General features: G+C 70.2%; 123 protein-coding genes and 1 pseudogene (2 of these 124 only partly in view). 59 read left to right on the top strand and 65 right to left on the bottom strand.

The window, feature by feature from the left end; translation table 11 throughout:
• The 3 genes from CLV49_RS18545 to CLV49_RS07450 form a co-directional block, all read left to right on the top strand.
• Positions 1–342, top strand: partial view of a G5 domain-containing protein gene (locus tag CLV49_RS18545; RefSeq protein WP_243696648.1) — the final stretch only. Its footprint begins 657 nt before the window's first position; only the last 342 of its 999 coding nucleotides appear in the window; its start codon lies beyond the left edge, outside the window; the stop codon is at positions 340–342.
• 843 nt (positions 343–1,185) lie between these two features.
• On the top strand, positions 1,186–1,491 hold the full coding sequence (locus CLV49_RS07455) for a hypothetical protein (RefSeq protein ID WP_127054398.1): 306 nt from the start codon (positions 1,186–1,188) through the stop codon (positions 1,489–1,491).
• Positions 1,488–1,805: a hypothetical protein gene (locus CLV49_RS07450; protein ID WP_106562971.1), complete on the top strand. Its 318-nt coding sequence runs from the start codon at positions 1,488–1,490 to the stop codon at positions 1,803–1,805. The genes CLV49_RS07455 and CLV49_RS07450 overlap by 4 nt, the downstream gene beginning before the upstream one ends.
• 17 nt (positions 1,806–1,822) lie before the next feature.
• On the opposite strand, the gene CLV49_RS18540 is transcribed toward CLV49_RS07450, so the two are convergent.
• Positions 1,823–2,302: a helix-turn-helix domain-containing protein gene (locus CLV49_RS18540; RefSeq protein WP_243696649.1), complete on the bottom strand. Its 480-nt coding sequence runs from the start codon at positions 2,300–2,302 to the stop codon at positions 1,823–1,825.
• A gap of 100 nt (positions 2,303–2,402) precedes the next feature.
• Positions 2,403–2,549, bottom strand: a pseudogene (locus CLV49_RS18665) (Fic family protein); the annotation flags it as partial.
• A 125-nt stretch (positions 2,550–2,674) separates the two neighbouring features.
• Between CLV49_RS18665 and CLV49_RS07440 the strand changes: the two are divergent.
• Positions 2,675–2,950, top strand: coding sequence for a hypothetical protein (locus CLV49_RS07440; RefSeq protein WP_127054400.1), 276 nt, complete (start codon positions 2,675–2,677; stop codon positions 2,948–2,950).
• A gap of 100 nt (positions 2,951–3,050) precedes the next feature.
• Here CLV49_RS07440 and CLV49_RS07435 read toward each other — a convergent pair whose 3' ends face one another.
• Both CLV49_RS07435 and CLV49_RS07430 read right to left on the bottom strand, forming a co-directional pair.
• Positions 3,051–3,656 (bottom strand): DUF1700 domain-containing protein, encoded by a 606-nt coding sequence (locus tag CLV49_RS07435; RefSeq protein WP_106562969.1) that lies wholly within the window; start codon positions 3,654–3,656, stop codon positions 3,051–3,053.
• The gene (locus tag CLV49_RS07430; RefSeq protein ID WP_106562968.1) at positions 3,649–4,050 is read right to left on the bottom strand and encodes a PadR family transcriptional regulator; all 402 of its coding nucleotides are present in this window, start codon (positions 4,048–4,050) and stop codon (positions 3,649–3,651) included. Before CLV49_RS07430 ends, CLV49_RS07435 begins: the two co-directional genes overlap by 8 nt.
• A 91-nt stretch (positions 4,051–4,141) precedes the next feature.
• Here CLV49_RS07430 and CLV49_RS07425 point away from each other — a divergent pair, with 91 nt between their 5' ends.
• The 3 genes from CLV49_RS07425 to CLV49_RS07415 all read left to right on the top strand — a co-directional run bounded on the left by CLV49_RS07425 (position 4,142) and on the right by CLV49_RS07415 (position 5,943).
• Positions 4,142–5,266 carry a hypothetical protein gene (locus tag CLV49_RS07425; protein WP_106562967.1) on the top strand — a complete coding sequence of 375 codons (1,125 nt, stop codon included), beginning with the start codon at positions 4,142–4,144 and terminating at the stop codon, positions 5,264–5,266.
• Between the two features lie 163 nt (positions 5,267–5,429).
• A complete protein-coding gene (locus CLV49_RS07420; RefSeq protein WP_106562966.1) occupies positions 5,430–5,663 on the top strand; it encodes a hypothetical protein in 234 nt (77 codons plus the stop codon).
• A 7-nt stretch (positions 5,664–5,670) separates the two neighbouring features.
• Positions 5,671–5,943, top strand: coding sequence for a hypothetical protein (locus CLV49_RS07415; protein WP_106562965.1), 273 nt, complete (start codon positions 5,671–5,673; stop codon positions 5,941–5,943).
• Here CLV49_RS07415 and CLV49_RS07410 read toward each other — a convergent pair.
• From CLV49_RS07410 to CLV49_RS07390, 5 genes are all read right to left on the bottom strand, one after another.
• On the bottom strand, positions 5,940–6,452 hold the full coding sequence (locus CLV49_RS07410; RefSeq protein ID WP_106562964.1) for a hypothetical protein: 513 nt from the start codon (positions 6,450–6,452) through the stop codon (positions 5,940–5,942). The two genes, CLV49_RS07415 and CLV49_RS07410, sit on opposite strands and share 4 nt — an antisense overlap.
• A 121-nt stretch (positions 6,453–6,573) precedes the next feature.
• Entirely contained in the window at positions 6,574–7,329 is a 756-nt protein-coding gene (locus CLV49_RS07405) for an SDR family oxidoreductase (RefSeq protein WP_106562963.1), read from the bottom strand.
• Positions 7,326–8,078 carry an SDR family oxidoreductase gene (locus CLV49_RS07400; RefSeq protein ID WP_106562962.1) on the bottom strand — a complete coding sequence of 251 codons (753 nt, stop codon included), beginning with the start codon at positions 8,076–8,078 and terminating at the stop codon, positions 7,326–7,328. Before CLV49_RS07400 ends, CLV49_RS07405 begins: the two co-directional genes overlap by 4 nt.
• Positions 8,079–8,144: 66 nt before the next feature.
• Positions 8,145–9,098 (bottom strand): RNA polymerase sigma factor SigJ, encoded by a 954-nt coding sequence (gene sigJ, locus CLV49_RS07395; RefSeq protein ID WP_106562961.1) that lies wholly within the window; start codon positions 9,096–9,098, stop codon positions 8,145–8,147.
• Positions 9,095–10,498: an NAD(P)/FAD-dependent oxidoreductase gene (locus tag CLV49_RS07390; protein WP_106562960.1), complete on the bottom strand. Its 1,404-nt coding sequence runs from the start codon at positions 10,496–10,498 to the stop codon at positions 9,095–9,097. The genes sigJ and CLV49_RS07390 overlap by 4 nt, the downstream gene beginning before the upstream one ends.
• A 117-nt stretch (positions 10,499–10,615) precedes the next feature.
• Here CLV49_RS07390 and CLV49_RS07385 point away from each other — a divergent pair, with 117 nt between their 5' ends.
• Entirely contained in the window at positions 10,616–10,876 is a 261-nt protein-coding gene (locus CLV49_RS07385) for a DUF4287 domain-containing protein (protein ID WP_106564955.1), read from the top strand.
• 20 nt (positions 10,877–10,896) lie between these two features.
• On the opposite strand, the gene CLV49_RS07380 is transcribed toward CLV49_RS07385, so the two are convergent.
• The 10 genes from CLV49_RS07380 to CLV49_RS07335 form a co-directional block, all read right to left on the bottom strand.
• Positions 10,897–11,250: a DUF2200 domain-containing protein gene (locus CLV49_RS07380; RefSeq protein WP_106564954.1), complete on the bottom strand. Its 354-nt coding sequence runs from the start codon at positions 11,248–11,250 to the stop codon at positions 10,897–10,899.
• 44 nt (positions 11,251–11,294) lie between these two features.
• Entirely contained in the window at positions 11,295–12,059 is a 765-nt protein-coding gene (locus CLV49_RS07375) for a GntR family transcriptional regulator (protein ID WP_243696650.1), read from the bottom strand.
• A gap of 75 nt (positions 12,060–12,134) precedes the next feature.
• A complete protein-coding gene (gene deoC, locus CLV49_RS07370) occupies positions 12,135–12,842 on the bottom strand; it encodes a deoxyribose-phosphate aldolase (RefSeq protein ID WP_106562959.1) in 708 nt (235 codons plus the stop codon).
• Between the two features lie 65 nt (positions 12,843–12,907).
• Complete coding sequence (gene rbsD, locus CLV49_RS07365; RefSeq protein WP_106562958.1) at positions 12,908–13,363, bottom strand: D-ribose pyranase; 456 nt, start codon at positions 13,361–13,363, stop codon at positions 12,908–12,910.
• Between the two features lie 31 nt (positions 13,364–13,394).
• Entirely contained in the window at positions 13,395–14,975 is a 1,581-nt protein-coding gene (locus CLV49_RS07360) for a sugar ABC transporter ATP-binding protein (protein ID WP_106562957.1), read from the bottom strand.
• The gene (locus CLV49_RS07355; RefSeq protein WP_106562956.1) at positions 14,975–16,003 is read right to left on the bottom strand and encodes a sugar ABC transporter substrate-binding protein; all 1,029 of its coding nucleotides are present in this window, start codon (positions 16,001–16,003) and stop codon (positions 14,975–14,977) included. The genes CLV49_RS07360 and CLV49_RS07355 overlap by 1 nt, the downstream gene beginning before the upstream one ends.
• A 56-nt stretch (positions 16,004–16,059) precedes the next feature.
• Positions 16,060–17,061: an ABC transporter permease gene (locus CLV49_RS07350; RefSeq protein ID WP_106562955.1), complete on the bottom strand. Its 1,002-nt coding sequence runs from the start codon at positions 17,059–17,061 to the stop codon at positions 16,060–16,062.
• Complete coding sequence (locus CLV49_RS07345; protein WP_106562954.1) at positions 17,058–17,978, bottom strand: ribokinase; 921 nt, start codon at positions 17,976–17,978, stop codon at positions 17,058–17,060. The genes CLV49_RS07350 and CLV49_RS07345 overlap by 4 nt, the downstream gene beginning before the upstream one ends.
• A 152-nt stretch (positions 17,979–18,130) precedes the next feature.
• Positions 18,131–18,757, bottom strand: a complete 627-nt coding sequence (locus CLV49_RS07340; protein WP_106562953.1) for a response regulator — start codon at positions 18,755–18,757, stop codon at positions 18,131–18,133.
• The gene (locus tag CLV49_RS07335; protein ID WP_106564952.1) at positions 18,754–19,971 is read right to left on the bottom strand and encodes a sensor histidine kinase; all 1,218 of its coding nucleotides are present in this window, start codon (positions 19,969–19,971) and stop codon (positions 18,754–18,756) included. The genes CLV49_RS07340 and CLV49_RS07335 overlap by 4 nt, the downstream gene beginning before the upstream one ends.
• A gap of 164 nt (positions 19,972–20,135) precedes the next feature.
• Here CLV49_RS07335 and CLV49_RS07330 point away from each other — a divergent pair, with 164 nt between their 5' ends.
• Together CLV49_RS07330 and CLV49_RS07325 are read left to right on the top strand one after the other, a co-directional pair.
• A complete protein-coding gene (locus CLV49_RS07330) occupies positions 20,136–21,206 on the top strand; it encodes an ABC transporter permease (protein WP_106562952.1) in 1,071 nt (356 codons plus the stop codon).
• On the top strand, positions 21,203–21,898 hold the full coding sequence (locus tag CLV49_RS07325) for an ABC transporter ATP-binding protein (RefSeq protein ID WP_106562951.1): 696 nt from the start codon (positions 21,203–21,205) through the stop codon (positions 21,896–21,898). Before CLV49_RS07330 ends, CLV49_RS07325 begins: the two co-directional genes overlap by 4 nt.
• 6 nt (positions 21,899–21,904) lie before the next feature.
• Here CLV49_RS07325 and CLV49_RS07320 read toward each other — a convergent pair whose 3' ends face one another.
• Positions 21,905–22,900 (bottom strand): methyltransferase family protein, encoded by a 996-nt coding sequence (locus tag CLV49_RS07320; protein WP_106562950.1) that lies wholly within the window; start codon positions 22,898–22,900, stop codon positions 21,905–21,907.
• 158 nt (positions 22,901–23,058) lie between these two features.
• Here CLV49_RS07320 and CLV49_RS07315 point away from each other — a divergent pair, with 158 nt between their 5' ends.
• Together CLV49_RS07315 and CLV49_RS07310 are read left to right on the top strand one after the other, a co-directional pair.
• A complete protein-coding gene (locus tag CLV49_RS07315; RefSeq protein WP_127054402.1) occupies positions 23,059–23,538 on the top strand; it encodes a hypothetical protein in 480 nt (159 codons plus the stop codon).
• Positions 23,539–23,593: 55 nt separating this feature from the next.
• Positions 23,594–23,773 carry a hypothetical protein gene (locus tag CLV49_RS07310; RefSeq protein WP_127054404.1) on the top strand — a complete coding sequence of 60 codons (180 nt, stop codon included), beginning with the start codon at positions 23,594–23,596 and terminating at the stop codon, positions 23,771–23,773.
• 18 nt (positions 23,774–23,791) lie between these two features.
• On the opposite strand, the gene pip is transcribed toward CLV49_RS07310, so the two are convergent.
• Positions 23,792–24,748: a prolyl aminopeptidase gene (pip, locus tag CLV49_RS07305; RefSeq protein ID WP_106562947.1), complete on the bottom strand. Its 957-nt coding sequence runs from the start codon at positions 24,746–24,748 to the stop codon at positions 23,792–23,794.
• Between the two features lie 65 nt (positions 24,749–24,813).
• Here pip and CLV49_RS07300 point away from each other — a divergent pair, with 65 nt between their 5' ends.
• Positions 24,814–25,008, top strand: a complete 195-nt coding sequence (locus tag CLV49_RS07300) for a hypothetical protein (RefSeq protein WP_106562946.1) — start codon at positions 24,814–24,816, stop codon at positions 25,006–25,008.
• Between the two features lie 10 nt (positions 25,009–25,018).
• On the top strand, positions 25,019–25,462 hold the full coding sequence (locus CLV49_RS07295; RefSeq protein ID WP_106562945.1) for a hypothetical protein: 444 nt from the start codon (positions 25,019–25,021) through the stop codon (positions 25,460–25,462).
• Between the two features lie 32 nt (positions 25,463–25,494).
• Here CLV49_RS07295 and CLV49_RS07290 read toward each other — a convergent pair whose 3' ends face one another.
• The gene (locus CLV49_RS07290; protein ID WP_106562944.1) at positions 25,495–26,322 is read right to left on the bottom strand and encodes a helix-turn-helix domain-containing protein; all 828 of its coding nucleotides are present in this window, start codon (positions 26,320–26,322) and stop codon (positions 25,495–25,497) included.
• A gap of 118 nt (positions 26,323–26,440) precedes the next feature.
• On the opposite strand from CLV49_RS07290, the gene CLV49_RS07285 reads away from it, so the two are divergent.
• Positions 26,441–27,136: an SDR family NAD(P)-dependent oxidoreductase gene (locus CLV49_RS07285; RefSeq protein ID WP_106562943.1), complete on the top strand. Its 696-nt coding sequence runs from the start codon at positions 26,441–26,443 to the stop codon at positions 27,134–27,136.
• Between the two features lie 9 nt (positions 27,137–27,145).
• On the opposite strand, the gene CLV49_RS18145 is transcribed toward CLV49_RS07285, so the two are convergent.
• The 3 genes from CLV49_RS18145 to CLV49_RS07275 form a co-directional block, all read right to left on the bottom strand.
• Positions 27,146–27,496 carry a GntR family transcriptional regulator gene (locus CLV49_RS18145; RefSeq protein ID WP_127054406.1) on the bottom strand — a complete coding sequence of 117 codons (351 nt, stop codon included), beginning with the start codon at positions 27,494–27,496 and terminating at the stop codon, positions 27,146–27,148.
• Positions 27,493–28,455, bottom strand: a complete 963-nt coding sequence (locus CLV49_RS18140) for a hypothetical protein (protein ID WP_127054408.1) — start codon at positions 28,453–28,455, stop codon at positions 27,493–27,495. The genes CLV49_RS18145 and CLV49_RS18140 overlap by 4 nt, the downstream gene beginning before the upstream one ends.
• A gap of 202 nt (positions 28,456–28,657) precedes the next feature.
• Positions 28,658–29,017 carry a nuclear transport factor 2 family protein gene (locus CLV49_RS07275; protein ID WP_208019811.1) on the bottom strand — a complete coding sequence of 120 codons (360 nt, stop codon included), beginning with the start codon at positions 29,015–29,017 and terminating at the stop codon, positions 28,658–28,660.
• A 110-nt stretch (positions 29,018–29,127) separates the two neighbouring features.
• Between CLV49_RS07275 and CLV49_RS07270 the strand changes: the two genes are divergently transcribed.
• Positions 29,128–29,676, top strand: a complete 549-nt coding sequence (locus CLV49_RS07270) for an ATP-binding protein (RefSeq protein ID WP_127054410.1) — start codon at positions 29,128–29,130, stop codon at positions 29,674–29,676.
• Positions 29,677–29,694: 18 nt separating this feature from the next.
• On the opposite strand, the gene CLV49_RS07265 is transcribed toward CLV49_RS07270, so the two are convergent.
• Genes CLV49_RS07265 through CLV49_RS07250 form a run of 5 tightly spaced genes read right to left on the bottom strand, consistent with a single transcriptional unit; the run spans position 29,695 to position 34,645 of the window.
• Positions 29,695–30,294 carry a gamma carbonic anhydrase family protein gene (locus CLV49_RS07265; RefSeq protein ID WP_106562941.1) on the bottom strand — a complete coding sequence of 200 codons (600 nt, stop codon included), beginning with the start codon at positions 30,292–30,294 and terminating at the stop codon, positions 29,695–29,697.
• Positions 30,295–30,330: 36 nt separating this feature from the next.
• Positions 30,331–30,603: a hypothetical protein gene (locus CLV49_RS07260; RefSeq protein ID WP_127054412.1), complete on the bottom strand. Its 273-nt coding sequence runs from the start codon at positions 30,601–30,603 to the stop codon at positions 30,331–30,333.
• 41 nt (positions 30,604–30,644) lie between these two features.
• A complete protein-coding gene (locus CLV49_RS07255) occupies positions 30,645–31,604 on the bottom strand; it encodes a hypothetical protein (protein WP_127054414.1) in 960 nt (319 codons plus the stop codon).
• Between the two features lie 50 nt (positions 31,605–31,654).
• Positions 31,655–33,247, bottom strand: coding sequence for a tetratricopeptide repeat protein (locus CLV49_RS18135; protein WP_127054416.1), 1,593 nt, complete (start codon positions 33,245–33,247; stop codon positions 31,655–31,657).
• Between the two features lie 3 nt (positions 33,248–33,250).
• Complete coding sequence (locus CLV49_RS07250) at positions 33,251–34,645, bottom strand: AAA family ATPase (protein ID WP_106562938.1); 1,395 nt, start codon at positions 34,643–34,645, stop codon at positions 33,251–33,253.
• Between the two features lie 169 nt (positions 34,646–34,814).
• On the opposite strand from CLV49_RS07250, the gene CLV49_RS07245 reads away from it, so the two are divergent.
• Positions 34,815–35,159, top strand: a complete 345-nt coding sequence (locus CLV49_RS07245; RefSeq protein WP_106562937.1) for a PadR family transcriptional regulator — start codon at positions 34,815–34,817, stop codon at positions 35,157–35,159.
• The gene (locus CLV49_RS07240; RefSeq protein ID WP_127054418.1) at positions 35,156–36,100 is read left to right on the top strand and encodes a hypothetical protein; all 945 of its coding nucleotides are present in this window, start codon (positions 35,156–35,158) and stop codon (positions 36,098–36,100) included. The genes CLV49_RS07245 and CLV49_RS07240 overlap by 4 nt, the downstream gene beginning before the upstream one ends.
• A gap of 9 nt (positions 36,101–36,109) precedes the next feature.
• Here CLV49_RS07240 and CLV49_RS07235 read toward each other — a convergent pair whose 3' ends face one another.
• On the bottom strand, positions 36,110–36,805 hold the full coding sequence (locus tag CLV49_RS07235) for an NADPH-dependent F420 reductase (RefSeq protein ID WP_106562935.1): 696 nt from the start codon (positions 36,803–36,805) through the stop codon (positions 36,110–36,112).
• A gap of 132 nt (positions 36,806–36,937) precedes the next feature.
• Between CLV49_RS07235 and CLV49_RS07230 the strand changes: the two genes are divergently transcribed.
• The 4 genes from CLV49_RS07230 to CLV49_RS07215 all read left to right on the top strand — a co-directional run bounded on the left by CLV49_RS07230 (position 36,938) and on the right by CLV49_RS07215 (position 43,087).
• Positions 36,938–38,059, top strand: a complete 1,122-nt coding sequence (locus CLV49_RS07230; RefSeq protein ID WP_106564949.1) for an NAD(P)-binding domain-containing protein — start codon at positions 36,938–36,940, stop codon at positions 38,057–38,059.
• Position 38,060: 1 nt separating this feature from the next.
• Complete coding sequence (locus CLV49_RS07225) at positions 38,061–38,591, top strand: VanZ family protein (protein ID WP_106562934.1); 531 nt, start codon at positions 38,061–38,063, stop codon at positions 38,589–38,591.
• A 29-nt stretch (positions 38,592–38,620) separates the two neighbouring features.
• On the top strand, positions 38,621–39,400 hold the full coding sequence (locus tag CLV49_RS07220; protein ID WP_106562933.1) for an inositol monophosphatase family protein: 780 nt from the start codon (positions 38,621–38,623) through the stop codon (positions 39,398–39,400).
• A gap of 108 nt (positions 39,401–39,508) precedes the next feature.
• The gene (locus CLV49_RS07215) at positions 39,509–43,087 is read left to right on the top strand and encodes a TM0106 family RecB-like putative nuclease (RefSeq protein ID WP_106562932.1); all 3,579 of its coding nucleotides are present in this window, start codon (positions 39,509–39,511) and stop codon (positions 43,085–43,087) included.
• Positions 43,088–43,090: 3 nt separating this feature from the next.
• Here the strand turns inward: CLV49_RS07215 and CLV49_RS07210 are convergent, their stop codons facing one another.
• Complete coding sequence (locus CLV49_RS07210; protein ID WP_106562931.1) at positions 43,091–43,570, bottom strand: hypothetical protein; 480 nt, start codon at positions 43,568–43,570, stop codon at positions 43,091–43,093.
• Between the two features lie 139 nt (positions 43,571–43,709).
• Here CLV49_RS07210 and CLV49_RS07205 point away from each other — a divergent pair, with 139 nt between their 5' ends.
• Entirely contained in the window at positions 43,710–44,732 is a 1,023-nt protein-coding gene (locus CLV49_RS07205; RefSeq protein WP_106562930.1) for an aldo/keto reductase, read from the top strand.
• A 130-nt stretch (positions 44,733–44,862) separates the two neighbouring features.
• Complete coding sequence (locus tag CLV49_RS07200; RefSeq protein WP_106562929.1) at positions 44,863–46,134, top strand: MFS transporter; 1,272 nt, start codon at positions 44,863–44,865, stop codon at positions 46,132–46,134.
• Between the two features lie 18 nt (positions 46,135–46,152).
• Here CLV49_RS07200 and CLV49_RS07195 read toward each other — a convergent pair whose 3' ends face one another.
• The gene (locus CLV49_RS07195) at positions 46,153–46,716 is read right to left on the bottom strand and encodes a dihydrofolate reductase family protein (protein ID WP_106562928.1); all 564 of its coding nucleotides are present in this window, start codon (positions 46,714–46,716) and stop codon (positions 46,153–46,155) included.
• Between the two features lie 101 nt (positions 46,717–46,817).
• Between CLV49_RS07195 and CLV49_RS07190 the strand changes: the two genes are divergently transcribed.
• Complete coding sequence (locus CLV49_RS07190) at positions 46,818–47,246, top strand: hypothetical protein (protein WP_127054420.1); 429 nt, start codon at positions 46,818–46,820, stop codon at positions 47,244–47,246.
• Positions 47,247–47,257: 11 nt separating this feature from the next.
• Here CLV49_RS07190 and CLV49_RS07185 read toward each other — a convergent pair whose 3' ends face one another.
• Positions 47,258–48,820, bottom strand: a complete 1,563-nt coding sequence (locus tag CLV49_RS07185) for an MFS transporter (protein ID WP_243696651.1) — start codon at positions 48,818–48,820, stop codon at positions 47,258–47,260.
• Positions 48,821–48,945: 125 nt separating this feature from the next.
• On the opposite strand from CLV49_RS07185, the gene CLV49_RS07180 reads away from it, so the two are divergent.
• The 3 genes from CLV49_RS07180 (at position 48,946) to CLV49_RS07170 (ending at position 50,592) form a co-directional block, all read left to right on the top strand.
• Complete coding sequence (locus CLV49_RS07180) at positions 48,946–49,236, top strand: hypothetical protein (RefSeq protein ID WP_106562925.1); 291 nt, start codon at positions 48,946–48,948, stop codon at positions 49,234–49,236.
• A gap of 39 nt (positions 49,237–49,275) precedes the next feature.
• Positions 49,276–49,665 (top strand): YchJ family protein, encoded by a 390-nt coding sequence (locus CLV49_RS07175; protein ID WP_106564948.1) that lies wholly within the window; start codon positions 49,276–49,278, stop codon positions 49,663–49,665.
• Positions 49,666–49,941: 276 nt separating this feature from the next.
• The gene (locus CLV49_RS07170; protein WP_106562924.1) at positions 49,942–50,592 is read left to right on the top strand and encodes a nucleoside/nucleotide kinase family protein; all 651 of its coding nucleotides are present in this window, start codon (positions 49,942–49,944) and stop codon (positions 50,590–50,592) included.
• A gap of 22 nt (positions 50,593–50,614) precedes the next feature.
• On the opposite strand, the gene CLV49_RS07165 is transcribed toward CLV49_RS07170, so the two are convergent.
• The 6 genes from CLV49_RS07165 to CLV49_RS07140 form a co-directional block, all read right to left on the bottom strand.
• Entirely contained in the window at positions 50,615–50,836 is a 222-nt protein-coding gene (locus CLV49_RS07165; protein WP_127054422.1) for a DUF6264 family protein, read from the bottom strand.
• 399 nt (positions 50,837–51,235) lie between these two features.
• The gene (locus tag CLV49_RS07160; RefSeq protein WP_243696652.1) at positions 51,236–51,676 is read right to left on the bottom strand and encodes a GbsR/MarR family transcriptional regulator; all 441 of its coding nucleotides are present in this window, start codon (positions 51,674–51,676) and stop codon (positions 51,236–51,238) included.
• Complete coding sequence (locus CLV49_RS07155) at positions 51,673–52,503, bottom strand: alpha/beta fold hydrolase (RefSeq protein ID WP_106562922.1); 831 nt, start codon at positions 52,501–52,503, stop codon at positions 51,673–51,675. Before CLV49_RS07155 ends, CLV49_RS07160 begins: the two co-directional genes overlap by 4 nt.
• 86 nt (positions 52,504–52,589) lie before the next feature.
• Positions 52,590–53,801 carry a diacylglycerol/lipid kinase family protein gene (locus CLV49_RS07150; protein WP_106562921.1) on the bottom strand — a complete coding sequence of 404 codons (1,212 nt, stop codon included), beginning with the start codon at positions 53,799–53,801 and terminating at the stop codon, positions 52,590–52,592.
• Between the two features lie 168 nt (positions 53,802–53,969).
• The gene (locus CLV49_RS07145; protein ID WP_243696653.1) at positions 53,970–54,392 is read right to left on the bottom strand and encodes a DUF6264 family protein; all 423 of its coding nucleotides are present in this window, start codon (positions 54,390–54,392) and stop codon (positions 53,970–53,972) included.
• A gap of 33 nt (positions 54,393–54,425) precedes the next feature.
• Positions 54,426–55,481 carry a 2,3-butanediol dehydrogenase gene (locus CLV49_RS07140; protein ID WP_106562919.1) on the bottom strand — a complete coding sequence of 352 codons (1,056 nt, stop codon included), beginning with the start codon at positions 55,479–55,481 and terminating at the stop codon, positions 54,426–54,428.
• Positions 55,482–55,651: 170 nt separating this feature from the next.
• Here CLV49_RS07140 and CLV49_RS07135 point away from each other — a divergent pair, with 170 nt between their 5' ends.
• The gene (locus tag CLV49_RS07135; RefSeq protein WP_106562918.1) at positions 55,652–56,359 is read left to right on the top strand and encodes a helix-turn-helix transcriptional regulator; all 708 of its coding nucleotides are present in this window, start codon (positions 55,652–55,654) and stop codon (positions 56,357–56,359) included.
• Positions 56,360–56,434: 75 nt separating this feature from the next.
• On the top strand, positions 56,435–56,806 hold the full coding sequence (locus CLV49_RS07130) for a VOC family protein (protein ID WP_106562917.1): 372 nt from the start codon (positions 56,435–56,437) through the stop codon (positions 56,804–56,806).
• Between the two features lie 17 nt (positions 56,807–56,823).
• Here CLV49_RS07130 and CLV49_RS07125 read toward each other — a convergent pair whose 3' ends face one another.
• The 3 genes from CLV49_RS07125 to CLV49_RS07115 form a co-directional block, all read right to left on the bottom strand.
• Positions 56,824–57,846 (bottom strand): LLM class flavin-dependent oxidoreductase, encoded by a 1,023-nt coding sequence (locus CLV49_RS07125; RefSeq protein WP_106562916.1) that lies wholly within the window; start codon positions 57,844–57,846, stop codon positions 56,824–56,826.
• A 66-nt stretch (positions 57,847–57,912) separates the two neighbouring features.
• Positions 57,913–58,146, bottom strand: coding sequence for a hypothetical protein (locus CLV49_RS07120; RefSeq protein ID WP_106562915.1), 234 nt, complete (start codon positions 58,144–58,146; stop codon positions 57,913–57,915).
• A gap of 73 nt (positions 58,147–58,219) precedes the next feature.
• Positions 58,220–59,203, bottom strand: a complete 984-nt coding sequence (locus CLV49_RS07115) for an Ldh family oxidoreductase (RefSeq protein WP_158261929.1) — start codon at positions 59,201–59,203, stop codon at positions 58,220–58,222.
• A gap of 263 nt (positions 59,204–59,466) precedes the next feature.
• Here CLV49_RS07115 and CLV49_RS07110 point away from each other — a divergent pair, with 263 nt between their 5' ends.
• From CLV49_RS07110 to CLV49_RS07075, 8 genes are all read left to right on the top strand, one after another.
• Entirely contained in the window at positions 59,467–60,801 is a 1,335-nt protein-coding gene (locus CLV49_RS07110; RefSeq protein WP_158261928.1) for an MFS transporter, read from the top strand.
• 93 nt (positions 60,802–60,894) lie between these two features.
• On the top strand, positions 60,895–61,785 hold the full coding sequence (locus tag CLV49_RS07105) for an N-acyl homoserine lactonase family protein (RefSeq protein WP_106562913.1): 891 nt from the start codon (positions 60,895–60,897) through the stop codon (positions 61,783–61,785).
• Positions 61,782–62,669, top strand: coding sequence for an SDR family NAD(P)-dependent oxidoreductase (locus CLV49_RS07100; protein ID WP_208019812.1), 888 nt, complete (start codon positions 61,782–61,784; stop codon positions 62,667–62,669). Before CLV49_RS07105 ends, CLV49_RS07100 begins: the two co-directional genes overlap by 4 nt.
• Positions 62,666–63,622, top strand: coding sequence for an NAD(P)-dependent oxidoreductase (locus CLV49_RS07095; protein WP_208019813.1), 957 nt, complete (start codon positions 62,666–62,668; stop codon positions 63,620–63,622). Before CLV49_RS07100 ends, CLV49_RS07095 begins: the two co-directional genes overlap by 4 nt.
• On the top strand, positions 63,619–64,062 hold the full coding sequence (locus CLV49_RS07090; protein WP_208019814.1) for a cupin domain-containing protein: 444 nt from the start codon (positions 63,619–63,621) through the stop codon (positions 64,060–64,062). The genes CLV49_RS07095 and CLV49_RS07090 overlap by 4 nt, the downstream gene beginning before the upstream one ends.
• A complete protein-coding gene (locus CLV49_RS07085; RefSeq protein ID WP_106562911.1) occupies positions 64,059–64,478 on the top strand; it encodes a carboxymuconolactone decarboxylase family protein in 420 nt (139 codons plus the stop codon). Before CLV49_RS07090 ends, CLV49_RS07085 begins: the two co-directional genes overlap by 4 nt.
• Complete coding sequence (locus CLV49_RS07080; protein WP_208019815.1) at positions 64,475–65,377, top strand: NAD(P)-dependent oxidoreductase; 903 nt, start codon at positions 64,475–64,477, stop codon at positions 65,375–65,377. The genes CLV49_RS07085 and CLV49_RS07080 overlap by 4 nt, the downstream gene beginning before the upstream one ends.
• A gap of 49 nt (positions 65,378–65,426) precedes the next feature.
• A complete protein-coding gene (locus tag CLV49_RS07075) occupies positions 65,427–66,194 on the top strand; it encodes a carboxymuconolactone decarboxylase family protein (RefSeq protein WP_106562910.1) in 768 nt (255 codons plus the stop codon).
• Positions 66,195–66,293: 99 nt separating this feature from the next.
• On the opposite strand, the gene CLV49_RS07070 is transcribed toward CLV49_RS07075, so the two are convergent.
• Positions 66,294–66,809, bottom strand: a complete 516-nt coding sequence (locus CLV49_RS07070; RefSeq protein ID WP_243696654.1) for a DoxX family protein — start codon at positions 66,807–66,809, stop codon at positions 66,294–66,296.
• Positions 66,810–67,094: 285 nt separating this feature from the next.
• Here CLV49_RS07070 and CLV49_RS07065 point away from each other — a divergent pair, with 285 nt between their 5' ends.
• Positions 67,095–67,760, top strand: a complete 666-nt coding sequence (locus CLV49_RS07065) for an HAD-IA family hydrolase (RefSeq protein ID WP_106564941.1) — start codon at positions 67,095–67,097, stop codon at positions 67,758–67,760.
• A gap of 114 nt (positions 67,761–67,874) precedes the next feature.
• Here CLV49_RS07065 and CLV49_RS07060 read toward each other — a convergent pair whose 3' ends face one another.
• From CLV49_RS07060 to CLV49_RS07050, 3 genes are all read right to left on the bottom strand, one after another.
• Complete coding sequence (locus CLV49_RS07060) at positions 67,875–68,567, bottom strand: potassium channel family protein (protein WP_106562909.1); 693 nt, start codon at positions 68,565–68,567, stop codon at positions 67,875–67,877.
• Complete coding sequence (locus CLV49_RS07055) at positions 68,560–69,912, bottom strand: TrkH family potassium uptake protein (RefSeq protein WP_106562908.1); 1,353 nt, start codon at positions 69,910–69,912, stop codon at positions 68,560–68,562. The genes CLV49_RS07060 and CLV49_RS07055 overlap by 8 nt, the downstream gene beginning before the upstream one ends.
• Before the next feature lie 130 nt (positions 69,913–70,042).
• Positions 70,043–70,894, bottom strand: coding sequence for an NAD-dependent epimerase/dehydratase family protein (locus tag CLV49_RS07050; RefSeq protein ID WP_106562907.1), 852 nt, complete (start codon positions 70,892–70,894; stop codon positions 70,043–70,045).
• A gap of 68 nt (positions 70,895–70,962) precedes the next feature.
• Here CLV49_RS07050 and CLV49_RS18420 point away from each other — a divergent pair, with 68 nt between their 5' ends.
• From CLV49_RS18420 to CLV49_RS07020, 6 genes are all read left to right on the top strand, one after another.
• The gene (locus tag CLV49_RS18420; protein WP_166426850.1) at positions 70,963–71,127 is read left to right on the top strand and encodes a hypothetical protein; all 165 of its coding nucleotides are present in this window, start codon (positions 70,963–70,965) and stop codon (positions 71,125–71,127) included.
• A 63-nt stretch (positions 71,128–71,190) separates the two neighbouring features.
• Positions 71,191–71,607, top strand: a complete 417-nt coding sequence (locus tag CLV49_RS07040; RefSeq protein ID WP_106562905.1) for a hypothetical protein — start codon at positions 71,191–71,193, stop codon at positions 71,605–71,607.
• A gap of 32 nt (positions 71,608–71,639) precedes the next feature.
• The gene (locus CLV49_RS07035) at positions 71,640–73,316 is read left to right on the top strand and encodes an ABC-F family ATP-binding cassette domain-containing protein (protein ID WP_106562904.1); all 1,677 of its coding nucleotides are present in this window, start codon (positions 71,640–71,642) and stop codon (positions 73,314–73,316) included.
• On the top strand, positions 73,313–73,702 hold the full coding sequence (locus CLV49_RS07030) for a DUF3054 domain-containing protein (protein WP_106562903.1): 390 nt from the start codon (positions 73,313–73,315) through the stop codon (positions 73,700–73,702). The genes CLV49_RS07035 and CLV49_RS07030 overlap by 4 nt, the downstream gene beginning before the upstream one ends.
• A gap of 41 nt (positions 73,703–73,743) precedes the next feature.
• Positions 73,744–74,163 (top strand): hypothetical protein, encoded by a 420-nt coding sequence (locus CLV49_RS07025; protein WP_106562902.1) that lies wholly within the window; start codon positions 73,744–73,746, stop codon positions 74,161–74,163.
• 104 nt (positions 74,164–74,267) lie between these two features.
• Positions 74,268–75,272 (top strand): aldo/keto reductase family protein, encoded by a 1,005-nt coding sequence (locus CLV49_RS07020; RefSeq protein WP_106562901.1) that lies wholly within the window; start codon positions 74,268–74,270, stop codon positions 75,270–75,272.
• Positions 75,273–75,351: 79 nt separating this feature from the next.
• On the opposite strand, the gene CLV49_RS07015 is transcribed toward CLV49_RS07020, so the two are convergent.
• Both CLV49_RS07015 and CLV49_RS07010 read right to left on the bottom strand, forming a co-directional pair.
• Complete coding sequence (locus CLV49_RS07015; RefSeq protein ID WP_106562900.1) at positions 75,352–77,418, bottom strand: sialidase family protein; 2,067 nt, start codon at positions 77,416–77,418, stop codon at positions 75,352–75,354.
• 89 nt (positions 77,419–77,507) lie between these two features.
• Positions 77,508–78,518 carry a LacI family DNA-binding transcriptional regulator gene (locus CLV49_RS07010; RefSeq protein WP_106564940.1) on the bottom strand — a complete coding sequence of 337 codons (1,011 nt, stop codon included), beginning with the start codon at positions 78,516–78,518 and terminating at the stop codon, positions 77,508–77,510.
• Positions 78,519–78,697: 179 nt separating this feature from the next.
• Between CLV49_RS07010 and CLV49_RS07005 the strand changes: the two genes are divergently transcribed.
• The 4 genes from CLV49_RS07005 to CLV49_RS06990 all read left to right on the top strand — a co-directional run bounded on the left by CLV49_RS07005 (position 78,698) and on the right by CLV49_RS06990 (position 84,155).
• The gene (locus CLV49_RS07005; RefSeq protein WP_243696655.1) at positions 78,698–80,092 is read left to right on the top strand and encodes an ABC transporter substrate-binding protein; all 1,395 of its coding nucleotides are present in this window, start codon (positions 78,698–78,700) and stop codon (positions 80,090–80,092) included.
• Between the two features lie 88 nt (positions 80,093–80,180).
• A complete protein-coding gene (locus CLV49_RS07000; protein ID WP_106562898.1) occupies positions 80,181–81,059 on the top strand; it encodes a carbohydrate ABC transporter permease in 879 nt (292 codons plus the stop codon).
• 4 nt (positions 81,060–81,063) lie between these two features.
• Complete coding sequence (locus CLV49_RS06995) at positions 81,064–81,996, top strand: carbohydrate ABC transporter permease (RefSeq protein WP_106562897.1); 933 nt, start codon at positions 81,064–81,066, stop codon at positions 81,994–81,996.
• A 2-nt stretch (positions 81,997–81,998) separates the two neighbouring features.
• Positions 81,999–84,155, top strand: coding sequence for a glycoside hydrolase family 2 protein (locus CLV49_RS06990; protein WP_106562896.1), 2,157 nt, complete (start codon positions 81,999–82,001; stop codon positions 84,153–84,155).
• A 128-nt stretch (positions 84,156–84,283) separates the two neighbouring features.
• On the opposite strand, the gene CLV49_RS06985 is transcribed toward CLV49_RS06990, so the two are convergent.
• Both CLV49_RS06985 and CLV49_RS06980 read right to left on the bottom strand, forming a co-directional pair.
• On the bottom strand, positions 84,284–84,925 hold the full coding sequence (locus CLV49_RS06985; RefSeq protein ID WP_127054428.1) for a hypothetical protein: 642 nt from the start codon (positions 84,923–84,925) through the stop codon (positions 84,284–84,286).
• A 70-nt stretch (positions 84,926–84,995) separates the two neighbouring features.
• On the bottom strand, positions 84,996–85,448 hold the full coding sequence (locus CLV49_RS06980; protein ID WP_106562894.1) for a hypothetical protein: 453 nt from the start codon (positions 85,446–85,448) through the stop codon (positions 84,996–84,998).
• A 420-nt stretch (positions 85,449–85,868) separates the two neighbouring features.
• Here CLV49_RS06980 and CLV49_RS06975 point away from each other — a divergent pair, with 420 nt between their 5' ends.
• Positions 85,869–87,047, top strand: coding sequence for an RtcB family protein (locus CLV49_RS06975; RefSeq protein WP_106562893.1), 1,179 nt, complete (start codon positions 85,869–85,871; stop codon positions 87,045–87,047).
• Positions 87,048–87,155: 108 nt separating this feature from the next.
• Here the strand turns inward: CLV49_RS06975 and CLV49_RS06970 are convergent, their stop codons facing one another.
• The 5 genes from CLV49_RS06970 to CLV49_RS06950 form a co-directional block, all read right to left on the bottom strand.
• The gene (locus CLV49_RS06970; RefSeq protein ID WP_106562892.1) at positions 87,156–87,974 is read right to left on the bottom strand and encodes a hypothetical protein; all 819 of its coding nucleotides are present in this window, start codon (positions 87,972–87,974) and stop codon (positions 87,156–87,158) included.
• A gap of 89 nt (positions 87,975–88,063) precedes the next feature.
• Entirely contained in the window at positions 88,064–88,864 is an 801-nt protein-coding gene (locus CLV49_RS06965) for a glycosyltransferase family 2 protein (protein WP_106562891.1), read from the bottom strand.
• Complete coding sequence (locus CLV49_RS06960; RefSeq protein ID WP_106562890.1) at positions 88,861–89,913, bottom strand: glycosyltransferase; 1,053 nt, start codon at positions 89,911–89,913, stop codon at positions 88,861–88,863. The genes CLV49_RS06965 and CLV49_RS06960 overlap by 4 nt, the downstream gene beginning before the upstream one ends.
• On the bottom strand, positions 89,910–91,037 hold the full coding sequence (locus tag CLV49_RS06955; protein WP_106562889.1) for a glycosyltransferase: 1,128 nt from the start codon (positions 91,035–91,037) through the stop codon (positions 89,910–89,912). The genes CLV49_RS06960 and CLV49_RS06955 overlap by 4 nt, the downstream gene beginning before the upstream one ends.
• Positions 91,034–92,116, bottom strand: a complete 1,083-nt coding sequence (locus CLV49_RS06950) for a glycosyltransferase (protein WP_106562888.1) — start codon at positions 92,114–92,116, stop codon at positions 91,034–91,036. Before CLV49_RS06950 ends, CLV49_RS06955 begins: the two co-directional genes overlap by 4 nt.
• Before the next feature lie 123 nt (positions 92,117–92,239).
• Here CLV49_RS06950 and CLV49_RS06945 point away from each other — a divergent pair, with 123 nt between their 5' ends.
• The 3 genes from CLV49_RS06945 to CLV49_RS06935 are packed head-to-tail and all read left to right on the top strand — an operon-like array spanning position 92,240 to position 95,420.
• Entirely contained in the window at positions 92,240–93,145 is a 906-nt protein-coding gene (locus CLV49_RS06945; protein ID WP_243696656.1) for a WcbI family polysaccharide biosynthesis putative acetyltransferase, read from the top strand.
• Positions 93,142–94,137, top strand: coding sequence for a glycosyltransferase family protein (locus CLV49_RS06940; RefSeq protein ID WP_106562887.1), 996 nt, complete (start codon positions 93,142–93,144; stop codon positions 94,135–94,137). Before CLV49_RS06945 ends, CLV49_RS06940 begins: the two co-directional genes overlap by 4 nt.
• Entirely contained in the window at positions 94,134–95,420 is a 1,287-nt protein-coding gene (locus CLV49_RS06935) for a glycosyltransferase family 2 protein (RefSeq protein ID WP_106562886.1), read from the top strand. Before CLV49_RS06940 ends, CLV49_RS06935 begins: the two co-directional genes overlap by 4 nt.
• Positions 95,421–95,437: 17 nt before the next feature.
• Here the strand turns inward: CLV49_RS06935 and CLV49_RS06930 are convergent, their stop codons facing one another.
• Positions 95,438–95,779, bottom strand: a complete 342-nt coding sequence (locus CLV49_RS06930) for an ArsR/SmtB family transcription factor (RefSeq protein WP_106562885.1) — start codon at positions 95,777–95,779, stop codon at positions 95,438–95,440.
• A 16-nt stretch (positions 95,780–95,795) separates the two neighbouring features.
• On the opposite strand from CLV49_RS06930, the gene CLV49_RS06925 reads away from it, so the two are divergent.
• Positions 95,796–96,278: an SRPBCC domain-containing protein gene (locus CLV49_RS06925; protein ID WP_106562884.1), complete on the top strand. Its 483-nt coding sequence runs from the start codon at positions 95,796–95,798 to the stop codon at positions 96,276–96,278.
• 43 nt (positions 96,279–96,321) lie between these two features.
• On the opposite strand, the gene CLV49_RS06920 is transcribed toward CLV49_RS06925, so the two are convergent.
• Both CLV49_RS06920 and CLV49_RS06915 read right to left on the bottom strand, forming a co-directional pair.
• A complete protein-coding gene (locus CLV49_RS06920; RefSeq protein ID WP_106562883.1) occupies positions 96,322–96,969 on the bottom strand; it encodes a hypothetical protein in 648 nt (215 codons plus the stop codon).
• 43 nt (positions 96,970–97,012) lie between these two features.
• Positions 97,013–97,660 (bottom strand): J domain-containing protein, encoded by a 648-nt coding sequence (locus CLV49_RS06915; RefSeq protein WP_106562882.1) that lies wholly within the window; start codon positions 97,658–97,660, stop codon positions 97,013–97,015.
• Positions 97,661–97,783: 123 nt separating this feature from the next.
• On the opposite strand from CLV49_RS06915, the gene CLV49_RS06910 reads away from it, so the two are divergent.
• Positions 97,784–99,490, top strand: a complete 1,707-nt coding sequence (locus CLV49_RS06910) for an endo-1,4-beta-xylanase (RefSeq protein ID WP_243696657.1) — start codon at positions 97,784–97,786, stop codon at positions 99,488–99,490.
• Between the two features lie 115 nt (positions 99,491–99,605).
• Here CLV49_RS06910 and CLV49_RS06905 read toward each other — a convergent pair whose 3' ends face one another.
• Positions 99,606–100,445 (bottom strand): aggregation-promoting factor C-terminal-like domain-containing protein, encoded by an 840-nt coding sequence (locus CLV49_RS06905; RefSeq protein WP_243696658.1) that lies wholly within the window; start codon positions 100,443–100,445, stop codon positions 99,606–99,608.
• Between the two features lie 435 nt (positions 100,446–100,880).
• On the opposite strand from CLV49_RS06905, the gene CLV49_RS06900 reads away from it, so the two are divergent.
• Positions 100,881–101,693 (top strand): HNH endonuclease family protein, encoded by an 813-nt coding sequence (locus tag CLV49_RS06900; protein ID WP_243696659.1) that lies wholly within the window; start codon positions 100,881–100,883, stop codon positions 101,691–101,693.
• 88 nt (positions 101,694–101,781) lie between these two features.
• Here CLV49_RS06900 and argG read toward each other — a convergent pair whose 3' ends face one another.
• Positions 101,782–103,224 (bottom strand): argininosuccinate synthase, encoded by a 1,443-nt coding sequence (gene argG, locus CLV49_RS06895; RefSeq protein ID WP_106562881.1) that lies wholly within the window; start codon positions 103,222–103,224, stop codon positions 101,782–101,784.
• Between the two features lie 41 nt (positions 103,225–103,265).
• Entirely contained in the window at positions 103,266–103,685 is a 420-nt protein-coding gene (locus CLV49_RS06890) for an META domain-containing protein (protein WP_106562880.1), read from the bottom strand.
• Positions 103,686–103,847: 162 nt separating this feature from the next.
• On the opposite strand from CLV49_RS06890, the gene CLV49_RS06885 reads away from it, so the two are divergent.
• The gene (locus tag CLV49_RS06885) at positions 103,848–105,887 is read left to right on the top strand and encodes a S1 family peptidase (RefSeq protein WP_158261927.1); all 2,040 of its coding nucleotides are present in this window, start codon (positions 103,848–103,850) and stop codon (positions 105,885–105,887) included.
• Between the two features lie 146 nt (positions 105,888–106,033).
• Positions 106,034–106,738, top strand: a complete 705-nt coding sequence (locus CLV49_RS06880; RefSeq protein ID WP_106562878.1) for a hypothetical protein — start codon at positions 106,034–106,036, stop codon at positions 106,736–106,738.
• 28 nt (positions 106,739–106,766) lie between these two features.
• On the opposite strand, the gene CLV49_RS06875 is transcribed toward CLV49_RS06880, so the two are convergent.
• Entirely contained in the window at positions 106,767–107,438 is a 672-nt protein-coding gene (locus CLV49_RS06875; RefSeq protein ID WP_106562877.1) for an SDR family NAD(P)-dependent oxidoreductase, read from the bottom strand.
• A gap of 173 nt (positions 107,439–107,611) precedes the next feature.
• Between CLV49_RS06875 and CLV49_RS06870 the strand changes: the two genes are divergently transcribed.
• Positions 107,612–108,028, top strand: a complete 417-nt coding sequence (locus tag CLV49_RS06870; protein ID WP_243696660.1) for a BLUF domain-containing protein — start codon at positions 107,612–107,614, stop codon at positions 108,026–108,028.
• Positions 108,029–108,053: 25 nt separating this feature from the next.
• On the opposite strand, the gene CLV49_RS06865 is transcribed toward CLV49_RS06870, so the two are convergent.
• Both CLV49_RS06865 and CLV49_RS06860 read right to left on the bottom strand, forming a co-directional pair.
• Positions 108,054–109,709 (bottom strand): RecQ family ATP-dependent DNA helicase, encoded by a 1,656-nt coding sequence (locus CLV49_RS06865; protein ID WP_106562875.1) that lies wholly within the window; start codon positions 109,707–109,709, stop codon positions 108,054–108,056.
• Positions 109,710–109,802: 93 nt separating this feature from the next.
• A protein-coding gene (locus tag CLV49_RS06860; RefSeq protein WP_106562874.1) for a PadR family transcriptional regulator crosses the window boundary here: on the bottom strand, positions 109,803–110,231 show its 3' portion. 150 nt of this gene lie beyond the right edge of the window; the window shows 429 of its 579 coding nt (coding positions 151–579); its start codon lies off the right edge, out of view — the gene reads right to left on this strand; it ends in the stop codon at positions 109,803–109,805.

The raw sequence follows: 110,231 nt of genomic DNA, 5'->3' as shown, positions 1-110,231 counted from the left end.
GCGACCGCCGGCGTGAACGGAACGAAGACGATCGTCTTCGACGTCACCTACGAGGACGGCGTCGAGGTGTCGCGAACCGCAGTGGAGGAGCGCGTCTCCGTCGAGCCGGTCAACGAAGTGATCGCGGTCGGATCGAAAGAGCCCGTCGTCGTGCAGCCAGACCCCGCACCGGCGAGCAATTGCGACTCAAACTATGCCGATGCGTGCGTGCCGATCGCATCCGACGTCGACTGCGCCGGCGGATCGGGCAACGGACCCGCCTACGTGCAGGGCCCGGTCCGCATCGTCGGTTCCGATATCTACGACCTCGACCGTGACGGCGATGGCATCGTGTGCGACTGATGACGGCTAGCTCCTCCATCGCCGCGAGATTCGACGGACTGCTGCGACGCCCGCGAGCTGCGGTGACTCTTTCGCCATGATTCCCATTGGGGCTGGAGTACACCGTTGCGGGCGCGACCATTCTCTCGGGGATAGCTGTCTTGGCCGGCGTCGGCACGTGGTTTTGGCGCCTGAGGGGCATTCGACCAGTTGTCTTCGGCGGGACACCGACGAGAAACTGTCGCGGTGGCGCCGAGGGAAGCAGTCGGAACACACGTTCGAGTTGCGAAACTCCGGATCGGGCGCGGCCCATATCCTGGAGTTCCAAATCGTCGGTGCTGAGATCATCTCGTCGGACGATTATCGGCCCCGGAAAGTCCTGGGAAGTGGAGAGTCATTCACTCTCCTCATCAGATCACCGGAGATCTCCCACGCGTGGTTCCGTGTGCTGTGGCGCGAGGTCGCCAGTAGTAAGAGCGCGAAGATGGAGTGGCGCCGGGTTGAACCTTGGGCGGGCCGCGGGTGGCCTCAATGTGTTCCCTCGAAGCCACATTCCTGGGGCCAGTGGGGACCGTTCACGGAACTTGCCAGAAATGGGAAGGCTGAAGGTAAGCGGAAGACACTCCACCGCAACAAGGTCGTCGCGCAGGTGCGCGCGGAGTGGCAGGCGAGCGAGTTCGAGCTCAGCTCGCTGGCGTTTCGAAGACGACCCGAGAAGCGCAACATCGGGTCGCTCGGGGCCGTGTGATGGGACGGGAGGCGCTTTTCACATGCGCCTCCCGGCGCGAACCTCCCGCGCCATAGGATCGCCTCAACCCGTCGGTCCCCATCCCGGAATCACCGCAGAGAGAGTGGAGCCCCCATATGACCAGAGCAAGTGTGGCACTCTCCGCGCTCATCGTCCTCGTCGTTGCGCTCCTCTGGACGGGCATCGCCTTCGTCTCCCAACGCCAGATCATCGTGTGGACGGACTCCGCGAGTTCCGACGACGGCATGAGCTACGACGGAACGACAGTCGACGTGTTCGGCCTCGGGCTCACGCTCCTCGCCCTCGGAATACTCGTGACGGCTGCGATCCTCTTCTTCGAGGCGTACATCCGGCCAGCCCGATCGGTCGATGGCAAAGAGACGTCGCCCGCTGACTCTGTCGAGAAGGCTCAGCAGGCGTGACTCTCCAGACGGTGCGCTACACCGGCGCCCGGGAGGTTCCGGCCATTCGGACGGGACTCGCGGTCGTCCTCTTCGGACTCGGCATCGCGATCACGTGCGTGAGGTTCCCTCCGGCGGACGCGGCCGGTTGGATCGCGCAGAGTCTTCACGTTCCACTCGGTGTCCCATTCCTCATCGCCGCACTTCTGTTCGGGAGCGCCGCATGGCTTCTCGGAACGTCCGGCACCCGCTTCCGGGCTCTTCGGTTCATCGCTCTGGTCGCGGCCGCAGTCTCAGCACTGATCGGTGTCCTGGCGGTCGCCGCGTTCGTCTGAGGAACGGGTCAGGGACCTCAGCTCCCGCTCCGCTTGCGGCGCGCTCGCCCGGCGAACCCGTCGAGGGCTGCGAGTACCTCGTCGGCCTGCCAGTGGCGATTGCGTCGCCCGGCCGTCGCCTGCGTCAGGATCCCGGCGTCGACGAGCTTCGTCACGGAGCCGTCCGCCGCAGGCTCACTGATACCGAGTTCACGGGCGATGAGCTTGATGGTGACGACGGGTTGGCGCAGCAGGAGATCCATCAGGCGGTGGACGGAGGAGTCTCTGCGCGCTCGGACCGCGCGGTCCCAGCCGGCGGCGATGCGCGTGATGTCAGCTTCCAAGGACCGACCGTTGGCGATAGCCGCGAACGCGGCATCGGACATGGCCTCGATGATCGGACCGACGTCTCCCCTCCGATAGGCGGTGAGAGCACCGAAGTAACCCTCGGTGTCGCTGAGCAGGCCGGCCGATACCGGCACCGTCACGTTCTTCGTGACGCCACCTGCCCGAAGCATTCCCTGAACGAGGGCGCGACCCGCGCGGCCGTTTCCATCTGGAAAAGGGGTGGATGGTCTCGAACTGGGCGTGAGCGATCGCGATCTGGGCCATCACGGGGAGATCAGCTCGACGCGAGAACTGCATCATGTCCTCCATGAGCGCGGGCACTCGCTCCTGGTGGGGCGGGACGAACGTGGCGTTGTGAGGGGAGATCGAACCGCCACCGATCCAGACCTGCTCGTCTCGCCAGTGTCGACGACCCATCGATGTCGGAGGCTTACCGCATGACCGGGCCGTGTCGCCATGATCACCAGACGTGGCGGCGCATGGCCCGAGGGCGAGTAGCGTCGGATCGCACGACCATCAATGACGAGGAAGAGGACGAGACGATGACATCGGACCGACAGATGCAGCCCGGCGAGACCTACACGGCGATCTTCGAGGGCGGGCCGTTCGATGGCCAGACCGAGGACCGCCCGAGCATCGACGGAGGGTACGAGGAGGTCGTGGAGCAGATCGCCGCGGTCGACACGAAGGAGATGATCGACGTCTACCGCGCGGTCAAGAGCCACGAGGTGGGCGAGAAGATCCACGTCACCTACCGATGGGACCAGCAGGGCAGCCAAACGGCTCCCGCCGCGGAGGACCGCGACGGCGGCGCCTGACGCCGGCCCAACCTACTGACGCAGAGACGACGAGCGACCGGGTGCCTCCGCGCCCGGTCGCTCGTCGTCATTCGGCCGGAAGTCGGGTGGCGACGTTCTGCTACCGCCGCCGCAACCGCACCAGCAGCCAGCCCATCGCGACCACGCTCAGTAGCGCGGCCCCGATGACGCTCGTCCACAGGAAGTCGTAGACCGCGGGGACGAGCGGGTTGCCGCTGTCCTCCGCGGACGAGCTCATGGCTCCGATCACATGCGTGATGTAGGCCGCGAGCACCGTGATGACGAACGGCCCGATGGTCGCGATCGCCTTCTCGCCGCGCGTCCACAGCGTCGACGTCCACACCAGCACGACGCCCACGAGGTAGCCGATGAAGGGGAGTACGAACCCGCCGATGCCGAGGGTGATCGCGGCCGCGACGGCGAACTTCGGCGACTCGGCGAGCGGGATCCTCTCCGTCACGGTCACGTAACTGGGCTGGCCGGTTTCCGGATCGGGCCGTCCGTCGCCCGCCTCCACAGCCTCGCGGGCGATGAACGCGGGGTCGCCCAGCTCGGCGATGCGCCCGCGGGCCTCGGTCTCGGCGAGTCCGTCGAGTTCCTCGGCGATGCCCGACCAGATGTCGCCGCGGAGCGGCTCGCGCACGTCGCGGAGCTCGGTCGACAGCCGCGACAGGTAGGTGTCGGCTGCGGGGGAGAAGTCAGGCATCGGGGTGTGTCCCTTCGTGCGGGGGGTCGAGTGAGGGGTCCGTGGGGATGTCGATGGGTGCCTCGCCGCGGATCATCGATCCGACGGTGAGGGAGAAGGCGGGCCACTGCTCCCGGAAGTCGGCGAGCAGTTCGGTGCCCGAGGCGGTGAGTCGGTAGTACTTCCGCACGGGGCCGGTTCCGGTCGCGTCCTCGAACGTCGTGACGAGTCCGCGTTCCCGCAGTCGGGCCAGCACGGGATAGAGCGTGCCGATGCTCGCGATGAGCCCCGACCGCACGAGCGTCTCAGACAGCTGCCACCCGTACATCGGCTCGCGCGACAGCAGCCCGAGGATGCAGTACTCCACGACGCCCTTGCGCAGCTGCGCACTGACGTCGGGGATCGGAGGTGTCATGCATTGCAATATAGCACCGCCATGAACAATCCGGACGGCACGGTCCGCGGCTCGCTACTGTGAGCACAGGGCGTAAGGAAGAGGGGCCGCGATGCAGAAGGCGCTCTCCTCGCTGCGGTTCATCGCCGGCATGTCGATCGTCGTGGTGTTCGGCGTCGTCATGGCGGACGTCCTCCGGCTGACCATTCCGGGCGTCACCGGGCTGCAGTCCTTCCTCCCCGGCCTGGGTACCGAACTCCTCGAGGCGTCCCCCTGGTTCATGCCCGTGATGGGCGGATTCATCCTCACCGCCTACGTCGCGATCATCCCGCTCTCGGACCTGCAGGCGAGCGCCGTCGTGGACGAGCGCGTGGAGCTGGCCGCCGTCGCGCTGCCGTGGCTCGCGATGTGGACGGCGATCGTTTCGGTCGTGTGGTGTCTGCTCGGTGCGTTCGCGCTCGTCGAGGGCAGTTCGTTGCTCGTGGAGCTCCTCGGCTCCTCCCTCATCGCGCTCCTCGCGGCGGCCTTCGCCGCCCTGGCCGGATCGACCCTGTCGCGCGACCCTCGGCGTCGGCTTGCCGTTCTGCTCGCCGAGAGGCGGCGGCTCCGCGAGCAGCTCGACATTCTCAGGGCACGGAAGCCGATGCCCGTGTCGGGGGCCGTGGTGACGCTGATCCTCTGGGCGCTCGTCTCCTACCTCCTGCCCGCCGCGACCTACGTGATCGCCGTGGGGCCGGAGTGGTGGGGCGACCCGGATCTGACGAGGAACCTCATCCTCATCGCGGTGGCGACGGCGTTCCTCCAGCTCGTCGTCATCGCTGCCACGCTCATGAGGCCGCCGCATGTGATCGCCCGCGTGGAGCGCGTCATCGCCGGCTTCTTCTTCGCCGCGGGCCTGGCGATGCCGGTGGCTCTCGCGGTGAGCCTGGGCGATCCGCCGGCGGACTTCCGTGTGGGTGGGCTCGCCGTGAGCGCGGCATTCCTCGTCGTCGCCCTCCTCGTGGCCTTCGCGACGACACCGGGAATCTCCACGCGAGTGCCCCTGCTCAGGCGGAGGTCACCCGATGCGGCCATCGATTCGCTGATGCTCGCGGACCTGACGCGACGCGTCGACCGGCTGGCGCCGAGGATCACGGATGCTCGAGCGGTCGTGGACGATGAGAGGCGGCGCGGCGAGGCCGAGGCGAGGGCGAAACGGCCGATACCGCGAGTGATCGCCTGGTTCCGCTCGCCGTAGCCGTGAGGACGTGCGGAGCTGTTCTCCGTTCGCGACGGACGCCGGCTGCTCCGGCGACCTCAATTCCGACAACTCGTGCCGCGGCCACCTGTCGACTCCCTGCTGTCCACAGCTCGTGCTGGATGCGTTCGTCCGTGCTCCAACTCGCAAGTAACCTTGCGAAATGGAGCAAGCGCCGATTATTCTGGAAAGTGCCCATCGGCACGGTGTCACCGAGGACGCCATGCTCCACGCCCTTCGCTTTTCTGTCCGTCACTTCGTGCAGGACGATTCGATGTCGATGTTCATCGGTCCTGACGAGAGCGGAGTTCTGGTCGAGGTCGGAGTCATCGAATGGCATGGTGTCCTCGCGATCGCACACGCAATCCGTGCGGCTCGACCGAAGTATCTGAGGTGAAACGCACATGACGAAACGAACCATCGATCAGATAGTGGCGCGTGCCGACCAGTTCGCGGATGCCTTCGAGAACTATGACCCGAAGCCGGGTGACAGGGACGCGCCGCTTCCGCCGGTCATGGCTGTGAAGCTCGCGGCATGGAGGCGGGACGCTGCAGAACGTGAGCTCGCTGATGCCGTCCATGCCGCTCGTGAGCAGCAGCTTTCCTGGCGCGAGCTCGGGGAGGCCATCGGCACGAGCGGGGAAGCCGTCCGGCAGCGCTACGGCGCGAAGGCTTAGCCGTCCCCGACCCGCGTGAGCAGCAGCCAGCCCGCATCGATGTCCTCCGTGTCGGTGAAGGACAGCTGGACGGGACCGTCGACGTCGAGGGTGAGCTCCTCGTAGAGCGCCTCGTCACACCGGAGCGTGCCACTCGTGAGCACCTCGCCGTCGCCATCGACGACCGCTGAACGGATCTGGTACCGCGCCGTGTCGCCGACGCAGGCCCCCTCGAGGATCAACGGCTCGCCCGCGACGACGGCGTCCTCGACGGTGTTCGACGACGTCGGGTCGTCGGCGGGGAGGGCGGAGATCGCTCGGGCGATCTCCTTGTCGGTCACGTCGGGGATCTGCAGCACTGAGGGGTCTTCCGCGCCGGGCTCGGTCGTGGGGGTGGCGGACGACGATGCGCTCGATTCGACGACCGGTGGTTCCGCCGGGTCGCTCTCGGTGCAGCCGGCGACCAGCGCGCCCACCACGGCGGCACCGGCGATGACGGTGAACGGACGAGACTTCCGCAGTGACCCCATCCCTCCACGGTAGGCGCAGCAAACGGAACCCGCCACGCATTGCGACCGGTGCTCTGACCACATGGACGCGGTGAGCCGGGCGAGAGGACCCGTCTGCGCCGCCGATCGGTTCACCGTTCCGTCATGGGCGCCGATGCCCGGAAGCGAGCCACTCGTCGAACGTGGTCGGGGCGACGAGCTGCGTGCGGTCGCCGCCGCGCAACGAACCCGAGGCGAGTCCGGCGCCGTAGGCGCCAGGGAATCGCACGTCGAGCACGCGGCGACGGATCCCGTCGTGCGCGTACGTCCGCCGGATCATGCTCGCGAGCGTCTCGTTCCGCGGGCCGACGAGGTCGGGCGCCCGACCGGACGGGGGCGCCTCGGCGATCGTGATCAGGTGTCCGGCCACCTCGCGCGCCGCGACGGGCCGCGACAGGGTGCGGGGTGCCACCGTCAGCGGCCCGATCGTCGTCTGCGCCGCGATCTGCTGCGCGAACTCGTGGAACTGCGCGGCCCGGGCGATGGTGTGCGGGACGGACGATCCGGCGATGACGCTCTCTTGGGCCAGCTTGCCGGCGTAGTAGCTCGTATCGATGCCGTCGATCCCCACGATGGACAGGGCCACGTGATGCGGAACACCGACCCGCTCCTCCGCGGCGAGCAGGGATCGGGAGGCCGCCGTGAAGAAGGCGACGGCCTTCGCGGTCGACAGCGTGGTGGTGTTGAGCACGTCGATGAGCACGTCGGCCCCCTCGAGCGCGGGATAGATGCCCGCGCCGCCGAGTACGTCCACCCCCGACGCGCGCGACAGCACGACGACCTCGTGACCGCGCGAGCGGGCGGAATCGACCACGAGCCGCCCGACGGTGCCGGTCCCCCCGGCGATCGCGATCCTCACGCCGTGTGCTCCCCGCCGCTCGGGACCGGCACGGGATACCGTCGTGTGCCCGTGCGGTGGGAGCCGAGAGGGACGAGGGAATCGGCGGCATCCGCCCCGAGCACGCTGCCCTCGACGGAGCGCACGATCCGTTCGTCCGACGCGGCGGCGAGAGTCGCCCGCAGGAGGTCGTCGAGACGGAACCGTTCCGGTCCGGCTAGATCGACGGTGTCGCCCATGGGGGCGCCGAGTGCGACCTCTGCGAGGAGATCGACGACGTCGTCCACGTCGACGAGTTGGAGCAGCAGCTCCCCGGCCCGCACCGTGCCGTCGAAGGTCAGCCAGTCGGCGATCGTCGGAACGAAGTGGTGGAACTGCGTCGCGCGCACGATGGTGAACGGGATGTCGCCGTCGCGCACCGCCTCCTCCTGAGCGACCTTGCCCACGTAGTAACCGTTCGCGCGGGCCCGATCTGCGCCGACGATCGACAGGAGCACGTGGTGCCGCACTCCCGTGGAGTGCTCCGCGGCGAGGAGGCGCTCGGTCGTGCCGCGGAAGAACGCCGTCGCCGCCGCGGCATCCATCTCTCCGGTGTTGAGGACGTCGACGACGACGTCCGCGCCGATCATCGCATCGCCGAGTCCCTCCCCGGTCACGGCGTCGACCCCGGTGTCCCGTGAGCCGACCGCGACCTCGTGGCCGAGTTCGCGCAACCGCGAGGTGAGGCGGCTCCCGACCTGTCCACTTCCGCCGATGATGAGAAATCTCATGACTGTCCCTTCCGACGGCGCCGTGCCGTCCACCTGTCTGACGACGTCCCCGCCGGATTCGTGAGGTCAGCGCGCCGTCGACCAGGCGGTGAGCTTCTGCGGGTTCACCTGGATCCACACGTCGGTGATGCGTCCGTCCCGGACCCGCGCGTTCAGGACGCCGCGCAGATCGCCGCCGTCCACCGTCGCGAACGCGAGGCCGTCTCCCGTGCGGTGCTCCTGGAGGGCGAGTGCCGGCTGCTTCTGGAAGATGCCGAGCAGGAAGCGAGCGACGTTCGACACGCCGAGCACCGGTCGCCGGGCCGCGCTCACCACTCCGCCGCCGTCGGCGCGGAGGGCGACGGACGGGTCGAGCAGGCCCATCAGGGCCGTGAGGTCGCCGCCCGCGCACGCAGCGGCGAAGGCGAGCATGACGTCGTCGTGCTCGTGCGTACTGCGCGGGACGGCATCGTAGGAACGCACCCGGCGGCGCGCCGAGGTTGCTAGCTGGCGAACCGCGTCGGCGCTCCGGTCCACGATCCCCGCGATCTCGTCGAAGGGCACCGCGAACACATCGTGCAGGACGAAGGCGACACGCTCAGCCGGCGTCATGCTCTCCATCACGATGAGGAGCGCGGTGCTCACCTCATCGTCGAGCACGACGCTGTCGAGCGGGTCGCCGTGCGCGGTCCGCGGTGCGGGGGGAGCGGATCCCGCGAACAGGTCGGCCGGCACGGGTTCGGGCAGCCACTCGCCCACGTAGCGTTCGCGACGGACGCGAGCCGAACCGAGCACGTCGAGGCAGACGCGGCTCATCACGCGCGTCAACCATCCCGGCGGATTCACGATCGCCGCCCGTTCGGCGTCCGTCATCCGGTACCACCGCACGTAGGTCTCCTGCACGGCGTCCTCCGCCTCGGCGAGCGTGCCGAGCATGCGGTAGCCGATCGCGACGAGCCGGCGGCGCTCCACGAACACGTCGGGCAGGTCGTCGCTCGATGGACCGGCGGCCACGTCGTCGTGGGGATCATTCCCGGTCATCGTCCGCTCCCGCTCCCGCCGCTCGTCCCCACACTATGGCGGAGTTCGGTCGTGTCCGGAGCCGGCCCGGCCGGCGTGGTGACGGCGGGCTGCCCGCCCGAGACGAATGCGCGTCGCGGCTCCGCCCGAGACGCGAGCGATACGATGTCGCGTCCGCCCACGAGCGCACCGAACCACACGAGGAGGACGCGGACCTTCCGCTCCCACGTCGGCACCGCGAGTACGTGGTAACCGCGGTGCATGACCCACGCGGGGAAGCCCCGCACCACGATGCCCTTGTACTGGAAGATGCCGCGCCCGAGGCCGAGCGTCGCAACGACACCGAGGTTGTGGTGCACGTACGGGCGCGGTTCGCGCCCGCGGATCGTCGCGACGAGATTGGCGGCGAGTCTCCTCCCCTGCCGCACCGCGTGCTGCGCGTTCGGCACGGTCAGTGCTCCGGGTGTCGGGTTCGCCAGGTCGGGAACGGCAGCATCGTCACCGGCGGCCCATGCCCCGGGCACGATGCCCTGCTCGCCCTCGACGCGCAGGTCGGCTCGGACGCGGATCGAACCGCGCGGCGTGAGCGGCAGGTCGGAGTGGTGCGTGACGACGGGATTCGCCGTGTTGCCGGCCACCCACACGATGAGGCCCGAATCGTACTCCTCTCCGGTGGAGAGGACGACGTGCCCGCCCACGGCGGAGACCAGCTGGGTGTTGAGGTGGACGTTCCCGCCGCGCCCGCGAAGATGATCCACGACCCAGCGGCCCGGCTTCTCCGTCACCTCCGGGAGGATCCGGCCCTGCGCCTCGACGAGGTGGAACGACACCTCCTCGCGTCGCAGCTCCGGGTAGGAGCGGACGAGAGCGTGGGCGAGCGACAGGGTCTCACCGAAGCCCTCGACTCCGGAGAAGCCACCGCCAACGAACGTGACCGTGAGGAGCCTTCGACGCTCCGGTCCGGCGGGGAGCGTCGCCGCACGGTCGAACGCCGTGAGGATGTGGTCGCGGATGGCGACCGCCTCCTCGACCTGCTTCATGCCGATGGCCTCGTCGATGAGACCGGGGATGGGGAACGTCCGTGTGACCGCACCGGCCGTCACGACGACGATGTCGTATCCCAGCGTGAAGGCGTCGCCGTCTCGCGGAGTCACGGTGACCGTGCGCGCGGCATGGTCGATGCGCGTCACCGATCCGGCGACGACGCGAGTGCGACGCAGGTGCCGGCGGAGCGACACCGCCACGTGGCGGGCCTCGACGGACCCCGCGGACACTTCGGGGAGGAACGGCTGGTACGTCATGAAGGGGCGCGGGTCGATGACGGTCACGCGCGCTTCTCCCCGACTCAGCAGCTTCTCGAGCCTCCACGCGGTGTAGAAGCCGGCGTACCCTGCGCCCACGATGACGATGTCCTTCTTCACGATGCGACCTGCCTTCCGACCGGCTCCTCGTCCGGTCGAAAGGATGACGACTCAGCGCGGCGGAATGTGATGCGCAGCGGCCACGACGGCGTGGCTCCCATTCGCTACCCTCGTGTCATGACCGACGACAACCGCGTCCTCGCACCCGCGCCTCCGGCCGACGGCTCGAAGCCGAAGGGGCCGGCGTCCTACTTCCCGAGCATCGAGAAGACCTACGGGAAGCCCATCCAGGAGTGGCTCGACCTCACGGCCGATCGGCTCGCGAGCGGGGAGCCGCACATGCAGGTGGTCACGTGGCTCAAGACCGAGCATGGCCTGGGCCACGGGCACGCGAACGCGATCGTCGCCTACGTGAAGGCCAAGCTCGCCGCGTCATAGCGCGTCAGGACCCCTGGGCGTCAGGACCCGCGCAGGATCGAGGTCATCTTCTTCCCGCGGGCGACCTCGTCGACGAGCAGGTCCATGTAGCGGATCTTCTGCATGAGCGGATCCTCCACCTCCTGCACGCGGACGCCGCAGATCGTGCCCGTGATGAGCTGCGCGTTCGGGTTCATCGCGGGAGCGTCGGCGAAGAACTGCTCGAGCGTGACCTCATCGGCGAGGGTGCGCTTGAGGCCGGCCTCGTCGTAGCCGGTGAGCCACGACAGGACGTGGTCGATCTCCTCAGCGGTGTGCCCCTTCCGCTCCGCCTTCGTCACATAGAGGGGATAGATGGACGCGAACGGGACTCCGAATATGCGGTGGCCGGTCATGAAGATCACGGTACTCGCGTGCGTCGCCATGGGGGAGTGCGGGATCAGCGACGTGAGAGGAGCGAGGTGACTTTGAGTCGTTCGCTGTGGATCCACACGTCGGAGTACTCGATGGGGCGTCCGTCCGTCAGATAGGTGACCTGCTGGAGGTACTGCACGGGAGCGCCGACGGGCAGCTGGAGGGCTTCGGCGACCTCCGCCGTCGCCGATTCGGCGCTGAAGGTGCGTCGCGCGGTCCCGATCTTAAGGCCGAAGTGACCCTCCAGCACGCCGAACAGGCTGAGCTCCGAGAAGTCGAACTCCTCGATCCCCGGCACCACATCGGCGCGCACGAAGTTGCTGAGGAGCGTGACCGGTTCGCCCGCGGTCGACCGCAGCCGGTCCAGGTGGAAGACGCTGCCGAGAGCGGGGAGGTCGAGGAGCGCCGCGACGGGCTGCGGCGGCGTGACGAGGCCGTGGGTGAGCACCGTCGTGTCGAAGAGGACCCCCTGTGAGGCGAAGTCCTCGGACAGGGTGCTCAGCCGCTGGGCGATCGAGGGTTCGAACGTCATCGACGTGACGAAGGTGCCACGACCGCGCACCTGGCGGAGCAGACCCTCCTCGATGAGCGTGGCGAGGGCCCGCCGCACCGTTCCTCGGCTGACGCCGAGATCGGCCGCGAGTTCCGGCTCGGACTTCAGGCGGTAGTGGGCCGGCCACTCCCCGTGCGCGATGCGGTTGCGGATCTGCTCGGAGATCTGCGCGTGTATGGCCACGGGGGCTCCACGGTTGATGACCCCATCCGCGATCGGCGGCTCCATGCCGTTCATGAGTCCTCCTGCCCCCTAGTGGTGTCTATAGCGTTCCGGCCCGGATCGCAAATGGCGACCCGGGCCGGATATCGGTCAGTAGCTCGTTGTGGTGTCGTCGCCCGTGTCGGAGATGATCGACAGGCCGGCGCTCGTTCCGAGGAGCACGGCCCCGGCGCCGAGGAGCGCGAGCGCCTGCCCGTAGCTCTTGATCGACCCAGAGGCCTTCACGAGCACGCCGGGACGGGCACGCTCGACGAGGTAGCGGACGCTCTCGGGATTCGCGGTCTCGACGGCGCCGCTCGACGCGTTCTTGAGGTAGGCCGCCCCGGCCTCCATGGAGAGTTCGACGGCGGCCTCCTTCTCGGCCTCCGTGAGGAGCGGCAGCTCGAGCATGACCTTGACCGGGATCCCGGAGGCTCGAACCACGCCGGCGATGTCCTCGCGGAACTCGTCGTACATGCCGCTCTTCAGCCAGCCGATCTGCACACCGATGTCGAGCTGTGTGGCTCCGAGTCGGGCGATCTCTGCGGCCTCCGCAGCCTTGCCGGCGCTCGTCATCACACCGACCGTCGGGAAGTCGAGCGCCGACGCGATACCGATACCGGTGCCGGCGAGCTCCGCGGCGACGAGCGGTACCCACGACGCGGACACCATCGCGGCGTTGAAGCCGTGCTCGGCGGTCTCGCGGGCGTGCGCGATCATCTCGTCGCGCGTGGAACCGAGTTCGATCTTGGTGTGCTGGATGTACGGGGCGAGTTCCGCCGGGCTGAGCTCGAGGGGGCTCGTGGTCGTGTCTGTCACGATTCGTTCGCTTTCTGTTGATGGGCGACGGGTGCCGCCCGTTGAGAGGGTCCGGAGGTTCCGGGTCAGAGCTTCGAGGCGTAGTAGTCGGGGGCGATCACGCCATCGCCGCCGAACCACTTGGGCACGTCGACCCCGCAGATCAGGCCGATGTTCCCCCAGGGTTCGAACGCGCCGGTACGGACGATGACCTTCGCCTGCTGCGCGAGCTCGCCGAGCATCTCCGCGTGCGTGCGGGTCGAGAACTCGGCGTCGTCGAAGGTCGAGAGCAGCCACTCGTCGAGTCGCGGGTTGTTGGAGACGACGTCGTCGGCGCGGACGACGCCCTCGACGATGATCTCCTCGGAGATGAGCCCGAGAACCGTCCGGAGGTCCGGCAGGTTCTCCGCGATCGCGAGGTCGACGCGGTTCGCATCCGCGGGGATGGGGAACCCGGCGTCGACCACGAGGATCAGGTCGGTGTGGCCGAGCGTCGCGAGAGCGCCGCTCAGGGGTGCGTTCAGAATACCGGAGCGCTTCATGTGGGGTCCTTTCGGTGATGCGGGGAGGGGGTCACGCGGTGGCCGCGCGGACGGTCGCACCGGTGGCGATGGTCATGATGGATTCCTCCGTGGCCGTTGCCGTCGGCACGATGTCGACCACGGTGCCCTCCGCCATGACGGCGATCCGATCGGTGACGGTGAGGAGTTCGGGGAGGTCGGACGACGAGCAGATGATCGCGACACCTCGGTCGGCGAGGGCGAAGAGCTGCTCGTAGATCTCCGCCTTCGCGCCGACGTCCACGCCGCGGGTCGGTTCGTCGAGGATCAGAACGGCCGGGTCGATCGCGATCCAGCGCGCGAGCATGGCCTTCTGCTGGTTGCCGCCCGAGAGATTGGTGATCGGCTGGTCCATCGTCGACGTCTTCACGCGGAAGCCCTGGGCGAGCTTCTCGGCCTTCTTCTCGAAGGCGCCGCGTCGCACGAGTCCGGCCCGGGTGAGGGCTCTCACGGTGAGCACGCCGACGTTCTCGGCGACGCTCATGGTGGTGAGCAGGCCCTGCGCGCGGCGCTCGCCGGGCACGAATCCGAGACGTCGTTCGACGCTCGCGATGGGGCTGCGGTTCTCGTACGGCGAGCCGAGGAGTTCGACGGTTCCTCCCGTCCCCCTGTCGCCGCCGAAGAGGTTGTGCAGCAGCTCGACGCGTCCGCTGTCGGGCAGCCCGGCGACACCGAGGATCTCGCCGGGGCGCACCTCCAGGTCCACGGCGTGATGCCGCCGCCCCGACAGCCCGATCGCACGGAGCGCGGGAGCCGGACGGGCGCCGCCGGCATCGGTCGGGCCGACGAGCTCGGCGCGACTGGTGAACTGGCCGAGCTCGCGCCCCACCATGGCCGCGACGGCCTGATCGGGCGTCACCTCGCTGCGGCGCCACGATGCCACATGTCGGCCATCGCGAAGCACCTCGATGCGGTCTGCCAGGAGGAACACCTCGGGCATGCGGTGGGAGACGTAGACCATCGTGGTCCCCGCCTCCTTGAGGGTGGCCATGAGCCGGAAGAGCCGGTCGCTCTCCGCCGGTGTGAGCATCGCCGTGGGCTCGTCGAGGATGAGGACGCGGCACTCCCGGGCGATCGATCGGGCGACGACGACGAGCTGCTGGGTCGCCAGATCCAGGGTGCGGACCGTCGCGTTCGGATCGACTCGGAGGTCGAGCTCCGCGAGCAGTTCCATTGCGCGATCCACCATGCGACGCCGCGACGGGAACCACCGATTGCCGGGCTCGATGCCCGAGAGGATGTTCTCTGCCACGCTCCGATCCGGCAGCAGCGACAGCTCCTGCGGGACCATCGCGATGCCGTGTTCGGTGAGCATCGTGTGAGGGTCGAACGATCCGACCGGCCGCCCGAAGGCTGTGACGCTCCCTCCGCTCGGCGGCTGCAGACCCGCGAGGATCTTGAGGAGCGTCGACTTGCCCGCGCCGTTCTCGCCCAGGAGTGCGGTCACCTCGCCGGTGGTGACCTCGAAGCTCACGTCCTCGAGGGCACGCACGGGCCCGAAGTTGCGGCTGAGGTGCTCGATGCGGATCGCCGGAGCATCCGCATGCGCTGCGGGGGTGTCGACGGCCCCGGCCGTCGGAGGGAGCGTCGACATCAGCCTTCGACCGTCGCTTCGCTCAGGTTGTCGGCGTCGATGATCTGGGCGCCCGTGTCCACGCCCTCGATGGCGGTGTCCTCGGTGAGGAAGTCGTAGAGCACCTTCACGGCCTGGTAGCCCTGCTCTTCCGGGTTCTGGCTGATCGTGAAGGAGACCACGCCGTTCTTCACGAAGTCCGCGGTCTGCGGGAGCAGGTCGAAGCCGACCATTGTGATCTTCCCGGCGTTGCCGGACTGCTCCACCCACTTGGCCGCCGCGGTGGTGCTGCAGCAGTCGAGTCCTGCGATCGCGGTCACGTCGCTCTGCCCGGCCATCGTCGATTCGACGGTGTTGTACGCGGCGTTCGGCTCGTTGCCGACGTTCACGGGGCCGACGACCTCGAGGCCCGATCCCCCCATGCCGGCCTCGAAGCCGCTGAAGCGGTCGTTGGACCACCCGGCTCCGGTGTCGAGCGAGAAGACGACGACCTTTCCGGTCGCTCCGTCTCCGAGGAGCTTCACGAGCTCCTCGGCCTCCGACTGGCCGGAGGCCTTCAGGTCCTGGCCGACGAAGCCCATCTGCTTCGAGTCCGGGTTGTCGGTGTTGAAGGAGATGATCGGGATCCCGGCGTCGTACGCCTGCGCGATCACGGGCTTCAGGGCGTCACTCGACGCGGAGGAGACGGCGAGCGCGTCGACCGACTCCTGCTGGATGAGGGTCTGCAGCTCGGACACCTGCTTGGCGGCGTCGCCACCGGTCGGGCCGATCAGCTGCACCTCTGCACCGAGCTCCTCGCCGGCGCGCTCCATGCCGGCGCTGATCGGGGTGGCGAAGGCCAGGGACGGGTCGTGGTAGCTGAGCTTGATGCGGAGCGGCTCACCGGAGTCGATCCGCTCCTGGATGTAGTCGGCGATCTGGAAGCCGTCTTCGCCGGACGCGGACTCGCTTCCCGTCGTGATGGCGCCGCAGCCTCCGAGCGTGAGTGTGGCGGCCGCGGCGACGGCGCCGGCGGCGAGTAGACGCCGGGTGGTGGATGCAAGGGACATGGTCACTCCTTTGTTGATGTCCTGAGGGGTCGGGTGGTGGGTCGGTGGGGTCGCGGTCAGGCGCGCGTCTTGCGCTTGCGCTGCCAGGTGTCTGCGGCTACGGCGGCGACGATGACGAGGCCGGTGACGACGGTCTGCCAGAACGACGAGATGCCGTTGATGTTGAGGATGTTCTGGAGGAGTCCGATGAAGACGACGCCGATGACCGTGCCCCACATCGTCCCGGAGCCGCCGAACAGCGCAGCGCCGCCGATGATGATCGCGGAGATGACGGTGAGCTCGAGTCCCGTTCCCGTCACGCCCTGCACGTACGACAGGAACGACAGTCCGAGGACGCCGGCGATCCCCGCAGTGAGGCCGGAGAGGACGAACGCGGCGAGCTTGACCCTCTTGACGTGGATGCCCACGAGGCGGGCGGATTCCTGGTTGCCGCCGACGGCGTACGTGTTGAATCCGAGGCGCGACCGCGAGAGGAGGACGATGCCGAGAGCGGCGATCACGGCGAAGATGATGAGCTGCATGGGGATGGCTCCGAAGAGTCGCCCCTGGCCGAGGAGGGTGAACTCGGCGACGCCTGGCTGGTCGCTCGACAGGGAGATCGGCGCTCCATCGGAGATCAGCAGCGCGACGCCGCGGAAGACGCTCAGACTTCCGAGCGTGACGATGAACGACGGCACGCCGAGGAGGACGACGGCGAGACCGTTGAGGAGCCCCGCCAGAGCCCCCACGACGACTCCGATGATGAGGGCGATCGTCCACGGGACACCGTCCGCGATGGCCATCCCCGTCGTGATCGCCGACAGGGCGTAGACCGAGCCCACGGAGAGGTCGATCTCACCGTTGATGATGACGAGCGTCGAGCCGACGGCCATGATGCCGATCTGGGCGATCTGCTGTCCGACGGAGAGCAGGTTCCCGGGCTGGGCGAAGCTCGGTGAGAGCACGACGCCCAGGAGGAAGAGCAGGACGAGGGCGGCGAGCACTCCGGTCTCGCGCGCCCGGAAGAGGTTCTGAAGGCGGAAGGCTGGCGGTCGCGTCGGTGCGGTGGTCGCGGTCATCGGGTGGATCCAATCGGGCTGGGCAGGTCGGAGCGAGAGGGGAGGGAGGGGATGACACCCGCGATCGTCACGGCGTGGGCGCCGGCCGCCGCCGCGAAGCGGGCGGCATCCGGAAGCGTGGACCCCTCTGCGAGGGCGACGGCGAGTGCGGCCGTGTAGGAGTCGCCGGCCCCGGTGGTGTCGACGACGGTCTCCACCCGCACGGGCTCGATGACGGTGATGGCGCCGTGGGGCTCGGCGAGGAGCGCACCGGATGCGCCTCGAGTGAGGATGGCGCTCCCGCCCGTGCGCCGCTGCAGGTCACGGACGAGGTCCTCGTCGTCGAGGGCGACGTCGGCTTCTCGGCCCAGGAGCACCGGTGCCTCGGTCTCGTTGGGTGTGATCACGTCGATGAGCGCCCAGGCCTCGTCGGGCAGTGCGCGGGCGGGAGCCGGATTGAGGACGGTGGTCGTGCCTCGTTCGCGGCCGATGCGCAGCGCCTCCACGACGGCGGCCTCGGGGATCTCCATCGAGACGACGAGGACGTCCGCCGCGGCGATCTCGTCGGAGAAGGTGCGGACCGCGGCGGCGTCGAGCTCGTCGAGGGCGCCCGACGCGATCGCGATCCGGTTCTCGCCCGACGGCTCGACCAGGATGAAGCCGACCATCGTGGGTCGCTCGGCGGTGACCACTTTGGCGGCGTCGACGCCCTCGGCTCGCCAGAGGTCGATCGCCGCCCGGCCGAACGCGTCGTACCCGATCGCGGTGAGGAGGGATACCTCGGCGCCGAGGCGGGCAGCACCGATGGCCTGATTCGAGCCCTTGCCCCCGGGTCCTTCGTCGAACTGACCGCCAGAGACGGTTTCGCCGGCTCCGGGGGAGCGGGGGACCCGCATCGTCAAACCGGCGCCGTAGCTACCGACAACTGCGATCTTCATCGATTCGCGTCGCTTTCGTGTTCATGAACAAATATGGACATGGACAACAGTATGTACAGCTTTGTCCATTGTCAAGAGATGAGTCGTTCGGAGGTGCCGTGCGCCGTGCACCGCGAACGCACCGATCCGGCGGCGGACGACGGCGCGCCGGATCAGCGGAGGATGCCGCGGGCGCGGGCCGCCGAGACCGCGGCGGTGCGCGAGGTGACGCCGAGTTTGGAGAACACGTGCGCGAGATGCGACTTCACGGTGGTGTCGCTCACGAACAGCTCGGCCGCCACCTCGGTGTTGGACCGGCCGGCCGCGACGAGTTCGAGCACCTGGATCTCCCGCGCGCTCAGACTCACCTGCGGCGCGCGCATCCGGTCGAGGAGGCGCGACGCGATCACGGGAGCGAGGGCGCTCTCGCCCGCGGCGGCCGCGCGCACGGCGGCGATCAGCTCGTGCGGGGGAGCGTCCTTCAGCAGGTAGCCGCTCGCCCCTGCCTCGACGGCCCCCAGGATGTCGGCGTCCGAGTCGTAGTTCGTGAGGATCAGCACGTAGGGCGCGGCGTCGATCGCGCGGATGCGTCGGGTCGCGTCGGCCGCCGTTCCGGCGGCACGCGGGCCGAACTGAAGATCGAGCAGGACTACGTCCGGGTTCTCGTGCTCGGCCGCCGCGACGGCCTCGTCGGGGGTCGATGCTTCGGCGACGACCTCGATGCCGTCCTCGATCGAGAACAGGGCGATGAGGCCGGCGCGCACCACCGGGTGGTCGTCGGCGATCACGAGGCGGATCATGCGGGCGTCCGATCGTCGGGCGCGGGCGTCGAGCGGGCCAGATCGACGAGAAGCGCCGTTCCGCCGCCCGGCCGGGAGTCGACGGTGAGGGTCCCGCCGAGCTGGTCGACGCGCTCGCGGATGGCGCGGAGTCCGAAGGAGTCGGACCGCGCATCCTGTTCGAGCTGCTGCCTCCGCACGTCGAAGCCGCGGCCGTCGTCCGCGATCACGAACACGATCCGCTCCCCCTCCTCACGCAACGAGATCGAGGCGCTGCGTGCGTCGGCGTGCTGCAGCACGTTCGCGATGGCGCCCTGCGCGATGCGCAACAGCGCGGTCCGCACGTGCATCGGAAGCTCCACCTGGTCGGACACGTCGACGTCCACGTGCAGTCCGCGCGTCGTCCACTGCTGGTCGGCGAGACGGCGCAGCGCCCCGCCGAGCCCCTGACCGTCGAGCTCGGGCGGCGTGAGTTCGCGGATGAATCGGCGCGCATCGGCGAGGTTCGCGGCGGCCGTCTCACGCGCGAGCCGGATGTGCTCCACTCCCGCGCGATCCGGGTCGGCGCGTTCCGCCGCGTGCAGGAGGAGCTGAATGCTCGACAGTCCCTGAGCGAGGGTGTCGTGGATCTCGCGTGCGAGGCGGGCGCGCTCGGCGAGCACCCCGGACTCGTGCTCCGTCTCGGCGAGTTGGCCCCGCGCGGCGAGCAGCTCCTGCATGAGCGCCTCCCGCTCCGCCGCTTCGCGAGCGAGCGCCTCGTAACCGAGCCCGATGAGGAGGGCGACGCCCGCACCCACGAGCGGGCCGACCACACCGCCGACACTCCAGCCGCCGTGCAGGCCGAGGGCGACGATCACTGCGGCGGTCGCCGCGACGACCGCTACGGACCCCCATACGCGGCCGAGCACATGGAGGTAGAGAAAGAAGAGGGGGAACACGAGGTACGCGGCGTCGGAGCTGAGCCAGACGAGAGCCGCCCACTCCGCGCTCAGCACGGCGAGCCAGAGCTGCGCCAGACCGTGCCGGCGACGGCGTGCGATCACACCGCCGAGCGCGTAGGTCGCAAGCAGCAGCACAGCGAGCACCGTCACCTGCACGTCATCCGGGTGGGAGGCGGTGCGGTCGTCGGCCGGAAGCAGCGCGCGGACCACCACGAGCATGGTGAGCCCCACGAACAGGGCGTGCAGCCCGGTGCGCAGACCCACGAAGACGGGGGTGAGCGCGGAGTGAGCCATGCCTCGACGGTACTGCTCCGGACCGCGTCCGGCATCGTCCGAAATGACGACTCCGGCACCCGCCGAAGAGTCGTGCACGGACGTGCCGATGGCCGATGACCCGTGCGTGTCACGACGCGACGCTGGAAGGGTCGCCATCACCTCGGCGACGGAAAGGGAACTCCATGTTCGTCGCGCTCCGCGATCTCCGCTTCGCCCGAGGACGGTTCGTCCTCATCGGCGCCGTCGTCGCACTCATCACCGTGCTCGTCGGCTTCCTCAGCGGCCTCACCGGCGGTCTCGCCACCCAGAACATCTCCGCCGTGCTCGCCTTCCCCGGCGACCGGATCGTCTTCTCGGCACCCTCCGGCGGTGCGTCCGGCCCGAGCTACACGGACTCCGCGGTCACCGAGGAGCAGGAGGCGGACTGGGCGGACGCGGCCGGCGTCACCGCCGTCGTTCCCATCGGCGTCACCCAGTCGCGCGCCGAGGCGGACGACACCCGCGCGGCTGTCGCGCTCATCGGCATGGAGCCAGGAGCGGATGCGGACACGCCGGCGGACGACGGCTCCCTCGTGCTCTCCCGCACGGCAGCGGACGACCTCGACGTGATGGCGGGCGACGCCGTCACGATCGCCGGCACGTCGTACACGGTCGCGTCGATCCGCGGGGACGCCTGGTACAGCCACACTCCCGTCGTGCGGATGACCCTCCACGACTGGCGGACCTCCGCCGCGGCCACCGGATCTCCCGATGCGTTCGCGACGGTTCTCGCGGTGACGGGAACGACGGACGCGCAGGCCGTCGATGCGCGCGCCGACACCACGTCCACATCGGTCGTCGGCTCGCTCACCGCGCTCAGCGCGTTCCGGTCCGAGATCGGCTCCCTCCTCCTCATGGTGGCGATGCTGTTCGGAATATCCGGCCTCGTGATCGGAGCGTTCTTCACCGTGTGGACCATGCAGCGGAAAGGCGACATCGCCGTCCTCAAGGCGCTCGGCGCGAGCACGCGCTCCCTCGTGAAGGACGCGCTCGGGCAGGCCCTCGTGGTCCTCGCGCTCGGGATCGGCGTCGGTACCGCCGTGGTGGTGGCGCTCGGCGCACTCGCCGGAACCGCCCTGCCGTTCCTCCTCAGCCCCCTCACCACGGCGCTGCCCGCCGTGATCATGATCGCCCTGGGACTCGCAGGCGCCGCCTTCGCCCTCCGTTCCGTCACCTCCGCAGACCCTCTTTCAGCCCTCGGGAGCAACCGATGATCCACCTCGACGACGTCACCCTCACCTTCCCCGACGGAGACGGTCGTGTCACGGCCGTCGATCGCGTGACACTCACCAGTGCGCCGCGCACCGTCACCGCGATCACCGGACCGAGCGGATCGGGCAAGTCGAGCCTCCTCGCCGTGGCCGCGACCCTCATCCGCCCCGACTCCGGCCGCGTCCTCATCGACGACGTCGACACGACAGAGCTCACGCCGTCCGAAGCGGCGATCCTGCGCCGGCGGCGCATCGGCATCGTCTTCCAGCAGTCGAACCTGCTGCCGTCACTCACCGCCCTGGAACAGCTGATGGTGATGACCGAGCTCGGCGACAGGCCCTCGCGAGCGTCACGAGCGACCGCGAAGGAGCGCGCCGACGAGCTCCTCGAGGCGGTGGGCCTCGCCGACCACCGGCACAAGCGGCCGCACCAGCTCTCGGGCGGTCAGCGCCAGCGGGTGAACATCACCCGCGCACTCATGAACGGCCCGAGCGTTCTCCTCGTCGACGAACCCACGAGCGCCCTCGACCAGGAGAGCGGAGCCGGCGTGATCGACCTGATCGTGCGCCTCACCCAGGCGTTCCAGACGTCGACTCTCCTCGTGACGCACGACCTCGTCCACCTTCCCCAGATGCACGAGGTGGTGCGCATGGAGGACGGTGGCATCGTCGCGCCCCTGCCCTCCGCTTCCTGACGGCGCTCAGTGACGAATGCGCGGAACCCAGCACGCCACGCGATCGCGGTACGCCGCGTACTCCACTCCGAAGCGCGACTCGAGCTCGGCCTCCTCGATCGGCCGCACGAGTTCGTTCCACACGAACGAGCCGGCCACGGCGTACACCACGACGAGCCAGGAACCGGCGACGAAACCTACGGCTGCGCCCTGCACGATGCCCGCGACGGCCATCGGATTCCGCACGAACCGGTACGGTCCCGCGATCACGAGGCGCCGCGCCGTCGCGGAGGGCAGCGGGGTGCCCTCGCCGAGCGTCGACATGGTGACGGCGGACCAGATACCGAGAGCGCTCGCGGCGAGGAGGAGCACCACCCCGGCGATCGGAACGGCGATCGGAACGGGCACGTCGAGCTGCCAGCGTCGTTCGAGCAGGACGATCACGAACGGGAACACCACGAGGAACAGCCCCCAGAACAGCACGAGCTGCGCGCCCGTCCGCTTCACGTGATCGCCAGTGGAGCCGGGGCGGGCGAGGCGGAACGCGAACGGACCGCGGATAATCCACTCTGCGGGCAGGCGGCCAAGGAGCACGAGCATCGCGGCGGCGATGCTCCCGGCCGCTGCCGCGATCATGAGGACGGCGCCCCAGCCGGCGAGCCCGGTGATCGTGGCGTACGCCACGATGCCGACGGCGATGAGAGCCGTCCACGCTGTCGCGACCCACGCGGCCCAGCGCAGGCCGAACGCCGCGAGGGCCGACGCCACCACGAACAACGGGATGTCGAGCGCCGCCATGACCACGGGGTCGATCCGACCGAGTGTCGCGTCGCGCACCGCGGGCACGGTGAACACGGCGACCCACCACGCCAGTCCGGCCACGGACTGCAGGGCGAAGTAGAGGCGGCCGTGGCGCTCGCCGAGTCGATCGGTGACGCGGCAGTATTCGTCGATGCGCGCGGACCCGATGCGCGCGTGGCTTGCGCGGGCGTGGCCGGCGCGACCGCTCACGGACGAGGACATGGCCCGAGTCTAGGAGTGGCTGGTGATGCGCGGGAGACTGATCGTGCTCGTGGGCTGAGTGTGGCGTGCGAGTCCGGGCCGCGATTGGCCAGCCCTCCACCGCCGACCGTAGGCTTGACGGGATGCGGTCGGTGCGGCGAGGTGTGGGTGCGGCGGCCGTGCTGGCTTCTCTGGCCGCCATCGGTCTGACGGGGTGCTCCGTCGCCGACGAGCCCACCCATCGCGCGGAGCCGACCGCGACCGCGGACATCGCCGCCCAGTTGGGTGCCCTCGAGACGCGGATCGACCGCATCCTCTGGAGCCGTCCGAGCCCGTCGTCGCTCTGGTACCAGCTCGATCCGAGCAACGACATCGGTCGCGTCGTGCTGGCGAGCGACGCCGGTGCGGCGACCGCGGCGCCCTACGCCTTCGCGCACGACGCCGGCGACGACCTCCTCACCTTCGACGTGTTCGTGTCCGCGCTCACGCGAGCCGGTGGCCCCCTGTCCGCCGACGCGACGCACGCGTACCTCTGCGCCGCCTACAGCGTCGACACCTACGACCAGGACGTCACGCGCACGACCGCGGAGTGCCCCGCCGATCTGGTGCCGGATGGCAGCGCCCTCGTCTCGCTCGACGATCTCGACCCGGCCGCATAGCGATCGACGGCGGGGCGCTCTTGTGCGCGTCGTCTCCGGCACCCATCATTCAGAGATGGGAGCGCAGCAGCGGAAGCCATGGGTCGGGCGTTCGGTCCGCCTCGTCGGGCGGATCGCCGGACGCGGCGTCACCGTGGCGCTCGCCGTCATCGCGGGTCTCAGCGGGAGGAACGTCGGCCCGATGGTCTCGTCGAACGAGCGCCCACCCGTCCCGCGCCAGGAGTACCGTCCGTGATCACGGGCTGTGCGGCACCTACCGGTCCGCGAAGCGATCCGTCGCCTCGATGAGCGCGTCGAGGATGCCGGGCTCGTCGAAGGCGTGGCCGGCGTCGGGGATCATGTGCAGGTCGGCCTCCGGCCAGGCGCGGTGCAGGTCCCACGCGGTGAACGGCGGCGTGCAGAGGTCGTAGCGTCCCTGCACGATCACGCCGGGGATGTCGCGGAGACGTGACGCGTCGCGGATGAGCTGCCCGTCGTCCATCCATCCCTTGTTCACGAAGTAGTGGTTCTCGATGCGCGCGAACGCGAGCGCGTAGGACGGCTCGCTGAACGTGGCGATGAGGTCCTCGCGGGGGATGAGCGTGATCGCGGAGGCCTCCCACGTCGACCACGCGACCGCCGCCGGTCCGTGCACGGCGGGGTCGGGATCGTTCAACAGGCGGTGATAGGCGTCGATGAGCCCACCGCGCTCCTCCTCGGGCACGGGGGCGACGAAACGCTCCCAGTTGTCGGGCAGCATCGCGCCTGCTCCGCCCTCGTAGAACCAGTCGAGCTCGCTCTTCCGGAGGGTGAAGATGCCGCGGAGGATCAGCTCGGTCACGCGCTCGGGGTGCGTCTCCGCGTACGCGAGGGCGAGCGTGCTGCCCCACGAGCCGCCGAAGACCTGCCACCGGTCGACGCCGAGCATCTCGCGCAGCCGCTCGATGTCCCCCACGGAGTGCCACGTGGTGTTCGCGCTGAGGTCGCCGTTCTCGCTCGCGTGCGGCAGGCTCTTCCCGCAGCCGCGCTGATCGAAGAGCACGATGCGGTACTTCGCGGGGTCGAAGACACGACGCTGGTTGGCGTTCGTGCCGCCGCCCGGACCGCCGTGGAGGAAGACGACGGGCTTGCCCTCCGGGTTGCCCGACACCTCCCAGTACAGCTGCTGTCCGTCACCCACGTCGAGCAGGCCGGAGTCGTACGGTTCGATCTCGGGGTAGAAGGAGCGCATGTGGTCCAGCCTAGGGAGAGAACTACCCCTCCCGGTATCGACGGAGCCGTCGCTACACTCGCGCCATGAGCGCACCGAAAGCAGACGACGCCGGACTCGCGAGATACGTGATCGGCGGTGTCGTCGGCGGCATGCTGCTCGGGGCCGTCATCGGGCTCCTGTTGACGGACGTCGGTTTCGGCTTCGGCATCAGCATCGGCATGATCGTCGGCATCGCCGTGTCGGTCGGGCTCTGGTACGCGAGACGGCCGAAGGCATAGGGAGAGGCTCGTGCTGTCAGAGATCAGCATCCGACGGACTGTCGCGTTCCTCGGATCGGTGGGGCTCTTCGTCTGGATCCTCGTCCTGTTCTTCGTGCCCGGTGCGACGAGCGGCGACGTCCCGGTGGCGGACGCCACGGGGACGACGACCGAGGAGCAGCACGACATCGAGTGCTCTGCCATCGCCTCGATCGCCGACGGCAAGGAGGCGATCGACTGGCCGCTCGACGACGACGGCGAACGGAGCGCGAGCACGTCGAGCGCCGTGGCGGAGGCCGGCCGCCTCTGCGACCGGTTCCGCGACGCGCGCAGCACCCACATGACGGTCCTGGCGGCGCCCACCATCGTGTTCGGCGTCTACGCCCTCTGGGGTTCGAAGCGGCGTGACGATGTAGCCACCGAGAACGCGGACCCCGAGCACACCGACGGACGCGGAGGCCCGACCGTTCCCTGAACCCGTCGAGTGGCCGTGACCACCCGGTCGGCTCAGAGCGCCTGGACGCCCGTGACGCGGAGGAGATCGAGGTTCGCGGCGGCGGTCGAGCCGGGGACCGCCGTGTAGACGACGATGCGAAGATCCGCGCCGGGCGCGGTGAGCACGTCGCAGTCGAGTTCGATCGGTCCGATCACCGGGGAGTGCACCGTCTTCCGGCTCGAGATGTGTACGGACACGGTCGCGGTCTGCCAGGCCTCCTCGAACGCGGGGGCGTCTCGGCGAAGGCAGCGGACGAGGTCCGCGATGCGCGCGTCGTCGGGGTAGAGGCCGGCGGCGCGGCGAAGATCCGACGCGAGGTCGGCGGTGAATGCCGCGTGGTGGGCGTCGTCGAACTCCGTGTTCCCCGGCCCGTGCATGAAGTAGCGCCAGGCCACGTTGCTCTCGTCCGCGGGAAGCGCCGACGGGTCGCCGAAGAGCGCCGCCCACAGCGGGTTCCAGAGGACGATGTCCCACGCAGCGGTCATGACCGCGACGGGCGAGTCGCCGAGCCGATCGACGATCCGCTGCACCCCGGGCGGCACGTGACGCGACGCGACGCGTGCCGACGGGATCGGAGCGCCGGCTGCGCGGAAGAGGTGGTCGCGCTCCTCGTCGCTGAGTCTCAGCGCGCGGGCGAGTGCCGTGAGGGTCTGCACGGACGGATTCGTGGCACGGCCCTGCTCGAGGCGCACGATGTAGTCCACGCTCACCCCCGCGAGGGCGGAGAGCTCCTCGCGCCGAAGACCGCTCGTGCGGCGGCCGGCGCCTGCCAGCATGCCCACCTGCTGAGGTGTGACGCGGTCGCGCCAGGCGCGCAGCACCGTCGCGAACTCGCTCATGCGTCCAGCCGATCCATGCGTTCAGTATGCGCGCGTCCGCGCGGCCCCGGGTGGTATCACCAGTCCCACCGATACGCGATACCTGGGCGATCGGTCGGGGTGCCCGCAGGCTCGGAGCATGACAACGAACACGCCCCGCACCGTCCTCATCTCCGGAGCCAACAAGGGCCTCGGCCTCGAGGCCACCCGTCGACTCATCGCCGACGGACACACCGTCTACGCCGGCATGCGCGACCTCGCCACCGGCGACGCCGCACGTGGGCTCGGAGCCCACGCCGTGCAACTCGACGTGACCGACGACACCTCGGTCGCCGCCGCGATCGCGCAGCTCCCCGCGCTCGACGTGCTGATCAACAACGCGGGCATCACGGGTTCGGCGCAGACGCTCGACGACCTCACGCCCGAGAAGAACGACGAGGTCTTCGCGACGAACGTCACCGGCGTCATCCGCGTCTCGCAGGCGGCGCTCCCGCTTCTCCGCGAGTCTCAGAACCCTGTGATCGTGAACGTGGCGAGCGGTCTCGGCTTCCCCCGCTTCCTCCTCGACGACTCCCGCATCGAGTCGCACGTGATGACGGTCCCCTACGTCGCGGCGAAGGCCGCGGTCATCGCCCTCACGGTGCAGTACGCGAAGAACCTGCCGGGCATGCGCGTCAACGCCGTCGATCCCGGATACACGGCGACCGACCTCAACGGACACTCCGGCCCGCAGACCGTGACGGAGGGGACGGACGCGATGGTCGCGATGGCGAACATCGCGGCGGACGGGCCCACCGGACAGTTCTTCGATCGCGACGGGCGCATCGCGTACTGAGTCGGCGGATCAGCCCGCGGTCCGCGCCCACTCGGCGCGGACCGCACTGATCGCGTCGTCGAGGGAGAGGCCGTGGAGGCTCGCGATGTAGGCGCGGGCGGCGGTGCGCGCCTCGGCCGGGAGCACATCGACGCGACGGACGCGCGTGCCGGAACGGTTCGACTCCAGCAGCCCCTCCGCTTCGAGCTCGGAGTAGGCCCTGACCACCGTTCCATTCGCGACCCGCAGGTCACCGGCGAGCTGGCGGACGGATGGCAGCTTCGTCCCGGCGACGATCACACCGGTGCGGATCTGATCCGCCATCTGCTGGCGGATCTGCTCGAACGGGGGAGTGGGGTCCGCGGCATCGATCGAGATCACACGGCACCCACCGGTCGAGGCAGTGACGCTGGGCGGGTCGCAGACGGGGCGCGCGCCACGTCGAGCACCGCGAGGAGGACGAAGCACAGCCCGAAGGCGACGGTGACGAGTCCGACGAGGATCGAGACGAGGGAGAGAGTCGTCCACGGTTCGATCCGGGCGTAGGCCTCGCCGGTCCACTGTCCGGACGCCGAGCTCATCGCGTTGCCTCCCACCGCCAGGATCACGCCGAGATAGAGGAGGAAGGTCCCCGTTGTCAGCTTCACGACGACTCGCGTGGCGAGCATCCTCATCACCGCGTCGATCTCTCGCAGACCGGAGTCCGTCGGGCGAGGGGCTCCGGCGATCCGGGTGAGCGCCACCACGGCGACGACCGCGATCGCGATCACCATGGCGGCGATCGGCACGCCGTAGAACCATCCGGGGTATGGGCTGCTCGTGCTCGTGTAGTCGCCGTTCACGACCGTGAAAGCGCGGTACTGCCCGTCCTCCTGCGTCGATGACGTGAGACCGAAGGCGATGACCGCGCCGAGGACGAGGGAGCCGGCCGCGACCGGGAGGCCGACCGCCCAGCGCGGCGCGTAGCTCCACGGACGCCGGCGATCGAGGTCCGCGCTGCGCGAGGTGCCGGGCTCGCGGATCGACACCGCGGGGAAGGCTGCGACCAAGACGAGCGCCGTCAGGGAAGCGAGCCCGGGAGCGAGCAGGGCGACGCGGCCGAGTGCCGATGGCAGGCCCTCGTTGACGGCGAAGGCGGCTGCTCCCACGAGACCCGCCGCGGCGGTTGCGATCGCGAGTCGCCCCACGAAGAAGCGACGCGCTGTGGCGACTCCGTCGAGCAGGGCGGCCGGTACGACGATGCGGCGGAAGGCGTCGTCGCGGCGCCACCGGGCGATGACGACGACGGAGACGACCAGCGCGCAGACGAGGGTGGCGAGGGGGATCACACCGAAGGACATGAGAGCTCCTGTATCAAGGTGATGACACAGTAGCACGGTGTGTCATATGAGTGATACACGGATGCGGGTCACTCTCGCGCTGTCATCCTCACAGCGTGAAGGCGTAGGCGAGCAGAGCGAACGCCACGACACCGAGCACGATGCCGACGATCGACGTCACGAGACTGAAGCGCGGGGCTTCCGTGTCCGTTCCGTCATCGGATCAGTCGTTCGTGAGGATCGTGTGGAGGGTCGCGATGCGGCCGTCGACGACCGTCGCGACGTCGATGCCGGTCACGACAGGCGGCTCGCCTGCCGGTCCGAACCCCCAGGTGAGGAGGCCGAGGTCCTGGCTCTCACGCGCCGGCCCCGTCTCGGAGAAGACGAAACCGGGCGCCCCGGCGAGCAGTTCGTCGATCTTCGCGTCCACCGCGTCGGCTCCCACGACGACGCCTTCAGGGTCGGAGAACACGATGTCGTCGGCGACGATCTCGGCGATCGCGGCGCGGCGCTTCTCGGGGTCCCGTTCGCCGAACACGCGGTGCAGGTTGTCGATCATGAGCTTCTGGATGGCAGTGGGCACGGGGGTCCTCCGTCGCGATCGTGATTTGTCTCCGATTAAGGCGGCGGACATGCTCCGCGTCAAGTGATGATCGGGGCGACGCGACTTTCGTGTTCACCTACGGTGGTGTCATGGACGGAGACGGCGCCGGGATCTTCCTCAACGGCTCCTATGGTGTCGGCAAGTCGGCGGTGCTCGATCACCTCGGTGATCGCTTCGCCGCGGCGGGTCGGCCGTTCAGCCTGTTCGACGTCGACTGGTTCCACCGATCCTGGCCGCGGGCGCAGGGCGACCCACGGAACGTGCTCACCGAGGCGGAGAACATGCGTGCGGTGTGGGCGAACTACGAGCGCGTCGGTCCGCGGACACCGATCGTCGCGGGAGTCATCGCCTCGGAGGAGGACCGGGCGCGGTACGAGACGGTGTTCGGGCGCCGTCTGCGAATCGTGCTGCTCACCGCTTCTCCCGCCGTCTCGGAGGCTCGGCTCCGCGGCCGCTACGACGAGGGACGCCAGGCCGCCCTCGACTGGCACCTGGCCCGCCACGAGCAACTCGCCTCAGAGCTCGTGTCCGGCCGCTGGAACGAGCTCATCCTCGACACGGACCACCTGGCGCCGGCCGACGTGGCGGAGGTCGTGTTCCACCGCCTCGATGTCGGGCCTACCGGAACGTCGGGCTAGTCGCCGCGACGACGGACGTCAGCCCTGGTCGAGCACGGTATCGGTGGTGTGCGCCCCGTAGAAGTCGGACTGGCCGCGCATGAGATCGCGCATCGTCGTGCCGGGACCCGCGCCGTAGACGGTGCCGACGAAGTCGAGGGTGCGCTGGACGGCCCAGATCTCGTCGTGCCGATCCGGCGACAGGATGGCGGCGGGGTCGCCGACCGCGACCCATCCGATGGGCACGACGGCGCCCGCTTCGAGCACGGTGTTCACCTGCACGACGCCGTTGATGCGCACCTCGGCACCATCACCGATTCGGCTGCCGGGGAAGAGGGAGGCGCCCGTGGCGACGAAGACCTCGTCACCGATCGTGCTGCCGTTCACGTGTGCGTGCGGGCCGATCATGACGGCCGATCCGATCGACGTCGGGTGGCCGGCGCGACCGCGCACGACGGCATGCTCCATCACGACGGTGTCCTCGCCGATCGTGACGCTTCCGTCCTCCGCCGAGAGGACGGCGCCGTGGAGGACCCGCACGCCGGCGGCGATGTGGACGTCGCCGGACACGACGGCCATCGACGCGACGTACGCGTCGGGGTGGATCGTCGGTTCAGCATCACGGTGTCGGATCAGCATGTCGGGTTCCGTTCTCGAGAGCGCGTGACGATGCGGTCAGTCCTGAGCGGCCGCGGGGTCGACGCTGAGGGGCTGGACGCTCGCGCGCCAGCCGGAGCGGGCGTTGCCCTGGAACGCGCCGTGGCGCAGTCCCGCATCGTCGAGCCGGCGCTCCACGTCGGCGCGGGCGGCCGCATCGAAGTCGCGCGCGTAGACGACCCACTCGTCGAGTTCGCGACCTGTGTTCGTGGCGATGGTGAGGCGGAACTCGTCGCCGACCTCGCCGCGGCGCACGAACGCGTAGACGGCGGTGGGGTAGCGGGTGGGCATGCGTTCGACGATACCGGGGCGTGCGGCGGCGTGACGCGCGGTCACGTCCGGTCGGGTGACCAGCGGTCGAAGGCGGAGGCGAGGGAGGCGCGTGCTCCGTCGTCATCGAGCGTGCCGCCGGCGTTCCACCACCGGATCCCCTCGACCTCGGCGGCCAAGGCGGCTTCGCGTTCCGCCTCCGAGAACGAGTCTCGGATCTGGCGACGTCGGGATGCGAGCCGCCGTCCCGCCGCATCGGTGGCCGAGAAGTCCGCTGCGGTGGAGGAGCGTCGGGCCTGGCGTCCGCCCGAGGCGCGCGAGATCCGCCGTGTCCGGTACAGGAGGGCGGCGGCCACAACGAGCGCTCCCACTTGCAACGCGAGGCCACCGAGGACGCGAGGCTCGGCGAACACGCCCTCGTCAAGGGCGCGCCACACGGAACCGGCCGCTCCGAACGTCCACCAGATGAGCACGATGACCCACATCGCTGTGGGAGGCGATTGGTCGTTGAAGTAGCGCGTCTTCGTCCGTCCACGTGCGAGCCGCTGGAAGAGGAGCGCGGAAACAGCCATCAGTAACCCGGTCGCAGGGACGGCGGTGTCGGCGTCGAAGAACGTTCCGGCCGAGCGGATGCTCTGTCCGAGAAGGGCCGGGGCTGCCAACCCGGCCACGATCGCGATGACACCGGTGGTGTCGACGATCCGGGAGCGCGTCGTCCGCTCGGGGGAGCGTTCGCCGTCGGGCTCATCCGGCTGTCGGCCGTCGGTCCCCGGCGTGCGGGGATCGGGCAGGCTCGACCTCACGATCGCGACGTCGTCGGCGAGCTCGGCGCCGGCCGTCGGCTTCACCGCCTCGATCGCGAGCAGCCGTATCTCCTCGATGTGCCGCACCGAGCCGACGTCCTCAGACGCCAGGCGCTCGCGCATCCGCGAGACGGCGGCGTCGACGTGGTCGCCCGCCGGGTCGGACTCTCGACGTGATCGACGGATCCGAGCCCAGCGCTCGTCCTGTACTTCGTCCACCTGGCCATCGTCCCACGGCCAACGGATCGGGATCGAGGCGTGCGGCGGCGTCAGCCTTCGGGAGGGGTCGACGGGACGTCGAAGGGCGGGATCGTGGGGATGTCGAAGTCCGGGATGTCGAGCGACGGCAGCGGCGACGGCGACTCGAGGTCGTCGAAATAGCCGGGCGGGATCGTGGCGGGGCTCGAGGGGCCCTCGCCCGGCGACGCCGGGCGGCCCGCGGACCACGCGCTCGTGGCCGCGACGAGGTTCGCGAGGGCGATGAGGAGCGCGACCACCACGAAGAACCCGGGGACGGCGACGCGCAGCGCGCCCCAGAAGGTGGCCGCCTTCCTCCCGGGCACGCGCACCCACGGGACGGCCTCGGCGAGCGCGGTCAGCGCGACGATCGCCGAGATGAGGCCGACGGCCGCCCGGGCCGTGCTGCCCTCGTCGGGCGGTCCGGCCGGGATGAGGCCGAACACGAATCCGGGGATGAGGAGCAGAGGGGTCGTGATGGCCCGAGCCCACCGTTGGCGTGCGACGGAGCGAGTGGCCGGGCCGAGTGTTCGACCGCTCGCGGACGTTCCCTCCGTCATCGCCGCGGCCTCCGCGTCGACCTCCGCGGCCTTGCGTCGCTCCTGGGCGAGGCTCGCGAACCGCGTGACCACCCAGCAGAGCGTCGCCGCGACCAGGAGCCAGGCCGCCGGCGCCACACCGGTCGCGAGGAGGACGCCGCCGACGACCGTGAGGAGCGCGGACGCCCGTCCGCCGAGTCGTGTCGCCACCCGCCACGGCGCGTTCGAGTCGAGCTCGGCGCGGTAGAGCGGGGGGAGCTTTCTGACCGCCTGCAGTCGTGCGCCCCACACCGTGAACGACGCGGCCGCCACGCCGATCATCCAGCTGAGCCGGAACCCGCCGCTCACGAGACCCACGCCGAGGGCGACGAACGCGGGCGCGAGCCACAGCATCGACAGCAGCGCCCGGCGGCGAGCCGCGACGAGCCCGTCGAAGCGGGAGCGCAGCGACGCGTCCGCCGGCGAGGTCGCGAGTAGCCCGCTCACGATGTCCATCGACTCGGCGTTGTCGGTGGCGAGGTCGGCCTTGAGCGTAAGCAGCTGCGGGTCGGTCGGATTCTGGGCGAGGCCGTCGTCGACGAGCTTGCGCGCCTCGGCCGTGCGTCCGAGGAAGACCTCGAGCTTCGCCGCCATCATCGTGTACCAGGGGTTGCCGCCGCCGTTCTGCAGCGACTGGGCGATGAGCGAACGCGTGCGCTCGCGACCCGCCGTGGTGCGATCGGGCGCGTTGTGGAGCGCGAGGTACATGAGCGCGGTCGGCTGATCCGGGCGGTGGGTGAGCACCTCGTCGAGGCTGCGCTTCATGAGGTCGCGGTCGCCCACCTGGTAGCCGGCCCATGCGAGCATCATGTGCGCGGTGAGCGAGTTCGGGTTGGCCTCGAGCGTCGCGTGGGCGGTCGAGATCACCTCCGGCCACATCCTCCGCGCCTCGTAGATCTTCGCGAGCATGAGGAGCAGGTTGGCGTCACCGGGGCGACGGCCGAGCTCGTCGCGGACGAGCGTCTCGGCCCGGTCCACCTGGCCGACCGCGAGGAACGACTCGGCGCGGTAGACGACACCCTCGACGGGGTCGGTCTCGTCCGCCACCGCCTAGCGGTATCCGCGGGAGTCGAGGAACTCCGCGAGGTCGTCGTAGCGGCCGTCGGTGTTCGCGAACGCCACGACGTTCTTCGCTCCCGCGAGCCACGGTCCGGTCGACGGCCGGATCTCGCCGAGCACGTGCCGCAGCTCGTTCATGCCGATGGGCTTCACCTCTCCCGACTGGATCGATCGGATCATCGCCTGTTCGGCGGCGGAGGCCACGAGGTGTTCGAGGTCGGCGCCGGAGAAACCGTCGGTGCTGCGCACGAGCTCGCCGAGGTCGATCCCCTCGATGGGGCGTCGGTCGAGGTGCATGCGCAGGATCGCCTCGCGGGCGGGCTCGTCGGGCGGGAGGACGAGGAGCATGCGGTCGAAGCGGCCGGGGCGCATGAGCGCCGGGTCCACCTCCCACGGGCTGTTCGTCGCGGCGAGGACGAAGAGGCCGTCGTTGTCGGCGGTCATCGAGTCGAGCTCCATGAGCAGCTGGTCGACCATCGCCCGCATGCCCGACCAGCCGGTTCCGATGCTCGACCGCTTGGCGCCGATCGCGTCGATCTCGTCGAGGAAGAGGACCGCGGGGGTGAGGCTGCGGGCGTGCTCGAACAGCGCGCGCAGGTTCTTCTCGGTCTCGCCGAAGTGGCTGCCGAGGATGTCGGCGAGGCTCGCGGTGAGGAAGCGGGCGCCGAGCTCACCCGCGATCGCGCGCGCCATGAACGTCTTGCCGCACCCGGGAGGGCCGTAGAGCACGAGGCCGCCGCGGAGGTTCTTCCCGAAGGCCTTCGCGAGCTCCGGGTGCTTCATCGGCTCGAGGAAACTCTCGCGCAGGCGCTGCTTCACGGTCTCGAGCCCGCCCACGTCGGCGAGCGTGACGGTGCTCTGGTACTCGTCCACGACGGGGGTGACGGTGTCGCCGCCCGGGGTGATCGGGAGAACGGCGTCCTGCGCGGACGCCTCGGGCTCCGGGCTGGAGGCGACATAGGGAGGGGGAACCGCGGACTCGCCGAGTTCGCTCTCCGCGCGCTTCCAGTCGAAGCCGTCCGGGTGCTCCTCGTCGGAGGGGTGCTGCACGTCGTTCGGTCGGGTGATCGGCTGCTCACGGTCGCCGTTGCTGAACTCGTCGCGGACTTCGCTGATCGAGTCGTCGGGGGTGGTGTCCGTCTCCCGGTCGTCCCTGGCCGGTTGCGCGTGCCGGCCGCCGCGACGCATCGCGGTCGTCGCCTCCGTGAGCACGGCCATCGCCTCGGCGTTCCCGGGGGCCTGCGCGAGTGCGGTCGCCGCCTGGGTGACGGCGTCGTCGAGCCGTCCCCGCTCGAGGAGGAGACGTGCCACCTGCACGCGCAGTTCGACGTTGTCCGGGCTCGCCTCGAGCGCTGCGAACAGGCTGTCGAAGAGGGGGTCGCTCATGCGTTCCAGCCTAGTGAGGCGGGCCGCCGTCGCCCCACTCCGTCCTCCCCTCCGACGTGCGGACTCTCGTCGCCGAAACCGCCCGACGGGCGACCGGTGCCCGGGCATCCGCGAAGATCCTGCATGCCAGTGATGGTTATATTCCCGCAATGGGAATATAGTCGGCGATATGACACATGAACTTCGGGAGCCGGCGTTCTGGACACTGACGTGCCTGTCGCGGGGTCGTCAGCACGGCTACGCGATCATCCGAGATACGTCCAATCTTTCCGGTGGAACCGTCTCGCTCGCAGTCACGACGCTCTACGCCACGCTGGAGCGTCTGGAGAAGGATGGCGACGTGAAGAGCGACGGCGATGAGGTCGTCGACGGCCGTCTCCGGCGCTACTTCGCGATCACGGAATCCGGGACGACACGACTCGAGGCCGAGGTCGAACGCTTGGAGTCGAAGGTGCGTGCCGTCCGAGCCGGACTCGGTACAGGGCGAGCGCGGCCGCTGGGAGGTACGGCATGAGCCGCGAACTCGACGCGCGATACCAGGCGCGACTGCGTTGGTACCCCCGTTCATGGCGGACTCGACACGGGGAGGCGTTTATCGGGACGGCTCTCGCCGTCGCGGAGGCCGAGGGGCGGACCCGGCCCACGATGCGGGAGACCGTGTCCATGGCGGCGCACGGGCTGGCCGCGCGCCTCGATCTCGTCGTCGACCCGCGCGTGAGGGATGCCGGGAGCACCGTCGCCCTCACCATGGGCGCGGGGATCGCTCTGGCTGTCTCCGTTTTCGGCGTCGGGACGGTCGCAGGCGGATCGGAGCCTACGTCCGGCGTCCACGACCTCGGCGCGATCGTCCTCGGCGCGTGGATCCTGGCGCTGGTAGCGGCGCTCGCCGGACTCCGGCTAGCGGGGAGTGTCGCGCTCGTGTGCGGGACGATGGTCGTGGTCGTCGTGCCACGCGTCCTGCCGGGGTGGGCGTCGGCGGACGGCGTGGACCGGGCGACGCTCATCCTGCTGACGTGCTGTGCGGTGCTCGCGATCGTCGGTCGACCGCACCGGGGGCCGTGGACGATCGGGGCGACGCTGGGATGGGCTCTACTCGTCGCTCTGGCGTTCGTGGGCGCCGGTGCGCACGCCGGTGTTCGAGTTCCGAGTAATGCCCTCTGGAGTCAGGTCGGACCGATCTGGTACGCCGCCGCGGTGGCGGTGATCGCGGCAGTGGTCCTCGCTGCGACGAGACGATGGGCGGCCTCGTTCACGATCGTGCTCGGCCTGACGCCCTTGGCGGTCACGCTGGTCGTCGTCGAGATGCGCGGCGTCGTCGTAGGGAGCGGCTCGCCCGAGGTCATCGCGATTCCGGTCGCCGTCGGGCTTCTTCTCCTTGCACTCTGGAATTCCGGCCTCCTGACGCTGCCTGCTCCGCGCCGTGATCAGCGCGGAGAGCCGACGCCTGCGGCGTGACGAGCGGCGTCAGGATCGCGCGGCGGCGACCTCGGCTCCGCGCGACGTGGCGTCGAAGCGGGCCATCATGGCCGCGATGGTCGCGGCGTCCTCGTTCGCGCCGAACGCCTCGGCGTGCGGCTCCAGGCGGATGCTGTCGCGGAGCGAGCCGGCGAGCACCGGATCGAAGCCGAGCCGGTCGACGAGGTCGCTCACGATCGTGACGGCCTCCGCGTCGTCCCCGGCCACCGCGATCGCCTTGCGCCCTGCGGCGCCCGCGGGCTTCGGGCCCTCGTCGAGGTCGTGGTAGCCCATGTGGTTGAACGCCTTCACGACGCGCGAGCCCGGGAGGTGGGCCTGCACGCGCTCGCTCGTGGAGAGGCGGGGGTCGGTGAGGTCGTCGCGGATGCCGTCGATCTCCCACCAGTAGTTCATGGCGTCGACGACGATCTTGCCGTCGAGCTCGGCGACCGGAACGCTCGGGAGCTTGCCGAGCGGGAGGGCCAGCACCACGATGTCGGCGTCGCGCGCGGCCTCCGCGCTCCATACGGCCTCCGATCCGGGGGCGAGCACACCCACGATGAGGCGGATCTTCGCCGGATCCCCGGAGCCGGAGATGAGTACGCGGTAGCCGGCGGAGATCGCGAGGCGCGCGAGCACCGTTCCCACCTTGCCGGCGCCGAGGATGCCGATCGTGCGGGGCTCGTCGGGCTGTTCCGTGCTCATGCGTGATTCTCCTCCGGGACCATCGGCCCATTTCTATGCGTACGAATGGAAATAACACCGATGCGCGTCGAGTTCTTCCCAGTGTCGTCGACGTCCATCGCCGACGCACGATCGCCCACCCGAGGAGGCACGATGAACCGCATCGCGACGGTCGTCGTGATCGGTGCCGGTCAGGCGGGGCTCTCCGCAGCCTTCCACCTCCGTCGCCGCGGTTTCGTCTCGGCACTGGATCCTGCGACTCCCGATGCCCGCACGTTCGTCGTCCTCGACGCTGACGCGGCGCCGGGCGGCGCGTGGCAGCACCGCTGGGAGTCGCTGCACATGAACACGGTGAACGGGATCTTCGACCTGCCCGGCCTGCCGAAGCCGCCGATCGATGCGGACGAGCCGTCGCGCGAAGCGGTGCCGCGCTACTTCGCCGCGTATGAAGAGGAGTTCGGCTTCCCGATCCTGCGCCCGGTCCGGGTGACCGCCGTGAAGCGGGCGGACGAGCGACCGGACGGCGACCTGATCGTGGAGACCGACACCGAGGGCACGTGGCGCACGCGCGCCGTGATCAACGCGACGGGAACGTGGACGAGCCCGCGCCTGCCCGCGTATCCGGGTGCTTCATCGTTCCGCGGGCGGCAGCTGCACACGCGCGACTACGTGTCGAACACCGAGTTCGCGGGGCAGCGCGTGGCGATCGTGGGCGGCGGCATCTCCGCGGTGCAGCAGCTCGAGGAGATCTCGCGCGTCGCCACGACCTTCTGGTACACCCGGCGCGAGCCCGTGTTTCTCGAGGGCGGTTTCCAGCCGGAGACCACCGGTCGCACGACGATCGCGAAGGTCGTCGCCGACGTAGAGGCGGGGCGCCCCACCGGCAGCGTGGTCTCGTACACGGGGCTCGGATGGTCGGACTACGCGATCGCCGCACGCGATCGGGGCGCCCTCGAGAGGCGGCCGATGTTCACGGCCATCGAGCCGAACGGTGTGCGAGAGGCAGACGGCACCCTCACCGAGGTGGACGCGATCCTGTGGGCCACGGGCTTCACGGCCGCTCTCTCCCACCTCGACCCGCTGGGCCTGCGGGGCCCGCTCGGAGGCATCCGGCTCGAGGGCACCCGCGTGGGCGACGAGCCGCGCGTGCACCTCATCGGCTTCGGGCCGTCGCAGTCCACGGTGGGCGCGAACCGTGCCGGCCGCGAGGCAGTGGGTACTCTCGTAAGGACGGTGATCGCGCCCCGAGACGCCACACCCCCGAAAGCAGGATGACGTGATCAGTACCCTCCTCGCGTCGAATCCTGCCCTCGTCCGTGTGCTCGTCGTGGTCGGCGTACTCGTCTGCGCCGCAGTCGGCCTCATGCTGTATCGCGCCGGGCGGACCCGGGCGCTGTCCGTGCTCGCGATCGTGGGGCTCGTGGGTGTGCTCGCCCTCACGCTTTCGCCCTCGGACGGACCGCGGTACGCCTTCTGCACCGTGCAGTTCTCGATTCCGTTCGCCGGAATCGACACCCTCGCGAACCTCGTCATGACCCTGCCGCTCGCCCTCTTCTCCGCTCTCCGATTCGGGAGCCGACTCCGCGCGTTCGCGGTGTTCGCGGCCGTCTCCGGGCTCGCTGCGCTCATCGAACTGACCCAGGCGCTCATCCCCGCGATCGGACGGTCGTGCGACACCGACGACTGGTTCATGAACACGATCGGCGCGGCGGTCGGGGTGGCTTTCGCTATGGCGATCATGACGGCCGGTCGATCACGGGTCGGCGGCCCGTCTCGGCAGGCAGACACCCGGCCATCACGAAGCTGAGCCAAGCCGCTGGAGCTAGCCTCGAGGCCATGGATCTTCGCAGCGCAGCAGACCTCGCCATCTCCCTCGCCCGTGATGCCGGCGAGTTCGCTGTCGCGGAGCGGGCCGGCGCGCGGGTGGAGTCGAAGGGCGACGGCGCGGACCTCGTGACCCACGTGGACCGGGAGGTCGAGCGACGCATCGTCGCGGCGATCGCCGAACGCTATCCGGACCACTCGATCCTCGGGGAGGAGGACGGAGAACAGGGAGCCGGTGCGGATGCCGAGTTCGGCTGGCTCATCGACCCGCTCGATGGCACCAACAACTACGTCCTCGGACTCGATGTCTACGGCGTGTGCATCACCCTCTGCTCGCGGGGCGTTCCGCTCGTCGCCGTCGTGCACGACTCACCCCGGCGGCGGACGTACTGGGCGATCGCCGACCAGGGCGCATGGTGGTCCGTCGACGGCTCGGAACCGCGGCGTCTCGCGATCTCCGCCGCGGAACCGCTCGCCCACACGACCATCTCCTTCACCCAGGGTTATCGCGTGGGTCACGACGACGAGCGCCGCAACGTGCTCTTCGACAGGCTCGAACGCTCCTCGAAGCGCGTGCTCCGCACGTGGGCGCCCTCGGCCGATTGGGGCCTGCTCGTGACCGGAGGGCTCGGAGCCCTCGTCGCCTACCGCAACGAGATCTGGGACCTCCTCGGCGGCGCGCTCATCGCGCGCGAGGCAGGCGCCGACGTCCATACCGACGCGTCGGGTGATCTCGTGATCGTCGGGCGCCCACAGACCGTCCGCGAGCTTCGAGAGCTCCTCGGTGTGTGAGGGTGCGGCGCATCCATCCCGTCGTCCACAGGGTTGATCCCCCACCGCCGTCCGCCGTCGCCCTGGGTGCCCGCGTGAGCGTCGGTGGTCGCGGCTAGCCTCGTCAGCATGTACCTCCTCGATGGCGTCACCCCGATCACGAGCGCGAGCGACCTCACGGCCGCGTCGAAGTGCGAGTTCGCGTTCCTCCGGTCGATCGACGCCAAGCTCGGCCGGGTCGAGGCCGTCGTGGAAGACGACCCCATGTACGCGCGTTCGTCGAAGCTCGGAGATGAGCACGAGCTGCGCGTCCTCGAGCAGTACCGGGCCGACTTCGGCGACGCCGTGCGGGAGTTCGACCGGCCGGACGTACGCGACCGCGCCGCCATGGAGCAGGCCCACCGAGACACGATGCAGGCCTTCCGCGACGGCGCCCCGCTCGTGTTCCAGGCCGTCTTCTTCGACGGCTCGTTCGTCGGATTCGCCGACTTCATCATCCGGATGCCCGCCACGGAGGACAAGCCGGCCCGCTATCGCGTGCAGGACACGAAGCTCGCCCGCTCGGCCAAGGTGCCGGCGCTGCTGCAGCTGGCCGCGTACGTCGAGCAGCTGACGAACGAGGGTATCCCGGTGGACGACGAGGTCGACGTGATCCTCGGCGACGGCACCGTGAGCACCCACCTCGTGGCCGACATCCTCCCGGTCTACCGTCGCCGGCGCGAGCGGCTCGTGCGCATCGTTCAGGAGCGCCTCGACGACACGCAGCCCGTGCAGTGGGACGACCCGCGCTACGCGATCGACGGACGCTGCGCCGAGTGCGAGCGCGAGATCCAGGAGCGCCGCGACGTGCTGCTCGTCGCCCGCATGCGCCTCACCCAGCGCGAGAAGCTGCGCGCCGCCGGCGTCACCACGATCGACGAACTTGCTGCACGGACGGAGCCCGTCGACGGGATCGCGGCGGCCACGCTCGAGGGTCTTCGCGAGCAGGCGGAATTGCAGCTGCAGGCGCCCGAAGGCGGGGGAACGCCGCCCGTCCGCCTCATCAGCGCCGATCCGATCGCCCATCTCCCGGCGCCGGATCCGGGTGACATCTTCTTCGACTTCGAGGGCGACCCGCTCTACACGGAAGGCAGCCCCGGTCATCCTGTCGGCACCAGATGGGGGCTCGACTACCTCTTCGGTCTTGTCGACGTGCACGAGCAGTTCACCGCCTGGTGGGCCCACGACTTCGCCGCCGAGAGGGCCGCCCTGCGCGGGTTCCTCGACTGGGTGGCCGAGCGCCGGGCCCGCTTCCCCGGGCTGCACATCTACCACTACGCCGCCTACGAGCGCACTCACCTCCTCGCGCTCGCCGCGCGCCACGGCACGGGTGAAGAGGAGGTGGATCAGCTGCTCCGCGAGGGCGTCCTCGTCGACCTCTACCCCGTGGTGCGGGCGGCGGTGCGGGTCGGCTCGCGGTCGTACTCCATCAAGAAGCTCGAGCCCCTCTACATGGGAGACGAGCACCGCGAGAGCGACGTGAAGGACGGCGCCGCATCCATCGAGGCGTACGCCCACGCCCGCGAACTGGCCGCGTCGCCCGATCCCGCCGACCGCGCCCAGGGCGACGCGGAGCTCGCCGAGATCGGCGACTACAACCGCTACGACTGCGTCTCCACGCTGCGCCTCCGCGACTACCTTCTCTCGCTCGCGCGAGAAGTGGGTATCGAGCCGGGTGCCCCCGTCGTGGAGATCGGAGAGCTCGAGACGGCCGAGCCGTCGCCGCTGCACGCCGAGCTCACACGCCTCGCGGGCGACCCCCTCGACCCGGAACGCGACGCCGACCACGCGGCCCTCGCGCTCGCCGCAGCGGCCATCGACTATCACCGCCGCGAGCAGAAGGTGTTCTGGCAGGAGCACTTCACGCGCCTCTCCGCTCCCCTCGACGAGTGGGCCGACGCTCGAGACGTCTTCGTCGTCGACAGCGCAGAGGTGGTGCGCGACTGGTACCGGGAAGACCGGCAGCGCACCGACCGGCGTGTGCTCCGCCTCCACGGCACGCCCGCACCGGGCAGCTCCCTCAAGGCCGGCAGTGAACTGAACGCGCTCTACGACGTGCCGGCACCGTTCACGAACCCCGGCGGAACACCCGGCGCACGCTCCTGGACCGGCGTTCGGGTGCTCGAAAACGACGACGAGGGCACCCTTCTCATCGAGGAGGGGCTGCGCGGAGGGCGCGACCCGTACGACGACGTGCCCGTCGCGCTCACACCGGGGGCACCGCCGCGCGCGGGCGCCCAGGCCACAGCCATCGAGCACTGGGGCAACGCCATCCTCGACGCGTTCGCCACCCAGCACGCCGTCCTCCAGCCGGGCATCGATCTCGCCACCACCACCTGGCCGGCCGATCCGGTCGTCGACATCCTCCGCCGCCGTCCGCCGCGCACCATCGGAGGGGCGCCCCTCCGTCACTCGCTCGGCGACGACGGTGTTCCGCGCACCGTCCCCGACATCGTCGCGAGCCTCCGCGACCTCGACAACTCCTACATCGCCGTGCAGGGACCTCCCGGCACGGGGAAGACGTACGTCGCCACCCACGTGATCGCCGAGCTCGTACGCGAGCACGGCTGGGCCGTCGGCGTCGTCGCGCAGTCGCATGCCGCGGTCGAGAACCTCCTCTCCGGTCTCGTCCGCACAGGGCTCAGTCCGCAGCTCGTCGCGAAGGCCTTATCGGCCAGTGTCGGGCCGGATGACGCCGAACGCTCCTTCACCGTCCTGCCCAAGAGCGGGCATCTCGCGTTCGCCGCGGAGCGTGTGGCGGCCGGCACCGGATACGTCATCGGCGGAACCGCGTGGGACTTCAGCAACACCGACCGGTTCGGTCGACGGCAGCTCGACCTCCTCGTGGTGGAGGAGGCCGGGCAGTTCTCGCTCGCGCCCACCATCGCGGCGAGCGTCGCGGCGCGCAACCTTCTCCTTCTCGGCGACCCGCAGCAGCTTCCGCAGGTCACCCAGGGAATCCATCCGGAACCCATCGACACATCGGCGCTCGGCTTCGTCGCCGACGGGGAAGACGTCCTGCCGCGGCAGCTCGGCTACTTCCTCGCCCAGAGCTGGCGGATGGACCCCGCGGTCACCGCAGCCATCTCGGAGCTGTCGTACGCCGGCCAGTTGCGCTCGGCGCCCGCCACGGGTGCGCGCAGGCTCGACGGACTCGCGCCGGGCGTGCACGTCGTGCCCGTGCCGCACGACGGCAACGCCACCCACTCGCCCGAGGAGGCCGCGGCCGTCGTCGACATCGTGCGCGGAGCCCTCGGTCTCGCGTGGACCGACCCGGGCACGATCGTCGACGGGAAACCGCTCGACCGCCACCCGCTCCAGCCCGCCGACATCATCGTCGTGTGCCCGTACAACGCGCACGTCGCCGAGGTGCATCAGGCGCTCGACGCCGCCGGCCTCGCCGACGTCCGCGTAGGCACGGTCGACAAGTTCCAGGGCCAGGAGGCCGTCATCGCGATCCTGTCGCTCGCGGCATCGTCGCCGGCCGACGTGCCACGCGGGATGTCGTTCCTGCTCATGAAGAACCGGCTCAACGTAGCTGTGTCGCGAGCCAAGTGGGCGGCGTACATCGTGCACAGCCCGGCGCTCACCGACTACCTGCCGTACACGCCGGAGGCACTCGCGGAACTCAGCGCATTCCTCCGCCTCACCGACGCGGCGGTGGGATAGCCCTCAGCCGCCGAAGAGCTTCGAGAAGAAGCCGTTACCGCTCTTCCAGCCCGCGGCCTCGAGAGCGTTCACGACCGGTTCCTTCACCTCGTCGCTCGTGAAGGCCCAGCCGTACACGTGACCGTCCGTCGTTCCGTGACGGTCGGTCTGCTCGGCCTTCACCGCTCCACCGATCGTGAAGGACATGCTCTTCTGCGGTCCGCTGTGCCAGGACTTCGACGCCCCCGCACCCGACGGGCCGATGTGCGCCTCCGACTGCGACGACTTCTCGTGGAACTTCCACGACTCCTTCTCCGGGTCGAGCACGACACGGAGCTCGTACTCGGCGTCAGCCTGACCCGCCGCGATGATGTTGTTCCACCTCACATCGCCGAACTTCCAGTGGGCGACGACCCCGTCCGGCGTCGGCTGGTACACGAAGGGGAGCTCGTCGTTGTTGAGGGCGAGGATGCTCTGCTGGGCTTCTGCGAAGGATGCGGCCATGCGGGCAGTCTAAGGAGAACGCATCCGGCCGACGACCCCACGAACGGGCCGCCGCCCGCTCTCGGTCCGAGAGAACCGACGGCGCGGGGCGCCCCGTCAAGCGGGCCACGCCCGGCAGCCCAGCGCCTACGCTGAACCCATGGACAAGCGCATTCTCGGTCGCACTGGAGCGACCGTCTCGGTCATCGGACTCGGCACCTGGCAGCTCGGAGCGGACTGGGGTGACGTCTCCGAGACGGACGCCCTCGCCGTGCTCGACGCGTCCGTGCAGGCGGGCGTGACGTTCTTCGACACCGCCGACGTTTATGGCGACGGACGCAGCGAAACCCTCATCGGCCGTTACCTCGCCCAGAACCCGGGCCACGGCATCACCGTCGCCACGAAGATGGGGCGGCGCGTCGACCAGGTCCCCGAGAACTACACCCTCGACAACTTCCGCGCCTGGACGGACCGCTCGCGCCGCAATCTCGGCGTCGACACCCTCGACCTGGTCCAGCTGCACTGCCCGCCGACCCCCGTCTTCAGCTCGGACGCCGTCTACGACGCGCTCGACACCCTCGTGGAGGAGGGCGCCATCCGCCACTACGGCGTGAGCGTCGAGACCGCGGACGAAGCCCTCGCCGCGATCGCGCGCCCCGGCACCGCCACCGTGCAGATCATTCTGAACGCCTTCCGCCTCAAGCCCCTCGACCGCGTTCTGCCGGCCGCCGCCGAGGCCGGCGTGGGCATCATCGCTCGCGTCCCACTTGCATCCGGACTGCTCAGCGGCAAGTACACGACGGAGACGACCTTCGCCGAGAACGACCACCGGAACTACAACCGTTCGGGCGACGCGTTCGACGTGGGCGAGACGTTCGCGGGCGTGGACTTCGAGCGCGGGGTCGCGGCGGCCCAGGACTTCGCCGCCCTCGTGGCCGGCGAGCCCATCGCGGGTCCCGACGGTGAGCCGGGATCCGGCGAGTACAGCACCGCGCAGGTCGCGCTCGCATGGGTCGCGCAGCAGCCCGGCGTGAGCTCGGTGATCCCCGGCGCCCGCTCCGTGGAGCAGGCGGCGGCCAACGCGGCCGCCGGCGACATCGCGCCGCTCAGCGACGGCTTCCTCTCCTCCGTCCGCGACCTGTACGACGAGTACTTCCGCGCCGCCGTCCACCACCGCTGGTAGGCGCGACATTGAGGGGTGTCGAACACGGAGGCCGCGAGATCCCTCGCGAGGGCGCCAGTTTCGCTCGAGGGCGCCACGTGGGAGTGGCGCCCTCGCTCGGGAGTAGCCCTCTCGCGGGGGAGCGCGCGAGGTGAGGGAACGGAAGGCCGGGCTCGGGCCCGCGTTCGGCAACCTGTTCACATCGAACCTCGCCTCGAGTCTCGGCGACGGCATCGCGCGCACGGCCGCCCCGCTCCTCGCGGTCCGGCTCACCGACGACCCGCTGCTCGTCTCCGGCATCGCCGCGCTCGCGATGCTGCCCTGGCTGCTGTTCGCGGTTCCCGCGGGCATCATCATCGACCGGATCGACCGCCGCACGGCGCTCGCCCTCGCGAACGGTGGCCGCGCCGTGCTGGCCGGTGGGCTCGTGGCCCTGGCCGCGACGGACTCCCTCACCATCTGGTGGCTGTACGCGGTGATCTTCCTCTACGGCATCGGCGAGACGATCTATGACGGAGCGATCCGCGCGGTCGTCCCGTCGATCGTGAACCGCTCGAACCTGCCGCGCGCCAACTCGCGCATCGAGGCCGGTGAGCTCGTGGTTCAGAACTTCCTGTCGGGTCCGTTCACCTCGGCGCTCTTCGCGGTCTCCGTGCTCATCCCTCTCGGTGCGAACGCCCTCGTCTACGCGGGGGCCGTCGTCCTCGCGATCCTCCTGCCGCGAGCCGCAGCGGGCACCCACCTCCAGGCGGCAGCCGCATCGGGAACGCGCGTCGCGTGGCACCGCCAGTTCGCCGACGGCTTCCGCTTCATCCTCGCGAGCCGCATGCTCACGACCCTCCTCGCGCTCAGCACCTTCATCGGCCTCTGCTACAGCGCCGCGACGGCGAGTTTCGTCCTCTATCTGCTCGACCGTCTCGCGCTTCCCGAGGCCCTCTTCGGCGTCTTCATGCTCACGGGCGCCATCGGCGGCATCATCGGGTCGATGATCGCCCAGCGGCTCAAGGACCGCTGGGGTGCCGGCACGGCGATGGCCGTCGCGAACGTCGTCTCGACGGCGTCGTTCCTGTTCATCGGTCTCGTGCCCACCCTGTGGGCGGCGGGGGTGGGGTACTTCATCTCCTCGGCAGCGGTGCTCGTGTGGAACGTGCACGTGATGTCGCTGCGGCAGAGCGTGATCCCCAGCCGACTGCTCGGTCGGGTGCACGGATCGTGGCGCACCGTCCTGTGGGGCACGATGCCGCTCGGCTCCCTCATCGGCGGGGCGCTCGGCCGCATCGACCTGACGGTGCCCTTCATCGTGGGCGGCGGGGTGGCGACGGTCGCCGCCCTCGTCTTCTTCCGCTTCCTGAGGTCGCTCCCGAACCCCGAGGACGTCGACAATGGCGACCCGCGCACCGGGTCCATCCCCACGGTCTCCTGAACCGCGGACCCGCGCTCGTCAGCGCAACGCGTAGCGCGCGTAGGTGACGCCGGACGCGAACGAGCGCGACTCGAGCAACCGCAGGTCCACCTTCACTCCGCTGGGGAACTGCGGAGTGCCGCCGCCGACGAGGACGGGATACGTGAACACGGTGTACTCCTCGACGAGCCCCGCTCGCATCGCCGCGGCCGCGAGCGTCGCACCTCCGAGACCCACGTCCGATGCCGACTCCGCAACGAGTGCCCGGACGGCGTCGGGGTCGAAGCTGCGCTCGAGCCGCGTACGGGTGGTCGATACGGAATCGAGGGTCGTGGAATACACAACCTTCTCCGCGGCCCGCCACACGTTCGCGTAGTCGAGCTCGACGGGGTCGATGTCGGGGTCGTTCTCGGCCGTCGCCGTCTCCCAATAGGTCATGACCTCGTAGATCCGCCGGCCGTAGAGGTAGGTGCCGATCGGGCGCTCGAGGTCGTTGATGAAGGCGTGGACCTCGGCGTCGGGCTCGGCCCAGTCGAAGTCGCCGTCGGCGTCGGCGATGTAGCCGTCGAGCGAGGCGATGGTCGTGTAGGTGAGGCGTCCCATGGCCGTCACTGTAGACCCGGGGAGGCGCTCCGGATAGGGGAGTGGGAGCGGCGGCGCACCGACGAGCGAGCAGAGGGGCGGAGCGCTGCTACCGTGAACCGGTGCAGTCTCCCGACCCCAGCTCCTCACCCGTTCAGCCCACCGGCGGTTCCGGCCGTGTCGACCCCGCCGTCCGGCTCGCCCGCACCGGGGTGCGTGCGCTCGTCCTGGCCGCGATCGTGTCGGCCATCGGGGCCGTGCTCGTCGCCGTCCTGGCGATCGTCGGTGGAGCGGGCGGCGTCACGGCGGCGGCCGTGGTGCTCGTGGTCGTGGCCCTGGTGCTCGTGGCGTTCGCCGGCTTCATTGGCGGGGCGCTTCGTGCGCACGGCGGAACGACGACCGTCTCTTCAGCGGCGGCGGCGACCGGCACGGGTTCAGTCCGGGCGTCGAGGCCGGCCGAGGCCGTCACCGACGACGAGATCGAATCGGCACGCGCGATGTTCGGCGAGGGCACCGGTCCTGTGAACCCCGACCCGTCCTGGCGGAACTGAGCGCGAGAGGGTCAGGCGCCGTCGCGACGCGACGCGGCGGATGACCGAGCGCGGGTCGGCAGCCCGACGACGAACGACACCGCGAGGGCGATGAGGGCGACGGCGGCCGTGTAGCCGAGGGTCGCGACGAACGGCGCGGCCGCGGCGGCATCGCCGAGGATCCATCCGCCGACGTCGGTCCCGGCACTCACGGAAGGTCCGGCCGGGCTGATCGCCGTGACGAGGGTGAACACGAGGCCGGACAGGGCGAGTGAGACGCTCGCCCCCACCGCCTCGGACAACGAGAGCGCCGAGGTGTTCCGACCCTCCTCGCCGCGCTCCGACGACGCGAGCACGATGGTGGTGATCCGCGGGAACATGAGTCCCATGCCGCCGCCGGCGAGGAACCACCCGAGTACCGCGACGACGGGGTGGAGGTGGAGGGCCGCCGTGACCACCTGGACCGCGGTGCCGGCGAAGAGGAGCGTGCCGCCGATGCGCATGAAGACGCGGTGGGGCACCGCGTCGCCCGCGCGCCCCTGGATGGCGGATCCGCTGGCCCAGGCGATCGCTCCCGCCGTGAGGGTGACGCCCGAGAGCCACGGCGGCAGCCCATAGCGGTCGTGGAGGAGGAGCGGCAGGTAGACCTCGGCCGCGAAGAACGTGGCGGCGATGAGCCCGCGCAGGAGGACCGCCGACGGCAGGCCGCGCCGCGCGGTGAAGGTGCCGGGCGGGAGGAGCCGGTGCACGAGCACCGCGATGACGACGAGGGCGACGCCGCCGAGGATCCAACGCGATGCGCCGTCGAGCTCGCCGCTCAGGCTCAGGGTGATGACGGCGATGGCGACAGCCGCGCTGAACCACAGGCGGGCGGATGCGCCGAGAGCCGGACGCGCGGACGCATCGGCCATCGCCACGACATCGCTCGGTGACGAATCGGTCTCCGCAGCACCGTCGGAGTCCCGCGACGCGAGCGAGCGGAGCGCCGGGGCCACGAGGACCCCGGCCACGGCCACGAGGGCCACGACGCCGAGGAACACCCAGCGCCATCCGACGGTGTCGGCGACGATCCCCGCAACGAGCGGGCCGACCATCGACGGAACGACCCAGGCGGCCGCGTACGCCGCGAAGATCTTCGGGTGCAGCGGGGGCGGGTAGAGCTTCGCGACGAGGACGTAGATCGCCACGGTCATGGCGCCGGAGCCGAAGCCCTGCACGAAGCGGCCGGCCACGAGCACCGGCATGGCGAGGGCGAGCCCCGCGACGATGAGACCGATGGTGAAGACGATGATCGCGGCCACGAGCGGACGTGCGGGGCCGCGGCGATCCGCCCAGATGCCCGCGCCGACCATGCCGACGATGCTCGACGCGACCGGCGCGGCGAAGGCGAGCGAGTAGAGGGCGGCTCCGTCGAGCTCGTCGCTCACGACCGGCATGATCGTGGTGACCGCGAGCGACTCGAACGCCGCGAGGGTGATGAGCGCGCACGTGCCCACGGTGGTGAGGGCGAGCCCTCCGCGCAGGATGCCGGGGGCGACGGCGGGTACGGGTCTCTCGGGCATCGGCTGCGATGGGGTCGGTTCTGGTGCGCTCACGGTGATTCGAGCCTATGACCAACCGCCGACGGCGGTACGCCTCGAGCCTGGTTGATCGACCAGCACCTCCGATCGACCAGCACCTCCGATCGACCAGCACCTCCGCGGGCTGTAGCGTCGAGCGCATGCCTTCCTTTCGCGTGACGATGACGATCGGCGCGTTGCGCCCGGGCGTCGCCCCCGAGCGCGTGCAGCCCCGTGCCGAGGACGCCGCGAAGGAGGTCGCCGTGCTGGAGTCGTCGCAGGTCGACGTGGTGCGCGGAGAGGCCCGGCTCACCGTGCGGTTCACGGCTGAGGACGCGGAGATCGCGCTCCAGGTGGCCCGGCATGTGATCGCCACCACCACCGACGTCGCCCAGCTCGGTGACGCGACGATCACACAGCGCGACGGCGGCACGTGGCGTCGCGTCGGCTGACGGGCGGCGTCCGCGCACCGGGCTGGTAGCGTGCGGGTCGTGAACGACGACGAACGCTGCCCGTGCGGGAGTGGCGACACCTACGGCACCTGTTGCGGCCCGCTGCACCGTGGCGAGACAACGGCTCCCACCGCGGAGCGGCTCATGCGGTCGCGGTTCACCGCGTTCGTGCTGCACGACGCCCGCTATCTGCTCGCCACGTGGCACCCCACGACGCGTCCGCCCCGCCTGCACCTCGACGCGGACGTGCGCTGGTTGCGTCTGCTCATCCTCGGTCACGCGAAGGGCGGACCGTTCGACACCGAGGGGACCGTCGAGTTCGAGGCGATCTTCCGCACGGCGGACGGCCGTGGCGTCCAGCACGAGAACAGCCGCTTCGTGCGCGAGCACGGCCAGTGGTTCTACGTGAGCGGGACCGTCTCCGACTGAGCGGATGCGCCGCGCCGAGCCCCTCAGCGGCGGACGGGGCCCGGAGCTGGTCGCGTCAACAACACACGAGCCGCTCCGGGCGCAAAGCCCTCACCGTCCCCCGGACCCGTAGCGTGCGCGTGGCCGAATATCGTCCGCCCACGGGTCCTCCTCCATTGGATACCGTCGAACGGCCGTTGTCATGTCCCTCGTTGATGGGGTGGACACCCTGCCCCGTGTTCGTGCTGAGGCGCCGCACGCGTTACGGTCGGTGAGGACCGAGCGGGAAGAAGGCCGATGAGCGACGACGTGCTGCCGACGATCGACGGTCTCGATGCGTTCGCCGCCGAGATCGAGCTCCGTCTCGCGCACGCGAGCGGCCGTCTGATGGTGGGCATCGCCGGCTCGCCCGGCTCGGGCAAGTCGACCGCCGCCGCCCTGCTCGCGGAGCGGTTCGGCGGCGAGGCCGCACTCGTGCCCATGGACGGATTCCACCTCGCGAACGAGCAGCTCGCGGCCCTCGGACGCCGCGACCGGAAGGGCGCCCCCGACACGTTCGACGCCGACGGCTACGTCGCGCTCCTGGAGCGCTGCCGTCGCTCATACGGTGCCGAGGGGCGCACCGTGTACGCGCCGCGGTTCGTACGCGAGATCGAGGAGTCCCACGGTTCGGCGATCGCGGTTCCGCCGTCCGCCCGCCTCGTCATCACGGAGGGGAACTACCTGCTCCTCGACCGGGCACCGTGGTCCGAGCTCGGCGAGGTGCTCGACGTCCGCTACCACCTCGCCGTGGATCAGGACGTTCGGCGGGAACGTCTGATCGCGCGCCACATCGCGTTCGGGAAGAGCCCGGAGGATGCGCGCGCGTGGTCGCTCGGACCGGATGAGGCGAACGCCGTCCTCATCGAGGTCGCCGCCGCGCGGGCCGACGCGATCGTGCGTCTGTAGCGACGCCAGGGCGGTCGCGTGGTTACGGCAGACCGGAGGTCGCGATGCCGTTGCCGATCAGGAAGAGCACGATGGACCCGACGACGCCGACGATGGGCACCCACCAGGCGAGCCGGTGACGGTTGATCATACGGACGGTCATCACGATCGTGCAGACGAAGAGGACCAGCGGCCCGAAGAGCGCGATCATCTGACCGATCGACATGACTCCCATGCTGTTCTGGCTGTAACAGCTGTCGGTCATCAGCCCCATCATCAGCCCGATGAACGCGAGGGGGGACGTGGATCAGGGCGCCGATGATGAGGAGGATGATCGACGCGGTGATGTCGACGACGCGGCCGGCCGACGCGGGCGGGCGTTGCGGCGTGAACTGCGGCTGCGGAACGTAGGGGGCACCGGGGTACCGCTGCTGCGGCGGGTACGGGGCACCCGGGTACTGCTGCTGCGACGCGTCCGGTGAACCGGAGTACTGCTGCGGCTGCTGCGGTGGCTGAGGCTGTTGCGGCGGCTGCGGTGGCTGCGGGGACGTCATGGTGCGACTGTACCCACGTCCGTCCACGCGGCGCCGGTGTTCCCAGGAATCGGGTTCCGGCGCCGCGATCGTTCCGACGCCCTCGATGGTGAGTGGTGCGTTCTCGTGGCTCACGATCGCGAGTAGTTGCGGAGTACGTGCTCGCCGGCGTCGACGTAGGACGTGAACAGGTCGGTGACGTCGCGAAGCCGAGTAGCTGCGTGCGCGTTTTCGGTCAAATCTTCTGCGGCGCGCAGAGTTCGCACAAAGGCGCGGGTGCGTTCGTGGCTTGCGGCAAGGAGCTGCTCGAAGCCGCCTGTGGCTTCCACGAGTAGTCGGCGACTGCCAGGCTGTGGGATCGTACGCGCCAAGCCCCAGGACACGAGTTCTCGAATCGCGGTACTGACTGCTCCCGAGCTGAGGGAGAGATCGGTACGCAGCTGTTCCGCGCTCGTTGCTTCTCCTCGCAGCAGAAGATCTCCGTAGACCCGCCCCGTGGCTCGGGGCAGATTCCATGTCGCGAGCGTGTCTCCCATGGCGTTGACGAATTGCTCATGTTCGGTCGAGATCACGATGATTCTTTCTGACCCGCGACTGGATGGTTCCAGTCATCGAGGATCCCGATGAGCGTGCGTGACACCTGGTCAGGGGCATCCCACGTGACGATATGTCCGGCCTCCGGGATGACATGCTCCTGAACGCCTTCGGCTTTTGCCCACCGCGGCATTGCGGTCGAAATGTTGCCTGTCGCGTCTTCGGCGCCGCGTACGAGAGCGACCGGCACCGGGAACGGGCGCCCTGGAGCAGGATCGACAAACGAAACCGTCGCCCGCCACACATCCAGGAACCTGGCCTTGGGCATGCGAGCGAAGATCGCTTCGCTCCGGGCGATCGCCTCTGGCGTCACTGCCGAGGCGCGAGCCATGAGGCCGGGCAAGCGCCCCGCCGGTATCAGAGAGAGTCCGGGCGCAGCGAGCCGGAGCGCGATTCGTTCGAACCGAGACAACGGGCCGGCGTTCCATGTCGAGTCGACCGCGATCACGCCCCTCACGCGTTCCGGGGCCGCGCCAGCAAAGGCCTGCGCGAGGTTGCCGCCTAATGAATGGCCGACCAGCACGGGCCTGGCGACATCGCACTCAGCAAGCAGCGAGTCGAGATCGTCCAGCGCATCGGAAGCCGTGAACCGAGCCCCGTCTGCGAGCGTCGATTGTCCGTGCCCGCGCAGATCCCACTCGATTACGCGGAAACCGCGCTGGGCAAGAGCCGTGGCCTGAGCGTCGAACATCGAATGATCGAGGCCCGCACCATGAATCAGGACGACGGCAGCACCATCTCCACCCGAGTCTGCGAAGGCGATCTCAGCATGTGGACGGCTCAGACGATCGGCTAGTTTCACCATTCTCTGAATATAGATAGATTAACTCGTCTTGGCGACCCATGAAACTGGTCATAGACCCGCGTCGAGAACCTCCCGCCCAGCAACAGCTAGCTGTCGGCGGGGACGCGCACCGTGAGCCCGCCCGGGCGCACGCGGGTGTTGAACGCCACAGCCTGGCCGAAGTCGTCGCCGTCGAGCTCGATCTCCTCGGGGCGACGGAACCGCACCACGAGTTTGCGACCCTTCACGTAGTTGAGGGCGTCGACGTCCTTGCTCATCATGAGGCGGCCGACCTTGCTGCGCCGCAGCACGCCGTTCTCCCAGATCACCTTGACGAAGATCTGCACCCAGCCGATGAACCCCTCGGGTCGGAGCAGAACGATCTCGAAGTAGCCGTCGTCGATCACGGCCTCGGGGAGCAGCAGGACGTTCGCGGCGAGAGTGCCCGTGTTGCCGACGATGATCGTGTGGGCGCGCAGCGAGCGGGTCTCGTTGCCGTCCACCGAGTAGCGCAGACGCAGCTGGTTCTTGTCGCGCAGCGCCTGGGCGATCGCCTTCACGTAGGCGAGCCAGCCGATCTTCTTCTTCAGCTCGTCGTCGGTGTTCGCGAGCATCTTCGCGTCGAGGCCGACGCCCGCCATCACGAGGAACGCGGACTTGTCGATGTCGCCGTTCTCGCGCTCGATGTCGATGAGCGCGATGTCCATCGGCCGGTCGGTGCCGGAGAACGCCACGTGGAGCGCCCACTGCATGTCGTCGAGCGTGAGGTTGAGGTTGCGGGCGAGGAGGTTGCCGGTGCCCGAGGGGAGCAGCGCGAGTCGCGCTCCGCTGTCCCACATGGACTCGGCGACCGCGCGCACGGTGCCGTCGCCGCCCGCCGCCACGATGACGGTGGCGCCGGCCTTCAGGGCCTCCTTCGTCACCTCGCCGCCCGGGTCTTCCACGGAGGTCTCGAACCACAGCGTGGTCTCCCAGCCGGCGTCCGACTCCTCCTTCTCCACGGTGGCCTTGAGGGCGTCGAGGTCGACCTTCACCGGGTTGTAGATCACGGCGGCGAGCTTCCGCTGCTCGCTCTCGGCCGGCTGGTCGGTGACGTCGGCATCGTCGGAGTCGGCCTCGTCGATCGGGCCGGTGATCTCGGCGTGAGCCTCGTTCTCGATGTCGGCGTCGGCGTCCGTGTCGGCGTCGGCGTGCGCATCGGAATCGGCGTCCGCGTGAGCCTGGGCCTCGATCTGCTCCTCGGCCTCGGCGTGCGTGGCCGCCTCCGGGTTCGATTCGGGGGTCGGGTGCTGCTCGTCGGCGTGGTTGTCAGGAGCCATGGGGGAGGCCTTCCGTGTCGGTGGAGCGCGGGGGCTGTGCAGGTGAGCGCAACCGGCGTACGGCTCGTCCTCAGAGTACGGGGACAGGGCTCATCGGACGGTGACCTTGACGTGCGCTCCGTCCGTCCTGTGCGATCCTCGGGCGTGCGGGCGTGCGGGCGCTGCCGGTCAGCGGCCGAGGCTCGCGTCCATGAGGGCGACGCCGCCGAACCAGATCGCCGCAGCGAGCACGGCGCCGGCGACCGGCACCCACCAGGCGGTCTTCCGGCGGGCGATGCGGATGAGTGTCCACACGATGGCGGCGATGAAGACGGCGGGAGGCGCGACCATGGCGATGAGCCAGCCGACGGTCATGAGGTCGGTGTTGCAGCGGTCGTCGAAGCAGCCGTCCGACATCATCACGAGGAACACGGACGCGAGAGCGAGCATCGCGAACCCGATGACACCCGCGACCATCAGGACGACCGAGACGGTCACGTCCGCGATCCGCGCGCCCGAGGCCGGCGGACGCGGCGCCGACGGCGGAGAGCCCGGAACCACAGGCCCTGGCTCTACGGGGCCCGGGGTTCCGGGCGGCGGCGGTGTCGTCATGGGGAGACTGTACCGCCGGGCTCCGGCCCGACGTCACGGGTGGACGAGCACCTTGACCGCCGTCTCCTTGTGGTTGATGAGCGTGTCGAAGCCCTGTTCGATGAGGTCGTCGAGGGCGATCCGCGCGGTGATGAAAGGTGCGAGGTCCACCTTCCCCTCCTGCACGAGGCGGATCGTGGCGGGGTGGTCGCGCACGTACGCGATGGTGCCGCGCAGTTCGATCTCCTTGAGGACGAGCTTCTGGATGTCGATCTGCGCTGGGGTGCTCCAGATGGACACGTTCACGATGACGCCGGCCGGCTTCACGGCGTCGAAGAGCGCGTCGAGCACCGCGTTCACGCTCGTGCACTCGAACGCGACGTCCACACCGATGCCGTTCGTGATCTCGAGGACGCGCGCCTGAAGGTCCTCGGTGCTCGGGTCGATCACGTAGTCGGCGACCCCCGTCGAGACCGCCTTCTCCTTCCGCGCCTCGGTGACCTCGGAAATGATGACGGTGCAGCCCTCCGCCTTCAGCACAGCCGCGGTGAGGAGACCGATGGGGCCGGCGCCGCCGACGAGGGCGACATCGCCGGCCTTCGCTCCCGACCGCACGACGGCGTGGTGGCCCACCGAGAGCGGCTCGATGAGCGCGGCCTGGTCGAGGGGGATGTCGCCGACGGGGTGCACCCAGCGGCGGTCGACGACGATCTTCTCCGACAGTCCGCCGCCCCCACCGGAAAGGCCGATGAAGCCCATCCGGGTGCAGAGGTGGTAGTTGCCGGCCAGGCAGGGCGCGCATTCGCCGCACACGAAGTACGGCTCGACCACGACGGATTCGCCGACGGTCAGATCCGTGACGCCGTCGCCGAGTGCGCTGATCACGCCGGAGAACTCGTGTCCGAGCGTGACGGGCGCCTCCTCGTGCGAGAGGGGGTGCGGGTGCCCGGGCGCCGGCACGAAGATGGGCCCCTCGAGGTACTCGTGTAGGTCCGTTCCGCAGATCCCGCACCACGCGACGTCGATCGCGACGGCCCCGGCGCGCAGCTCGGGCTCCGGGATGTCCTCGATGCGGATGTCGTGACGGGCGTGGAAACGTGCTGCCTTCATGGGGTGCCTCTCCTGCTTCGCGGGTGGTGCCCGCCCGCGTCGAACTCGGGAGGGCTGCTTCGCACGCTACGCGCGAGAGGGAGGCGGCACCCGGGCCGAAGGTCCCGCCGGATGTGGAACGCGACCATCGAAGAGTCGGGGTGCCACGCCACCCTCGATACATTGGCCGAATGAACCGGACCGACCGCCTGTACGCGCTCGTCGAGGAGTTGCGCGCCGTCGCCCCACGCCCGCGGAGCGCACGGTGGCTCGCTGAGCGGTTCCTCGTCAGTTCCCGCACCATCGAGCGAGATCTCTCCGCGCTGCAGCAGGCGGGGGTGCCGATCTGGGCGGAGCCCGGGCGCACCGGCGGCTACTGCATCGACCCCTCCCACACTCTCGCCCCGCTCGGCTTCACCGTGGACGAGGCGCTCGCCGTGTCCCTCGCGCTCACCACGCTCTCCACGAGCCCGTTCCGCACGGCCGCCGCATCCGCGCTGCGCAAGGTCGCGGCGGTCATGGACGAGGGGACGCTCCGGGAGAGCCGCGAGCAGGCGCAACGCATCTACCTCCTCGACGACGGCCGGCCGCAGGGACTGTCCGCAGAGATCGCGAGCGCCGTGAACACCGGGCACGTGCTCCGGCTGACCTACCGCGACCGGGGCGGCGCCGAGACCCTGCGCGAGATCGAACCGATGGGCTACGTGGGGAAGGGTGCCGACTGGTACCTGATCGCGTGGTGCCGCCTGCGCGACGGGGTCCGCGCGTTCCGCGGCGACCGGATCGTCGCAGCCGAACCCACGGGCGAGCGGCCGCCACGGCGACCGCTCGGCATCCAGGATCTGGACATCCCGTTCGGCACCATCCAGAGCGTCGGGACGCTTCCGGAATCGTCGTAAACACCGACAGGACGTTGTCGCCGCTGCGGCGCAGGATGGGCCCGGCGGGCCGAGCGGCCCGCACGAAAGGACACCATGAACCTCGCCTCGGTCCGCATCATCACCGACGACGTCGACCGCCTCGCCGGTTTCTACGAACTCGTCACCGGAAACCCCGCATCGCGACCGGCGCCCGTGTTCGCCGAGTTCCGCACGGACGCGGGCACGCTCGCGATCGCGAGTCCGGTGACGGTCACCTCGCTCGGTGAGCGAGCGCCGCACGCCGGAACGAACCGCTCCCTCATCGTCGAGTTCCAAGTGGACGACGTGGACGCCGAGTTCGCCCGACTCCGTGACGGACTCGACGACGTGGTGCTCGAGCCGACGACGATGCCGTGGGGCAACCGCTCCACGATCTTCGCCGACCCCGACGGCAACCTCGTCAACCTGTTCTCGCGACCGGCCTGACGGGCACCGCCCCGCGGCTAGCGCCAGCCGGCCCCCGGCGCGACGTGGTTCACGACCGTCTCCAGCAGGTGGGTGTTGTAGGCGACGCCGAGCTGGTTCGGCACGGTGAGGAGCACGGTGTCCGCCGCCTGCACGGCGGCGTCCTTCGCGAGCTCCTCCGCGATCACGTCGGGCTCGCCGATGTAGCTGCGGCCGAAGCGCGCGAGCGTGCTCGCGTCGAGGTAGCCCACCTGGTCCTTCGAGTCTGCCTGGGCACGGAGTCCGAAGTAGGCGCGGTCCTCGTCGTTGACGATCGGCAGCACACTGCGGCTCACGGACACACGCGGTTCGCGCTCCCAGCCGGCCTCGGCCCATGCCGAACGGAAGAGTGCGATCTGCTCGGCCTGGAGCTCGTCGAACGGGACGCCCGTGTCCTCGGTGAGGAGGGTGGACGACATGAGGTTCATGCCCTGCTGCGCCGTCCAGACGGCGGTCGCACGCGAGCCGGCGCCCCACCAGATGCGATCGGCCAGGCCGGGCGCCTGCGGAAGGATCGGCAGGGGCTGGTCGACGCCCGTCATGAGCGTGTTCGAGCGCGCCATGCCGACACCGGCGATCGCCTCACGGAACATGCTCGTGTGCTGATGCGCCAGGTCGGTGTCGGTCTCCCCGTCCGCCGGCACGTAGCCGAAGGACTCGTAGCCGTTCACGGCCGTCTCGGGTGATCCGCGGCTCACGCCGAGCTGCAGTCGCCCGCCGGAGATGAGGTCGGCGACGGCCGCATCCTCCGCCATGTAGAGCGGGTTCTCGTAGCGCATGTCGATCACGCCGGTGCCGATCTCGATGCGGCTCGTCTTCGCGCCGACCGCCGAGAGCAGCGGGAACGGCGCTGCGAGCTGCCGTGCGAAGTGGTGCACGCGGAAGTAGGCGCCGTCGATGCCGAGCTCCTCCGCCGCGACCGCGAGGTCGATCGACTGGAGCAGGGCGTCACCGCCCGTGCGTGTGCGCGAGCCGGGTCCCGGGTGCCAGTGCCCGAACGAGAGGAAGCCGATGCGTGTCATGTCCGGTGAAGCGTCGGCGCGGCTCGCGTTATTCCATTCGCACGTATGCACCCGCCTCCCGTGGCGTCAGCGGGAACCGGGGCGTCGGAACGCGTGGTCCTCGCCGATCTCGCAATCGCACCACACGCGGATCGACCGGTGCGATTCGATCGTCGTGATGACCTCGACGTGCCCGCGGATCATCGGTCCCCCCGAGAACATCCGCTCATCGATGTCGACCGTGTCGAGAAGTTCTGCACTCACCATGTCGTCCCCGTCTTCCTTCCGTCCCATGTCGGGCCCCCATTCGCGCCGGTTCATGAGTGGCGCTCATCATCAGAGAGGGGGCTGACGGCGGATTATGACGCGACTTCGAATCCCGCGCGGTCGTGATTCAGGCGGGGAGATGGCGGAGGGCGTCGAGAACGCCCTCCGCGATCGAGAGGGTGCCGCGGGCGCGGCGTTCCTCGCGGAGGGCTCGCGAGCGGTCGAAGGGCATGCGGGCGGGGGCGGCCGGGTCGAGGGGCCGCGACGACCGCACGGCCTGGGCGAAGGCCGCGGCTTCGCGTTCGAGGTGGCCGTCCTCGGCGAAGAGGTCGGAGCGCATCGCGATGATCGTCATCCCGAAGCCCGCGAGCTCGGCGGGGAGCGCGGCGGATCCGGCGTGCATCCCGAGCAGCTGGACGGCCATCGCGAGGCCGCTGCCGCGGTGGCCGCCCCACGGGGCGAGCGCGCCGGCGAGTGCGTCGCGGGGGTCGGTGGTCGGTGCGCCGGTGGGGTCGAAGGCGACACCCTCCGGAAGTGCGCGCCCCTCGCGCCCGGCGAGTACGGCGTCGGCGTGGGTGACGGCCGACGTCCCGATGTCCCAGACCGTCGCGCCGCCGGGCGTGGGGAACGCCATGGCGAACGGATTCGTCCCCACGAGGGGCTCGCTTCCGCCCGCGACGGCGACCCACGGCGAGGCGTTCGACGCCGCGATGGTCACGAGGCCCGCGTCGGCGAGCGGTTCGAGGTAGTACGAGAGCATCCCCGTGTACCAGGTGTCGCGGACGGCGATGGCCGCGATCCCCGCCGCGAGCGCCTTGTCGCGTGCGAGCTCGGCCGCGATCGGCGCCACGAGGTAGCCGATCTCGTCGTGTGCGTCGATCGCAGCCGACACCGGGGTGTCGCGGACCACCTCGGCGCGCTGTGCGGTGCGGGGGTGCGCGGCGAGCCGCTCCGCGATGCTCAGGATGCGAGCGAGCCCGCTGTAGGCGAGACCGCGGAGCTCGCAGTCGAGAAGGTGCGCGACGATGGTCCGGGCTTCTCCCTCGGTGTATCCGAGTCCGCACAGCGCCCCGACGCCGATCGAAGAGGCGTCGTCGATCGAGACGTCCACTGGTCCTCCCTCGCGTGGTCGATGGCGTGTCGCGGGGAGCGGCTGTCGTCGTCGACATGATCCGAACGGAACGAGTCCGTCAGCTTTGTCGGACAATACCGCGGTCGGATTCCGAAATCTACTCGACGATCGAGCGAATACGGCGCGTAAAAGCGCCACACGCGATGTCGCGGACCCTGCTATTGACATATCGTATGACAATCGTGTTGGCTGGCTTCGGCGACAACCGACAACAGGGTCGGTCCCAGTACAAGGAGGTACTCATGGCCCAGCACACCAGCTCTGCAGACCAGAGTCGCGCGAAGGTCGGCCTCGCGGTGGCCATCGGCAACTTCATGGAATGGTTCGACTTCGCGGTCTACGGCTTCTTCGCCGCCATCATCGGCACCCTGTTCTTCCCGCCGGACACGTCGCCCTTCGTGGCGATCCTCTCCTCGCTCGCCGTCTTCGCCGTCGGCTTCGTGATGCGCCCGCTCGGCGGCTTCATCCTCGGACCGATCGGCGACAAGTACGGCCGTCGGATCGCGCTCTCGGTCTCGGTGCTCACGATGGGCATCGCCACGACCCTCATCGGCCTCACCCCCACCTACGAGACCATCGGCGTCTTCGCGCCGATCCTCCTCGTGCTGCTGCGCTGCTTCCAGGGCCTCTCGGCCGGCGGCGAGTGGACGGGTTCCGCCGCCTTCCTCGTCGAGAGCACCCCGACGGGCCGCCGCGGAATCTACGCGAGCATCATCTCCGGAACGGCCGCCCTCGCCACGATCGTGGGAAGCCTCTTCGCGCTCTTCCTCAACAACGTGCTCTCGGAGGAGGACCTCCTCAGCTGGGGCTGGCGTCTGCCGTTCCTCATGGCCGCGCCGCTCGCCCTCGTGGGCCTCTACATCCGCTGGAAGCTCGGCGAGACCCCCGTCTACAAGAACGTCCAGGCCTCGGGCGAGGTGAAGAAGAACCCCCTCACGGGCAACTTCCGCAAGAACCTCAAGCCCATCCTGCTGACGCTCGCGATCGCGGCGGTGCAGGGCCTCGGCTTCTACTACCTCGCGACCTACGTCGTGAACTACCTCACGACCACGCTCATGCTCGAGCGCGGACCGGCCCTCACCTTCAGCGCCATCGGCCTCACCGTGTACATGATCCTGTGCCCGATCGCCGGAGCGCTGAGCGACAAGTTCGGCCGCCGGAAACTCAACCTGGCCGGAACCGCGGCCTACGTGATCCTTCCGATCCCCGTGTTCATGCTCATGTCGGGCGGGCAGGGTGCGGCCGTCGTCGCCGGCATCGTCCTGCTCTCGATGGCCCAGTGCCTCGTGAGCGTCACGACCGTTGTCATGCTCGTCGAGCTCTTCCCCGCGTCGAGCCGATCGAGCGCGAGCGCCATCGGCTTCAACTTCGCCCTCGCGTTCATCGCAGGTCCCGGTCCGTTCATCGCCACCTGGATCGCCGGAGCCACAGGAAGCGCGGTCGCTCCCGCCGGATACATGGTGCTCGTCGCGCTCCTGGCGCTCCCCGTGGTGTGGAAGTGGCTGCCGGAGACGGCCGGTCGCGACATCACAGCGGAGCACCACGCCGCCGAGACGGACGACGTGCTCGTCCGATAACGCGAGACTGCATACGAGCCGGTCGCGTGCGCTCACCCCTCAGGGCGCACGCGGCCCCCACCCGGCACTCGCCGGAGCACGGAAGGGAACACGATGACGGAGAACACCGCAGGGGTGGGCACGCAGTACGAGGTCGTGATCGTGAAGTACGGCACGCGCCAGGGCCACAAGAGCGAGGTCTACCTCAACCACCACATCTACGGCCGGCCGGACGAGCCGATCGGGATGGACTACTTCGTGTGGGTCGTCCGGAATGCCGAGCGCACGATCGTCGTCGACACGGGCTTCTCGCGCGCCGGTGGTGACAACCGCAACAGGACGTTCCTGATGCAGCCGGCCGACGCGTTCGCGCACCTCGGCATCCAGCCGTCGGACGCCCCTCCCGTGCTCGTGACGCACGCGCACTACGACCACATCGGCAACCTCGACCACTTCGATCGGTCGCCCGTGACGATCGCGCGAGCCGAGTACGACTTCTGGACCTCGCCGCTCGCCGAGCGCACCCAGTTCCACCACTCCGTCGAGGACGCCGAGCTCGACGCTCTCCGCGCGGTCCACGCGGACGGGCGGCTGTCGGTCTTCGACGACGAGGTCGAGATCGCGCCGGGCGTCACGATGCGACGCGTCGGCGGTCACACGCCCGGTCAGAGCATCGTCCTCGTCGACACCGCCGAGGGTCGCGTCATCCTCGCCTCCGACGCCCTCCACTACTACGAGGAGTTCGACGACGACATGCCCTTCGCGTTCGTCGCCGACCTGCCGGCGATGTACTCGGGCTTCGACCACATCCGCGCGCTCGTCGACTCCGGTGAGGTCGCCCACGTCGTCTCCGGGCACGACCCGGACACGCTGAACCGCTTCACACCCGTGACGGAGGGCCCGCTCGCCGGGCTCGCCGCCACGATCGGCCGCACGACGGCCACCCACGAGAAGCCCGGCACCCACGAGAAGCCCGGCACCCACGAGAAGGAGGACGCACGGTGAGCACCATCCGACGATTCGAGGGAGCCGTGGCCGTGGTCACCGGGGCCGGCAGCGGACTGGGGCGAGCGTCGGCGCAGCGCCTCGCCGCCGAGGGCGCGAACGTGGTGGCGGTGGACGTCAACACGGACGCGGTGCTCGACGTGGTCGCGTCGCTCCCGACGCCCGGCATCCACGTGACGGCCGACGTCTCCGACGAGGACGCCGTCGACGCGTACATGGCGGCGGGGATCGAGGCCTTCGGCCAGATCGACCTCTTCCACCTCAACGCGGGCATCTTCGGGAGCTTCGCGCCGATCCCGGACCTCACGGTCGACGACTTCGAGCGCGTCATGGCCGTGAACGTACGCGGCCAGTTCCTCGGCCTCCGGGCTGCGCTGCGCCACTACCGCGACCGCGACGTGGGCGGCTCGATCGTCTTCACGGCGTCGATCGCCGGGCACCGCGGCAGCGCCGATCTGCTGCCGTACCAGACGTCGAAACACGCGGTCACGGGCCTCGTGCACGGAGCCGCGATGTACGGAGGGCCGCTCGGCGTGCGGGTGAACGGGGTGGCGCCCGGAATCGTTCCGACGGAGCTCTTCGCCGCGGCCGCGACCACCCGCGGCGGTGGGAACGACATGACGGCGCGCGCCGCCACGACGCCGTTGCGCCGCGCCGGAACGCCGGAGGACATCGCGGGCGTCGTCGCGTTCCTCCTGAGCGACGACGCCGCCTACACGACGGGCGAGATCGTGACCGCCGACGGCGGAGCCTCGATCGTCAACACCGTACGGCCGTCCGGCGGCGCGGGGGCATGGGATCCCACCGGCATCGACGACGCGCTGTACGGCGCGGATCGGCGGCGCCCGGGCGGCGCCGGGACCACAGGAGGGGACGCATCATGACGGACACAGGGACCGCGCAGCAGGCGGCGACGCAGAAGGTCGGCTTCATCGGGCTCGGCAACATGGGTGGGCGGATGGCGCGCTGCATCACGGCGGCGGACGTCGCGGTGCTCGGCTTCGACACGCGGGCCGAGTCCATCGCCGACGCGGGGGCGGACGCGGCCGGGAGTGCCGCCGACGTGGTCGCCGCGAGCGACGTCGTCCTGATGTCGCTGCCCGACAGTCGCGTCGTGGAGGCGATCGTCTACGGTGCAGGCTTCCTCGACGCCGTGCACGCCGGTCAGGTGATCGTGGACCTCAGCACCTCGTCGCCGGACTCCACCCGCGCCATCGCCGCCGAGGTCGCCGCGCGAGGCGCCGTGTACCTCGACGCCGGCATCTCCGGGGGAGCGGCGGCCGCCGAGAAGGGTGCCCTCACGCTCATGGTCGGCGGCGAGGCCGACGCGCTCGAGACCGTGCGGCCCGTGCTTGACCTCTTCTCCAGCACCGTCTTCCACTGCGGGGGCTCCGGAGCCGGGCACACCGTCAAGCTCCTCAACAACTTCCTCAACGCCGTGACGCTGTCGGCGACCGCCGAGGTCATGGTGGCGGCGAAGAAGGCCGACCTCGACCTCGAGACCGTGCTCGGCGTGATCAACGCGAGCTCCGGCGTGAGCTTCGCGAGCCTCAACCGGTTCCCGAAGATCATCCACGGCGACTACCTCAAGGGCGGCCTCACCAACACGCTCATGCTGAAGGATGTGACGCTCTACACGCAGCTCGTCGCGAGCCTCGGAGTGACGAGCCTCAACTCCGCCGGCCCGATCGCGAGCTTCGGCCTGGCCCGCGCCCTGGGCTACGCCGACGAGATCAGCAACACGGTCGTCGACGCGATCGGCGACGTCTCCGGAGGTGTGCGCCTGCACGACCCGGCGGCGGAGACGAACGACGACCAGACGGGAGCAGCCTCGTGATCATCACCCCGCCCACCGCCCACGCCGGCACCGCCGGCAAGCCGGGCTCGCAGTTCACGGGAGACGTCTTCCCGTACGTCACGATGCCCGCGACCGACGGAGTCACGATCAACACCGTCACCTTCACGCCCGGCGCCCGCACGTACCGGCACCACCACGAGAACGGGCAGATCCTGCAGGTTCTCGCCGGCCGCGGGCTCATCCGTGCCGGCGACGGCAGCGTCCGCGTCATCCGCGCAGGCGACACCGTGTGGTGCCCGCCCGGCGAGTCCCACTGGCACGGAGCATCACCGGACTCCGCCATGACCCACACCGCGATCTCACTCGGCACGACCGTGTGGGCCGACCCCGTGGACGACGACGAATACACGTCGCCCGCGATCGAACCCGGCGCAGCGGAACCGTCCGCCTCGCCCGACGCCGAGGAGGCACACCCGTGACCAGCGAAGGAACCCACGCCGAGTCCTACGAGCGCGGCATCGAGATGCGGAAGGCCGTGCTCGGCGCCGCCCACGTGGAGAAGTCGCTCGAGAACGTCTCCGAGTTCGCCCGCCCCATCCAGGAGCTCGTCACCGAGTACTGCTGGGGCGAGGTGTGGACGCGGCCGGGCCTCGACCGCCGCACGCGCAGCCTCCTCAACCTCGGGATGCTCACGGCGCTCAACCGTTCCCACGAGCTCGGCGTGCACGTGCGCGGCGCACTCACGAACGGCTGCACCGTGGAGGAGATCCAGGAGGCGCTCCTGCAGACGGCCATCTACGTCGGCGTTCCGGCGGCGCTCGAGTCGTTCCGCGTGGCGGAGAAGGTCATCGCCGAGCATGCCAAGGCCGCCGAGAAGTCGGACGCCGCACGGTGACGGGCTCAGCAGCGGGCACCGACGCGGGCACCGTCGCTTTCGTCGGGCTCGGCAACATGGGTACGCCCATGTCGGCCCGTCTCCTCGATGCGGGCTTCACCGTTCGGGGCTTCGACCTCAGCGACGACGCGCGTTCGCGGTTCGCCGAGGCCGGGGGGACGCCGGCCGTGTCCGCCGCCGAGGCCGCTCGGGCAGCCGAGCTCACGATCCTCATGCTCCCGAACTCCGCGGTCGTGACCGCCGTCGTGGACGAGCTGCTCGCGGCCGGGGCGCTCGCCGCCGGCTCGCTCGTCGTCGACATGAGCTCGTCAGAGCCTCTCGAGACACGGGCCCTCGCGAAGCGGCTCGCCGCGGTGGGCGTCCGGCTCGTGGACGCGCCCGTCTCGGGCGGCGTGAAGGGTGCGGTGGCCGGCACGCTCACGATCATGGTCGGGGGATCACCGGACGACGTGGCGGAGGCGCGGGCCGTGCTCGACCGCCTCGGCCGCGTCGTCCCCACCGGCGAGATCGGCTCGGGCCACGCGGTCAAGGCGCTCAACAACCTCCTCTCCGCGACGCACCTGTGGGTCACGAGCGAGGCGATGGAGGCGGGGAAGCGGTTCGGCCTCGACCCCGAGGTCATGCTCTCCGTCTTCAACGGGTCGAGCGGCCGCAGCGGGTCCACCGAGAACAAGTGGCCGAACTTCATCCTCCCCGGCACCTTCGACTCGGGCTTCGGCCTCCGGCTCATGCTCAAGGACATGCGGATCGCGGCCGGGCTCGCGCGCGCCGTCGGTGCGCCGTCGGAGCTCGGGGAGGACGCGATCGGGTTCTGGGCGACCGCCGCCGACGAGCTCGACCCGGCCGCCGACCACACGCGCGTGGCCGAGTGGATCCGCGAGCACCCCGCCGGGGCGTAGCCACGTCCCCGCCGCGATGGCATCACACGCTCACGTCGAAGGAGAACCCATGACCGACCTCACCGCCCGCCAGCAGGAGATCAAGGACGCGTTCGTCGAGCAGCGCGGCACCTGGAGTCCGCTCTGGGAGAGCATCCTGCGCCTCGATCCGGAGTTCCTCCTCTCCTACCTCGACTTCTCGATGGTGCCGTGGAAGAAGAACCACCTCGACGCGAAGACGAAGGAACTCATGTACATCGCGGTCGACGCCGCCGCGACGCACCTCTACCAGCCGGGCATCCGCCAGCACATCAAGGCGGCCCTCGACGTGGGCGCGACCCCGCAGGAGATCATGGAGGTCATCGAGCTCACGTCCACTCTCGGCATCCACGCCATGAACATCGGTGTTCCGCTGCTCGTGAAGGTGCTCGAGGAGAAGGGGCTGCGCACGGGACCGGCACCACTCGACGAGAACCAGGAGCGCGTGAAGGCCGAGTTCACCGAGAACCGCGGCTACTGGCACAGCTTCTGGGACGAGATGCTCGAACTCGACCCCGAGCTCTTCGAGGCGTACACGAACTTCTCGTCTGTGCCCTGGAAGACGGGCACGCTCTCACCGAAGGTGCGCGAGTTCGTCTACATCGCGTTCGACGCGGCCGCGACGCACCTGTACGTGCCCGGCCTCAAGCTGCACTACGAGAACGCCCTCGGCTACGGCGCCACGGTGGGCGAGCTCCTCGAGGTGCTCGAGATCGCGAGCGTCATCGGGATCCACGCGGCCACGACGGCCGTGCCGATCCTCGTGGAGGAGCTGGAAGCCCGCGGCACGGACTTCTGACACGCCCCCACGACCACGGTGAGGTGTCGCAATCCGTCGTCATCCGGGTCTGGACGGCAACGGAGCGCGACACCTCACGAGAGTCGGGTCGACGTCGGGTCAGCTGCGGCGACGGCGGAAGGCGGCGTCGATCGCGAAGAGACCCGGGCCCGTGAAGGCCAGAGCGAGGGACGCGACGCCGAGGGTGAGGACGAACTCGTAGCCGCCGTCGGAGGCGAAGAAGCCGCCGGCGATGTGCACGAGCACGAGAGCCACCGCCATGTTCACGGTGAGCAGGGCGCCGACGATGCGGGTGCCGAGTCCGAGGATGAGGAGCGCTCCCCCGCCGATCTCGAGGGCCGCGACGACGATCGCGGCGACCTCCGGCATCGGGACGCCCATCCCGGCGAAGCCCTCCTGCGTCGCGGGGATGCCGTTGATCCACACCTTCTGCACGCCGTGGGCGATGAACACCACGCCGACGACGAGGCGCAGGAGGAGCAGGCCGAGCGAGGTGCTCGCGCCCGGGCCGCGGCGCACCGGCGCCTGCGGGGTGGGGTCGGCCGTCATCGGGCCGAGGTCGTTCGCGGAGTCGTAACGGGTGTCCGCGGTGGTTCCGTTGGAGTGGGTCGTCATGATCTGACCTTTCTGAGGAAGGATCGTCGATGGCGGCGCGCTCGGGTCGCGAGAGCCGTGGACATCCAGTCGACCCCGCTCGGCCGGAACAGTCCCTCCGCTTCCCTCCCTTCACAGCCCCTTGCCAGCCCCCCGACACCCGCCCGACATCCCTCCCCAAAGTGCTACTCCCGAGCGAGGGCGCTAGGTGCAACTGGCGCCCTCGACATCGAGGTGTAGCCCTCACCCGCCATGCCCGACCCGAGCGAGGGCGATCGATCGCCTCCGATGCGACAGGATGAGGAGATGAGCTCCCACGTCCTCGGCCGCCCGTCCGCCTTCCTCTTCGATTGTGACGGCGTGCTCGTCGACTCGCTCGCGTCCGCAGAGGCGGCATGGAAGTCGTGGGCGGCGACCTACAAGCCCGACTTCGACATGGAGCGCGACATGCAGCACGGGCGCCGCGCGATGGACACGATCTCCGAGCTCGTGGAGGCCGACCTCGTGGAGCAGGCGTTCGAGGAGCTGCTCCAGAGCGAGATGGAGACGGTGGACGGAACCGACGCGATCCCCGGTGCGGTGGCACTCACCGAGTCTCTCCCCGCCGGCCGGTGGGTGGCCGTGACCTCCGGACCGCGGGAGCTCGCGCTCGCACGCCTCCACTCCGCCGGCATCACCCTCCCCGAGAAGCTCGTCACGGCGGAGGACGTGGACCGCGGAAAGCCCGACCCGCAGCCGTACGAGCGTGGCGCGGAGCACGCGGGCGTTCCGATTTCCGAGTGTGCCGTGTTCGAGGACGCCCCGGCGGGTATCGCTGCGGCACGCGCGGCCGGTGCGGGCTGGGTCGTCGGCATCGGGGCCGGTGCGCTCGAGCCGTGGAGCGATGGCAGCCTTCCCGACGTGGTGGTGCCGGACCTCGACGCCGTCCGCTTCGTCGACGGCGACCTCGTCATCCTCCGCACCCTCTCCTGACCCCACCTGACCCCGGGGGCTCACCCCGCGATGTCGTCCGTCTGCACCGATCGACATCGCCGGAACGGTATCGATCGGTGCAGACCGGCGACGTCATGACGGCCGGGATCGTGCTCAGCGGAGCGCGGCGAACCGCTCGGTGCGATCGACGGGTCCGATCACGATCAACGTGTCGCCCTCCGCGACGACGGACGTCGCGCCCGCCGCGTGCCACTCGCCGTCCGCGCCCTTGATCTTCACGACCGTCACGCCGTGGCGCCGCCGGATCGCCGACTCCTCGAGCGTCCGTCCCACGATCTCCTTCGGCGCCACGGTCTTCGCCACGGCGAGGTCCTCGTCGAACTCGACGTAGTCGAGCATCGAGCCGCGTACGAGGTGCGCGACCCGGCGGCCCATGTCGGCCTCCGGGTAGATCACGTGGTCGATGCCGAGCTGCTCGAGGATGAGCCCGTGCTGCTCGCTGATCGCCTTCGCCCAGATGGAGCGCACGTTCATCCGCTTGAGGAGCGAACAGGTGAGGATGCTCGCCTGGATGTCGGAGCCGATGCCCACGACGACGCGGTCGAAGTCGGCCACGCCGAGCTGGTCGAGGGCCGCCTGGCGGGTCGAATCGGCGCGGACCACATGGGTGAGCACGCCGTTGAGCCCCTGGACGGTGTCCTCGTCGGAGTCGACACCGAGGACCTCGGTACCGGAGCGGGCGAGTTCGGCGGCGAGCGAGCCACCGAACCGACCGAGACCGATGACGGCCACGGAGGCGGCGCCGTTGGCGTGCGAGCGGCGACGGAGAAGAGAGAAGTTATCCAATGATCGGACGCTCCTTCGGGAGTTCGTATTCGCGTTTCTGGATGGTGAGGGCGAGGGCGGAACCGAGGGCGACCGGCCCCAGGCGCCCGATGAACATGAGGACGATGAGGATCGCCTGGGCTGCGGGCGGCAGGCTCGCCGTGATGCCCGTGGAGAGACCCACGGTCGCGAAGGCCGAGATCACTTCGAAGAGGACGCGATCGAGCCCGAGGCCCGTCATGAGCATGATGGCGAGGGTCGAAGCCACCACGAGGGCTACGGACAGCAGCGCCACGGTGAGGGCCTCGCGGTGGGTGGATCGCGGCAGCCGCTTCCCGAACATGTTCACGGCGGTATCGCCGCGCAGCTCGGCGACGATGATGAAGAAGAGCACTGCGAACGTCGTGATCTTGAGACCACCGGCCGTTCCCGCCGGGCCGCCGCCGATGAACATGAGGATGTCGGTGACGAGCCAGCTCGCCGGGTGCATCTGCGACACGTCGATCGAGTTGAATCCCGCCGTGCGCGGCATCACGGCCGACGTGAATCCGGCGAGCAGCCGACCCGCGGGGTCGAGCGCTCCGAGTGTCGCGGGGTTCGACCATTCCAGGATGGTCAGGACGATCGTTCCGACCACGAGGAGGACGACGGATCCGACGATCACCGTGACGGTGTTGAGCGTCCATGAGCGGGGGAGTGCGATGCGCTTCCGCAGCTCCATGATCACGGGGAAGCCGAGTCCGCCGAGGATGATGGCCGCGCAGATGGGGAGGCAGATCCACGGGTCCGCGGCGAACGACACGAGGTTGTCGCTGAAGAGGGCGAAGCCGGCGTTGTTGAAGGACGACACCGCGTGGAAGACCCCCAGGTAGAGCGCGTCGCCGAGGTCCTTGTCGTAGCCGATCCACCACCGGGCGGCGAGGATGAGGGCGACGGCGGCCTGGATCGTCACCGTGATGAGGGCGACGCCTTTCAAGACGCGGCGCACGTCGCCGACCGCGACGGTGTGCGTCTCGCTCACGGCCGACAGTCGCGTGCGCAGACCGAGCCGGCGGGCCACGAGGAGCCCGAGCAGCGTCGCGAGGGACATGACGCCGAATCCGCCGATCTGGATGAGGGCGAGGATGACGCCCTGCCCGAACGGCGACCAGAAGGTGGGGGTGTCCACGATGATGTGGCCGGTGACGCACAGGGCGCTCGTGGCGGTGAAGAGGGCCTCCATGAATGTTGCGGAGCGACCCTGCACCGCGATCGGCAAGGACAGGAGAGCCGTGCCGACGGCGAGGACGCCCGCGAAGGCGAGGGCGATGACCTGGGCCGGCCGGATGGTGCGCAGGATCGACGGGCGCCTGGACGGGGTCGTCATCGCATGCTCCCGGCCGCGGAAGCGCGCCCGGTGGGGGCCGCGGACGGCGGCGGCGGGGCGGACGGGGCGGACATCACGCCCTCACGCTACTGCCACCGGCGGCGATCTTCCGTTCGGATGGAGGACGGTGTCAGCGCCAGCTGTGCTCGGGGCGCCAGCCGATCGTCGTGGCGGCCCGTTCCGAGTCGAAGAGGCCTGTCGTGCCGGGGAAGGCACGGCGTCGTTCCGCGCCGGGGAGGTGCCGGTCGAGCAGCTCGGACGTCAGCGTGCGCGAGGTCGTGTCGGCCGCCGCGATCACGAGAGCCTCGTATCCGCGATGCGCTGGCAGGGGATCGAGCGCGAGGATGCTCGCGCGCGCGGCATCGCGCAGGTCGACGTAGCCCCACAGATCGTCGACGCCCGCCCCCTCGTCGGCCTCGTCCGTCCTCCCGGTGATCTCGTCGGGCGTGGCGATCCAGTGGAAGCGGAGAGCCGTCACGGTCATGCCGCGGCGGTGGAACATCCGGGCCGCGGCCTCGGTGACATCCTTCGTGAGCGCATACGGGTCCACGTAGGCGAGGGGGGTGTCCTCGTCCACCGGGACGGAGGGATACAGCACCGGTTCGGGGGCCCAGTCGCCCGCCCACGCGGTGCCGTAGATCGAGCCGCTCGATGCGACGACGGCCGTCCCGATGCCGGCGAGCCACGCCTGCTCGAGCGCGTTGAACGTCGCGAGCGAGTTGATGCGCACGAGCTCGGCCGGCTCGATGTCCTCCGGGCTCGGGATGGCGGCGCAGTGGACGACCGCGTCGGCTCCCGCCATCGACGCCGCGACGGCCGCGGGGTCGAGCAGGTCCACGGACGCGTCCCCCACGAGATCCGCCTCGATCACGGCGCGTCCGGCCGCGTGCAACTGGGCGACGACCTCGCGCCCGAGCTTGCCGGCCGAGCCGCTCACCCAGATCGTGTCGAGTGTCGTGGGGGTCTCGTCGCGTCGTCGCATGTCCCGACCCTAGCGAGGAGGTGTCTGTGCGTCTTGCGCTTGCGCGGCCGGCTTGGGAGCCTGTCAGGATGGATCCTCTCGCGGGCCTCGCCCTGACCGTCGTCTTCGCCGCCGTCGCGCTCTACACCCTCTATTGGGTCATCCGCCGGGCTGTCGCGGGCGGTATCCGGGACGCGCGCGAGCAGCCGTCGGATCCGGCCAGCCCGCAGGAGGACGTCCCCGAGGCCGGGTGACCCCAGCCGCACACCCCCTTCGGGCGTCGCAGCGACGTCGATCGCATCGATAGGGTTCTGCCCATGAGCATTCCCGCACCCGCCCCGATCACCATCCCCGATCACCGCGGCCCGGCCAGGCGCGCCTGGCTGACGGCGTTCTTCATCTGCGCCGGTCTCGCGCTGCTCGGGGCTGTCGCCATGATCCCGGTCTTCTTCATCTCGGTGGCCGACTCGACGATCGCGCCCTTCGTCGCGCTGATGAGCGTGCTCGCGGTGCTCATCCTCTTCATGATCGTCGCCGTCATCGTCGTCTGGAGCCAGCGCAGCGGCCTCGTGTCGCAGGTGAGCGACGCTCTCACGCTCGCCGGACACCCCGGCGTCGACGCCCGTCGCCTGGTGGCGGGACAGCAGGTGGCCTCGCCCGCCGGTTACTGGCTGAGGCTGCGCCGGGAGAGCAACGCGTCGGGCCACTGGCTCCTCGTCGATCGGGTCGGCTGAACCGCACCGCGCGCCCGCGAGAGAATGGACGGATGAGCGCTTCTCTCGTGGCCAAGGGCCTCGCCGGCGGCTACGGCCACCGCACGCTGTTCGACGGCCTCGACCTCACCGTCGCCCCGGGTGGTGTCGTGGGTGTCGTCGGCGCGAACGGCGCCGGGAAGTCCACGCTGTTGCGCATCCTCGCCGGGGTGGACGAGCCGCAGGCGGGCACGATCACGCTGAACCCCGGCGACGCGTTCGTGGGGTGGTTGCCGCAGGAGCACGAGCGCGTCCCGGGCGAGACGGTCACGGAGTACGTGGGTCGGCGCACGGGCTGCACGCAGGCGACGGCCGACATGGACGCGGCGGCGGCCCTGCTCGCGACCCCGGAGGACGCTCCGGCGGGCGTCGACCCCAATGACGCGTACTCGGTGGCCCTCGATCGCTGGCTGGCGAGCGGCGCGGCCGACCTCGACGAGCGTCTCCCGGTCGTGCTCCACGACCTCGGCCTCGCGAGCGGCGGCGCGGTCGGTCCCGACAGCGAGATGACCGGCCTCAGCGGCGGTCAGGCCGCGCGTGTCGGCCTCGCGGCGCTGCTCCTCAGCCGCTTCGACATCGTGCTCCTCGACGAGCCCACGAACGATCTCGACCTCGACGGGCTCGACCGCCTCGAACGCTTCGTGCGCGAGCAGCGCGGCGGCGTCGTGCTCGTGAGTCACGACCGCGAGTTCCTGGCGCGGTCCGTCGCGACCGTGCTCGAGCTCGACCTCGCCCAGTCGTCGAACCGCGTCTTCGGCGGCGGCTACGACGCCTACCTCGAGGAGCGCGAGACGGCCAGGCGGCACGCCCGCGAGGCCTACGACGAGTTCGCCGAGAAGAAGGCAGACCTCGTGGGTCGCGCCCGCACGCAGCGGGAATGGTCGAGCCAGGGCGTGCGGAACGCGATGAAGAAGTCCCCGGACAACGACAAGATCCGCCGTAAGGCGGCCACGGAGTCGAGCGAGAAGCAGGCGCAGAAGGTGCGCCAGATGGAGAGCCGCATCGCGCGACTCGACGAGGTCGACGAGCCCCGCAAGGAGTGGAAGCTCGAGTTCACGATCGGGGAGGCGCCGCGGTCGAGCGCCGTCGTGTCGACGCTGAGCGGCGCCGTCTTCCGGCAGGGCGAACCGGGGGCGGAATTCGTCCTCGGCCCCGTCTCGGTGCAGGTGAACGGCGGCGACCGCATCGGCATCACGGGACCGAACGGTGCCGGCAAGTCCACGCTGCTGAGGGGGCTGCTCGGGCGGCAGGCTCCCGATGAGGGCGCGGCTGCCCTCGGAGCGAGCGTCGCGATCGGCGAGATCGACCAGGCACGCGCCCAGCTCACCGGCGACCGGCCGCTCGCCGACGCGGTCGAGGCGATCCTCCCGGACTGGCCGCAGGCCGAGGTGCGCACACTGCTCGCGAAGTTCGGTCTGAAGGGCGACCACGTGTCGCGCCCCGTCGACGAGCTCTCGCCGGGGGAGCGCACCCGTGCGGGACTCGCCCTCCTGCAGGCGCGCGGCGTCAACGTGCTCGTGCTCGACGAGCCCACCAACCACCTCGACCTCGCGGCGATCGAGCAGCTCGAGCAGGCGCTCGACTCGTACGACGGCACCCTGCTCCTCGTCACCCACGACCGCCGCATGCTCGACACCGTTCGTCTCGACCGCCACTGGCGCGTCGAGGACGGGACGGTCGCGGAGCTGTGAGCGCGGATCGGCCTCGCGGCAGGCTCGTCGCGTCGGCGCTCGCCGTCGACGTCGTGCTCGTCGTCGCCTTCGCGGCTCTCGGTCGCCGGACGCACGACGACGGAGACGTGCTCGGCCCGGGTGGTCTCGGCCTCGCCCAGACGGCCTGGCCGTTCCTCGTCGCTCTCGCCGTGGGCTGGGCCGTCGCGCGCGCCTGGCGCCGACCGCTCGCTCCGCTCCGCAGCGGCCTGCCGATCTGGGTCACGACGGTGGTCGGCGGTCTGCTCCTCCGTCTCGTGAGCGGACAGGGGACCGCGCCGGCGTTCATCGTCGTCGCCACGCTCACGCTCGGCCTGCTGCTCGTGGGGTGGCGGGCCGTCGCGGCGCTGGTCGCCCGGCGCGCGTAGTCGTCCACATTCCATCCGCCCCTCCAGTTAGCCTCCACGTCATGGGGGAGAACAGCTACAGCGGGCGCGGCTATTGGGCCAGCCAGATGATCGTGTGCGCGGTGGCCGGGGTCGGAGGCATCGTCGGCGGGCCCATCGTCATGCTGACCGACGACGAGTCGCCGGGCTACGGACTGATCTTCTTCCTCGCCGGGATTGCGTTCCTCTGTACGTTCGTGTGGCTGGTTCGGGCCTATCGGAGGAGCGACAAGCAGGGTCGCGCAATTTACGCATGGGCGATCATGCAGCAGCACGAGTACCGGATCCCGCGGAACGACGTCGTCGTGATGGCGACCGCTGCGCGCGCTCGCGGCGGCGGACTCACTCTCGATGAGCTCCGGGCGCTCCAGGCGATGCGGCCCGAGATCCCGTACCCGGGCGAGTGGCCCACCGATCGCACGCGTCGGAATCCAGGCCCGTGAGACCCGGGCCGTGCCGGCGCATCGTCGCCGCGTGCGCGTAGCCCGCGCGCCCCGTCCGCACAATCCCTGTGCCCGCTCCCATCGTGCGGGCGTAGCGTTGAACCATGGAATTCCGATACCTCGGCAACAGCGGACTCAAGATCTCAGAGATCATCTACGGCAACTGGCTCACCCACGGATCGCAGGTGGAGAACGACACGGCGACGAAGTCGGTCCGTGCCGCCCTCGATGCGGGCATCACCACCTTCGACACGGCCGACGGCTACGCGAACGGCGCGGCGGAGACCGTGCTCGGCGAGGCCCTCAAGGACGAACGGCGTGCGGGCATCGAGATCTTCACGAAGGTCTACTTCCCGACCGGCCCGAAGCAGCACAACGACACCGGCCTCAGCCGAAAGCACATCCGGCACTCGATCGACGAGTCGCTCTCGCGACTGCAGACCGACTACGTCGACCTGTATCAGGCGCACCGCTACGACTACGAGACGCCCCTCGAGGAGACGATGGCCGCGTTCGCGGAGGTCGTCCGCCAGGGCAAGGCCCTCTACATCGGCGTGTCCGAGTGGACGGCCGAGCAGCTCACGGAGGCGCACAAGCTGGCCGAGGACCTCGGCATCCAGCTCGTCTCGAACCAGCCGCAGTACTCGATGCTGTGGCGGGTCATCGAGGAGAAGGTCGTGCCGACCTCCCGCGACCTCGGCATCTCGCAGATCGTCTGGTCGCCCATCGCGCAGGGTGTGCTCACCGGCAAGTACAAGCCGGGCGAGGAGCTCCCCGCGGGCAGCCGCGCCACCGATGAGAAGGGCGGTGCGGACATGATCAAGCGGTTCATGAACGACGACACCCTCTCGCGCGTGCAGAAGCTCGCACCGATCGCCGACGACCTCGGCATCACGATGGCTCAGCTCGCCGTGGCGTGGACGCTCGCGAACGACAACGTCGCCGGTGCGATCGTGGGAGCGTCGAAGCCGGAGCAGATCGAGTCGAACGCGGCAGCGGCCGGCGTGAAGCTCGACTCGTCCGTGCTCAGCGCGATCGACGAGGCCCTGGGCGACCTGCCCGAGACGGATCCGTCGGAGACGAAGTCGCCGGAGGGCCGCCTGGCCTGACCCGGCCCTTCCGTACGCGACGACGGCCCGCCCTCTCCTCGGAGAAGGCGGGCCGCCGTTCGTTCGCGGTGGAGTGTGATCAGGCCGGGACCTTCCACTGCTGCGGCCAGAGGCCGTTGCAGTCGTAGAGCGACAGGTCGGTTCCGGGGGTCAGGTTGCCGGCCGGGAGGTCGAGGCACCGCCCTGACTGCGGATTGCGGATCGAGCCGTTCGACTGCGGGATCCACTGCTGACCGGCCGAGCCGTCACAGGTCCACAGCTCGATCTTCGTCCCGTTCGCCGTGCCCGTGCCGGTACCGTCGAGGTCCATGCACTTGCCGAAGGCGCGGAGGGTGCCGTCGGCTGTGCGCGACCACTGCTGGCCGGGCACGCCCGAGCACGTCCACACCTGGATCGCCCTGCCGTTCACCCCGGTGTTGGTGTCCACGTCGACGCAGAGCGTGTTCGTGCCGGGACCCGTGATCGGACCGGTCGGCTGACCGGGGAGGGCCCACACCTGCGACGACAGGCCGTTGCAGTCGTAGATCTGCAGGTCGGTGCCGTCGGCGGTGTTGCCCTGCGGGAGATCGAGGCAGCGCCCCGACTGCGGGTTCAGGAGGCTGCCGTTCGCCTGCGGTCGCCACTGCTGTGCTCCCGCGTTCGGGAGGCAGTCCCACAACTGCACGGGGCTGAAGTTGGCCGTGCCGTTGCTCGTGATGTCGAGGCATTTGCCGAACGCGCGGATCGTGCCGTCGGCCGACACCGACCAGCGCTGGCCCGTCGCGATTCCGCATGTGTACAGCTGGACGGCTCGTCCGCTCACCGCGGTGTTCGTGTCGACGTCGACGCATTTCCCTCCGGGACCCGTGATCTGGCCGGTCGGCCCGGGCAGCGATCCGATGCCGACCCTCAGCTCGCACTGGTTGTTCTGGCCGAGCCACGTGGCTGCGAAGTAGACGAAGCTCGTGCCGTCCTCACGGGGGATCGCGGGTGTCGAGTAGCCGGGGCACGACGGCACACCGGTGCCGTAGCCGCCCGTGGGGTTCACCGTGACGGGTGCCTCGAGTTCGGTCCACGCTCCGACGCCGAGGTTCGTGTTGGCGAAGAGCACCGATCCGGATTCGGCGAGCACGGTCTTATTGCCCGTCGGCCCTGACACGACTCGTTGGCCGGAGAGCAGTACGGTCCCGTTCGGGCCGCCGCCCGGTATCCACGAGACGTACGGCGTGTGGAGGAGCTCACGGGAATCTGACGTCTGCACGAGGGTGCCGGCAGTGCCGAGCGTGCCCCAGTTCAGTCCGTCCGAGCTGAATTTGATGTACACCTCGCACGCGTGGTCGGCGTTCGTCGCGTCCCGGCACATCTCGTACGACATCACGAACTGTCCGTTGGGGAGCTCGGCGAACGTCTGCATACCGGGGCGGGCGAGGTTGTCGCTCGGGAACGCCACGTCCTGCACGAGCGTGCTACTCCAGCTCGCCCCGCCGTTGGTCGAGGTGTAGTGCCCGATCACCTGGTTGTTCGTGGAGCTGTTCGCGGGACGCTCGTCGGAGATGAAACACGCGAGGGTGCCGTCGTCCGCCACGAGGAAGGTGGGCTCCCAGATGCCGTGGCCCCAGCCGTTCGGCTGGCCGGAGGTCTGCGTGCAGTTCGAGAGGTACTGCCACGTCTGTCCCTTGTTGGTGCTCTTGAACACCTCGACCTTCTGGGCGGTGTAGTTCCCCACGCTCCACGCGGTTCCCGCCGCCAGGATGTCGCCCTGGTTCAGGCCCGGAATGGTGCGCGGCACCTCGAAGAGCGTCGGCGCCTCGATGTCCCATCCGGCGGTGTTCGAGGAGATCGAGGAGATCTGGCTCCAGCTCGTGCCGCCATTCGTGCTGCGGTAGATCGGCATCGTCGTCGGCCCGTTGTGGCCGCCCTTCGCGAAGGTCGCGAGCATGGTCTGGGCGCTCGAGCCGTCGTGATCGAGGCGGATCGCGCGGGGGTAGCCGGCCGTGCCGTTGGGGAACGAGGCGAGGTTCGGCGAGTAGAGCACCTGTCCGGCCTGAGCGGCGGACGCCGGTGCGGCGCCCGTGGGAACGAGGGCCACGAGCAGGCCGCCGACGAGGGCGGCGAGCAGGACGATGAGCAGATGCGGGTGCGGTCGAGAGCGGGCGATGGACGTCATGAGGGGTTCCCTCCGGTCGAGGACGCGCCAACGCAGGACACACTCTGCCACGGCATTTGCCATCGTTGCAAGAGGCGCGTGCAGCGCGGTCAGCCGCCGGAGCTCTCCCGGACGTGCAGCGTGTGGGGGGCCACGATCTGCTCGGGCTCCACGTCGGGGTCGTCGATTCGGGCAGCGATCCGTGCGACGGCCTGCTCCGAGATGAACGCCGTATCGAGCGAGACGGAGCTGAGCGAGGGACGCGAGTAGCGCCCCTCCTCGATGTCGTCGATGCCGATGATCGCGACGTCGTCCGGCACCGAGAGACCCGCGTCGAACACGGCACGCATCGCGCCCATCGCGAGCAGGTCGGAGAAGCAGAAGATGGCGTCGGGTCGCGGATCCAGCCGCAGCAGTTCCGTCGCGGCGGTGTAGCCGTCGGCCCGGCTGTAGTGCGCCGCGGCTCGCGCGTAGTCCGGGTCCACCTCGAGCCCGGCCTCCCGCAACGCCTGCTCGTATCCTGCGGTGCGCTGCTGGGGCGTGGCGTACGGCTCGAGCGGCTGGGCGCCGATCGCGGCGATGCGGGTGTGCCCGCGGGCGAGGAGATGCGCGACGGCGTCGTGCGCTGCCTGCACGTTGTCGATCGCCACGTGGTCGAAGCGGCCGTCGAACTGGTGCTCCCCGAGGAGCACGAGGGGGATGCGAGTCGTCGAGTCCATCTCGAGCAGCTCGGCCTGCGTGACGAGGGGACTGAAGAGGATGCCGTCGAAGAGCATCGTGCGGTCGTCGCCGGTCAGGAGTTCGCGCTCGCGCTCGTGGTCGTGCCCCGTCTGGTCGATCATGACGCGGTAGTCGAGCTCCGCGGCCGCGGTGATGACGTCGCGGGCGAGCGCGCTGAAGTATGGCACGTCGATCTCGGGCACGATGAGCGCGAGCATGCCCGTGCGCCCCGTCCGCAGGGTGCGGGCGGCGGGATTCGGCCGGTAGTCGAGCTCGTCGATCGCGGCGAGGACTCGCTGGCGCATCCTCTCGCTCACGTGCGTGTAGCCGGAGACGACGTTCGACACGGTGCGCACGGAGACGTCCGCGCGGGCGGCGACGTCTCGCAGTGTTGCCGGCATCCCCACCTCCTCGATCGGACGATCCCTGGCCGTCAGCATGGCCGGATCGATGTCGCCCAGCATAACGTTTGCAACGATTGCAAACAGCCGCTATGGTTTTGCCTACGTTGGCAAACGTCGATCCGTCGCCCGAGATGATCGCGGCAGCAGACGAAACCCATGTCACAAAGGAGTGTCAGTTGCACCAGCTCACGCCCACCGGCGCCTCCCGCCGGCGCCCCACCCGCCGTCGCGGCCTCGCCGTCCTGAGCGGCGCCGCGATCGTGGCCCTCGGCCTCACCGCCTGCGGGCCCGACATCACCGCCGGCACCGACGGCGGCGACGCCTCCGCGAACCGCCTCCAGGCGCCCACCGAGGACTCGCCCTCGGGAGAGATCACAATCTGGGACCGCTCGGGAGACCTCTACGAGGTGTTCGACGACGCCATCGACGACTTCAACGAGGTCTACCCCGACATCACCGTGAACCACGAGGCCGTCGACATCGACGCGAAGCTCCAGAACACGCTCATCACGGGCACCGACGTGCCCGACGGCGTCTTCCTCGACGACGCGAAGATCGCCGGGTTCGCCGACTACATGTGGGACCTCAGCGACGTGCTCGACCCGTACGTCGACGACATCGCCCAGCAGAAGATCGACGTCAACTCCACGGGCGGCGGCATCTACGGCGTTCCCTACGACTCGAACCCCGGCCTGCTCTACTACAACGCGACCGCGCTCGAGGCTCAGGGCATCGACGCCACCCAGATCGAGACGTACGACGACCTCCTCGAGGCCTCGCGCGCCTACCAGGAAGCCGTGCCCTCCGCGAAGCCGATCCACCTCGAGCAGTCGCCGTTCCTCGCCCAGCTGCAGCTCGAGATGTACGCGAGCCAGCTCGGCACGAGCCTCGCCGACGCCGACGGGAACCTGCGCATCGACTCGCCCGAGTACGAGCAGATCCTCGGGTTCCTCGACACCGTGCAGCAGGAGGGGCTCGGCACGCGCGCCGAGTACCTCGGCCCGACGGACATCGCCGAGATGGAGAACGGCAACCAGGTCTTCTACCCCTGGGCGATCTGGTTCGACTTCGCCCCGCAGCAGCTCCTCCCCGAGACCTCGGGTGACTGGCGCGCCATGGAGCTCCCCGCGTGGGAGGAGGGCGGCGCGCGCAGCGGTGCGATGGGCGGCTCGTCCTTCGCGATCCCGAAGGACGGCGAGAACGCGGAACTCGCGTGGCTCTTCTACGAGTTCCTGATGTTCGACGAGGCCGGCTACACCGCGGTGTGGGGTCCGACCGACACCTACCCGACGGGCCTCAACACGTCGATCCCGAGCTACCAGCCGGCGGCCGATCCCGATGCGCCGCTCTTCGAGCCGGTCGACGGGCTCGGCGGCCAGGATCTCTGGTCCGTCGCCACCCAGGCATCCACCGAGATCCCCGCGGCGGCGCCGACGCCCTCGTGGTGGGCGGGAGCCGTCGACTACCTGGGCTCCGACATCCAGCGGATGCTCGACGGCGAGCTGACCCCGGCCGAGGTCATCGAGAAGTCCTCCGCCGACATCCAGTCGAACCTCATCGACCGGCAGTGACCGACGGGGGCCGGCGCCGCGCGCGCCGGCCCCACCCCGGCCACCCCCACACCCATCGCATGGCACCGCACTCGAGAAGGGAGACGACATGACCACGATCACCGGCGCACGCACGCGTCGCCGTCTCGCGCCGTACCTGTTCGTCGCACCGTTCGTGGCGGTGTTCATCGCCTTCAGCATCTACCCGCTGATCTTCACGGCCCGGCTGAGCTTCACGAACTGGCGCGGCTCCGGCGCCGCCGAATGGGTGGGATGGGACAACTACCTGTACCTGCTCGGCAACGAGGGGTTCTGGAGCTCGATCGCCAACTCGGCCGTGCTGTGGCTCCTGATCATTCCCGCCCAACTCGTGATCGCGCTCATCGCCGCCGTGCTGCTCGACAATGCGAAGCTCAAGCTGCGCAGCCTCTACCGGGTGGCCTTCGTCGTGCCGTTCGTGACGCCGCTCGTGGCGATCGCGCAGGTGTGGGTCGTGGTCTTCGACCAGAACTACGGGGCGGTGAACGGGCTCCTCGGCCTCGTCGGCCTGCCCGACGTGGGCTGGCTCACGACGAGCGAGTGGGCAAAGCCCACCCTTGCGCTGCTGTTCGTGTGGAAGACCACGGGCTTCATCGTGCTCATCCTGCTCTCCGGTCTCCAGTCGATCGATTCGAGCGTCTACGAGGCGGCGGACCTCGACGGCGCCGGGCGGCTGCGGCAGCTGTGGAGCATCACCGTTCCGCTCCTCCGGCGCACGATCATGTTCGCCGTCGTGCTGCAGACGCTCGCGGTGTTCCAGATGTTCGCGGAGCCGTTCGTCGTGACGCAGGGAGGCCCGTACGGCTCGACGACCACGGCCGGCTACTACCTCTACAACCACATCACCCGCGCCGATCTCGGAACGGGGGCGGCGAACTCGTTCCTGCTCGTGATCCTCGTGATGGCGTTGTCGCTCGGGTTCGTGCGACTCCTGAGGGCGAAGGACTGACGACATGACCGCCTCGACTCTCACCGTCCCCGGCACGAGCGGCCCGGAGACCCCGGATGCGCCGCCGCTGACGGAGGCCGCTCGTCGTCCCCGACGGACGCGCCCCGCGATCGTGTCGCACGTGTTCCTCGCCCTCCTGCTCGTCGGGTTCCTCGCCCCCGTGGTGTGGGCGCTCCTCTCGGCGTTCAAGCCCGCGAACGACATCATCACGTCGCCGCTCGGCTTCGATCCCACCCGGTTCACCCTCGACAACTACATCGCGATGTTCCAGGACGTGCCGATCGCGTCGGGCTTCGCGAACACCGCCGTCGTGCTCGTGTTCAAGGGGGCGATCACTCTTTTCTTCGCCCCACTCGCGGCCTACGCGTTCGCGAAGTACGACTTCATCGGGAAGAACCTGATCTTCGGGGCCGTGCTCGTGACGCTCATGCTGCCGACGATCGTGCTCATCATTCCGCTGCTGCTCGAGATGAAGCAGCTCGGCTGGGTGAACACGTACCAGGCGCTCATCCTCCCCGGCTCCGTCGACGCGTTCGCGATCTTCTGGATGCGGCAGGTCATCGCCGCGGTGCCGGACGAACTGCTCGACGCCGCGCGCGTCGACGGCTGCGGTGAGTTCGGCATCTTCTGGCGCGTCGTCCTGCCGGTGATCCGCCCCGGACTCGCCGGGCTGGCTGTGCTCACCATCATGAACATCTACAACGACTTCGTGTGGCCGGTGGTCGTCGCGAGCTCTGACCGGATGGCCACCCTGCAGGTCGTGCTCTCGACGCTCGCCCAGAACATCACGGGCAATCGCATCGGCGCCGACTACGCGACGGTCACCGGCGAGCTGCTCGCCGCGAGCTCGATCGCACTCATCCCGCTGCTCGTGCTCTTCATCGCACTGCAGCGCCATTTCATCAACGGAATCCTCGCTGGAAGCGTGAAGGGCTGACCATGACACTGACGACCGACCCGACGACGACGGCAGCTGACGCCGTCACCGCCGCCCCGACCGCGGCCGTTCCCGCCGCCACCGTCCCGAAGCCGGAGTACCCGCGACCCGACCTCGACCGGTCCGCGCGCTGGATCACGCTCAACGGCGAATGGGACTTCACGAGCGTCGACGGAGCGTCGACGATCCTCGTCCCCTTCGCGTGGGAGACGCCCGCCTCGGGCGTCGGGCGCACCTGGCTCGAGTCGGCGACGTACTCTCGCACGACCGAGGTACCGACGGAGTGGACGGGCTCGCGCGTCGTCCTGTCGTTCGGTGCGGTCTGGCACCGGGCCGTCGTCCGCATCGACGGAGAGACGGTGGGGGAGCACGTCGGCGGCTACACGTCATTCGAGTTCGACATCACGGACCACGTCAGCCCTGGAACGTCGGCGCGGCTCGAGGTGGAGGTCGACGCCCCGGCCGACAAGCGCTCGATCGTGCACGGCAAGCAGCGCTCCATCCCGCGCGACGACTACGACGGCGTCTCCTTCACTCCCACCTCCGGCATCTGGCAGAGCGTGTGGCTCGAGGCGCGTGGCCGGACGTACGCCGGCACCGTCGAGCTGCGCGGCGACTCGCGGACGGGCATCGACGTCGCGGTCGCCTTCGCGGGTGACGATCCCACGGGCGCCCGTGCGGTCGCGACGATCGTCGGCGGGAGCGAGCAGGGCGAGAGTGTCGAGCTCGTCGCGGGCGCCGACGGTCGTGCCGTCGCGCGGCTGGACATCGCGGCCCCGCGGCTCTGGTCGCCGGAGGACCCGCACCTCTACCGGGTGGAGATCGTCACCGGCGAGGGAGACTCGGCCGACCGGGTGACCGCCACGACGGGACTCCGCACGATCGAGGTGCGCGGGGAGCAGCTGTTCCTCAACGACGAACGCCTCTACATCCGTGGCGTCCTCGACCAGGGGTACTGGCCCGAGACGGGGCTGACGGCGCCCGACGACGAGGCGCTCCTCGCCGACCTGCACCTCGCGCGGGACCTCGGCTTCACCCTCGTGCGCAAACACCTCAAGTTCGAGGAGCCCCGCTGGCTGCACTTCGCGGACGAACTGGGCATGCTCGTGTGGGCGGAGCCCGCGTGCCCCAGTCGGTTCAGCCCCGAGGCGGCCGCGGCCTTCGAGGAGCAGATCGCGCCGATGGTGGAGCGCGACGGCAACCACCCGTCCATCGTCGTCTGGGGCCTCTACAACGAGGAGTGGGGCCTCGACTGGGACATCCCGGGCAGCTCGGAGCGCGCGGACGCGGCCGTCGCAGCCTACGACGCGCTCGCCGCGATCGACCGCTCGCGACCCATCGTGGAGAACTCGGGCTGGGCGCACGTGCGCACCGACCTCGTCGACTGGCACTACTACGAGCCGGACCCGGCCACGTGGGCGCGGAACGTCGCGGAGCTGGCAAGCGGTGAACGGCACGACTTCCCGGTGAAGCTCGGGCCGGACTTCGTCGTGGACAAGAGCCTCTACGGGTCGGCGGAGCACCCGCGCGAGGGTGTCCCGATCCTCAACAGCGAGTACGGCGAGGGCTTCACGAGCCTCGAGCGCGCGTGGCACGTGCGCTGGCAGACGCAGGAACTGCGCCGGCACGACCGCTTCGCCGGCTACGTGTACACCGAGCTCGCCGACGTCGAGCACGAGAGCGCCGGCCTCGTCGACACGTTCCGTCGGGCGAAGGACTGGGGCGGCCTCGACCCGGCGGACGCGAACGCGGACACCGTCCTCATCGTCGACCTCGTGCCCGCGAGCGCCGGGGCGGACATCCCCGTACCGGAGGAGGACCTGACGATCGCGCTGCGCGTGTCCCACCACGGGCGGTCCGCCGTGAGCGGTCGCGTGCGCGGGGTCTGGGTGCCGGCCGGTCAGTCGTTCCTCGCGGCCGGCGCCTCCGGCGCCGGAGCAGCAGCTGGGGATCCGGATGTCGCCGACTCGGACACGATCCCCGTAGAGCCGTTCGTCGTGAGTGCGCCCGTCTCGATCACCGTCGCGCCGCCCGCGGGTCCCGCGCGCCTGCTGCTGTCGTTCGTGCTCGACGACGGCACCGTCGCTGCCCGCACGTTCGTCGACGCGGCCCCGATCGAGGAGCCGAACCGTCGCGGAGCCCGACCCGCGACCCCCTGAGCCGTGGCGCGCGTCACCTTGCCAACGCGGCGCGCGCCACACCCTTCCTCGCTGAGCTGTCGTATCCGGACGGCCGGGACGTCGCTTCACCGTCCATCGGTGACAACCCGGTGCGCGGTGGGTGATGCTCAGCGCCGCAGGTAGACGGGGGCGGACCCGTAGTCGCGGATGGCGGCGCCACGCGCTTCCGCCCACCAGGAGCGGCGGCGTGCGTAGCGCCAGAAGCCGAACGCCGCGAGGCCGGCACCGATGACCATGAGTCCGAGTGCGGGCAGCAGCTCGTCCGGCTCGAGGGTGCTGCCGTACGCGACGGTGAGTCCCACGGTCACGAGTCCGAGTCCGAGCCCGCTCACGAGGAAGACGGCGCCGAGGATCCCCACCACGAGATCGATCCGCGGGTTGCGCATCGCCCAGAGGAAGTAGACCATCTGCCCCGACGATCCGGACGCTCCCGGGTCGGCCCGACCGAGCCCTTCGGCGATGCGGTGCAGTCGCAGGTGGTCGCGGGCCTCCGCCAGTTCCGCGGGGGAGAAGCCCTGGAGCACGATCCAGCCGGACCCGCTCGAGTGCCCGCCGAAGCGGTACGCGTCGAGCCGCTCCGTCTCGATCGGGGCGTATTCGCGGGTGTAGTAGACGACGAGATTCGCGTAGCGCTGGAAATCGTTGAGTCGGACGCGTTCGAGAGGCATCGTGTGCTCGGACCGCACGGGAGCGCCGCTCGCATCCGATTCGAGGATGAAGCGGATGACGGCTGGCGGTTTCTTTGGCACGGACCCCATCCTGGCCGAACGCCCCGGGCCTCGGTGCCCCACGACCGTGGGACACCGGTGCCCCCGCGGCTCACTCGGCCGGCGACGCCGCCTTCTCGTCGGGGTGGTTCGGGGTCCAGCCGTACCAGCCGTCGTCGGTCGGAACGACCGCCCAGTCGCCGCAGGCGTAGACGGTGTCGATCTTGTACACGTTCGGCGCGCCCTCGATCGCGAACGTGGGGGCGGACTGCCGGTCGACCTCGGCGCACTGCGACAGGTCGAGCTCGGCGTCGCTCGCCGCGAGGAGGGTGGCGGGGTCGCCCTTCGTCGACTCGTGGACGGAGATGTCGGTGGCGTCGGCGGGGAGCCACGGGGCGCTCTTGTCCCAGTCCGCCGCGACGGCCGCTGCATCGGCGAAGGTGCCGGTCGACTCGTTCTGCAGCATCTGCTGGATCGACGTGCAGCCGGTGAGGGAGAGGGACACCGCGGCAGCGGCGGCGAGTGCGAGGGCGGCGGTGACGCCGCGGGTGCGTGTGCTGTTCATGAATCGATCGTCGCCCGCGGGGTACCCGGACCGCGTCCGCCCGCGGTCGTCGCGGCGTCGTCCTCCCGGATGATCCGCAATTGACGAGGAACGACCTCACCCACTAACGTCACAAGGCTGCGCACTCGCGCGGCGAAGGCAACCGAGAGGAACGATCACGATGAGCGAGCTCTGCACACCGCAGCGCCAGCAGCGTGACCTGACGTTCGTGGAGCAGCTTCCCGTGAAGCCGCTCTACGAGCGCTACGAGTCGTTCCCTGCGGTCGAGACCGTCTAGACGCACCCGCGTCCACACGCCCCGAACCGAAGAGGTCCGGGGCTTTTTTCTTCGCCGTGAGGCGGGGCAGGCACCGGACCGGATGCCTCCCCAGCCGGGTGATCAGCCGATCGCCCGGCGACGACACGAAGGAAAGAAAGGACATGGAGAGAATCTCCTCGCGGCTGCTGTCGTGGGCGAGCCTGATCGACGACAAGACGATCGAGCAGGCGCGCACCTCATCGCAGATGCCGTTCATCCACCCGCACCTCGCGCTCATGCCGGACGCCCACCTGGGCCTCGGCGCGACCGTCGGGTCGGTCATCCCCACGCTCGGCGCCATCATGCCGGCGGCCGTCGGCGTGGACATCGGCTGCGGCATGATCGCCGTGCGCACGCAGTTCACGAAAGCCGACCTGCTGGCACGCCGGGACGGCGACCTCTCGGAGCTGCGGCAGCAGATCGAGCGGTCCATCCCCCTCTCGGCGGGACGCGACAACAAGAGCATCGCGGCGACGGCCGAGCCGCGCATCGCGGAGCTCGAGGCGCTCGCCGAGGCGGCCGAGTTCGACCCGGCGTCCTACGTCGGGTCGTGGCGGAACCAGCTCGGCTCGCTCGGGAGCGGCAACCACTTCATCGAGATCTCCGTCGACGAGACGGACGCGGTGTGGATGTTCCTGCACTCGGGCAGCCGGGGCGTCGGCAACAAGATCGCGCAGCACCACATCAAGGTCGCCCAGCGGATCGCGAAGCAGATGTGGATCGAGTTGCCGCACCCGGACCTCGCGTACCTCGCGGAGGGCCAGCCGGAGTTCACCCGCTACATCCGTGAGCTGCGGTGGGCGCAGCGGTTCGCTCTGCTCAACCGTGAGGAGATGATGGACCGCGTCGCCGACCAGCTGGGTCGGTGGATGGGCATCGATGTGGAGGAGTCGGAGCGGATCAACTGCCACCACAACTTCACGGAGAGCGAGCGGCACTTCGGCAAGCAGGTGTGGGTGTCGCGGAAGGGCGCCATCCAGGCGGACGCCGGCCGGCCGGGGCTCATTCCCGGGTCGATGGGCACCGCCTCCTACGTGGTGGAGGGACTCGGCAACCCCCTGTCCCTCAACTCGTCGCCGCATGGCGCCGGTCGGGAGTACTCGCGGAGGGCCGCGCGGAACACCTTCACGCGGGAGCAGCTGCGGGAGGCGATGCAGGGCATCGAGTTCCGCGACACGGACGCCTTCATCGACGAGATCCCGCAGGCGTACAAGCCGATCGACCGGGTGATGGAGGACGCCTCCGACCTCGTGCGAGTGCGGCACACGCTGCGCCAGCTCGTGAACGTGAAGGGCGACTGACGCGAACGAGGAGGTGCCGGGCGAGACACTCGCCCGGCACCTCATCGCTCGCTGGCCCTGTCGACGGCGGCGACCACCTCGAGGACGGCCGGCGGCCGCGGAGACGCGCTACCCGCCGAACTCTCCCATGAGGATGAGCGGCGACTGGTTCCTGCTGCACGCTTCGGAGACCGCGCCGATCACGATGTACGCATCCTCCGTGAGCACCTCACCGACCGTGCGGTCGGGGTCGCTCGCCAGGTCTCGCAGGCTCGCGACGTCCTCGGCGATGGTGGGACTCCCGTCCTCGGCGAGCGTCGTGAGGTCGGCGACGGCCCCGTCGACGCGCTGCGTCCACTTGTCCTCTTCGAAGGCGTCGTAGAGCGTGTAACCCTGGTCGGCGTTCATGAGGGCGCTGTACGCGTCGGCGAACGATCCGCAATCGGTGGTGAGTCGATCGTCGTAGACGAAGGCGGCGGTCGAGAAGGTGGGCGTCGCGGCCCAGTCGATTCCGTCGGGGACCCACACGGTCAGCCGGGGGGCTGTGAGGGCGTCGGTGGGCCAGGTGAGTTCCGAGGTTCCGTCGCAGTCCCCCTGCAGGGTCACCTCCTCGGTCGTCGTCGCCGAGTGCCTGAGTTGGACCGCATACCGGCCGCCCCCTCCGCACTCGAACGCGATGACGACCGTCTTCATACCAGACGGGAGGGCGAAGTCCACGCCGGTGACATCGGTGGGGCCGGTGCCGGACAGGGTCTCCCCGGCCAACGTCGTGGTGCTGGGCTCGGGCGTCGCGGTCGAATCGGGGGTCGAATCGGGCGTCGAGTCGGGAGCCGCTGCGGTCGCACCCGCGGTGCATCCGCTGAGTGCGAGGCCTGTGATCACGGCGAAGGTCGCGAGGAGGATCGGAGCGGAGCGGGTGGTCTGTCGTCGGCGTGCGAGCAGTTTCATCGGTCTCCCTCATCGTGTTCTGAGATGTCTATCAGTCACGTGAGCGCGGGGTCCAGATGCGTTGTACCCCCGGATCGGGGAGGGGAACGTCAGGCCGTGCGGCGCCAGTCGCCGTCGGCGAACTCGACGGCGCCCTCGGCGGCGAACGCCTCGATCCAGCGGAGCATCGGCCAGCGGCCCCAGCGCTCGAAGGCGATCCGGCCGTTGCGGAGGATATCGTCGAGGTGCTGCCACGGCGGCTTCGACGTGGGGTGGTACTGGTGGAGCGCGTGGGCGCCGCCCACCCAGTGCAGGCGCGCGCCGGCGTCGCGGGCGGTCCATCCGAAGTCGGTGTCCTCGCCGCCGTAGCCCTCGAAGCGTTCGTGGAATCCGCCGATCGCCGCCCACGTCTCCGGCGTGCAGGCGAAGGAGAGCGACCAGAAGAGGTCCCAGTCGGCAGCCGTCGCCGGCTGAACGACGCCGTCGGCCGGCGCGGGGCGGGCGGGGTGCGGGTCGAGGTGGGCGTCGGCCTCCGCAGGGGAGGTCGGGATGACGCCCTCCGGCAGATAGGTGACGGGCCCGCACAGCAGCTCCCGGCGACCGGTCGACGCGCCTTCGTACGCGGCGAGCAGGCCGGGGTGCGGCAGGCAGTCGACGTCGAGGAACACGAGCAGGTCGGCTCCGCGCGCGATCGCCTCGGCGGCCCCGCGGTTCCGGCCGGCGGCCAGCCGCAGTCCGCCGTCCCCAGGCGGGACGTGCAAAGCGTCGCCGCCGAACGCCTCGTCCGGTTCCGCATCGAGCTGCACGACCACGCGGATCGCGTCCGGTGCGACGGTACGGATCCACTCCTCCTGTCGGCGCAGGTGATCGAGGCGCGCCCGCGAGGCGAGCGTGACGATGGCGGTCGTCACGCGACGACCGGGATCGTCGTGGAGGAGGCCGCGGCCGGGACGAGGTCGAGGATGAGTCGCGCGGCCGTCGCAGCCCCGCGGTCGACACCCCACTCCGCCCAGCGCGTCGGACGGCTCCGCACGCGATCGAGGGCCTCGGCGAGCGCGTCGGGGTCGGGCCACTCGTCGAGGGAGACGGCGAAACCCTCCCGGTCGAGCACGCGCGCCGTCGTGACCTGTTCCTCGAACGGCCGTTCCTGCGCAACGACGATCGCCGGTCTGCCCGCGGCCGCGATGTCGCCGACGCTGTTCTGACCGCCGGCCGAGATCACGACCTCCGCGCGGCAGATGGCCTCCCACGGGTCGTCGACGAACGTACCCGGCAGATAGCCGGCGCTCCGCCACCGGACGTCCGGGAAGCGTTCCGAGAGTGACGCCCACACCGCCTCGCGCTCGCCGACCGGCCCGATCCCGCCGAGCAGCAGGACGGTGCCCGGCTCGACGGCCGGCCGCTCCCGTCCCACCGAGCGCGAGATGCCGCCGACGGTGTGCAGATGCTCGGCGCCCGCACCGAACACGCTCGTGTCGTGGGTGCCCGGAGGCCATGGCGCGATGATCCGATCGGCGATCGCGAACGCGAGCTCGTGGGGCACGTCCACGCGCGCACCCGGCTGCGTGAACAGGGCGAGTGGAAGTCCGAGGAGACGCACGAACACGGCCACCTCGACGGACACGTCCACGACGAACGCGTCCAGCTCGTCGGCGCGGGCGGCGATGAGGCCGAGTCGGCGTCGGTGCCCGCGGTGGTCGATCGGCGCCCAATGCAGCCGCCCGCGCACCGTCGCCTCGGCGTCTGGATCGTAGGGGTCGAGGACGCGACCGTCGCGCTCCTCCACCTCGTTGTCGAGCGGAAGCGCCACCCACTCGGTGCCGACAGGCAACTCCGCGGGCGCCTCCATGCTGCTGAACACGACGACATCCGCGTCGAGGTGAGGCCGCACCGCGAGGAACCGCGAGACGTGACCGCGGCCGTGGTGGTGAACGTACCAGCCGATCCGCGGGCGGGTCATGCCGGGAGGTCCTGCCGGACGGCCGGTGCGTGACGCTCGACGGTCTCGCGCATGAGGTCCTCGAGTTCGAACGCATGGCGGCGGAAGGAGAACCGTCGTGCGGCGTCGGCCCGCGCGGCCCGTCGCATCGCCGGGGAGGACGTGCGCACAAGCGAGGCGACGCCGGCGGCGAGAGCGTCGACGTCGTCCGACGCTACGAGCCGCACGGCCGGGTTGATCCCGGCCACCTCGGGCACGCCGCCGCGCCGGAACGCCGCGACGGGTGTGCCGGTGGCGAGCGCTTCTGCCACGACGAGCCCGAACGGCTCGTCCCACACGGGCGTCACGAGGGCGGCCGCGCTCTGACCGACGAGCCGCGCGAGCTCCCGCGCGCGCCGCTCCCCGGCGTACACGATGCCGTCACCGAGCATCGGGGCGATGACATCGTCGAAGTAGTCGGCGTCGCCGTTCCGGCCCACGAGGGTGAGGCCCATTCCGAGCCGACGGGCCGCAGCGATCGCGAGATGCGGCGCCTTCTCGGGCACCACGCGACCGAACCACACGAGCGACGGTCCGCCGGGGCCCAGCCGCCACGTGGCCGTGTCCACCATGTTGTGCTGCACCGTGATGTCGCGCACGCCCACGTCCTGCCAGTGACGCGCGGTGTACTCGCTCACCGCGATGAGGCGGGACGAGCTCGTCGCGATGCCGGAGAGGAGCGACGGCAGGGGCGGCGTGTGCAGGGTGGTCATCATCGGCACGCCGAGCTCGTGCGCCCGCCGGACCGGCAGGGGATGGAGGCTGTGGTTGTCCACGACGTCGATCTGGCTCGCGTGCACGGCGATCCAGTCCATCGCCCGGTCGAGCGCGCGTTCCGCCTGGCGCAGGTAGCCGGGCGGATAGGTGGAATCGGACGCGTCGCGGTCCGCTCCCCAGCGCACGGCCGGCAGGGTCAGCGCCTCGGTCGCCGGGGCGGGGTGGGAACCCTCGACGCCGCACACGAGGACGCGGTGCCCGCGGCTCCGCAGCAGGCGGATGCGGTTGAAGACGGCGGCCTCGAGGCCGCCGGCGTGCGGCTCGCCGAGGGGGTGGCGGAGAGGGGCGATGACCACGATGGTGAGCGGTGCGCCGGTCGTGTGCGTCATCGGAGCACCCCCCGGTAGATGCCCTCGTGTTCGCGGGCGATCACGATGCGTTCGGCCCGTCGGGCGTCGCGGCGTTCGGACACGACCGCGGCACGGGCGGTGGAACCGGCGGGGGTCGCGAGTGCCAGGGCCGCGCCGAGCGCGGACGCGAGGCTCCCGCTGTCGGCCGCGTCGAACACGACCGAGTCTGTCGGGTGCTGCTCGGCGATGTAGCCGACGGGCGGCGTCACGATCGGCACACCGAGGTCCCAGCACAGCTCGGCCCAGCCCGAGTGCGTGCCGAATCGGTAGGGCAGCACGGCGACCTCGGCCGCCAGGAGCGACGCGGCGAGCTCCGCGTCGTCGTAGCGCGGGTGGCGGCGCAGACTCAGCAGCGGGGACGCGTCGACGATCGACGCGATCGCGGTGAGCTGCTCCTCGTCACGCACGTTCTCGTTGACGTCCACGATCACGCGGAGAGGAGTCGAGACGCCCTTGACCGCGTCGGCGAGCGCACGGACCGTACCGATCCCGTCGATGTTCGGACGCAGGTCCCGCAGGTGTACGACGGCCGTCGGCGTGCCGTCGCCCGCCACGAGCGGCGTCGGCGCGAGCTCGTCGGCCGCGACCCGAGGGTGCCCGATCACACGGGCCGTGCGACCCCAGCGCCGCTCGATCTCGGCGCTCGCGCCCGCGGTCAGGGTGATGAGGGCATCGGCGGCGGGCACGACCAGGTCGAGGTGCTCCCGGTGGACCGACTGATCGGTCAGCTGCGGGTTCTCGAGGTCGTGCACCGTGTAGACGAAGGGGGTGTCAGTGGCGCGCAACGCGTCGATGGCTGCGGAGAGCTCCGCGGTCGTGGACGACTCCATCCCGAAGTGCACGTGCAGCACGTCGACCTCGTCGGAGTGACCCTGGATCCAGTCGGCGGTGAGCATCGCGGGCGGCCACCAGCGGTCGGTCGCGCCGTCGCGGGCCGGCGGATCCGGGAGGATCTCGACGCTCGCGGTTCCCGGCTCGATCAGACTGCGGACGTACGGGTGTCCCCCGGGCACCGCGGCCACCCGGATGGGGCGATCGGGGCGCAGGCGTGCGGGCATTCAGATTCCTTCGGATCCGTCGAGATCCTTCGAGGCCGGGGAAGCCGTGATGGCGGGATGGGAACCCGTGCTGCACCGGGACGGGCGCCGCTCTGCGAACATATACCGACGGCAGGAGATACCGTGATCGAGGAACCGACCCTTCCCACAGGCAGGCAGAGGCACTACTCTTCGTTCTTCGGCGCGCCCGTTCCGGACGGTCTCGCGGTGGTCGTCGGGAACTGCCAGGCGGAGTCGCTGCGCATCGTGATCGACGGGCCCGACCTCCCCACGGTCCGCATTCCGCCGGTGCACGAGCTCGAACCGGACGACCTCCCGCGGCTCGATCGTCTGCTCGCGTCGGCCTCGCTCGTCATCACGCAGCCGATTCGCGACGACTACCGGGGTCTCCCGGTCGGAACGCGCCAGCTCGCGGCCCGCCTCCCCGCTGAAGCGCGGCTCGTCGTCGTGCCCGCCGTGCGGCACCGTTCGCTCCACCCGGCCCAGGTGGTCGTGCGTCACCCGGACAAGCCCATCGAGGACCCGCCGCTCGTCGCGTACCACGACCTCCGAACCATCGCCGAAGCGCTCGGTCACGCCCGCCCGCGGCTCACGGCGGCCGTCGTCGCCGCGATCGCTCAGGAGTCGACCGGTGAGCTGCGGATGCGGGAAGAACGCAACGGTGCCGTGCCGATCTCCGACGTGTTCGACGCCCCGCGGTTCCCGCTCCTGCGCACGATCAACCACCCCGGCAACCCGGTGTGGTCCGAGCTCGCCCGCCGCGTCCGCGACCGGGCGGGGCTCGGCGACGCCGTGACCGACCCGGGCCGTGAGCTCCTGTCGTCCGTCGTCGCGCCCCGGGAGGGCGTCGTCATCGAGGCGTGGGGGCTCGACGCGGAACCCGACCCGCACTGGTACGTCGACGGCCGGCCCGTACACGATGACGAGGTGCGCGCGGCGCAGCTGCGGTGGTACAGCGACAATCCCGACCTCCTGAGGCTCGCCGCTGACAGGCACTCCTCAGCGCTCGCCGTGGTGATGTCCGCGTGACCGACACGGACGTCCCCGCGCTCCTGCTGCACGACGACGACCGGCACGGCGTCGCCCGTTTCGCGCGCGAGGTGGCCACCGAGGTCGCGACGGTGCTCGGCCGAGACGCCTCCGTGTCCGAGTCGGTGTGGGCCGCGGGCGGCGAGACGTCCGACCGGGTCCATGCGCAGTTCACGGATCGACTCTGGGCGCGCTCGCCGGAGGACGCCGCCGAGCGTTTCGTCGCCCTCGCGGACGAGCGCCGCGTGAGCGTCACCCTCCACGACGTGCCGCAGCCCTCCGACGGGCACGCCTTCGAGCGCCGGACCGCCGCCTACGCGCGGGTCGTCGGCGCGGCGGAGCTCGTCGTCGTCAACAGTCGCCACGAACTCGCGCTCCTCGAGGAGGTCGGACTGCGTCCGCGATCGGTCGCGGTCATCCCACTCCCCGTTCCCGTGTCCATCCGCTCGCGGGTCGACGATCGCGCGCTCGACCCGGCGGTCGCGGTGCTCGGGTGGATCTACCCGGGCAAGGGGCACCTCGAGGCCATCGAGGCCGCGGCCACGGCGGGGACGGGGCTCGCGATGCGCGCGCTCGGCGCGCCGTCGCCCGGGCACGACGCCGACGTGGAGGCGCTCGTCGCGCGCGGGCGGGAGCTCGGGGTGGAGGTCGCGGTGTCCGGTTTCCTCTCCGACGACGAGCTCACCGCGGCGGCCGCGCGCGTGGCCGTTCCCGTGGTCGCGCACCAGCACTTCTCCGCGTCCGGCTCGATCAACTCGTGGGTGTCGGCCGGCCGCCGGCCGCTCGTTCTGCGCACCCGCTACACGGAGGAGATGGACGCGCTGCGTCCGGGCACGCTCACCCTCGTGGACCCTGATGCGCTCGCCGCGGCGGTCGCGCGCGCCCACGCGGAGCCCGGCTCCACGTTCCTCGACGCCGGCACCAGTACGCGCCCGCACCCCGCCGACACCGCGCGCGCCTATCTCGACGCCTGGCGGGAGGCGGAGCGATGAGCGGCCGGCGGCACATGATCCTCGGCAACGACTGGAGTGCCCTCGACGGGGTGTGGCCGAGCGAACGACCGCGCGTCTCGGTGGTCGTCGCGCACTACGAGCAGCCAGACGACCTCCGCCGCACCCTGCTGGCGTTGCGCGCGCAGACGTATCCCCGCGATCTCGTGGAGATCGTCGTCGTGGACGACGGCTCCGCCGACGCTCCCGACGTCCCGGAGGACGTGGTGCTCGTGCGACAGGCCGACGAGGGCTTCCGTCTCGCCGCCGCCCGGAACCGCGGGGCCGAGGCCGCGACGGGCGATGTGCTGTGCTTCCTCGACGCGGACTGCGCTCCCGAGCCCCGGTACCTCGAGGAGCTGACGCGACTCCCCGCCCTGGCCCCCGACGCCGTCACCGTGGGCCGCCGCCGCCACGCGGACCTCTCGGCTCTGCCCGACGATGCGGCCCTCGATCGCCTGCCGGCGCATGTCCTCTTCGAGGACCCGTCCTGGCTCGCGAACGCCTACGAGCGTTCGGGCGGTCTGCTGCGCGCCGACGCCCGGTCGTACCGCTATCTGATCGGGGCGGTGTTGTGCTGCACCGCGGAGTTCTTCCGCGAGACCGGCGGCTTCGACGAGAGCTTCACCGAGTACGGCGGCGAGGACTGGGACTGGGCCTGGCGCTGCTGGACCCGCGGCGCGGTGCTCGCGCACGTGCCGACCGCCGTGGCGTGGCACAACGGACCCGACGCGGGTGGGCGCGACCGCGACCCCGCCGAGGTGAACCGCGAGACCCGGCGCATGGAGCGGTACATCCCGATCGGCGGCTCCCGACCGCACGCGCTCGTCACGGCCGCGAGCGACGTCGCCGTCACGATCGCCGCGCCGATGACCGCGACGCAAGCGCTCATCACGATCGACAGCATCCTGCGCCACCTGCCGACGGCCCGCGTCCACCTCGGCGACATCGCTCCGCTCGACGGCGTCGACGACCCACGGGTGCGCGCGGGACTCGCGCCCGCCGACGTCCCCTACCGGGTCGACGTCCTCGCGCCCGTCCGCGTCGATACCGGCGCTCCACTGCGTGCCTTCCTCGAGGATGTCGGCACGGGCGCCGACGGGGCTGTGCACATCGCCGACGACGACGGCGATCTCCTCGTGCTCACGAGCTCGCGCGTACTCACCCGCCGCGCCCGCTGGGGCGATGACGTGTTCACCGATCGGACGCACCGGGCGGCGGGCCTCGCGCGCCGGCTGGGCTCCCCGGAGCCGAGCCTCGCCGCCTACTACGGCGACTGGGACTGACGGATCGCTCTCTTCGCCTACCGCTCGTTCGGTGTGGCCTGACGATCGAGCTCGTCGAGCAGCTCGACGGCCGCGCGCGCGTAGTCGCCGATCCAGCGGTCGTGGAGCCGCTTGATCGGAAGGGGAGCGAGGGCCAGGTGACGTTCGCGCCCGATGCGGCGGCCGGTCACGAGTTCCGCGCGCTCGAGCACGCGCAGGTGCTGCAGAACGGTCGTGCGGTCGAGGTGCGGCAACGCCTCGCAGAGGTCGCCGGTCGTGCGAGGGGACGCCTTGAGTACGTCGAGCATGTGCCGTCGGGTCGCCGAGGCGAGGGCCTTGAACACGAGATCGTCGACGTCATTGACCTCGCGTTCCTTCATGTTGTAAAAATATCACATGAATGAGAACGAAGAGACCACGCTCACCGAGCTGTCGTTCACCGTGTCGGGTCGCGTCGCACGACCGATCGAAGAGGTCTACGACGCCGTCGCCGATCCCGCGCAGCTGTCCCGCTACTTCACGACGGGAGGCGCGACAGGACGGCTCGTCGCCGGCGCGACGGTCACGTGGGACTTTCATGATCACCCCGGAGGCTTCCCTGTCGAGGTCATGGAGGCGGACGCCCCTCGGAGGATCGTCGTGCGGTGGGGCGCCGACGATGCGGCCGACGACTCCGATCACACCACCACGACGTTCGAGTTCGAGCCGGTCGACGACGGCGCGCGCACCCTCGTGACGATCACCGAGTCGGCGTGGCGGGCGACGCCGTCGGGCGCGAAGAGCGCCTTCGGGAACTGCGAGGGATGGACGAGCATGCTCAACGCCCTCAAGGCGTGGCTGGAACACGGCGTCGTGCTGCGTGAGGGCTTCTACGTCTGACGCCTTGCGCCTCTTGTGAGCGGGCGGACCGCCGCCGTCCGGCTCAGGCCGTGGGCTGGCCCGCGTCGTACGCCCGGCGAGCGCGGCGACGGGAGCTCCACCAGATCGCACCGCCGATCGTGAGGCCGAGGCCGGGGATGCCGAGCAGCAGCACGGCGAAGACACCGCCGATCGAGCCGAACACCCCGCCGACGAAGGGCAGGGTGTCGCCGTCCTCGACGACGAGAACCGAGGTCGGCTGATCATCCGTCGCCGCCGGCACGGTGATCGTGTACGCGCCGTCGTCCGTCGTCTCGAATGCGGCGAAGGACGCGGCCGTGGCCTGGCCCCCGGACACCCGGGTGCTCACGGCGGGGGCACGGTCGGCGACGGAGGTCGTGCCGTCGGGCGCGATGAGTGCGACATCGCCGGTCAGCGCACCCGACGACTCGTCCGTCGGACGCACGAGGAGGAGCGAGTAGGACGTGTCGCCGTCGAGCTCGACCGACGCGCTCTCGCCCGCGTCGATCGACGCGATGACGTCGTCGCCCGGGGTGCCGTCCTGGTTCAGGAAACCCGTGGGAAGCAGGGAGGCGAACAGGGAGACGGTAGCGATGGCGATGGCGACGGAGGCGACGAGGAGGACCACGCCGATCCAGGTCAGCCAGGCGGGGCCCTTCACGGACGGACGGCGGATCGGGGCGGAAGTCATCTCGCAACCCTATCGAGCGGCCCCGAACCGGCCACGGCGGGTCTCAGCGGACGAGACCGGCAGCGCGGCGGCGCCGGCGAACGAAACCGGCCGCGTTGATCGCGGCGATCGCCGGCATCGTGAAGAACAGGCCGAGGAGGCCGCCGATCGTCGTGATCGCCACGTTGATCACGAGAGTCGCGATCACGAGGAGGACCAACACGACGAGGAAGCCGCGCCGGCCCGTCGTCGCGAACGCGACGGCCGAGGCGATGAGGAGCACCCACCGCGCGATCGGCTCGGCGATCGTCCACGGATAGGGCACGTCGTAGATGGAGAGGAAGGCGGCGATCACGAGCAGGCCCGTCCCCACCGCGATGAGCGCAGGGCTCGGGGCGAGCGGCACGACGACCCACGGGGGGAACTCGGCTGACGGGTTCGCGCCGTCGCCGGGCCGGTCGCTCTCGTCGAAGACGATGTAGCCGTCGGGTGCCCCGGCTGAGGCCTCCTGGCGCGCGCGGTACCCCTCACGGGTGCGGTCGCGGCTGAGGAGCACGTTGCGGGCCTCGACGGCTTCGCGGAACGCGTCGGCGCTGCCACCCTCCACATCGGGGTGGGTGCGCCGGGCGCGCGCGGCGAACGCGCCGGTCACCACATGGGGTTCGGCCTCGACGTCGACGCCGAGCACCTCCGCTGCGCGTTCCGGGCTCACCTGCTCAGGCTACGTCCGTCCGAACGAGTGTTGCTACCGTCAGTCCATGGGTCAGCTCCCGAGATGCGCGCTCGCGTGGTCCGTCCACGATGACGATCGGCCGGGCTTCCGCGGGGACGCCCCGTGAGGGCAGCGCCGACCGCTCGTCGGCGACGCTTCGTGGGCGCGGCGACCGTCGGCGTCCTCCTGGCCCTGATGGGCTGCAGCTCGACGGACCCGCAACCGGAGCGGGTCACCGTCATCGACCTGCTGAAGCAGGAGTGGCGGCACGTGCCGGGCATCGTCCCGGACGGTGACGGCCTGCGGGTGACGACGACGGCGCGAAGCATCGTCGAGCAGGACGGTGGAGGAGGACAGCCCGACCCGCCGGTCAACATCGCGGGGACGCACCTCGCCGCCGCGGAGGACTTCACCCTCAGTGCGACGTTCACGGACGTGACAGCCGACGCCACTCTGGCCGTCTACGACAGCCCACCGGTGATCGCCGACGAGTTCCGCATCGAACCGGCGGGTGTCCGGCTCACGCTCCGCGGTGACGACCTCCGGATCGCCGTCTTCGACGGCTCTCCCCAGCAGGACGTGACCGACCCGCAGCCGGTGCAGGACGAGCACGTCCGTGTCCCGGATCCCGAGGCGGAGTTCTCGGTGGCCCGTTCCGGGGACCGGCTCGAGGTCGAGAGCGACGGCGAGACGTTGTCCTCCCTTCCCCTCGGGGATGTCTTCGTCTCGGGCGAACTCTGGCTCGGGCTGTCGAGCGATGAGGGGTCCTTCACGGTCCCCTCGTTCACCGCTGCTGCGCCGGCCGGCGCTTCCCTCTCCACCGCAGCTCCGGTCGCGACCGACCTCGAACGGCTCCCGGACGGCCTGCAGGCTCTCGCCGCGGGCTCTCGCCCGGACTTCCTGATCGGTGCGGCGGTGGCGCTCGGTCCCCTCGCCTCGGACGCGGACTACGCGAGCAGCTTCGTGAACAACTTCGGTGCACTCACCCCGGAGAACGCGATGAAGCCGCAGGCCCTCTCGCCGCGACAGGGTGAGTACCTCTTCGATGAGGCCGACGCCCTCCTCGACCTCGCGGAGGAGAAGGGCATCGCGGTGCACGGCCACACCATCGCCTTCAGCGAGGCGATGCCCCGCTGGATGCGGGAACTCCCCGCCGACTCCGAGGAGGAGCGCGCGGCCAGCGCCGAGATCCTGCTCGACTACGTGACCACCGTCGTCACACACTTCCGGGGTCGGCTCGATTCGCTCGACGTTGTCAACGAGCCGTTCGATGTCGACCAGGGGACCGATCTGCAGGAGAACGTCTGGTTCCGTGTCTTCGGGCCGACGTACCCGGTCGTCGTCTCACAGGCCGTCTCCGCCGCGGACCCGGACGTCCGCCAGTTCATCAACGAGAACGGGGCCGACGTGCCGGGTCCCCGACAGGACGCCTTGCTCCAGCTCGCTCTCGACACGAACGAGCAGGGCGGGCACATCGACGGCGTGGGGCTCCAGGCGCACATCTACGACCTCGACACCGATGCCGTCTCGGCCGATGATCTCTCCGCCACGTTCGACCGCTTCGAAGACGCCGGGCTGCTCGTTCGAATCTCCGAGAACGACGTCACGGACGATCAGGGTGAGGAGGCCCAAGCGGAGCAGTACGCCACCGTCTTCGAGACCTGCCTCCGCTCGGCGGCCTGCGTCTCGTACACCACGTGGGGTGTCGACGATCGGTACGACTGGTGGATCGACGACGACCGCGGCCTGCACGAGGGCCACGACCTCCTCTTCGACGACGGGGAGCCGACGCCCGCGTTCGACGTGGTTCGAGCGGTGCTCGCGGGCTGAGTGCCCCTGGCTCGTCGCCCCCTCACCAACGCAAAGTGCGGACATCGGTCGCCCCTTCGCGGGAAGAGGTGACCGATGTCCGCACGTCGCGGAGGGGCGGGTCGAGCTGCCGGGATCAGTACCAGTTGACGGACTGCGAGTGCGACCACGCGGCGCACGGCGTGCCGTAGCTGCGGTCGATGTACGACAGGCCCCACGCGATCTGCGTCGCGGCGTTGGTGCGCCAGTCGGCGGCGATCGTCGCCATCTTGCTGCCGGGCAGCGCCTGCGGGATGCCGTAGGCCCCACTCGACGCGTTCTCGGCCGTGTACGACCAGCCGGACTCCTTCTGCCACAGGTTGCTGAGGCAGGAGAACTGGTCGTCGCCCCAGCCGTAGTCGGACGCGGCCATCTCGCGGGCGGTCGCCTGGGCGCCTTCCGGCGTGTTCGCCTTCGCGAGCGCCTCGGCGGCCGCTGCGGCGGCGGCCTCGGCCGCGACCTTCTCGTCGTACGCCTGCGCGGCGGCCTGCGTGTCGTTCATGACGATGACGACCTGGCGGGTGAGGTCGACGACCGTGTCGGTGTCGAGCGTCTCGTAGTCGTCGAGCTTGTCGATCGTGTCGGTGAGGGTGGTCGCGTCGACCTTGCCCTCTGCCTCCTTCGCGACGGCGCTCGCGGTGACGAGGACGGCCTCGGCCTTGTTCTCGACGTGCGCTGAGGCGACGCCGGCGTACACGCCGAGCTGCTCGGAGCGGAGACCGCTCGTCTGATCGAGCTGAGCGGTGGAGACCGCGGCCTGCTCGGCGCTCACGCGGTCGGAGATCGCGAAGCCGGAGCCGGCGGCGAGTCCCACGATGGCGACGGTCGCGGCGACCGCGAGTCGCTTGCGGCGGGAGGAGTTGCGGGCCTTGCGAAGGGCCGATCGGGTGGCCTGGGGGAGGGGGGTCAGGGTCGTGCGAGGAGTTTCTTGGCGCATGCGTTACGTGTGGTTCTTCTCGGTCGGGGGAACGGCGGCACGGCGGAAGGGTCCTCGTGAATGTGTGACTCACGTGGTCGACGCCGTACGCGTTCCGGACTTCTCGGTTCGGATTTCTGCGTATCGGTGATGGTCGTGCTCGGGTGTCCTGCTCGGGTTCGGGCCCGGGATCCGGGGGAGTCGTTCGGGTGACGACCTCGCTTCCGACGCTTGCGATCCGTGAGGATCAGCGGTGGAAGCGGCCCTCGGCGGGCGCAAGTCAGCAAGTGTGCGGGGTCTTCCTGGCAAAAGCCGAGTCAAACCCTGGCAAAAACCTGGCAGTCGGGGCGCGGCGTCTGGTGCTCGGCTGGCCCTATCCGATAACACCCGAGGGTGCCGCGCCCGACGTCGGGGGCGTGTGGCAGGGTGGACCGGGCGCGCGATGGAGGAGGGGCGATGGCGAGAAGACGACGCCGGGTGACCCCGGCGAGCGGTGTGGGGATCGCCGTGCTCGCGGCCCTCCTGATAGCCGGGTACGCCGTGATGGGACCGGACTTCCGCGCTCCGGACGGGGGCCCCGTCACCCGTCCCGACACCTCCGCCCCACTCGCTCCGGCCATGCAGGCGACCGAGGCCACGGACGTGCTCGAGGACGCCGGGCTGCTCGTGCCCGTCTCGTCGGGCCTGGGAGTCGGCGAGGAATCGCTCCGCGTGGATGTCGACGCGGTCGACGCTCTCCTCGCGAACCGACCCGTCGACGACCGCGGCACACCGCTCCGCTACGAGCGCGACGCCTTCGGCCAGCGGTGGGCGGACGTCGACCGGAACGGCTGCGATCAGCGCAACGACGTGCTCGCCCGCGACCTCGTCGACATCGCCATGCGCGCCGAACGCTCCTGCGTCGTCGTCGCCGGCACGCTGCACGACGCCTACACGGGAACGGCGATCGCGTTCGAGCGCGGGCAGGACACGAGCGCGTTGGTCCAGATCGATCACGTCGTGCCGCTCGCCTGGGCGTGGCAGCACGGTGCGGCCGACTGGTCGTTCGACGAGCGTCAGCAGTTCGCCAACGACCTCGCCAACCTGCAGGCCGTGGACGGTGCCACGAACTCGTCGAAGTCGTCGAGCGGACCGGGGGAATGGCTCCCGCCCGCCGCCGAGCATTCGTGCCTCTACGTCACCCGGTGGGTGTTCGTCCTCGATCGCTACGCGCTCGCCGTCGGCTCGGACGACCGCGCGGTGATCGAGGACACCCTCACGCGCTGCTGAGGCTCCGAACCTCGAGACGCCGCACCAAAGACGATCGCGCCCGACCGTGTGGTCGGGCGCGATCGGTGGTGCGGTGTCCGGTCGTTCGTCAGTCGGTGCCGGAGTCGAACGCGGCGCTCTCCGACGCGGCGTCCGTCGCGCGGTCGAGGGCGTCGCCTGCGGCGTCGGGGCGCGACTCGGGGTCGAGGATCTCGTTCGCCTGACCGGCCTCGAGGGTTCCGACGAGCTCGGCCGTCGCGCCACCGATGATGCCGGCGGCCGCGTACTGCTCGAGACGTGCGCGCGAGTCCGCGATGTCGAGGTTGCGCATCGTGAGCTGGCCGATGCGGTCGCCCGGGCCGAACGCGGCGTCGCCGACGCGCTCCATCGAGAGCTTGTCGGGGTGGTAGCTGAGCGCGGGACCCGTGGTGTCGAGGATCGTGTAGTCGTCTCCGCGGCGCAGCCGCAGCGTGACCTCACCCGTGACGGCGGATCCGACCCAGCGCTGGATCGATTCGCGCAGCATGAGCGACTGCGGGTCGAGCCAGCGCCCCTCGTACATGAGGCGACCGAGGCGGCGGCCCTCCGCGTGGTAGTTCGCGACGGTGTCCTCGTTGTGGATCGCGTTGAGGAGGCGCTCGTAGGCGATGTGGAGCAGTGCCATGCCGGGGGCCTCGTAGATGCCGCGGCTCTTCGCCTCGATGATGCGGTTCTCGATCTGGTCGGAGACGCCGAGTCCGTGGCGCCCTCCGATCGTGTTGGCCTCGAGCACGAGCGCCACGGCGTCCGTGTACTCGGTGCCGTTGATCGCGACCGGACGGCCGGCCTCGAAGCGCACGGAGACGACCTCGGTGGCCACCTCCACGTCGTCGCGCCAGGCCGCGACGCCCATGATCGGCTCGACGAGGTCGAGTCCGGAGCTGAGCTCCTCGAGGAGCTTCGCCTCGTGGGTGGCGCCCCATATGTTCGCGTCGGTGCTGTACGCCTTCTCCGCGGAGTCGCGGTACGGGAATCCGCGCGCGACGAGCCACTCGCTCATCTCGGTGCGTCCGCCGAGCTCGGTGACGAAGTCCGAGTCGAGCCACGGCTTGTAGATGCGCAGCCGTGGGTTGGCGAGCAGGCCGTAGCGGTAGAACCGCTCGATGTCGTTGCCCTTGTAGGTGGAGCCGTCGCCCCAGATGTCGACGCCGTCCTCCTTCATGGCGCGCACGAGCATGGTGCCGGTGACGGCGCGGCCGAGAGGCGTGGTGTTGAAGTACGTCTTGCCGCCGGAGCGGATGTGGAACGCGCCGCACTGCAGGGCGTTCAGGCCCTCCTCGACGAGGGCGCTCTTCGCGTCGACGAGCCGCGCGATCTCCGCGCCGTACTCGGTGGCGCGGCCGGGGACCGAGTCGATGTCGGGCTCGTCGTACTGACCGATGTCGGCCGTGTACGTGCAGGGCACCGCGCCCTTCTCACGCATCCACGCCACGGCGCAGGAGGTGTCGAGACCACCGGAGAAAGCGATGCCGACGCGTTCGCCGACGGGGAGACTGTTCAGAACTTTGGACACGCCGAAAGCCTAGGGGAATTCCCGGCGGCAGATGGGTCGTCTCAGCCGTCGTTGCGGTCGAGCGTGCCGATCTGGTCGCCTGCGGAGTTGCGCACCACGAGGGCGTCGCCGTCGATCTCGACCGAGTGGATGCCCCGCAGCCAGGTGTCGACCCCCGTGCAGGCCATCTGCGTGCTCATGAAGCGGGCGACCGTGATCGCGCCGTCCGCCACCGTGTAGGTCGATGAGATGCCGTTGCACCCGTCGGTGCCGGTGACCTTGCCGTCGTCGAAGACGAGGTTCGGCTGGCCCTTCCCGCTCGACCCCCACGTGCCGACGATCGCCGTCTCGGGGTCGGGTGCGCTGCCCGCGCCGGCTCCCGACGAGCAGGCGGCGAAAAGCGAAACGGAGGCGACACCGATCATTAAACCGGTGATCAATCGTCCGTTTCGACGGAAAGTGGAGGCCGCGGGTCCGTTCATATGTGAATTTTATAAGAACCCCCTATAGAGGAGGTGTGCATCGGCTGTGTATCCCGATACGGTCGAGGTGAGGGTCGCCTCACCCGAGCGATCGAGTCGACCTGGGCACCGCCCGTCGACATGAGGCCCTCGGTCATCTGCACGCCACGTCATAGGAGATCCGTGTCCGCACACCCCCCACCCCGTCTGCGTCGAGCCCTCGCGCTCGGCACCGCCGCAGCCTTCGGCCTCGGCGGTCTGTTCGCCGCCCCGGCGTTCGCCGAGACCGCCCCTGAGGAGGCTCCGACGTCCGGAGCCGCGTATGAGGCGCAGGCCAAGGAGCTCCTCGCCGAGGACGCGATCCAGGCCGTCGGTCGCGATAAGGACGGAAACGTCGTGGTCATCAAGACCTCCGACGCGTCCGCCGAGTTCGACGCATTCGAAGCGAAGTACGCGAACGTCGTGGTGAAGGAGGTCGCCGCTCCGTTCGAGAGCGCGGCTTCGACCGACGTGGTCGGCGGCGCCGGCTACTACACCGAGGGTGACGAGGGCGGCTTCGTCTGCTCCATCGGATTCTCCGCCTGGAGCCCGGAGGGCGACCCAGCGGTCGTCTCCGCCGGCCACTGCACCGACGACGGGGCGAACTCGCTGACCGCCCTGACGCTGCCGTCGGGTGACGACGCGGGCGGCGGAAACGACGAGACCGTCGCTCTCACCGAGCCCCTCGGGACCTTCGGCTTCTCCCAGTACGGTGGACCCGGCAACACGGCGGGCGCCGAGAACACGACGTCTGTCGACATCTCGGTGATCGACGTCACGAACCCGGCGCTCGACCTGCACCCGGAGGTCACCGACTGGACGACCGCTGCCGCGGACGACCTCTTCGCGTCCACGACCGAGATCAGCTCGGTCGGCAAGGCTGCGGTCGGCAAGCCGGTGAGCAAGAGCGGCCGGACGACCGGCCTCACGTCCGACGCGACGGTCGACCTCGTCGACGGCTGGGCAGAGGTGAGCGGCCGCATCGTGTACGGCTTCGGTGTCGAGGGCCTCGTGTCCGACCAGGGAGACTCGGGCGGAGCGATCTTCCAGGGCGAGAAGGCTGTCGGAATCCTCAGCGGCGGCGCGCCCGCCGAAGGCGGACTCCCGGCCATCACCTGGGGGGCCGACCTGCAGGCCGGCCTCGCGCTCACCGACGGCTACACGATCATGCTCGCCGTCGACGCTCCCGTCCTCACGTCTCCCGCCGACGGCGCCGAGATCGAGCGCGGCGCGACCATCAGCGGCACCGGGCCGGCGTCCACCACGATCGTCGTCGACCCGAACGAGGGCGAGACCTTCGAGATCACGACCAACGCATCCGGTGCCTGGTCGTTCCCCGCTCCCAGCACGCTCGGGAAGTACGGCTTCACGCTCCAGTCGAAGAAGGGCTTCAACCTCTCGGAGGAGGCCTATTACACGGTCCAGGTGGTCCCGGCTCCTCTGAAGGCGCCTGGCATCTCTTCGCCGAAGGACGGCTCCACCGTCGAGACCGAGGTCACCTCGATCCGCGGCACGGGACTCCCGCTCGCCCAGATCACCGTGACGGGCGATGTCGAGGGCACAGCCGTGGTCGGCGACAACGGCGTGTGGTCCGTTCCGGCGAACCTGTCGTACGGCGAGTACTCGATCTCCGTGACGCAGTCCTCCGAGGGCGAGACCTCGCCGGTCGCGACCTCGGACTTCACGGTCGCGCCCGTCGCGCCGTCGATCTCGACGCCCGCCGACGGCGACTGGTTCGCCGCCGGTGACGCGCCCGAGAGCACCTCGGGTGTCGGACTCGCCGGAGCGACCGTCACCGTCGCGGTGAACGGGAAGGTCGTCGGCACCGACGAGATCCCCGCCGAGCCGACCCAGGAGATGCGCCTCGCAGCTGCTGCACTGCCCGGCGACAACTGGGAGGTCGCGCTCGCGAACGCGATCGTCACCGGCGACAACGTGATCTCGGTCACGCAGACGGTCGACGGCGTCACGTCCGCCGCCGCCACCGCCACGGTCGAGCTTCGTGCCGCCGCCGGTGAGGGTCCCGTCGCGGGACCGGGCGAGGGCGCCGGCAACGGGGGCGGCCTCGCCGTCACCGGTGGGCCCGACCTCCTCCCGATCGGCATCGCCGCGTGGCTCCTCATCGCCGGTGGCATCGCCGCCGCGGTGGTCGTGCGCAAGCGCCGCCTCGTCACCGAGGACTGAACCAGGGGGAATCCCGCGTGAGTGATCACGCGTGAGAAGGGGCGTCACGTTCGCGTGGCGCCCCTTCCGCCTGTCCGGGCCACCGGCACCCTGTCCGTCGTCAGGTCCGTGAGAGATGATGGAGGACGACCCCGGGGAGGCTTCCGATGAACGACACGTGGAACGACGGCACCGCACCGACCGGCGCCCGGCCGAGCGCCGCCGGGGTGGACGCCCGCAGTGTGGCCGTCGTCGCGGGCGCGGTGGGACTCGCGGCGGGGGCGATCGGCACGGCCGTGGTCGTGAACGCGCCGCGGATCAGAGAGTGGTGGAACGCGCGGGCGATCCCCGTGATCCACTCGGCGCAGCGCACGGTCCTGCGGCGCGACGACCCGGCCGACCCGGCCGCCGACGCCTCCGTGATCCTCACGCGATCGACCCTGCGGGCCTTCTCGCGGCGCGTCGACGTGGCCGTCACCCGCTCGCGCACCGACGCGGCGACGGGCGGCGCGGCGGACCTCGTCGACCTCCTCCTCGCAGCGTCGATCATCGCCGATCGGATGCGGACGCGATCCGAGAACGACCTCACGGCGGAGGAGCACCTCCCCGAGCTGACGGCCGCGATGGAGCGGCTCGCAAGCGATCCCGTGGTCGACGCGGTCAACGGGGCGCTCTCCGTCGGCGGCGGACCCGTGGCCGCCGAGACCCGCGCGATCTTCTCCCACGTCTTCGACGGCGGACACCTCCACGACGGTCGGTACGTGCCGGTTCGGATCGACCGGGTCGCGGCGGCGCTGCGCGTCAGCCGATCGGCGATCCCGCTGTCGCACCGCGCCGACGGCGCCACCGGCGACCCGCGCCACCGGCACTAGTCAACGCGCCCGTCGGACCCGTCGCGCGTCAGGCCGAGAGGACGTGCCGGGTGTCGTTGAGGGTGCCGGCGTCCTCGCTCCAGAGCCCCACGAAGCGGTCGGCGAGCTGCTGCTCGAGCCCCGCGAGTCCCGACACGGCGAAGATCACCGCGGCCGCCGAGGCAGGGGCGTCGGCGGAGAAACCCGAGGCGAGAGCACGGGTCCACGCTTCTGAGGCTGCCTTGATCGTGGAGTAGTTCGCGGTGTTGCGGTGCGGCTTCGTGGCCGACGTCGATGAGACGATCGCGAAGCGGCCGGCCGGCGACGCCACGAGGTCGGGGTAGAAGGTGCGGGTCACGTTGCGGAGCGCCGTCAGTGCGGTCTCGAGCACCGCCCAATCCTCGTCGGACTGGCCGGGGATGCCGTCGCCGCGCCGGAAACCGCCGACCAGGTGGAGCAGGCCGTCCACGGCGCCGACCGTGTCGCGCAGTCGGGAGGCGAGGGCGTCGACCGCCTCGCCGTCCGTGAGGTCGACGAGCTCGGCGACGACCCCCGGTACGGCGGCGACGAGGGCGTCGAGCTTCGCCCGGTCGCGGCCCGTGGCCACGACCGTCGCGCCGGCCTCGCTCGCGGCGCGAGCGACCTCGCGGCCCGCATCGCTCGTCGCCCCGGCGAGGAGAACCACCCTGCCCGTCAATGTCCGCTCCGGCGTCGTCGTCATGCCGCCACACTATCGCCGGGTCGATCCCGGCTCGCGGCTTGCCGCACCCGACGCCGGATTGCAAGGCCGTGGCACGCGGATGGTCCCTCCTTACGATGGGAGAGCGCCACCGCGCATCCGACGTCTCACTCTCCGGCCGGGGGAATCGAGCCAGCCCCTGTGAGGAGAGTTCCGTGCTGTCGATCGTCTATTCGAGCCGAGCAGCGTCCGATCTCGGACAGGCCGATCTCCGCGAGCTGCTGACGCGCAGCCGGTCGAACAACGAGCGGGACGGACTCACCGGGATGCTGCTCTACCGGTCGGGCTATTTCCTCCAGGTCCTCGAAGGCCCTGACGCCGGCGTGAGACGACGTCTGACCGTGATCGAGGCCGACGAGCGACACGACGACGTGAAGGTCCTCATCGACGAGACGATCGAGGAGCGACTGTTCCCGGAGTGGACGATGGCATTCGACGCCGTACCGAGCGACTCGGCGGACCAGGTACCAGGACTCCGGACCACGTTCGACGACCTCGCCGCGGCGCACCGCTCGAGCGAGACGCTCGGTGCGGTCCGGGCCCTCGTCGCCTGGTACCGCCGACGCTTCTGACGGCGGCCGCTCGGACGTCCGGCCGTCAGCCGGCCACGAGGGAACGTTCCCGCAGCACCCCTGAGGTCAGGGCGGCGAAGGACAGCACCTTGTAGCCCTCCGACTCGAAGAAGATCGTCGCGCGGTCCGCCTCCACGCCCATGACGGTCCCCTCACCCCACTCGTCGTGCTCGACGGCGTCGTCCACGTGGAGGGGTGCATCCGCCGAGGCGTCCGCGTCCCCGGTCGCATCCCGCCGCTCGTCGCGCCGTTCGCAGCCGTCACAATTGCCGCACCACTCGGAGCCGTCGACGCCGAAGTAGTCGAGGAGGACCCGGCGCCGGCAGTGCGACGTCTCGGCGTAGGAGCGCATCATCACGAGCCGGGACTCGGCGAGGCGTTCCCGCGAGGCGAGAGCGCTCTTCACCGCGCGGATCGCGTCGGTCGCATCCCCCTCCGATGTGATGCGGACTCCGTCCGTCGTGTCGACGAGTTCGGCGTCAGCGAGGTCGTTGACGAGACGGGACACGGTCCGAGGGGAGATCTCGAGCTCGCCAGCCAGGTCCGGGATCGTCGCTCCGGGCTGGACGGCGAGCGCCGCCCACAGCACGCGCAGGGCCGCCTTGTCGATGCGCCGTTTCGAGAAGAACCGACGCAGGCCCAGATCCTCGGCTCGGTAGTGCAACGCCGCGGTCGCAGGCTCGCCGTCACGGCCGGCCCGACCGATCTCCTGGTAGTAGGCGTCGAGCGATTCCGTCGTCGTCGCGTGGAGGACGAAACGGACGTCGCCTCGGTCGATGCCCATTCCGAAGGCGGACGTGGCCACCACGACGTCGAGGTCCCCGTCGCGCCACCGGTCGTGGACGACGCGTCGCTCCGAGACCTTGAGTCCCGCGTGGTACGCGGCCACGCGGCGACCCTCGGCGGCGATCTCCGCCGCGTAGGTCTCGGTGTCCTTCCGCGTCGCGACGTAGACGAGGCCGGGCGCCGTCCAGCTGCGGGCCTCCTCCACGACGGCCGCCCGCTTCTCATTCTCGCTCTCGTGGCGGTGGACGACGAGGCGGATCTCGGGCCGGTCGACGCCGTGCACCTGGATCGCCGGATCGGTCATGCCGAGACGCTCGACGATCTCGTCGCGGACGGGACTCGAGGCCGTCGCGGTCATCGCCAGGACCGGAGGATCCCCCAGGGTGCGGCGGACGTCGGCGAGGCGCAGGTAGTCCGGTCGGAAGTCGTGACCCCACGAGGAGACGCAGTGGGCTTCGTCGACGACGAGGAGGGAGACGCCCGCGGCGGCGAGGCGGGCGACGTTCTCATCCGCCACGAGCTGTTCGGGGGCGAGGAGCACGTACAGGGGGCCGCCTTCGTCGATGCGTTCCCATGCCGCGGCGACGGCGGACGCGCCGGCGGAGGAGTTGATCGCCACGGCCGGCGGCGCCGACGGAGCGTCGGCGATCGACGCGAGCTGATCCGCCTGCAGGGCGACGAGCGGTGACACCACGAGGACGACACCGCCGCGCTGGGCCCCCGCGATCTGGTAGACGAGGGACTTGCCGCCACCCGTGGCGAGGACGAGGAGCGTGTCGCGTCCCGAGACCGCCGATTCGATGGCTTCGCGCTGTCCGGGGAGCAGAGAGTCCCATCCGAAGCTCTCGCGTGCCATGTCGTCGATGGACGGGAGCGGAGCCGTGGACGTTCTCATGTCGGCGACGCTACAAGGTCGCCGGCGCCTCCGATCCCGCTTGACAGGACCGCCCGCGCCGAGCAGGGAGCGTCGAGATCGACGAGCCGGAGTTCAGGCCACAGGCGCGGAGGCGAGAGCCGCGAGGGCCTCGTCGACCGGGGTGTCGGGGTTCTCGAGGATGTCGATGAGGCCCTCGAGCCAGGCGATGTTCGTGGTGGTCTGGGTGAGCCAGAGGAGGTGGACGGCGCGTCGATTGCGCCACACCCGCGTGTTCTCCGAGAGCTGCTCGAACGTCTGCAGCTTTGTGCGCAACGCGCGTTCGCGTCGGCGCTGGAAGGTGATCTCCGCCTCGATGAGGTGCCGCGCGGTCGTGTCGTCGAGGGTCCAGACGGTGAGCAGACGCATCGTGACGTCGTCGCGGATGGTGTGGTCGGGTTCGTCCTGCGTGAGCCACCGCTCGATCTCGGCGCGACCCGCTTCGGTGATGGCGTAGTTGGTGGCGCGCCGCTCGGTACGGTCGCTCACCTCGATGAGACCGAG

The organism is Labedella gwakjiensis (assembly GCF_003014675.1).
In the GTDB taxonomy this organism is placed as follows: domain Bacteria; phylum Actinomycetota; class Actinomycetes; order Actinomycetales; family Microbacteriaceae; genus Labedella; species Labedella gwakjiensis.
The sequence above is the reverse complement of the archived record's forward strand: the minus strand, read 5'-3'. Positions and strand labels throughout refer to the sequence as shown.

Coding starts and splice junctions, on each gene's coding strand:
- CLV49_RS06990 (WP_106562896.1), top strand. CDS start 81,999: ATGACACTGACGACCGACCCGACGACGACGGCAGCTGACGCCGTCACC.
- CLV49_RS07230 (WP_106564949.1), top strand. CDS start 36,938: ATGAACCGCATCGCGACGGTCGTCGTGATCGGTGCCGGTCAGGCGGGG.
- CLV49_RS07210 (WP_106562931.1), bottom strand. CDS start 43,570: ATGGCCGCATCCTTCGCAGAAGCCCAGCAGAGCATCCTCGCCCTCAAC.
- CLV49_RS07170 (WP_106562924.1), top strand. CDS start 49,942: ATGAGCGACGACGTGCTGCCGACGATCGACGGTCTCGATGCGTTCGCC.
- CLV49_RS07400 (WP_106562962.1), bottom strand. CDS start 8,078: ATGAGATTTCTCATCATCGGCGGAAGTGGACAGGTCGGGAGCCGCCTC.
- CLV49_RS07180 (WP_106562925.1), top strand. CDS start 48,946: ATGCCTTCCTTTCGCGTGACGATGACGATCGGCGCGTTGCGCCCGGGC.
- CLV49_RS07420 (WP_106562966.1), top strand. CDS start 5,430: ATGGAGCAAGCGCCGATTATTCTGGAAAGTGCCCATCGGCACGGTGTC.
- CLV49_RS07215 (WP_106562932.1), top strand. CDS start 39,509: ATGTACCTCCTCGATGGCGTCACCCCGATCACGAGCGCGAGCGACCTC.
- CLV49_RS07020 (WP_106562901.1), top strand. CDS start 74,268: ATGGAATTCCGATACCTCGGCAACAGCGGACTCAAGATCTCAGAGATC.
- CLV49_RS06925 (WP_106562884.1), top strand. CDS start 95,796: ATGAATGAGAACGAAGAGACCACGCTCACCGAGCTGTCGTTCACCGTG.
- CLV49_RS07300 (WP_106562946.1), top strand. CDS start 24,814: ATGAGCGCACCGAAAGCAGACGACGCCGGACTCGCGAGATACGTGATC.
- pip (WP_106562947.1), bottom strand. CDS start 24,748: ATGCGCTCCTTCTACCCCGAGATCGAACCGTACGACTCCGGCCTGCTC.
- CLV49_RS07440 (WP_127054400.1), top strand. CDS start 2,675: ATGACATCGGACCGACAGATGCAGCCCGGCGAGACCTACACGGCGATC.
- CLV49_RS07220 (WP_106562933.1), top strand. CDS start 38,621: ATGGATCTTCGCAGCGCAGCAGACCTCGCCATCTCCCTCGCCCGTGAT.
- CLV49_RS07000 (WP_106562898.1), top strand. CDS start 80,181: ATGACCACGATCACCGGCGCACGCACGCGTCGCCGTCTCGCGCCGTAC.
- CLV49_RS06900 (WP_243696659.1), top strand. CDS start 100,881: ATGGCGAGAAGACGACGCCGGGTGACCCCGGCGAGCGGTGTGGGGATC.
- CLV49_RS07310 (WP_127054404.1), top strand. CDS start 23,594: ATGGGAGCGCAGCAGCGGAAGCCATGGGTCGGGCGTTCGGTCCGCCTC.
- CLV49_RS07435 (WP_106562969.1), bottom strand. CDS start 3,656: ATGCCTGACTTCTCCCCCGCAGCCGACACCTACCTGTCGCGGCTGTCG.
- CLV49_RS07125 (WP_106562916.1), bottom strand. CDS start 57,846: ATGACACGCATCGGCTTCCTCTCGTTCGGGCACTGGCACCCGGGACCC.
- CLV49_RS07130 (WP_106562917.1), top strand. CDS start 56,435: ATGAACCTCGCCTCGGTCCGCATCATCACCGACGACGTCGACCGCCTC.
- CLV49_RS07135 (WP_106562918.1), top strand. CDS start 55,652: ATGAACCGGACCGACCGCCTGTACGCGCTCGTCGAGGAGTTGCGCGCC.
- CLV49_RS07290 (WP_106562944.1), bottom strand. CDS start 26,322: ATGAGCGAGTTCGCGACGGTGCTGCGCGCCTGGCGCGACCGCGTCACA.
- CLV49_RS07165 (WP_127054422.1), bottom strand. CDS start 50,836: ATGACCGACAGCTGTTACAGCCAGAACAGCATGGGAGTCATGTCGATC.
- CLV49_RS07270 (WP_127054410.1), top strand. CDS start 29,128: ATGGACGGAGACGGCGCCGGGATCTTCCTCAACGGCTCCTATGGTGTC.
- CLV49_RS07095 (WP_208019813.1), top strand. CDS start 62,666: ATGACGGACACAGGGACCGCGCAGCAGGCGGCGACGCAGAAGGTCGGC.
- CLV49_RS06975 (WP_106562893.1), top strand. CDS start 85,869: ATGGAGAGAATCTCCTCGCGGCTGCTGTCGTGGGCGAGCCTGATCGAC.
- CLV49_RS07285 (WP_106562943.1), top strand. CDS start 26,441: ATGACAACGAACACGCCCCGCACCGTCCTCATCTCCGGAGCCAACAAG.
- CLV49_RS06875 (WP_106562877.1), bottom strand. CDS start 107,438: ATGACGACGACGCCGGAGCGGACATTGACGGGCAGGGTGGTTCTCCTC.
- CLV49_RS07360 (WP_106562957.1), bottom strand. CDS start 14,975: ATGTCGACGCTCCCTCCGACGGCCGGGGCCGTCGACACCCCCGCAGCG.
- CLV49_RS07385 (WP_106564955.1), top strand. CDS start 10,616: ATGACCGACGACAACCGCGTCCTCGCACCCGCGCCTCCGGCCGACGGC.
- sigJ (WP_106562961.1), bottom strand. CDS start 9,098: ATGACCGGGAATGATCCCCACGACGACGTGGCCGCCGGTCCATCGAGC.
- CLV49_RS06880 (WP_106562878.1), top strand. CDS start 106,034: ATGAACGACACGTGGAACGACGGCACCGCACCGACCGGCGCCCGGCCG.
- CLV49_RS07415 (WP_106562965.1), top strand. CDS start 5,671: ATGACGAAACGAACCATCGATCAGATAGTGGCGCGTGCCGACCAGTTC.
- CLV49_RS07035 (WP_106562904.1), top strand. CDS start 71,640: ATGAGCGCTTCTCTCGTGGCCAAGGGCCTCGCCGGCGGCTACGGCCAC.
- CLV49_RS07075 (WP_106562910.1), top strand. CDS start 65,427: ATGACCGACCTCACCGCCCGCCAGCAGGAGATCAAGGACGCGTTCGTC.
- CLV49_RS07265 (WP_106562941.1), bottom strand. CDS start 30,294: ATGCTGATCCGACACCGTGATGCTGAACCGACGATCCACCCCGACGCG.
- CLV49_RS07430 (WP_106562968.1), bottom strand. CDS start 4,050: ATGACACCTCCGATCCCCGACGTCAGTGCGCAGCTGCGCAAGGGCGTC.
- CLV49_RS06935 (WP_106562886.1), top strand. CDS start 94,134: ATGAGCGGCCGGCGGCACATGATCCTCGGCAACGACTGGAGTGCCCTC.
- CLV49_RS07070 (WP_243696654.1), bottom strand. CDS start 66,809: ATGACGACCCACTCCAACGGAACCACCGCGGACACCCGTTACGACTCC.
- CLV49_RS07335 (WP_106564952.1), bottom strand. CDS start 19,971: ATGGCTCACTCCGCGCTCACCCCCGTCTTCGTGGGTCTGCGCACCGGG.
- CLV49_RS07025 (WP_106562902.1), top strand. CDS start 73,744: ATGGGGGAGAACAGCTACAGCGGGCGCGGCTATTGGGCCAGCCAGATG.
- CLV49_RS07250 (WP_106562938.1), bottom strand. CDS start 34,645: ATGAGCGACCCCCTCTTCGACAGCCTGTTCGCAGCGCTCGAGGCGAGC.
- CLV49_RS06995 (WP_106562897.1), top strand. CDS start 81,064: ATGACCGCCTCGACTCTCACCGTCCCCGGCACGAGCGGCCCGGAGACC.
- CLV49_RS06920 (WP_106562883.1), bottom strand. CDS start 96,969: ATGACTTCCGCCCCGATCCGCCGTCCGTCCGTGAAGGGCCCCGCCTGG.
- CLV49_RS06980 (WP_106562894.1), bottom strand. CDS start 85,448: ATGAACAGCACACGCACCCGCGGCGTCACCGCCGCCCTCGCACTCGCC.
- CLV49_RS07110 (WP_158261928.1), top strand. CDS start 59,467: ATGGCCCAGCACACCAGCTCTGCAGACCAGAGTCGCGCGAAGGTCGGC.
- CLV49_RS06970 (WP_106562892.1), bottom strand. CDS start 87,974: ATGAAACTGCTCGCACGCCGACGACAGACCACCCGCTCCGCTCCGATC.
- rbsD (WP_106562958.1), bottom strand. CDS start 13,363: ATGAAGCGCTCCGGTATTCTGAACGCACCCCTGAGCGGCGCTCTCGCG.
- CLV49_RS06905 (WP_243696658.1), bottom strand. CDS start 100,445: ATGCGCCAAGAAACTCCTCGCACGACCCTGACCCCCCTCCCCCAGGCC.
- CLV49_RS06930 (WP_106562885.1), bottom strand. CDS start 95,779: ATGAAGGAACGCGAGGTCAATGACGTCGACGATCTCGTGTTCAAGGCC.
- CLV49_RS07065 (WP_106564941.1), top strand. CDS start 67,095: ATGAGCTCCCACGTCCTCGGCCGCCCGTCCGCCTTCCTCTTCGATTGT.
- CLV49_RS07330 (WP_106562952.1), top strand. CDS start 20,136: ATGTTCGTCGCGCTCCGCGATCTCCGCTTCGCCCGAGGACGGTTCGTC.
- CLV49_RS07345 (WP_106562954.1), bottom strand. CDS start 17,978: ATGAAGATCGCAGTTGTCGGTAGCTACGGCGCCGGTTTGACGATGCGG.
- CLV49_RS07455 (WP_127054398.1), top strand. CDS start 1,186: ATGACCAGAGCAAGTGTGGCACTCTCCGCGCTCATCGTCCTCGTCGTT.
- CLV49_RS07055 (WP_106562908.1), bottom strand. CDS start 69,912: ATGACGACCCCGTCCAGGCGCCCGTCGATCCTGCGCACCATCCGGCCG.
- CLV49_RS07150 (WP_106562921.1), bottom strand. CDS start 53,801: ATGGCTCCTGACAACCACGCCGACGAGCAGCACCCGACCCCCGAATCG.
- CLV49_RS07050 (WP_106562907.1), bottom strand. CDS start 70,894: ATGCGACGACGCGACGAGACCCCCACGACACTCGACACGATCTGGGTG.
- CLV49_RS06960 (WP_106562890.1), bottom strand. CDS start 89,913: ATGACCCGCCCGCGGATCGGCTGGTACGTTCACCACCACGGCCGCGGT.
- CLV49_RS07195 (WP_106562928.1), bottom strand. CDS start 46,716: ATGGGACGCCTCACCTACACGACCATCGCCTCGCTCGACGGCTACATC.
- CLV49_RS07245 (WP_106562937.1), top strand. CDS start 34,815: ATGACACATGAACTTCGGGAGCCGGCGTTCTGGACACTGACGTGCCTG.
- CLV49_RS06955 (WP_106562889.1), bottom strand. CDS start 91,037: ATGACGCACACGACCGGCGCACCGCTCACCATCGTGGTCATCGCCCCT.
- CLV49_RS07380 (WP_106564954.1), bottom strand. CDS start 11,250: ATGACCGGCCACCGCATATTCGGAGTCCCGTTCGCGTCCATCTATCCC.
- CLV49_RS07260 (WP_127054412.1), bottom strand. CDS start 30,603: ATGCCCACCCGCTACCCCACCGCCGTCTACGCGTTCGTGCGCCGCGGC.
- CLV49_RS07235 (WP_106562935.1), bottom strand. CDS start 36,805: ATGAGCACGGAACAGCCCGACGAGCCCCGCACGATCGGCATCCTCGGC.
- CLV49_RS07350 (WP_106562955.1), bottom strand. CDS start 17,061: ATGACCGCGACCACCGCACCGACGCGACCGCCAGCCTTCCGCCTTCAG.
- CLV49_RS07145 (WP_243696653.1), bottom strand. CDS start 54,392: ATGACGACACCGCCGCCGCCCGGAACCCCGGGCCCCGTAGAGCCAGGG.
- CLV49_RS07240 (WP_127054418.1), top strand. CDS start 35,156: ATGAGCCGCGAACTCGACGCGCGATACCAGGCGCGACTGCGTTGGTAC.
- CLV49_RS07120 (WP_106562915.1), bottom strand. CDS start 58,146: ATGAACCGGCGCGAATGGGGGCCCGACATGGGACGGAAGGAAGACGGG.
- CLV49_RS07375 (WP_243696650.1), bottom strand. CDS start 12,059: ATGAACGGCATGGAGCCGCCGATCGCGGATGGGGTCATCAACCGTGGA.
- CLV49_RS06950 (WP_106562888.1), bottom strand. CDS start 92,116: ATGCCCGCACGCCTGCGCCCCGATCGCCCCATCCGGGTGGCCGCGGTG.
- CLV49_RS07155 (WP_106562922.1), bottom strand. CDS start 52,503: ATGGTGAAACTAGCCGATCGTCTGAGCCGTCCACATGCTGAGATCGCC.
- CLV49_RS07325 (WP_106562951.1), top strand. CDS start 21,203: ATGATCCACCTCGACGACGTCACCCTCACCTTCCCCGACGGAGACGGT.
- CLV49_RS07340 (WP_106562953.1), bottom strand. CDS start 18,757: ATGATCCGCCTCGTGATCGCCGACGACCACCCGGTGGTGCGCGCCGGC.
- CLV49_RS07010 (WP_106564940.1), bottom strand. CDS start 78,518: ATGCCGGCAACACTGCGAGACGTCGCCGCCCGCGCGGACGTCTCCGTG.
- CLV49_RS07205 (WP_106562930.1), top strand. CDS start 43,710: ATGGACAAGCGCATTCTCGGTCGCACTGGAGCGACCGTCTCGGTCATC.
- CLV49_RS18420 (WP_166426850.1), top strand. CDS start 70,963: ATGGATCCTCTCGCGGGCCTCGCCCTGACCGTCGTCTTCGCCGCCGTC.
- CLV49_RS07425 (WP_106562967.1), top strand. CDS start 4,142: ATGCAGAAGGCGCTCTCCTCGCTGCGGTTCATCGCCGGCATGTCGATC.
- CLV49_RS07140 (WP_106562919.1), bottom strand. CDS start 55,481: ATGAAGGCAGCACGTTTCCACGCCCGTCACGACATCCGCATCGAGGAC.
- CLV49_RS07320 (WP_106562950.1), bottom strand. CDS start 22,900: ATGTCCTCGTCCGTGAGCGGTCGCGCCGGCCACGCCCGCGCAAGCCAC.
- CLV49_RS07105 (WP_106562913.1), top strand. CDS start 60,895: ATGACGGAGAACACCGCAGGGGTGGGCACGCAGTACGAGGTCGTGATC.
- CLV49_RS07015 (WP_106562900.1), bottom strand. CDS start 77,418: ATGACGTCCATCGCCCGCTCTCGACCGCACCCGCATCTGCTCATCGTC.
- CLV49_RS06890 (WP_106562880.1), bottom strand. CDS start 103,685: ATGAACGGACCCGCGGCCTCCACTTTCCGTCGAAACGGACGATTGATC.
- CLV49_RS07410 (WP_106562964.1), bottom strand. CDS start 6,452: ATGGGGTCACTGCGGAAGTCTCGTCCGTTCACCGTCATCGCCGGTGCC.
- CLV49_RS18140 (WP_127054408.1), bottom strand. CDS start 28,455: ATGTCCTTCGGTGTGATCCCCCTCGCCACCCTCGTCTGCGCGCTGGTC.
- CLV49_RS07355 (WP_106562956.1), bottom strand. CDS start 16,003: ATGTCCCTTGCATCCACCACCCGGCGTCTACTCGCCGCCGGCGCCGTC.
- CLV49_RS18540 (WP_243696649.1), bottom strand. CDS start 2,302: ATGCTTCGGGCAGGTGGCGTCACGAAGAACGTGACGGTGCCGGTATCG.
- CLV49_RS06865 (WP_106562875.1), bottom strand. CDS start 109,709: ATGAGAACGTCCACGGCTCCGCTCCCGTCCATCGACGACATGGCACGC.
- CLV49_RS07040 (WP_106562905.1), top strand. CDS start 71,191: ATGAGCATTCCCGCACCCGCCCCGATCACCATCCCCGATCACCGCGGC.